This window comes from Mesorhizobium waitakense (assembly GCF_056431085.1).
This window is the reverse complement of the sequence record NZ_JBWKME010000013.1, coordinates 55,725-168,592: the sequence shown is the minus strand read 5'-3', so window position 1 is coordinate 168,592 and position 112,868 is coordinate 55,725. Positions and strand designations below refer to the sequence as shown.

Below are 112,868 nucleotides of genomic sequence, written 5' to 3'. Positions count from 1 at the left end.
AAGGAGTGGCCGCCGCGATAGCGCTCGCGCAGCAGCGTCTCGCGGATGACCAGCGGATCGAAGGGCGAGATGAAGGTGCGCACCGCCATGCGATCGACCGGCGGCGTGGCGATCAGAGACAGCTCGCGCACCCCGGTCAGCGCCAATTGCAGCGTGCGCGGAATCGGTGTCGCCGACAGCGTCAGCACATGCACATCGGTCTTCAGGTCCTTCAGCCGCTCCTTGTGCTTGACGCCAAAGTGCTGCTCCTCGTCGATGATCAACAGGCCAAGGTTCTTGAACGAGATCGCGGACCCAAGCAGCGCGTGGGTGCCGATGACGATGTCGACCTGACCCTCGGCGATGCCTTTCTTGGTCTCGGCCAGCTCCTTGGCGCCGACCAGCCGCGACGCCTGGGCGACGCGGATCGGCAGGCCGGAAAAGCGCTGCGAAAACGTCTTGAAATGCTGGCGCGACAACAGCGTCGTCGGCACCACGACGGCGACCTGGAATCCTTCCATCGCCGCAATGAAGGCGGCGCGCAGCGCCACTTCCGTCTTGCCGAAGCCGACATCGCCGCAGATCAGCCGGTCCATCGGCTTGCCGGCGCCCAGATCGTCCCGAACCGAGTCGATCGCCGTCTGCTGGTCGTCGGTCTCCTCATAGGGGAAGCGGGCAGCGAACTCGCCATAGAGGCCCTCGGCCGGAACCAATGCCGGTGCGGCGCGCATCTGCCGTTCGGCGGCGATGCGGATCAATTGCCCGGCCATGTCGAGCAGGCGTTTCTTCAGCCGCGCCTTGCGCGATTGCCACGCGCCGCCGCCGAGCTTGTCCAAGGTCGCCTCGGCCGAATCCGAACCATAGCGTGACAGAAGCTCGATGTTCTCGACCGGCAGGAACAGCCGGTCGTCGCCGGCATAGTGGATTTCCAGGCAGTCATGCGGCGCGCCGACCGCTTCGATGGTGCGCAGGCCGATGAAGCGGCCGATGCCATGGTCGGCATGGACGACGATGTCGCCGGCCGACAACGCCGAGGCTTCGGCGATGAAGTCCGAGGCGCGCTTCTTGCGTTTGGAGCGCCGGATCAGCCGGTCGCCGAGAATGTCCTGTTCGGCGACGACGACCAGACTTTCGGTCTCGAAACCGGATTCCAGCGGCAGCACGGCCAATGCGGCCTGCCCCGGCTCGAGCTGTTCCGCTTCCGCCAGCGTGGCGACCTGCTTGAGATTGCCGAGATGGTGCTCGCTGAGGATCTGGCCAAGCCGGTCGAGCGAACCTTCGGTCCAGCCGGCAATGACGATGCGGCGGCGCGCCGCACGCTCGTCGGCGATGTGCCTGACGACGATATCGAAGACATTGATGCTGGGGTCGGCGCGCTCTCCGGCAAAACTGCGGCCGTGGCGCGAACCGGCATGGAACACTTTCTTGGCGCCGGCATCGGGCGCGTCGAAAGGCGTAAAGTCGATCGCTTCGCGCGGCCCAAGCGAAGCAATCAGGTTTTCCGGCGAGAGGTAGAGCAGGTCCGGCGGCACTGGCTTGTAGGGCACCGCATCCTTCAGCGCGCTGTCGGCCTGCTTCTTGCGCGCTTCGTAGTGGTCGAGGATCAGCGTGTGGCGCTCGGCCAGCGCCTCATGTGCCAGATGATCGAACACAACAGGGGTGTCCGGCAGATAGTCGAACACCGTCTCCAGCCGCTCGTAGAAGAACGGCAGCCAGTGCTCCATACCGGCGAAGCGTCGTCCTTCGCTGACCGCCGCATAGAGCCCGTCGTCGCGCTGGGGCGCGCCGAAGGCTTCGATATAGGAGCGGCGGAAGCGACTGATGGTTTCCGGCGTCAGCGCCACTTCGCTCATCGCCTGCAGCGCCATCGACTTGCGCTGGCCGGTGGTGCGCTGCGTGGCGGCATCGAACACACGGATCGATTCCAGAGTGTCGCCGAAGAAATCGAGCCTGAGCGCTTCTGTCCAGCCGGGCGCGAACAAGTCGAGAATGCCGCCGCGCACGGCGAATTCACCAATGCCGCGCACGGTCGGCACGCGTTCGAACCCGGACGTCTCCAGCCGCGACACCAGCGCATTCATGTCGATCTGGTTGCCGGGCCTGGCATGAAACGTCTGCGCCTCGACCAGGTCGGCCGGCGGAATGCGCTGCAGCAACGCATTGGCGGTGGTCAGGATGACGGCGCGGTGCGGCTTCTTCGCCAGCACGATCATGGCGGTCAACGCATCTAGACGCTTGGCGGCGGCGTCCGAACCGGGCGAGACCCGGTCATAGGGCAAGCAATCCCAGGCCGGCAGTTCCAGCACGGGGAGGCCGGGCGCCGCGAAGGACAGCGCCTCGATGATCGCCGGCAGGCGCTGGCCGTCGCGCGCCACGAACAGAACCGGCTTGTCGGGCGCGATCTCCAGCGCCGCCTGCACCAGCGCGAAGGCTTCGTAGCCATCGGCGACGCCATCGACGATGAACTGGCCCGCGCGGCCTTTCGGCAGGCCTATGGTGGGAATGAGGCTCATGAAACCACGGTCTTGTTTGTCGCAATTCCGGACGGAAAACCGCTTCGCACTTTTCCTGGAATTGCTTGTGTTCAGAATGTCATGGAATGGCGGAAAGCCAGGATCTTTTGCAGGACGGCACAGTCGATATCCAGGGGAACCGGGCGTTCGCCGGTGACCATGGGCAGGAATTCGGTGTCGGGAATGTCGAGGAGCCTCTCATATTGGTCGATTTCCTCGCCGGTCAAGGCGCCGATCTCGGCGTCGGCAAAGGTGCCGAGGATCATGTCCATCTCGCGCATGCCGCGATGCCAGGAGCGAAACAGAAGCTTGCGGCGGCGGGCGTCCAGCCCCTCGCTTGATCTCGTCGTCCCGGTCATTGTGCCGCATCCTCACTTGCTGCGGCGCATATAGCGTGGATAGAAGGGGCTGTCAGCCTTGCGCTGCGGCCGTCGCGACATAAGCTGACATCATGCGTCCTTCCATCCTCGATCCGCTGTTCGTTCCGATCACCTCGCTTGCCGGCGTCGGACCGAAGGTTGGCGCGCTGATCGAGAAAGTCGTCACGGCCGATCTCGGTGATCGCGCCGCGCGCGCCGGCGACCTTCTGTTTGTGCTGCCGCACACCGTCATCGACCGTCGCAACCGCCCGGGTATAGCGCTCGCGGCCGAAGGCGCGATCGTCACGCTTGAGGTGCGCATCGACCGCCACCAGCCGCCGCCACGCGGCAACAGGTCGGTGCCCTACCGCGTGTACGCCCATGACGACACCGGCGAGATCGCGCTGACCTTCTTCCATGCCCATGCCTCCTATCTCGAAAAGGCGATGCCCGAGGGCGAGCATGTCGTGGTCTCCGGTCGCATGGAATGGTTCAACGGCCGCCCGACCATGGTCCACCCCGACCATATCGCGCTGGCCAGCGAAGCGGAAAACCTGCCGCTGGTCGAGCCGGTCTATCCGCTCACCGCCGGGCTCTCGGGCAAGGTGCTGCGCCGGGCGATCGGCCAGGCCCTGGCGCGGTTGCCCACATTCGCCGAATGGCAGGACGGCGCCTTCATGCGCCGGCACACCTTTCCCACGTTTGGCGATGCGCTCGCGCGCATTCACAATCCGGCCGACCCGATCGATGTCTCCATCGATGGTGCTGCGTGGCGGCGCCTCGCCTATGATGAGTTGCTGGCGGGCCAGGTCTCGCTGGCGCTGGTGCGGACAAAAATCCGCCGCCTGTCCGGCCGTCCTTTGGTCGGTGACGGCAGCATCGTCGAGAAACTGCGCGCCGCACTCCCATATTCGCTGACCGCATCCCAAGAATTCGCGCTCGCCGAAATTAATGCCGACCTCGCCGATCCCGAGCGCATGCTGCGCCTCCTGCAGGGCGATGTCGGCTCCGGCAAGACGGTCGTCGCGCTGCTGGCCATGGCGCGTGCTGTCGAGGCCGGCGGCCAGGCAGCACTGATGGCGCCTACCGAAATCCTGGCGCGCCAGCATCTGGCGACGATCGCGCCGCTTGCCGCCAAGGTCGGGCTGCGTATCGCCATCCTCACTGGCCGCGAGAAAGGCCGCGAGCGCACCGATACGCTGGCCGGCCTGGCGAGCGGCGAGATCGACATCGTCGTCGGCACCCACGCGCTGTTCCAGGAGACGGTCACCTTCCACGACCTGGTCTTCGCCGTCATCGACGAGCAGCATCGCTTCGGCGTCCACCAGCGGCTTGCCATCACAGCCAAGGGCGACGCACCCGACATGCTGGTGATGACGGCCACGCCCATCCCGCGCACCCTGGTGCTGACTGCCTTTGGCGACATGGACGTGTCGAAGCTGACGGAAAAACCGGCCGGCCGCCAGCCGATCCGCACTGTCACGCTGCCGCTCGAGCGGCTCGACGAGCTGGTTGGCCGCATGGTCGAGGCCGTCGCCGGCGGCCAGAAGATCTACTGGATCTGTCCGCTGGTCGAGGAATCCGAAGAGATCAAGCTGATGTCGGCCGAGGACCGTTTTGCGTCCCTGAAACCGCTCTTCGGCGATCGCATCGGCCTCGTCCACGGCCGCATGAAGGGTGCCGACAAGGACGAAGCAATGCGCGCCTTCAAGCAGGGCGAGACACGCATCCTGATCGCAACCACGGTCATCGAGGTCGGCGTCGACGTGCCGGACGCCACCGTCATGGTCATTGAACATGCCGAGCGCTTTGGCCTTGCCCAGTTGCACCAGTTGCGCGGTCGCGTCGGGCGGGGCGACAAGTCGTCGTCCTGCGTGCTGCTCTACAAGGACCCGCTCGGCGAGACCGCAAAACGCCGGCTGTCGGTGATGCGCGAAACCGAGGACGGGTTCCTGATCGCCGAAGAAGATCTGAAGCTGCGCGGCGAAGGCGAACTTCTGGGCACCCGCCAGTCCGGCACGCCGGGTTTTCAGGTAGCTCGCATCGAGGCGCATGCCGATCTATTGGAGGCCGCTCGTGACGACGCCAGGCTGGTCCTGTCACGTGACCCGGAGCTGCAGTCCGAGCGTGGCGAGGCGTTGCGCCTGTTGCTCTACTTGTTCGGGCGCGACGAAGCGGTCCGGCTCCTGCGCGCCGGCTGAGCCAAGGCGGCAACCGATGGGTTGGCAAGCACATCGATCGGCTCGCCGTTCACGACTACCATTGGCTTGACTTCGGGCGCCACCAGCCCGGCGGAGACGATCAGCTTGGCGCCGTCCTCGATCGTCATGTCGAGCAGCACAATGTCGGACTTCGGCACATACATCAGGAACCCGGTGGTCGGGTTCGGCGTGCAAGGCATGAACACGGCGATCAGCGGATCGCCTTCCTGGTCGAGTTTCTGGTTGATCTCGGTTTCCTTCTCGCTGGCGACGAACACCAGCGACCAGACGCCCTTGCGCGGATATTCGACCAGCCCGACCTGGCGGAACATGTCACCCTTGTTCGACAGCACGGTCTCGAAAATCTGCTTCAGCGAGCCATAGATGCCACGCACCAGCGGCATGCGGCCAAGCAGGCGCTCGCCGAAATTGACGATGGCGCGGCCGACAATGTTGGCCGTCAGGAACCCGATCAGTGTGATCAGGATCAGCGCGACGATCAGCCCGAACCCCGGGACCGGAAACGGCAGGTAGCTGTCGGGGCTATAGCGTGCCGGAATATAGGGCTTTACCCAGGAATCGACCCAACCGATGAACGACCAGGCGATATAGGCGGTGATCGCCAGCGGCGCGCAGACGACGAAGCCCGTGAGGAAATAGTTCCTCAGCCGGGTCATGCCGGAGGTCTTGGGAGCATCGGACATGGTTCACCGGGGACACGGGTTGCAGCGCAACATTAGAGCATGATCCCGAAAAGTGGGAACCGGTTTTCGGAAAAAGATCATGCAAAAAAGAATAAAGAGCCGTTGTGATGCAAATGCCATCACAGCGGCTCTGTGAACCGGCAGGCGGTTTGGAACTGGGAAGTTTTTAAGAGCCGATTATGCCGCCGTTTTCAGCGGTTCGATCTTCTCGAGTTCCGGCGCGAGTTTCCTTGCCTCGGTTTCAAGCTCATAGGCCTGCTGAAAATTCATCCAGAATTCGGGCGTGGTGTTGAAGAATCTGGCGAGGCGAAGGGCGGTGTCAGGAGTCAGGCCGATCTCCTCTTTGGCAATCCGTTCGATGCGGGTGCGCGGAAGGTTGAGCTTTTTCGCCAGCGCACCGGCACTCATGCCGAGGGGAACAAGATATTCCTCACGCAGGAATTCTCCCGGGTGAATTGGACGTGTGAACTTGAGCATCGGGATCCTCAAAAGGTTAGGGCAAGCGCCCGCTCAATGTTAGTCAACGATCTCTACGTCCTCGGCACCAGCTGCGGTCCATTTGAAACAGATGCGCCATTGGTCGTTGATCCGAATCGAGTGCTGTCCAGATCGACTCCCTTTCAGGGCTTCGAGATGGTTTCCAGGCGGTGATCGAAGGTCGTTCAATTGGGCGGCATTGGTGATTGCACGAAGACGACGTTCGCCACGAGCCACCAGATCCGGCGGAAAACCTTTCGGCGCCTTCCCTTCGGCTACCGCTTCGACCGCCTTGCCTTTGAACGAAACAATCAACGTCTGGCCCCTCGCTCTGTATCATACATTGATACAAGATAGCGGGCAAGAGGATGTATCAGCAATTGATACAACCCGGAGCTGACGGGCAGCAATCTCGATTTGCAGCCTATTCCACCGTCACCGATTTCGCCAGATTGCGCGGCTGGTCGACATCCGTGCCCATGAACACTGCGGTGAAATAGGCGAGCATCTGGATCGGCAGTGCGTAGATGATCGGCGAGATGATTTCCGGCACGTCCGGCAGCACGATCGTCTCCATCGTCTTGACGCTCACTTGTGCCGCACCCTTGCTGTCGGTGATCAGGATGATCTTGCCGCCGCGCGCCGCCACTTCCTGCATGTTCGACACGGTCTTTTCGAAGATGCGGTCGTGCGGCGCGATGACGATGACAGGCATGTTCTCGTCGATCAGCGCGATCGGCCCATGCTTCAGCTCGCCCGCGGCATAGCCCTCGGCGTGGATATAGGAGATTTCCTTGAGTTTTAGCGCGCCTTCCATGGCCAGCGGAAAATTGGTGTCGCGGCCGAGATAGAGCACATTCTTGTAGTGAGCGAGGTCGCGCGCGATCTTTTCGATCTGATGGTCGAGCTTCAGCACCTGGTTGGCGTAACGCGGCGCCTCCGACAACTCGCGCACAAAGGTCTTTTCCTGCTCACGCGAGATCGTACCGCGCGCCACGCCGGCGCGCACGGCAAGCGATGCCAGCACCGAAAGCTGGCACGTGAAGGCCTTGGTCGAGGCAACGCCGATCTCCGGGCCGGCGAGCGTCGGCAGCACGACGTCGGATTCGCGTGCCATGGTCGATTCACGGACATTGACGAGCGCGCCGATCTTCATCCCCGCCTTGCGACAATAGCGCAGCGAGGCCAGCGTGTCGGCGGTCTCGCCCGATTGCGAGATGAAGAAGGCGGCATCGTTCGCGGACAGCGGCATTTCGCGGTAGCGGAATTCCGAGGCGACATCGATGTCGACCGGCAGCCGTGCGTAGCGCTCGAACCAGTACTTGCCGATCAGGCCGGCGAGATACGCGGTGCCGCAGGCCGAAATCGCCAGCCGGTCGATCTTGGCAAAATCAAACGGCAGGTCGAGCGGCTTGGACACGCCACCAACGAAGTCGAGATAATTCGCCAGCGTGTGCGAGATCACTTCGGGCTGTTCATGGATTTCCTTCTCCATGAAATGCCGCCGGTTGCCCTTGTCGACCATGAAGCTGGTCGAGAGCGACTGCTGCCGCTTGCGGTCGACCTTGTTGCCGTCGATGTCGAAGATCGTGACGCCGTCGCGGCGCACCACCGCCCAATCGCCATCTTCGAGATAGGTGATCGAATTGGTGAACGGGGCGAGCGCGATGGCGTCGGAGCCCAGGAACATCTCGCCATCGCCATGGCCGACAGCCAGCGGCGGGCCGTTGCGGGCGCCGACGATCAGATCTTCGTCGCCCTTGAACATGATGGCCAGCGCAAAGGCGCCTTCCAGGCGCTTCAGCGCCTGATGCGCGGCCTCGACCGGCTTCAGCCCCCTGGCCAGTTCGCGCGCCACCAGATGGGCGACGACCTCGGTGTCGGTCTGCGAAGAAAAGCTGTAGCCGTCACGCTTCAGTTCGTCGCGCAATTCGGCGAAGTTCTCGATTATGCCGTTGTGGACGATGGCGACGCCGTCGGAAAAATGCGGATGCGCATTAGTCTCGTTGGGCACGCCATGCGTTGCCCAGCGCGTGTGGCCGATGCCGATCGTGCCATCGAGCGGATCGTCCTTGAGTCGGCGCTCGAGGTTGATCAGCTTGCCTTCGGCACGGCGCCGGGCAAGTTCACCATGCTCGATGGTGGCGACACCAGCCGAGTCATAGCCGCGATATTCGAGCCGCTTCAGCGCATCGACGATGAGCGGCGCAACCTGCGAGTGGCCGACGATTCCAACGATACCGCACATGCAGACAGCCCCCAATTCCCCATGGAAAACCAGCACTATTTAGGGATGGCCGGCCTGCCGCGAAAGTCACATTGCATTTCGCCCCGTGTAACGGAACGCTTCTGCACGCATGCACCATGACAGACCGCTCTTGCAATCCGGTTACTGCAATCATTCGGTTTTTTGCCGGCCGGTTTTACTTTTTCTTCGCGGCCGCGGCCGAAGCAAAGCGCTCGCGCAATTCCTTGGCCTTGCCGGGGATGGTCTTCTGGCGGGCGCGACCGAAGGCCAGCGCATCGTCCGGCACGCTTTCGGTGATGACGCTGCCCGAGGCGATGTAGCCGCGCTTGCCGATGGTGACAGGCGCCACCAGCGAGGAGTTCGATCCGATAAAGGCGCCCTCGCCGATGTCGGTGAAGAATTTCGAGTAGCCGTCATAATTGCAGGTGATGGCGCCGGCCCCGATGTTGGCGCCCGCGCCGACGCGGGCATCGCCGATATAGGTCAGGTGATTGACCTTGGCGCCGTCCTCGATGGTCGCCTGCTTGACCTCGCAGAAATTGCCGACCTTGGCCTTGTTCCTGAGATCCGCCCCCGGTCGCAGCCGAGCGAATGGCCCAACTTCGCAATTCGAGGCGATGGTGGCACCCTCGAAATGGCTGAAGGCATGGATCTTGGCGCCGGTGGCGATCTTCACACCCGGACCGAACCAGACATTGGGCTCGACGATCGTGTCGGCGCCGATTTCGGTATCATGCGAGAAATACACGGTCTCGGGCGCGATCAGCGTCACGCCCGACAGCATAGCCTCATGGCGGCGGCGCGCCTGCCAGATACCTTCGGCCTGCGCCAGTTCGGCGCGGTTGTTGATGCCGAGCGCGCTTTCGAAGCTGGCCTCGGTGGCCACGACATCGAGGCCTTTCGCGGTGGCAATCTCGACAATGTCGGTGAGATAGTACTCGCCCTTGGCGTTCTTGTTGCCGACCGCATCGAGCAGCGTCAGCGCCTGGCTGCCGGCCACCGCCATCATGCCGGCATTGCAAAAGCCGATCTTCCTTTCCTCCGCGCTGCAGTCCTTCTCCTCGCGGACGGCAATCAGCTTGCCGCCTTTTTCGATCAGCCTGCCATAGCCGGTCGGATTGGGCGGGCGGAAACCGATGACCACGACGGCGGCACCTTCCGCCAGTTTCAGCCGAGCCACGGTGAGCGCATCGGCGTCGATCAACGGTGTGTCGCCGAACATCACCAGGATATCGCTGTAACCCTTTGATATCGCTTCACGCGCGGCAAGCACCGCATGCGCGGTGCCAAGGCGCTTTTCCTGCACGAAGGTCTCGGCCTTCGGCGCGAATTTCGCGGCTGCCTTGCGCATCTCGTCGGCGCCATGACCGATCACCAGCGCCTGGCTGCCGGCACCGGCAGCCTCGGCCGCCTTCACCACATGGGCGACCATCGGCAGCCCGGCGATCTGGTGCAGCACCTTCGGCAGCGCGCTCTTCATGCGCGTGCCTTCGCCGGCGGCGAGGATGACGGACAGGCAGGATCTCTGGCTCATGGGTGAACAACCATATGAAAAGGGTAGGGAATCAAGACAGGATAGCAGTGGCGCCTTGCTGCACCAATGCGGTTAAATTCCGGTGAGATGGTAGAGCAGCTGACTCTTAATCAGCGGGCCCACGCCGCGCCTTTCGCATCTTAGGCAAGGGGATTCACCCCAGCCGTCCGAGCACCGGGAAATTCTCGAGCAGCCAGTAGGATACGGTCTGTACGCCGCCAGTGAGGAAAAACACCCCGGCGACGACCAGCAGCGCGCCAATGGCTTTCTCGACGCGGCCGAGATGGACGCGGAATTTGCCGAGGAAGCGCATGAAGGCGCCCGAAAACAGCGCCGCGATGAGGAACGGGATGCCGAGGCCAAGCGAATAGGCGGCGAGCAGCAGCGCGCCCTCGCCCACTGTCTCGCGGCCGCCGGCCAGCGTCAGGATCGGCCCCAGCACCGGGCCGATGCAGGGCGTCCAGCCGAACGCGAAGGCCAGTCCCATGACATAGGCGGCGATCGCACTTGCCGGCTTGCCCTGCGACTGGAAGCGCGCCTCGCGCGACAACAGCGGAATGCGCAAGATGCCGAGGAAATTCAGGCCCATCAGGATGATCAGCACGCCAGCGGCCATCGCCAGCGGCTCCTGCCAGACCCGCAGCCAGTGGCCGATGGTCGAGGCGCCGGCGCCGAGCGCGACGAACACCGTCGAGAAGCCGAGCACGAAGGCGATCGAGGCATAGAGCAGCGCGCCGCGCGCGCCCTCACGAGCCGTCACGCCCGCATTGCCACGAAAATCGTCGACCGAGACGCCGGCCATATAGCAGAGATAGGGCGGCACCAGCGGCAGCACGCAAGGTGACAGGAACGAGATCGCTCCTGCCCCGACCGCGCTGACATAGCCGATGTCCAATGCCATTCCAAAGCTCCGACCGTTCCGGCGCCGATATAGGCTCGACCTTGCTTCTCCACAAATCACCATTTTGTGGCAAGTCGTCGCGGCATGTGCAGGTCGGGGAAGAAACGCCGGCTCGCAAGCGTTGATACAGCGAGGCCGCGATTTCCCGCGCGCCTCCAGATATCAGCCAGGGAGATTTCCATGAAAACCATAACCGTAGGGCTGGCCGCGCTTTTGCTCAGCACCGCCGCATCCTTCGCCGCCGAGGCGTGGAAGGAAGCTGAGGTCAATGGCACCAAGATCTACACCGACGCCAACGGCATGACGCTTTATACCTATGACAAGGATGAGAAGGGCAAGACCAATTGCTACGACAAGTGCGCCACCAACTGGCCGCCGCTGAAGGCCGAGGCCGGCGCCAAGGCGGATGACGAATGGAGCGTCGTCGACCGCACCGACGGCACCAAGATGTGGGCCTATGATGGCAAGCCGGTCTATACCTTCATCAAGGACAAGAAGGCCGGCGATGTGACCGGCGACGGTGTCGGCGAGGTCTGGCACATCGTCAAGGCCGACTGAGTTCTCAATCCGGGTCCTGCCGCTGGCGGGACTTCGGCTGGCTGCCGGGTATCCCTCCAAACCCGGCGGCTGGCACCAAACAAGCTCTCATAGCGTCTACCCCTGCGATACCCGGCCGGCTTTCCTCGACTCGGCGGTAAAATGAATCGGCTCGTTTCCGCTGCCTCGGACTGACATCTCCCTTTCCCGGAATACTGTGATTTTCTCCATACACTCTAAGAGTGTATTGCTGCGGACAGCCCTGCAATTTGGGCACTTCCCCTTGACCAGATGCAAAAGCGCGGCCATGTGAGCGGCAAATAGAACGAGATTTCGTCGCGCGCAGCGGAATTCTTCTGCCGCATCACAGCTGATATGAGACCTCATGGACGTCGTCGTCGTCGAATCGCCGGCCAAGGCAAAGACAATCAACAAATACCTCGGCAAGAACTACAAGGTTCTGGCCTCGTTCGGCCATGTCCGCGATTTGCCGGCCAAGGATGGCTCGGTGCGTCCGGACGAGGATTTCGCCATGTCCTGGGCGGTCGACACCGCCTCGGGCAAGCGCCTCGCCGACATCGCCAAGGCAGTCAAGGATGCCGACGGCCTGATCCTCGCCACCGACCCGGATCGCGAGGGCGAGGCCATTTCCTGGCACGTGCTGGAAGTGCTGAAGCAGAAGCGCGCGCTGAAGGACAAGCCGGTCAGCCGCGTCGTCTTCAACGCCATCACCAAATCGTCGGTGCTGGAGGCGATGGCCAATCCGCGCCAGATCGATGCGCCGCTGGTCGATGCCTATCTGGCGCGCCGGGCGCTCGACTATCTCGTCGGCTTCACGCTGTCGCCGGTTCTGTGGCGCAAGCTGCCGGGCGCCCGCTCGGCCGGCCGCGTCCAGTCGGTCGCATTGCGTCTGGTCTGCGACCGCGAATCCGAGATCGAGCGCTTCATCCGCGAGGAATACTGGCAGATCGCTGCCCTCCTCGGCACGCCGCGCAACGAGAATTTCGAAGCGCGGCTGACCGCCTTCGATCGCAAGAAGCTGCAAAAGCTCGACATTTCGAACAAGGCGCAGGCAGACGACATCAAGTCGATGCTCGAAGGCGCGACCTTCAAGGCGGTGTCGGTCGAAGCCAAGCCGACCAAGCGCAATCCCGGCCCGCCCTTCACCACCTCGACGCTGCAGCAGGCCGCCTCATCGGGCCTTGGCTTCTCGGCCAGCCGCACCATGCAGGTGGCGCAGCGCCTCTATGAAGGCATGGAAATCGGCGGCGAGACGACCGGCCTGATCACCTATATGCGAACCGACGGCGTGCAGATGGCGCCGGAGGCGATCTCGGCCGCCCGTGACGCCATCGCCAAGGAATTCGGGCCCAACTACCTTCCGGAAAAGCCGCGCCTTTATACCACCAAGGCCAAGAACGCCCAGGAAGCGCACGAAGCGATCCGCCCGACGGATTTCATGCGCACCCCGGCTTCGGTCAGGCAATATCTCGATTCCGACCAGATGCGGCTTTATGAGTTGATCTGGAAGCGCGCCATCGCCAGCCAGATGCAGCCGGCCGAGATCGAACGCACCACGGCCGAGATCGAGGCGGTCAACGGCGCCCGCACCGCCGAGCTTCGTGCCATCGGTTCGGTCGTTCGCTTCGACGGCTTCATCGCCGCCTATACCGACCAGAAGGACGACGATACGGAAGACGAGGAAAATCGCCGCCTGCCGGAAATCCGCGCCGGCGAGCAGCTTGCCCGCCAAGCGATCAACGCCACCCAGCACACCACCGAGCCGCCGCCGCGTTACTCTGAAGCGTCGCTGATCAAGAAGCTGGAAGAGCTCGGCATTGGCCGGCCGTCGACCTACACGGCGATCCTGAAGACGCTCGAGGATCGCGACTACGTCACCATCGACAAACGCCGGCTGGTGCCGCAGGCCAAGGGCCGGTTGCTGTCGGCCTTCCTCGAAAGCTTCTTCGAACGCTATGTCGAATACGACTTCACCGCCTCGCTCGAGGAGAAGCTCGACGAGATCTCCGACGGCAAGCTCGCCTGGAAGGACGTGCTGCGCGATTTCTGGAAGGATTTTTCGGGCGCCGTCGCCGACATCAAGGAATTGCGCGTCACCGACGTGCTCGACGCACTCAACGAAGAACTGGCACCGCTGGTGTTCCCCGCGCGTGAAGACGGTTCGAACCCCCGCATCTGCCCGAAATGTGGCACCGGCAATCTGTCGCTGAAGCTTGGCAAGTTCGGCGCCTTTGTCGGCTGCTCGAACTACCCCGAATGCTCTTTCACCCGCCAGCTCGGCGATGCCGCCAACCCCAATGGCGAGAACGGCAATGGCGAGGACGGCACCAAGGTCATCGGCAAGGATCCCTACACGTCAGAGGAAATCACGCTGCGCAGCGGCCGCTTCGGCCCCTATCTGCAGCGCGGCGACGGCAAGGAGGCCAAGCGATCCAGCCTGCCCAAGGGCTGGACGGCTGAAACCATCGACCACGAGAAGGCGCTCGCCCTGCTGTCGCTGCCACGCGATGTCGGCCAGCACCCGGAATCCGGCAAGATGATCTCGGCCGGGCTCGGCCGCTATGGTCCGTTCGTGCTGCATGACGGCACCTACGCCAATCTCGACAGCATCGAGGACGTGTTCTCGATCGGCCTCAACCGCGCCGTGTCGGTGATCGCCGAGAAGCAGTTGAAGGGCAAGGGCGGTCGCAATGGCGGCACAGCCGCCGCTTTGAAGGAGCTTGGCGACCATCCCGATGGCGGCGGCAAGATCGTCGTGCGTGACGGCAAATACGGACCGTACGTGAATTTCGGCAAGGTGAATGCCACCCTGCCCAAGGGCAAGGATCCGCAATCGGTGACGGTTGAGGACGCGCTGGCGCTGATTGCCGAGAAGGAAGCCAAGGGCGGCGGCGGCAAGAAGCCGTTCCGCAAAGCGGCAGCGGCCAAGGCGCCGGCAACCGGAAAAACGACGGCCAAGAAAACGGCGGCCAAGAAGCCGGCCGCTAAGAAAAAAGGGTAGGACGGCGTGGCGCGCAGGATCACCGGTAGAAGCCACGGCGATCCGCGCACCGCCGACACGAGGGCCAAGGTCAAGGACGACTATCGGCCGTCGCGTGACGAAATCCTGCGCTACATCGCCGAAAATCCTGATCGCGCCGGCAAACGCGACATCGCCAAGGCGTTCGCGTTGCGCGGCGACGACCGCATTTGGCTGAAGGATATTTTGCGCGACCTGCAGGACGAAGGCGTCCTGAGCAAGGAGCGCAAGAAACTCGCCCGCGTCGGCGCCCTGCCCCATGTCGCCGTGCTCGATATCTTTGGCCGTGACGGCGACGGCATTTTGCTGGCGCATCCAGCGGAAGCCGTCGGCACTGGTGAGCCACCCGTTGTCTCCATCCGGATCTCGCGCAGCGGCAACGGCCCGGCGCCCGGCATCGGCGACCGCGTGCTGGCCAAGACCTTTCCGACCAACGAAGCGACAGGCCCAGCCTATACCGGGCGGGTGATGAAGATCTTCGAGAAGCGCAGCGATGCGGTTCTCGGTGTCTTTCGCATCTTGCAGGACGGCGCATTCCGCATCGAGCCGGTCGAGCGGCGCCAGCCCGAACTGATCGTCGACAAGGAATTCCAGAACGGCGCCAGGAACGGCGACCTCGTCGAGGTCGAGCCCGCGCGCGCCTCCCGCTATGGGCTGCCGAGGGCCAAGGTGCTCAACGTGCTGGGTTCGCTGACCAGCGAAAAGGCGGTCTCGATGATCGCCATCCACGCGCATGACATTCCGCATATTTTTCCAGCCGACGTCATCGCCGAGTCCGAAGCGGTCAAGCCTGCAACGATGGATCACCGCGAGGACTGGCGCGACCTACCGCTGGTCACCATCGATCCGGCCGACGCCAAGGACCACGACGACGCCGTTTTCGCCACCCCCGATCTCGACGAGAAGAACCCTGGCGGTGTGGTCGCCACAGTAGCAATCGCTGATGTCGCCGCCTACATCCGCTATGGCACGGCACTCGACCGCGAAGCGCTGAGACGCGGCAATTCGGTCTATTTCCCGGATCGCGTCGTGCCGATGCTGCCCGAGCGCATCTCCAACGATCTCTGCTCGCTGCGCGAAGGTCAGGACCGCCCGGCGCTGGCGGTGCGCATGGTTTTTTCGGCCGACGGCCGCAAGCTGAGGCACTCCTTCCATCGCGTGATGATGAAGTCGGCAGCGAAACTTGCCTACCAACAGGCCCAGGCCGCGATCGACGGCGTGCCGGACGACAAGACCGGTCCGATCCTCGACACTGTGCTGAAGCCGCTGTGGGACGCCTATGCGATCCTGAAGCGTGGCCGCGACGGCCGCCAGCCGCTCGAACTCGACTTGCCGGAGCGCAAGATCCTGCTCAAGCCGGATGGCACCGTCGATCGCGTCATCGTGCCGGAACGGCTTGATGCACACAAGCTGATCGAAGAATTCATGATCCAGGCCAATGTCGCCGCGGCAGAGACGCTGGAGGCGAAGAAGCAGGTGCTGGTCTACCGCGTCCATGACGCGCCTTCGCTGGCCAAGCAGGAATCGCTGCGCGAATTCTTACAGACGCTTGGCCTGTCCCTGGCGCGCGGCGCGCAGATGCGGCCAAGCCAGTTCAACGGCATTCTGGAGGGCGTGCGCGGCGCCGACAATGAAGGCCTGGTCAACGAGGTGGTGCTGCGCTCGCAGAGCCAGGCCGAATATTCGCCCAAGAACATCGGCCATTTCGGCCTCAACCTCAGGCGCTACGCGCATTTCACTTCGCCGATCCGCCGCTACGCCGACCTCATCGTGCACCGCGGACTTATTGCCGCACTCGGCCTCGGTCCGGGCGGGCTGACGCAGGACGAGGAGGCACGGCTCGAAGACATTGGCGTGCTGATCTCAGCCACGGAACGGCGCGCGATGGCGGCCGAGCGCGACACAGTCGACCGGCTGATCGCCGCCTATCTCGCCGAGCGCGTCGACGACCGGTTCGACGCCCGCATCTCCGGCGTCACCAAATCGGGACTATTTGTCCAATTGCCGCAGTATGGCGCGGATGGTTTCATCCCGGTGTCAACATTGAATGGCGATTACTATATATACGACGAAGCGGCCCGCTCCCTGTTCGGAGAACGCTCGGGCAAAGGCTACCAGCTCGCGGATCGCGTTGAGGTCCGGCTCGTCGAGGTGGCACCAATGGCCGGCGCGATGCGCTTCGAGATGCTGACCGACCCGAAGCCTTTGCCAGGTTCCAAGCGGTCGTTTCACAAGGCCAAGGGCCGCGCCCGCGCGTCGCAATCGCGACCGGGTCCGCGCGGCAGGAGAAGATGATGGCAACAGCCATGGAAGACCAGGTTTTCGGCGGCGAACATCACTCGGGTCGGGCCGCCCGCCCGCTGTGGACGGCGATGAAACGCGGCATGCTCGGCCGCTGCCCGCATTGCGGCGAAGGCAAGTTGTTTCGCGCCTTCACCAAGACCGTCGATAAATGCAGCGTCTGCGGCGAGGAATTGTACCACCACCGCGCCGACGACCTTCCAGCCTATCTCGTCATCGTCATCGTCGGCCACATCGTGCTTGGCGCCTTCATGGCTGTCGAGGCGACATCGACACTGTCCACCTGGCAACACATCGCCATCTGGGTACCGCTGACCATCATTCTGGCGGTGGGGCTGCTACAGCCGGTCAAGGGTGCCGTCATCGGACTGCAATGGGCCTTCTATATGCACGGATTCGGCGGCGAGCATGACGTGATCGACCCCCATAACGGGGTCTAGGTCAAAGTTGGCTGCGCTCGCTGGTGCAACATACCGACCGTGAAAGGCCACTTTCGCTTGCCAGAAGTTTCCGCTAGGTCCTGCGCATGGACGGTATGATCAAGGCGGAAGTCGACAGGATCGAGCGGAGCATGATCGCTCACAGCGACCAGCCAATTCGTCCGCGCGACGCGGCGACCCTGATCCTGCTCGACCGCGAGGGCGACGAGGTGTTGGTCCTGATGGGCCGTCGTCATGCCGGGCACGCCTTCATGCCAGGCAAATTCGTCTTTCCCGGCGGCCGCACCGATCCGGCCGACAGCCGCATCGCGGTCGCCGCCGCATTGCATCCGGAGCAGGAAGCAAAGTTGATCGCTGGGCCGGGCCGCACAAGTGTTGCGCGAGCCCGCGCCATTGCCCTGTCGGCGATTCGCGAGACCTATGAGGAAGCCGGGCTGCTGATCGGCCGCAAAGGTGCTTTCGCTACCGCCAGACCCGACTGGCAGGGCTTTGCGGAACACGGCGTGCAACCCTCTCTCGACATGCTGCGCTTCGTCGCGCGCGCCATCACGCCACCCAACCGGGTGCGCCGCTTCGACACACGTTTCTTCAGCGCCTGGCGCGATGACGTCGCCGTCGAACTGCCGGGTGGCGGGCCGACCAATGAACTCGAAGAACTGGTCTGGCTGCCGCTGGCCAAGGCCAGGGAAGCCGACATACCCGACATCACCCGAATGATCCTGGACGAGCTGGAAAAGCGCCTCGCCCATGATCCGCAGTTGCGTCCGGGCGGTCCCGTGCCCTTCTACCGGCTTGTCCGCAACCGCTTCACCCGCGAAATTCTGTAGAACATCGAGTATTCAGACATCCCATGACGGTCGATACCCAACCACAGGGCGACGAACGCGTACACTGGCTGCCGATGGTGGCGGCGATCTCGTCGATCAGCGTCGTCGGCATCGCCATCGGCCTCGGCATGCCGCTGCTCAGCGTCATTCTCGAAACGCGCGGCCATTCGGCTTCGATGATCGGCCTCAACACGGCCGTCGCCGGCCTAGCCTCGATCGCCGGTGCCCCGCTGGCGACGCCACTCGCCATGCGCTTCGGCGTGGCCTGGACGATGATCGCCATGATTGCCACCGGCGCCCTGGCCTTCGTCGGCTTCCACTTCGCACCGGATTTCTGGATGTGGTTTCCGCTGCGCATTGTGCTGCACATCGCGCTGACGGTGCTGTTCATCCTGTCGGAATTCTGGATCAGCACCTCGGCGCCGCCACATCGGCGTGGCCTTGTGCTCGGCATCTACGCCACTGTCCTGTCGCTCGGCTTTGCTGCGGGGCCGTGGCTGTTTGCCCATCTCGGCAGTTCGGGCTTCAGGCCATTCGGCGTCATCATTGCATTGGTGACGCTGGCCGCCATTCCGGTGCTGGCGGCGCGCAATGAGAGCCCGACCATCGCTTCCGATGGCGAAACCAGCAATTTCCTGCGCTACATCTGGCTGGTGCCGTCGGCAACCGCCGCCGTGCTGGTGTTCGGCGCGGTCGAAACCGGCGGCTTTGCGTTGTTCCCGGTCTATGGCAACCGCATCGGCTACTCCGAGGCCGACGCAGCCCTTCTCCTGACCATGATCGGCCTCGGCAATGTGCTGCTGCAGATCCCTATCGGCATGATCAGCGACCGCGTCAGCGATCGCCGCTATCTGCTGATTGCCTGCGCCACCGTCGGCCTTGCCGGCACGGTCTTCATGCCCTTCTTTGCGCAGAACTGGCACCTGATGGCGGCCCTTCTGTTCGTCTGGGGCGGCGTCGTTGCAGCCATGTACACGATCGGCCTTGCCCATCTCGGCTCGCAGCTCTCCGGCCACGAACTGGCGTCGGCCAACGCCGCCTTCGTACTCTGCTACGGCGTCGGCATGGTGCTCGGTCCGCAAGCGATCGGCATCGGCATGGATGCGTTCGGTCCGTCCGGCTTCGGCTGGTCGCTCGGCCTGTTCTTCGCCGCCTACATCGGCCTGGTCAGCGTCAGGCTGGTCCGCAAGATCCTCCTGTAGCGCGACGCTGCTTCCAGCCTGCATTTCACGCGGCGACACGACAGGCTGCTGACAGAACCGTGTCAGCAGCCTCCGGTTATAAGGTTGCCTCAAAATATCTGAAGTTGAGGATCCTCCCATGATCGACAGCGGCTTTGAAACCACTTCGTTGCGAATGACATTGCTCCTGCTGGTGACCTTTCAGGCGCCGGCCGCCGATGTCGACCGCATCATGGATGCGGTGGTGGCGATAGCGCCGCTGGCGATGGGCAAATATGACCGCAACGCCTACCAGTCGGCACATGGCATCGAACGCTACAGGCCGCTCGACGGTGCGGCCGCCGGCGCCGAGACCGAGTTGCGGCGTCGCCCCGGCACAGTCGAGGTTTCGTTCGAACTGCCCGACGACCAGGTGCTGGCCGCGCGCGTCGCCGAGGCGATTTTCCAGGCGCACTCCTACCAGGAGCCGGTGATCCGCATCCAGCCGATCCTGGCCAGCCGATCCAAGGGGCTGGACGACCGCGCCAATCCGAATCGCTGGTGGAACACTACCGGAGACTGGAAGAAGGTTGCAGCGCCCGCGAGAGAAAGCGCATGATTTGAGGCTACTGGCCTGCTCCGGCGGGTGGTACGAGCTTCGCCGGGCTTGACTTTCCAGGCACGTTCTTTATGTGTCGCGCCAAGTTTCCCGCGTCCGGGTGTTCCCCCGTGCTCCAGCGGCCAAAACCCCACGAACATAACGGACTGAAATCATGGCCAAAGCCGCAAACATCAAGATCAAGCTTCTGTCGACCGCCGACACCGGTTTCTTCTACGTGACCAGCAAGAACAGCCGCACCAAGACTGACAAGCTGTCGTTCCGCAAGTACGACCCGGTCGCCAAGAAGCACGTCGAGTTCAAGGAAACCAAGATCAAGTAATCTGGTTTCTCCTAAAATGCCGAAACGCCGCCCAATGGGCGGCGTTTTCGTTTGCAGGACCGTCGGACGGCAGTCCGTTGGGGCGTTACGCTTTTCCCGGAATTTCTGCGGAGTAGCCGTGATGGTGCGGTCGCCTGGGTCTCCATTTCACCGGGCAGGCTGGCGTGGCTGGAATTTTGCCAGCCAGCGGCGGACGCGGAAAATACTGCGTGGTGACCTGAACCGCCTCGGCTGTTGCCTCATCGAACAGCAGCTCGATCAGTTTCAAGGCCTCGTCGAGGCCTGATGAAATGCCTCCACCGGTCAGCCGGTTGCCGGATCTGACGAAGCGGGCATGCGTCGTATCGACCTCGATCTTGGGGAAACTCTGCAGGCATTTGACGAACGCCAATGGGGTCGTGGCTTTGTGACCGTCGAGCAGCCCGGCGCGTGCGAGCAACAGCGCCCCCTCGCATACGGAGCAAACCCAGAGCGCATCCGCCGCCACCTGTCGGAGGTAGGCGAGAAAAGGCGAATTGGCATTCGACATGATTGCGCTCAACGCTTCCGGCGCACCACCAGGGACCCAGAGGACATCGAGCGTTGGCGTTTCGGCAAAGCTGGCATGGGCTTCGAACCGCAACCCGTTCACGGTCGTGACCGGGCCGCCATCGGCGGAGAGGATCTGGCAATCGAGACCCTTCGCCGGGTCGACCCATTTGAACATCTCGTAGGGCCCCGCCACGTCGAGCAAGTCCACGCCGTCATAGACTGGAATTCCGAGTTTCATGGCCTCCCCCTCCTCCTGCTTCCGCAAATCACTATGCAGCAGCAGGCGCCGGTTTAGCCAACGCGATCACCGCTTTTCGGATCGAACAGATGCAGTAGTGCCGGGTCGGCCGACAGCCGTACCACATCGCCGGGCTTCACGCCGGCGCGGCCCATGGCGAAGACACAAAGCTGCTGGCCAGCCAGCTTGACGTAGAACTGCGTCGAAAGCCCGAGCGGCTCCACCACCCCCACCTCGCCCTGCAATTCGCCGTCAGCGGCCAGCCTGATGTGCTCGGGCCGCAGGCCGACGGTGATGACGTCACCGTCCTTCAGCGCCAGGCCATCCGGCAGGCGCAACGCCTGGCCGTCGGCCAGCATGGCTTCCGACGTGCCCCCCTTTCGCGCCGTCGCCGGTAGGAAATTCATACCCGGTGAGCCGATGAAGCCGGCGACGAACATGTTGGCCGGCCGGTCATAGAGATCCAGCGGCGCGCCGACCTGCTGGATCAGCCCGTCATGCATGACGACGATCCTGTCGGCCATGGTCATGGCCTCGATCTGGTCGTGGGTGACGTAGACCGAAGTGGTCTTCAACTGCTGGTGCAGCGCCTTGATCTCGGCACGCATATGGACGCGCAGCTTGGCGTCGAGGTTCGACAGCGGCTCATCGAACAGAAACACCTTGGGATCGCGCACGATGGCGCGGCCCATGGCGACGCGCTGGCGCTGGCCTCCGGACAACTGCCGCGGCAGGCGCTGCAGGAAAGTGTCGAGCCCGAGCCGCTTGGCCGCACCGTCCACCCGCGCGTCGATCGCCGGCTTCTCGGCCTTGCGCAGCATCAGGCTGAAACCCATGTTCTTCGATACGTCCATATGCGGATAGAGCGCGTAGGACTGGAACACCATGGCGATGTCGCGGTCCTTCGGTGCGACGTCGTTGACCAGCCGCTCGCCGATGCGGATCTCGCCGCCGGAAGCCTCCTCCAACCCGGCGATCATGCGCAAAAGCGTGGACTTGCCACAGCCTGACGGACCGACCAGGACGACGAACTCGCCATCGGCGATTTCAAGGTCGACCGCGTGCAGGACACGGACAGTGCCATAATCCTTGCGGACCTTATCGAGCGTAACAGAGGCCATCGATCTATCCTTTGACGGCGCCGGCGGTCAGGCCGGTGACGAGATAGCGTTGCAGGAAAGCGAAGAAGATGCAGACCGGGATCAGCGCCAGGATCGACGCCGCCATCATCTGCCCCCAGTCGACGGCGAATTTGCCGATGAAGGTGAGCAGGCCGACCGCGAAGGTCTTCTGGTCGTCGCTGGAAATCAGCATCAGCGCGAACAGAAGCTCACTCCAGGCCGCGGTGAAGACGAAGCCGAGCGTCGCGCCCATGCCCGGCAGCGTCAGCGGCACGATCACCTTGCGCATCGCCTGCGCGCGCGTACAGCCGTCGATCATCGCCGCTTCTTCCAGGTCCTTCGGGATGCCGTCGAAGAAGGATTGCATCAGGAAGGTGGCAAAGGCGGTGTTGAAGGCGGTGTAAATGATGATCAGCCCGGTCAGGCTGTTGATCAGGCCGATCTGCCCCATGACGCGGTAGATCGGCGGAATGACCATCACCAGCGGGAAAGTCTGGGTCAAAAGCAGCATCAGCGCCAATGCCGCCTTGCCGCGAAAGGTGAAGCGCGACATGGCGTAACCGGCGAGCGTGGCGACGACCGTCACCAGTGCCGCCGTCGACACCGAGACGATGACGCTGTTGAGGAAATAGCGTGGGAAATCGGTGGCCTCGAGCACGGTGACGAAGTTCTGCAATGTCATCTGCGAGGGCCAGAAGGTGATGCCTTCGGAATAGAGAAGCCGCTCCGGCGTGACCGAGATCTTCAGCGTCCAGTAGATCGGGAACAGCGCAAAGGTCACGTAAGCCGCGACGGCGGCGTAGAGGCCGATGCCGCCGAAGAAGCGCTGCGAGGCTGAGCGTCCTGCGATCATCAGACGTGCCTCACCAGGGAGCGGCGGATGCCTATCAGTGCGATCGCATAGGCAATGAGCAGGACGAGCAGCAGCACGGCCACCGCCGAGGCATAGCCCTTGTCCAGCGACTTGAAGGCGCTGACATAGATGTAGACCGGCACCGTGTTGGTCGAGCCTGCCGGTCCGCCCTCGGTCATGACGAAGATGAGGTCGGCGAAGGTGGCGATCCAGATGGTGCGCAGCATCACCGTGATGGCAATGGTCGGCGCCAGGAACGGTAGCGTCACTTTGGTGAAGCGCTGCCAGGGCGAAGCGCCGTCGATCGCCGCCGCCTCATGCAATTCCGATGGAATGGATTTCAGCGCCGCCAGCAGCGTGATGGCGAAGAATGGAATGCCGAACCAGATATTGGCGACGATCGGTCCCCACATGGCGGTCGAGGGATCGGACAGAACATTGGTCGGTTCGGCCTTCAGCCCCGATGCATACAGCCAGTGCGGCAATGGGCCGATGATCGGATTGAACAGCCATGCCCAGGTCAGGCCTGACAGGAAGGACGGCACCGCCCAGGGCAGGAACACCAGGGCCTGCACCACCTTGCGGCCCGGGAATGGCTTGTCGAGCAGCAGCGCCAGGCCGAGACCGAGGAAGAACTGGAAGAACAGGCTGGCGACGGTCCACCACAGCGTGTTGACCAGCGCCTGCCCGAGCACCGGGTCCGACAGCATCGCCCGATACTGTGCGAGCCCGACATATTCCGACTTGAAAGCCGAGAACTTGCGGAAGGAGTAGCTGATGCCGATGACCAGCGGCACCAGAAGCACCACGACCAGAAGGATGATCGCCGGGCTGAGATAGAGCCAGGGCTCGATGGCGGCGTGCGATCGCCACTTGCGACGCGGCTTGCCGGCGGATCGTATTTCGGACACGGCATAGGTCATTGGGGGCTCTACGGTGAAAGGTGGATCCCGGCGTCGGCGACAGCGTCCTTCTCCCCGTTTCACGGGGAGAAGATGCCGGCAGGCAGATGAGGGGCTGCGCAAACCTTCAAACGATGGCGCCGCCCCTAATCCGTCACTTCGTGACACCTTCTCCCCGTGGTCGGGGAGAAGGGAACAACACTACTTCTTGTTCTTCGCCAGCCAGTCCTGCTGTTCCTTGGTCAGGAAGGCAGCCCATTGGTCGGCGACGTCCTTGGCCGTCTTCTGGCCAAGCAGCACTTCCTGGAAATTCTTGATCGCCACCTGGTCGACGAAATTGCCGAGGTTCTCCAGATGCGTCGGTGGCGTCACCATTTCATACTTGGAGGTGTCGCTCAGCTCCGTGAACCAGCCCTTGAACTGCTCGGTCTTGAAATGGGGATCCTGGTCGGCACCATTGTGGATCGGGACGACGCCAACCTCCTTGGCCCATTCCAGATTGTCCTTGGGCGACAGCAGCGTCGCCATCAGCTTCCAGGCGTCGTCCTTGTGTTGCGAGTTGGCGAACATCGCCCAGCCGGCATAGCCAAGCGTCGGATAAGACTTGCCGCTCGGCCCGACCGGCAATGGCGCCACCGCGAAGTCGTCGGCACTCATCTTGTCGGCGATGCCGAGCAGTGCGTCCGGATCCTGGTTGAGCATGGCGCAGGTACCGGAATAGAAGCCGGTGACCGTCTCGTTGAAGCCCCAGCTCACCGCATCCTTTGGCGCCAGCCCGTTCTTGTACATGTCGGCCAGCATCTGCAGACCCTTGACCGAGCCTTCGTCGTTGATGGTCGAGGTGCCATCCTCGTTGAAGTAGCCGCCCTTGCCGGCGGCGATATTCATGAACATGTGCATGCCGTTGAAGGCACCCGGACCGCCGCGCAGGCAGTAGCCGTATTTGCCGGGAAGTGCCGAGATCTTCTTGGAGTCGGCGACGAAATCGTCGAGCGTCGCCGGCGGGCCGTCGAGGCCGGCTTCCTTGAACAGCTTCTTGTTCCAGAACAGCGCGTTCACGTAGTAGCCGTACGGGATCATGAACTGCGTGTTGTTGACGGTCGAGCCGAACTGCTTGGCGCGCTCGCCGAGCGTCTTGGCGTCGTCCCACTTGGCCATGTAGGGGCCGAGATCCTCGAGTTGGGCATTGTTGGCATAGAGGCCCATCCAGCGTTCCGGCATCTCGACCACGTCGGGCGTGTCGCCGGCCTGAACCATGGTCAGGAATTTTTCGAAGGCCTGGCCCCAGGGCAGCGAGATCAGCTCGACCTTGACGCCGGGATTGGCGGTTTCGAATTCGGCGATCTGTTTCTTCAGGAATTCGGTGCGCGGCGGGCTGGTGATGACTTCGACCATCTTGAGGGTCGAATCGGCCACAGCATTTCCGGCGGAAATCGCCAGCCCCGCAACGGTGGCAAGCATGACGGTCAGTTTTTTCATGTTCAAGACTCCCATTTTGAACCCGCTTGTTATTTTCTGGCTTTTTCGAAGGCTTGGGCGACGTCCGCCCACAGGTCTTCGACATTCTCCAATCCGACATTGAAGCGGATGGTTCGGGGGCTGACGCCGAAGCGCGCCATCGAATTCAGGCCCGGCGTCTGCTCGAGCGATGCCTTGGCAGGTACGACCAGGCTCTCATGCCCGCCCCAGCTGACGCCGATGCGGAAATAGTTGAGCGCGTCGACGAAGACGGGAATGTCGATATCGTCCGTCACCTCGAAGGAGAACAGCCCGGCATAGCCGGCCAGCGTCGCCTTGCCCGGATGGTTCGAATAGGCCGGATGGTTGACGCGTTCGACATTGGCATGCGCCTTCAGCCGCTCGGCGAGGGTCAGGCCGCTCTTCATATGGTGCGGCAGGCGCAGCGGCAGCGTGCGCAGGCCGCGCAGCAGCAGCCAGGCCTCGAACGGCGACAGCTTGCCACCGAGATAGGAATAGGTCTGCTCGTTGATATGCTTGATATGGGCGGCAGATCCGGCCACGACGCCGGCCACGGTGTCGCTGTGGCCACCGAGATATTTCGAGGCCGAGTGCAGTACCAGGTCGACGCCGTGCGTGATCGGCTTCTGGAACACCGGCGTCGCCCAGGAATTATCGATGCTGGTGATGATGCCCTGCTCCTTGGCCAACCGCGTCAGATGCGCGATGTCCTGCAGCTCGAACATCATCGAGGTCGGGCTTTCCAGGTAGAGCAGCTTGGCGCCGGGAAGTGCCGCGGCGACCGCGTCAGGGTCGGAGCCATCGACGTAGTCGACCTTGATGTTGAGACGCGGCAAGAGCCGCTCGAACAGCCGGTAGGCATCGCCGTAGCAATTGCGCACCGCCACGATGCGCTCGCCGGCACCGACGAAAGCAAGCACCGTGGCGCTGATCGCGGCCATGCCGCTGGAAAAGCCGCGAGCGGCCTCAGCGCCCTCGAGCGCCGCTACCCGCGCCTCGAACTCCATCACCGTCGGATTGTCGCCGCGCGAATAGATCGGCTGCTTTCGTTTGCCGGCGAAGGTGTCGGCCATCTCGGCATAGTTGGCAAAGGTGAACAGCGAGGTCTGGTAGATCGGCGGCACCACCGCGCCGCCCGGAAATGGCTCGTCATGCGCCAGCAGCGTTGCCGCCTCGGCGAGATAATCGTGGTCGAAACCGGATGGCTGCTCGTTCATGTCTGGCTCGAAAGTTTGAGTTTGGCCGCACCGCGCTTCAGATCGTCCTCGACGGTGGCGATCAGCTTGAGCGCCTCGGCGCGGGCGCCTTCCGGGTCGCGCGCGGCGATGCATTCGTAGATGGTGCGGTGATAGGGAAAGCTGGCATGGCCGAAGTCGCGCACGCCGAGCGGATGCTCCCAAAAGCGATGGAACAACTCGTGCATGGCGGCGATGATCTGCTCGAACAGCGGATTGCCGGAGACCCGGTAGATCGCCTGGTGGAACTCCCAGTCCTCTTCCGACGACATGCCGTCGCGCGTGCGAAACGCCTGCTCCATGATGTCGAGCTTGCGCGCGATCTCGGCAATGTCGGTCTGGCTTGCACGCTCGGCACAGAGTGCGGCGGCCTCCGCTTCCAGCGCGCGGCGGATTTCCAGCGTCTGCATCAGGCTGGTGAAATCGTTGCCCCCCGCCAGCGTCAGCGGCATATGCAGCATGTCGGGTGAAACGGCCGCCTTGAGATAGGTTCCGCTGCCTTGCCGGCGCTCGACCAGACCGAGCCCTTCCCAGCGCGTCAGCGCCTCACGGACCGTGTTGCGGCTGACCTTCAGCCGTTCGGCCAGAATACGCTCTGTTGGAAGTCGCTCGCCGGGCTGCAAGGCTTCGGCGCGAACAAACCCAACCAACGCCTTCAGCACGGCGTCATCGCGCGCCGTCGTCTGAATGGGTGGCAGGCTGTTCTGGTCCACGCTCTCTCCAAGTGGTCCAATGGTCCAACCAATTTCTGCATGGATAAAAGCTCCTGTCAATCGGTTGTCAGCAGTCCGCGCCGCCACAAGCGGCGACGCGATGCATTCAGGAGGTATTTCGGGAGGTTGCGCCTACTTCATTGTGACTGGGGCGCCACGGCAGGCGGTCCGAACCAGGCGGTCAGCGCCTCGGCAAGCCCAAGACGGGTTCCGTCCCCTACCCAGGCCACGTAGCCGTCGGGCCGGATCAACACGGCGCTCGGTGCGGCGATGGGACCGAGCACCGGAAGCTCCCATGGTCCGGAATATGTGGCGTCGATCTGCTGGACCCGATCTGCCCACGGTGTCATGTCGAAGCCGGCTGGCTGACCGAAGTTGAGCATGACCGGCCTGGCATGGTGCAGCAGGGCAAAGACCCGCAGTGGGCCGTTGGCAGTGAGCAGGTCGAGGTCGGGCATCCGCCGGCCGAGCAGAGGATGCCCCTCGCCGAGATTGTAGTGAACGCCCAGACCGGACATCTCGCCGGCCATTCGTCTGCGCGGTTCGTCCATCCCGAGCAGTTCGGCAACGATGTCGCCCATGGCCTTGCCACGGTCGTCCGTTCGCCGTAGCGCAACCTGTGCCATCGTGTTCTGCAAGACACGGGCGGCGACCGGGTGGCGCTCAGCCTGGTAGGTATCGAGGAGGCTCTCCGGTGAGATCCGCTTGACCACCTGCGCCAGCTTCCAGCCGAGGTTCACCGCATCCTGTACGCCGATGTTGAGGCCCTGCCCGCCCATCGGGGGATGGATGTGCGCGGCATCGCCCGCCAGCAAGACGCGTCCGTCGCGGTAGGTCGCGGCTTGCCTTGTCATATCGGTGAAGCGCGAGAGCCACGTCGGACTGTGGACACCAAAGTCGGTCCCATAGATGGCAACCAGCGCCTCGCTGAGATCGCGAAGCGTGGGCTCTCCGCCGGTCTCCAGTCGCGGTTCTGTCAGCACGACGCCGACTGTCCCACCCTGCGCGGTCTTGCCCAAAGCGTGGATACCGGAGTCCGTGTTCCGAAAGCCCAATGGCGGCTCCTCAGACATCTCGACCTCGGCGATCATCCAACTCATCGTCGGATCCCATCCGGCGAATTCGATGCCGGCCGCTTTTCGGATGATGCTTCGCCCTCCGTCACAGCCCACCAGATAACGTGTCTTCATACGTTGGCCATCGTCCAACTCGATGACGACCCCGCTGTTGTCTTGCGCGAACGCCGCAACCTCCTGCCCGCGATAGATCGGCACTTTCAACTCGTCGACCCAACCGGCCAAAATGCGTTCAATTTGGTTTTGACGCAGCCCGAGCAGGCAGTTGTGCCGCGTTGGAAAGTCGCTGATGTCCAGCCGGATCATGTGGAAGCCCACGACCTGAAAGCGTTGTCCTTGCGACAAAAACCGGTCGGCGATCCCACGCTGATCCAGAACTTCGATCGTGCGAGCATGCAGGCCGCCCGCACGCAAGCCAACAAGCTCCTGGTTGGGACGCCGCTCGACAATGGCAACGTCGACACCCGCCAGCGCGAGTTCAGCTGCCAGCATCAACCCTGTCGGGCCACCTCCGGCAATCACCACCGCATGATCGGTCATTACAGCCATTATCGCACTCTCCGTTCCGTACCCTTGGGTTAGGCCGACGGTTTTACGGGAGGAGCCGGGTCTTGCCGCAAGCCCCTTGTGCGCCATATGTATGAACTGGAGAGGTACTCCTCCCTTCTGATGCCAGCCACGAACACAGCCTCTCGCGCAATGACAGTGCGCGCCATATGGCTATTGCCGCTGATCCAAGAGAACGGGATCCGGATTTTCCACACGCAAAAAGCAGAGTCATCCGTGCCTTGGCACGGAGCTCCGATGTTCTGTTTGGAGAAGGGGGCCGGTCGGCGTTTGGCAGCGGTACGAGGAGGCCACTATGCGCCAGCGCCGGCCGGCCGACCCCACGGACCCAGGAGATGCGGCGGACCTGAGCATCATGGGGTATTTCTAGGGATCGAGCCGGCTGACTACCCTCGTGCCGGCTTCGTCTTGGCCTGCACATTTGCGCAAGAGCTTATCAAAATCAACCATTTCTTAACCAAGGCTCGCGAATCGCTTGGATTAAGGTAAACGGGTAACCCTATCGGGTTGACTGGATAATCGGGCCTTAGGGGGCTACGCCGCCTTGGCGACGACGCGGTTGCGGCCACCGCTCTTGGCTTCATAGAGTGCCAGGTCGGCGCGTTTCATCAGCGCCGCCACCGTATCCACCCCCTTCAGCACCGACGACACGCCGACGCTGACGGTGACCTCGATCGTCTTGCCGTCCGGGCCGATGGCAAAAGGCGCCTGGGCAATTTCGGCGCGAATGCGTTCGGCCACCTTTTCGGCAACCGTTCCATCTGTGTCCGGCATAACCACGACGAACTCCTCGCCGCCAAAGCGGCAGGCAAGGTCGATGCCGCGAACATTCTTGCGCAACCGTCGCGCGAATTCCCGCAACACCTCGTCGCCGCCGTCATGGCCGTGCGCGTCGTTGATCGACTTGAAACGGTCGAGGTCGGTGATCATCACCGACAGTGGCCGCCGCCGCGCCACGGCGCGATCGAACAGCGTCTGCAGATGGCTGTCGAGGTAGCGGCGGTTGTGCAGCCCGGTCAGCCCGTCGGTCACCGCCATTTCGATGGTTTGGGTGACGCTGGCGCGCAGCTGGTCGTTGTAGCGCTTGCGGCGCACCTGAGTGCGCAGCCGCGCTGTCAGTTCTTGCTGGTCGATCGGCCGCATCAGATAGTCGTTGATGCCGAGCTCCAGGCCACGAATTATGCGCTCGTCCTCGCCCGCCTCCGCCAGCAGGATGATCGGAACGAAACGGGTGCGGTCGAGCGAGCGCAACTGCGAACAGAGCCGGAGCGGATCGAAATCCGCAAAGGCCGTAGAGATCATCACGCATTCGTAGGGCGTCTCGGCGGCCTGGAAGAAGCCGGCATGCGGATCGCTGGTGACGTCGAGGTCGGCACGGTCGCGCAGCATCTTCTGGATGCGCTCGACCGAGGATTTGCGCTCGTCGATCAAAAGCACTTTCGGCGTCGTGTCCTCGGAGGCGAAATTGCGGCTCAGCAATTCTTCGATACCAATGTTGCGCGTCGTCGAGGCGCGCAGCCGCAACTCGTCGGTCAGCGACTTCAGCCGGACCAGGCTCTTGACGCGCGTCATCAGTTGCAGGTCGTTGACCGGTTTGGTCAGGAAATCATCGGCGCCGGCTTCGAGCCCGCGCACGCGGTCGGAAACCTGGTCGAGCGCGGTGATCATCACCACGGGAATGTGCGACGTCGCCGGGTCGCTCTTCAGCCGCCGGCAGACTTCGAACCCGTCCATGTCGGGCATCATCACATCGAGCAGCACAACATCGACCTTGCCATTCTCGCAGGTCTCGATGGCGTCCGGCCCGTTGGTGGCGGTCAACACCTCGAAATATTCGGCCAGCAGCCGGACCTCCAGCAGCCGCACATTGGCAGGGATGTCGTCGACGACGAGGATCCGTGCAGTCATGTCACAAGGCTCCGGCTTGGCTGGAAGGGCGCATCACGCATCGCCCAAATAGGATTTGATGGTTTCGATGAAACGCGGCACCGAGATCGGCTTGGAGATATAGGCTTCGCAGCCACCCTGGCGGATGCGTTCCTCGTCGCCTTTCATCGCGAAGGCGGTCACCGCGATGACCGGGATGACGTGCAGCTCGTCATCCTCCTTCAGCCATTTGGTCACCTCCAGCCCCGACACTTCAGGCAACTGGATATCCATCAGGATGAGATCCGGCCGGTGCTTGCGCGCCAGATCGAGCGCTTCCAGGCCGTTGCGGGTGCGCACGGTCTCGTAACCACTTGCTTCGATGAGGTCCCGAAAGAGCTTCATGTTGAGCTCATTGTCCTCGACGATCATGACCTTCTTCGGCATCGATATCCCGTCCCGGCCGTCCTTCCGCTCGAAGGCGCCCGTCATGCGCCCATCTGAAAGACGCACCAAACCCTGCTTCACTCTACGGCAATATCATTGACGAAACGGAAATCCGTGGGGCAAAAAGCTGTCTGGATTCCACCTCGGGCGCCGCTCTAATGGCTTGCCGCAAGCATCTCTTGCCATTACTGCGGGAGAGACTCATTCCACACGCCGAAGGTAGTGATGGCAAACGCAGCGTCAATGCGCGAAGAAGCGGAATCGATTGCGGTGAAGGCCCTGGGCTTCGTCGCCTCCGATCCGGAGCTGTTGCCGCGCTTTCTGGCAATCACCGGCATCGAGGCACATTCGATCCGCAAAGCTGCCGGCGAACCTGGATTCCTGGCTGGCGTCCTGCAGTTCATTCTCGCACACGAGCCGACGCTGATGCGCTTTGCCGAGGAAACCGGCACGCCGCCGGCAGCTGTCGGCAAGGCCTTGCGGGCGCTGCCGCTGGGCGACGACAACCATGAGCATTCCATATGAGCGATGATCCCGAGACCGCCCGCCAGATCGAGGAACTGGCGGCGGACGACCGCCCGCTGCTGGTGCTCGATGTCGACGACGTGGTGCTCGAATTCATCCGCCCGTTCCCGAATTTCCTCACGGCGCGTGGTTTCGGCCTGACGCTGGCCTCTTTCCGGCTGACCGGAAACATTGCCGAGACGGCGAGCGGTCGGCTGATCGAACAGCCCGAAGTCACAGCACTTCTGGGCGATTTCTTCGATGCCCAGGCAGACTGGCAGAGCATCACCGACGGTGCCGCGGATGCCCTGGCGGGACTGGGCGATCGCGCCGAGATCATCCTGCTGACGGCCATGCCGCACAAGCACCGTGCCGTGCGTCGCGCCCATCTCGATGCACTCGGGCTGAGCTACCCGCTCCTGACCACTGAAATGGCCAAGGGACCGGCAGTGGCCAGGCTTCGCGGCAAGACCGGCCGGCCGGTGGTTTTCGTCGACGATCAGCCGCACAATCTGGCGTCGGTGCGGGCATCCGTTGCCGATGCCGGCCTGTTCCATCTGATGGCTGACAACTCGCTGCGCGCATTCCTGCCGCCGGTGCCGGACGACATCATCGTCGTCCAGGACTGGCACGAAGCCGCGCCGAAGATTGCGAACGCGCTGGGGCTCTAACGCAATTCCAGGAAAAAGTGTGAAGCGGTTTTCCGTCCGGAATTGCGTCAAAACAAAGAGATAAAGGCCAGCCCTCAGGGGTTCAGCTTCGCTCCCGCCCCGCCGCTGTCGTCCCCACTGTCGTCGCCGCTGTCATCGACACTGTCATCCACGGCCGGATCGGCCGGCTTGACCATGACGCCGTTGACCATGACCGAACCGTCGGCCTTGGCGTTGACGACCCATTCGATGCGTCCATCGGGCAGCGTCTTGCCAAAACCTTTCACCATGAGAGCCACGGGTACGTACTGCGCCACCTCCGGCTCCGACTTTGCCGCCGTCTGCAGGCCCTCGACGAGCTTGTCGAAGCCAGTGACGTCGACCGTCAAGCTTGCCTCCGGCTTCTCGTGGGGGAAGGTCATTTCGCCTTCCAGGGCGATCTCCGTATCCTTGTTCTTCACGGTGCTGTGGCCGATCACGACCTTCGGCGTCTTGGCCATGAAGTCGGCTTTGAGCTGGTCGCCGAAATCAGCCGACAGCGGCGGATTCTTATTGAGATCAAAGGCTTCGATCGCCTTCTTCGCCATGCTGTCGAGATCGATATTGGCGCCGCCGAAGTTCAGGTCGAGATCGGTGGGCAACAGCCCCACGCTCCAGCTCGGCAGAAGCTGTTGCGGCACGGTGAGCCCCGAAGCCTTGATGGCGTAGTTGATCTTGCCGTTCTGGGCGACGCCATCGGACCCGAATGCAGTGCTGAGCTGCGTCGCGCCGAAATTGCCGACCGGGCTTTCCACCGTGAAACCCTTGAAGCCGTAGGTTCCCTCGACATGCTCCCAAACGGGCAAGGCGGCGAGCAGAAGCCATTTGAGTTGCGCCTGGTTTGCCTTCAGCGTCGCCTCGTCTTCATTGGCCACGGCAAATGCCAGGAGATCGAGCAGCGGCTTTGTCCGCACCCCCTTGCCGCTGGCCTCGACCGACAGCTCCGGCGATTTGACGTTGACCGGGAATTTCAGCCCGCTTTCAGGATCGTCGAAATTGATCGTTTCGACGAAATCAGACACCTTTTGCGAGGTTGTGAAATCGACGCCGCCGGTCGCGGACCTGGTCGCGGCGATCGTTGCAGTGCCGGCGCCGGTGCTCGCTTCCATATGCTGTTTGGCATCCTTCGATGCCATCGTCATACCGGCCATCGAGCTGCTGCCGCTGGTGAAGGCCGCCAGATTGGAGTCGTAGACCCCGGAACCCATGCCCTCCTTGATCGAAAACTGCGTGCTTTGCAGACCCTCGGGCCCGTTGAACTCGAAAGAGGCGCTCTGCGAAAAATCCATCGAGACATCCCAGGATCCGTCGCTGCGCGGCTTGACCATCAGGGCATAGGGCGCAACGTCGACTTTCAGCAGCTTTTGATCGGGCAGTGATCCGGCAAGCGCCTTGAAATCAAACAAGATCTTGTAGGCATCGCCTTCCAGCGACACCTTCAGAATGCCTTTGTCGAGCGCCTGTTTGCCGACATAGCGGGCCAGGTCTTCGGACAATTGCTTCGCACCCTGACTGTCGACGGTCTGGCCGAAAGCAGGCGCGCTCAACGCAAGAAGAAAAACGAATGGCAGGGCACGGTTCACGCGAATTCTCCGTTTGACCTAATAGTGCCCAAAAGCGCGCAGCGGTTTGGGACAACGACATGCATAAAACAAAAGCCCAAAGCGCGTCGACTGAATCCGTTTCCGTGCAACGCGTCTTGGAAGGAACGCCTCGTTCGTCTGGTATGAAATTACCGCCACAACCGCAAGGTGAGATACAACGCCGCCAAGGCGCAAAAGCTGATTATAGCACAAGCCGCATCAACGGCCGGCCGGCCTTGCGCTCGACCAGCCGCTCGAAACCAGCCTTCTCGAACACCCGCGACGAGCCGACGAACAGGCCGATCGAACGAGAATCCCGGGACAGGTCTATCGGGCAGGCCTCGACCAGCCGGGCGCCGTTGCTGCGGGCAAAATCGATACCGCCTTCGACCAGGCGATGCGTGATGCCCCTGCCGCGCGCCTTGGTGCGGATGAAGAAGCAGGAGATCGCCCATACGGCCGGATCCATGGCGTCGGCGGCATCGACTGGTGCCGACCCCCTGCCCTGATTGTTCCATTCGGGCACGTCGGCGCGTGGACCGATCTGCATCCAGCCGACCGCCTTGCCGTCTTCGAATGCCAGCAGGCCTGGAGGCGGACCGGCTTCGATGCGCGCCTTGATGTGGTCCTTGTTGCGTTCCCGGCTGCTCTCACGCCGTATCGCCGGCGCCAGCCGGAAATGTGTGCACCAGCAGCCGTAGCAGGCGCCCTGCTTGCCGAAGAGGTCCTCGAAATCCGCCCAGAGTTCGGGCGCCAGCGGCGCTATGGTCGTGCTCATGCGTTCTCCCCAGGCCAGCCTTGTCGCAGGCCTTGCACTGTCGTACCATTGCTTCTGTTCTCTTTATGTTCGCAGCGATGGCGGCCCCTGTCAACAATCCCGATCACGGTTTTTGCCGCGACTGCCTGACGTTTCAGCGCAGCCAGACGCGTCGCTGCGAGCGCTGCGGCAGCCCCCGGCTGGCCCGCCATCCCGAGCTTTACCGGCTGCATCTGGCCCATATCGATTGCGACGCCTTCTATGCTGCGATCGAAAAACGCGACAATCCGGCGCTCAAGGACAAGCCGCTGATCATCGGCGGCGGCAAACGTGGCGTCGTCTCCACCGCTTGCTACATCGCCCGCATCCAGGGCGTGCGCTCGGCAATGCCGATGTTCAAGGCGCTCGAAGCCTGTCCCGAGGCGGTCGTCATCAGCCCCAACATGGAAAAATACGTGCGCGTCGGCCGCGAGGTGCGCGCCATGATGCAGGCGCTGACGCCGCTGGTCGAGCCTCTCTCGATCGACGAGGCATTTCTCGACCTCGCCGGCACCGAACGTCTCCACGGCCTACCGCCGGCAGTGGTGCTGGCGCGCTTCGCGCTTGCGGTCGAGAAGGAGATCGGCATCACCGTTTCAGCCGGCCTGTCCTACTGCAAGTTCCTCGCCAAGATAGCGTCCGATTTCCGCAAGCCGCGCGGCTTCTCGGTCATCGGCGAGGCCGAGGCGGTCGGCTTCCTGGCAGCCCAGCCGGTAACGATGATCTGGGGTGTCGGCAAGGCGTTCAACGCCACGCTGGAACGCGATGGCATCCGCACCATCGGTCAGCTGCAGCAGATGGATCGTGGCGACCTGATGCGCCGCTACGGCACGATGGGCGACCGGCTCTACCGCCTTTCGCGCGGCGAGGACGTCCGCCGCGTCGATCCGGACCAGGACGCCAAGAGCGTATCGGCCGAAACCACATTCGACACCGACATCGCTTCGCTAGACGAGCTTGTCGCGGTGCTGAGGGGGCTTTCGGAAAAGGTCTCGGCACGGCTGAAGAAATCCGGCATCGCCGGGCGCACCGTGGTGCTGAAGCTCAAGACCCAGGATTTCAAGCTGCGCACGCGCAACCGCCAGCTCGGCGACCCGACCCGGCTCGCCGATCGCATCTTTCAGACCGGGGTGGAACTTCTGCGCAAGGAAACCGACGGCACGAAATATCGGCTGCTCGGTATCGGCGTCAGCGACCTCTCGGACGACGACAAGGCCGACCCGCCCGACCTGGTAGACGTCCAGTCGCGCAAACGCGCCATGGCCGAAAGCGCCATCGATGCCCTGCGCGACAAGTTCGGTCGCAGGGCGGTGGAGACCGGCTATACATTCGGCAAGGGCCGCGACGCCCACCCGCCCGAGCCGATCGAGGACTGACCCTGCTTGTTGGGTTTGTTGAGATTCACGTCAGGCCGAGCCGAGAATGTTGGCTTCCGAGAACCGGAGCGGTGCGTACTTAAAGCACCTGAGCGCCGTAAGCGCAGGAGATCACCGTTCGCAGGCCGGCCTCACCTGAATATCGGCACGCTCGTCAGGTGCGCTGCAGATCGATCCTGCTCGTCACCACGCTCTTGCCGGTTTTCGGGTCGGTGTCGGTGACGGTCAGCCGCATGCCGTTCTCGCCTCGTTTCTCGACCTTCATCTGCGCCTTTCGATCACCGTTGACCGCCTTGGCCCAGCGGATGCCGAGATTGATCGCGTTGCCCGAGCGGCTGCCGTTGAGCTGTGCCGGCCCTGAACGAGAGCCGACATAGGTGCCGCTGTACTTCGCACCGCTGGATTTCAGGTCCGCGCTGATGGCGCGCGTCACCACAACCAGCCCGCGGCAATTGCCGTCCAGCGACAGCGACGTCGACGTGGCGTTGGACTTGAACGTGCAGGACACGTTCACCGTCGGTGCCTCGGTGGTGACCTTGACGATACCCTTGCCGGCGAAATTGCCCTGGAACGACTGAAGAAATTTCCCTTCGTCGGCATGTGCCGCGCCAGCCGCAGCCAACAGACAGCCAGCAAGCGCGAATTGCGCGAATGATCTCATCGAAGCTCTCCTTGTCGATCTTGAAAAGGCAGCACAGTCCCAACGCAAAGTGCGCGGAATATCGGGACTCAACGCCCCTTGCCGTATCAGGTTCCGCCCGCAACATGACTGACTTGCAACATCCAGCCATCGCGACTGGCCCAGAAGAATGCGGCTTCTAGCGATTGCGGCAAAGGCCCCGGCCTGCGACATAGCCGGCATGGTACCCACCCCCTCCATCCCCAAGGCCGCGTTCTGGATGGCGCTGTCGATCGTCTCGTTCCTGGCGATGTCGGTCGCCGGCCGCGCCACGACAGCCGAGCTCAATGTCTTCCAGGTGCTGGAACTGCGCTCGGTGATCGGCTTTTTCATTCTCCTGCCGCTGGTGGTGATGAGCGGCGGCTTTGCAGCCATGCGCACGCGGCGCCCCATCGCTCATATTGCCCGCAACGTCGTCCACTATACCGGCCAGGCGGCTTGGCTCTACGCGCTGACGCTGATCCCGCTGGCGGTGTTGATCTCGATCGAATTCACCACACCGATCTGGACGGCAATCCTGGCGGTGACTTTTCTTGGCGAAAGGCTCTCCCGGCCCAGGCTTGCAGCGATCGTGCTGGGGCTGATCGGCGTCGTGATCATCGTGCGCCCCGGCGTCGGCGCCGTCGATCCCGGTCATCTTGTCGTGCTCGGTGCCGCCGTCTGTTTCGGCATATCGCTGGTGCTGGTCAAGTCGCTGACGCGCACGGACAGCGTCGTGCGCATCATCTTCTGGATGCTGATCATTCAGTCGGCACTCGGCCTCGTGCCGGCGCTCTACGAGTGGCGCAACCCGCCGCTCGAGCTGTGGCCCTGGATCCTGCTGATCGCCTTCACCGGCATGTCGTCGCATTTCTGCATGGCCCGTGCGCTTGCCTATGCCGACGCCACCGTCATTTCGCCGATGGATTTCCTGCGCGTGCCGCTGTCGGCACTGATCGGCTGGCTGCTCTATCAGGAACAGATCGACGCCTTCACCGCCGGTGGCGCACTGCTGATCCTGATGGGCAATCTGCTCAATCTGCAGCGAAAAGCGCCACAACCGGTGAAGATCGCCGCGTCCTAGACCCTGATCCAGTCCGGGGGAGATTGAGTCTACGAGAATTTCGTGCCCTGATCCGACGTTGCCGCCTTGTAGCTGGGGCGGCGGGATGAGACGCTCCTGGAAACAGAGAGCAAGCGTGAGATGGTGCAACGATGCCTCTTGTGATCGTCGCTGTTTTACTGATGTCGACGCTGGTAGCCACCGGCAAGGCGGAAGCCGAAGCGGGAACGCACCTTCTCGAGTCGGGTGGCCCTATGGCTTCCTCCTATGGCCCGACGATCGTGGCCGACTATTCCGCGTCCATGGCGCATTATCGAACAAGCCTGCGCGCGCATTCCGGGACCGGTGGCCTTGTCGGCGATTTCGTTTCCTCGCTGCGCATTCCCTGGACTTGGCGTTCCGACGATGGAAGCACGGTTCGGCGCCTGGGCAACAGCCTGTTCTTGCTCACCGAGGGCGATTGCCTGAGCCGAATGTGCCGCGAGATACCTTGCAAACAGACGGAGTGGCCCGTGTTCGACTGCCGCGATGGTCACAAGCGCAAGATGGCGGCTCCCGGCCTGACCGGCATCAGCTTCGGCGGCGTCAACTACAGCCAGATAGGTGGCCCGCAGTTCTGAGCGGATAGCATCCTTACTCCAGCGGGATGGGTCCTCCAGCCCGTCAATTGCCGTCGTCGGGTATGTTGAGGAGATGGCCGCAGGCCTTGCAGTGGACGGCGTCGGGCTCGTGCCGCTGCAGCCCGCACTGCGGACAGGGAAAGAATACCTTGTGGGGACGGAACAGCGCCTGCGCCAACCTCACGAACAGCGAAATGCCGATGATCATGGTGGCGATCGCGGTCAGCTTGCCGGCCATGCCCGGCAGGACAATGTCGCCGAAGCCTGTCGTCGTCACTGTAGCGACGGTGAAATAAAGAGCATCGATATAGTTTTCGAGCCCCGTCCCGGTGCGGAAGAAGAACGTGTAGACGAAACCGGTGATGACGAACAGGAAGGTCAAGAGGTTGATGACCGCCTGGCTCGCCTCGCGCCAAGGCCGCAGTCCGCGCATCTCGAAATGCCGCCACAGCGACCCGCTGCGCGACAGTGACCAAAGCCGCAGGATGCGCAGGAAACCGAGATTGGCGAGCGCCGTCGGCATCAGTAGCGTCAAGAGGATGAAGGCATCGACCCATGATGTCGGCTGCTTCATCAGCCGAAACATGTCGTTGGACGCCAGCAGGCGGGCGGCCATGTCGGCAGCAACCAGCGCGGCCACCGCATAGTCGAGCCAGAGGAATGACGGCTTGTCCTGAAGAACCGGCGTCGCGATGAAGAAGGCAATGATGGCGAGGTCGATGACGACAGCCACCAGCTGGAAGCGGAAAGCCGCCGGGGTGCGTCCGTGATAGAGCCTGCGCAGCCTGTCGCGCAGCCGCGCGATTGTTGAGCTGTCTTCTGCCGCTTTCATGACGATCGCGGCGGCGTTCGCGACACCTGCCGCCAGCCCGCACGAGCGGAGGTCACACCAGTTCCACTTCGACCACGCCCGGCACGGCGCGCATCGCCGAGGCGATCTGCGGCGAGATCCGGTAGCGATTGGGCAGCTCGATCTCGATTTCCCCCTCGCCATCTTCCTTGATCAGCACGAAGCTGACCTGGCCTTCGCCCCTCACTGAAAGCTGGCCGGCCAGCGTGCCGATCGGCGCCGCATTGCGTACGAAAATGCGCAACGCCTTCTGGATGCGGCTTGCCTCGTCCTCCAGCGACTGCACCGAGTTGATGCGCAAATTGACGCCCTCCGGCCTATCCTCGGCAGCAACGGTGATGACGACGGAGCGGCCGGGCTCGAGCAGGTCGCGATACTGCGCCAATCCTTCGGAAAACAGCACGGCTTCATACTGGCCGGACGTGTCGGAAAACGCGACGACGCCCATCTTGTTGCCGGTGCGCGTCTTGCGCTCCTGCTTGGAGGTGACCGTGCCGGCCAGCCGTCCGGCGGCCGCCCCGCGCTTGACGGCCGCCGAAAACTCGGCCCAGTTCTGCACCCGCATCTTCTGCAAGGCGGCCTTATACTCGTCGAGCGGATGGGCGGAGAGGTAGAAGCCGACCACCTGGAATTCACGGTGCAGCCGGTCGGCGGCAAGCCATGGGTCGGTCGCCGGCAGATTGAGCGCCTGCGACTGGGCGCCGAGCGAGGCGCCGAAGATATCGTGCTGGCCGGAGACCGCGTTCTGCTGCGCCAGCGATGCCAGCCCCATCATGCGCTCGACGCCCGCCATCATCGCAGCGCGGTCGTGGCCGAAGCAATCGAGCGCGCCGGCCATGATGAGGCTTTCGAACACGCGCTTGCCGACAATCTTGGGATCGACCCTTTCGCAGAAATCGGCGAGGTTCTTGAATGGCTTTTCGCCGCGCTGGGCAACGATATGCTCGACCCCCGCGTCGCCGACACCTTTCAGCGCGGCCAGCGAATAGTAGATACGGTTCTCGCCGACCTCGAAAGCGCGGAAGCTTGATATCACCGACGGAGCCAATACCTCGATGCCAAGGCGCAGCGCGTCCTGGCGGAAATCGGCGAGCTTGTCGGTGTTGCCCATATCGAGCGTCATCGATGCCGCGAGGAACTCGACCGGATAGTGCGCCTTGAGATAGGCAGTCTGGTACGAAACCACCGCGTAGGCGGCGGCGTGCGACTTGTTGAAACCATAGTCGGCGAACTTGGCCAGCAGGTCGAAAATGAAGTCGGCTTGCGGCTTGCCGACGCCGCGTTCGACCGCGCCCGAGACGAAGCGCTCGCGCTGCTTGTCCATCTCGGCGCGGATCTTCTTGCCCATCGCGCGGCGCAGCAGATCGGCTTCGCCGAGCGAATAGCCGGCAAGCTCCTGCGCGATCTGCATCACCTGTTCCTGGTAGACGATGACGCCTTGGGTCTCCTTCACCAGGTGGTCGATCTTGGGATGGATCGACGCCATCTCCTCTTCGCCATGCTTTCTGGCGTTGTAGGTCGGGATGTTCTCCATCGGTCCCGGCCGGTACAGCGCGACCAGGGCGATGATGTCCTCAATGCAGTCGGGCCGCATGCCGATCAGCGCCTTGCGCATGCCGGCACTTTCCACCTGGAACACGCCGACCACCTCGCCGCGCGACAGCATGGCGTAGGTCTCGGGATCGTCGAGCGGGATCGTCGCCAGGTCGATCTCGATGCCGCGCCGGCGGATCAGCTTGACCGCCGTTTCGAGCACCGTCAGCGTCTTGAGGCCGAGGAAGTCGAACTTCACCAGCCCGGCCTGCTCGACATATTTCATGTTGAACTGGGTGACCGGCATGTCCGAGCGCGGATCGCGGTACATCGGCACCAGTTCCGACAGCGGGCGGTCGCCGATGACGATGCCGGCGGCGTGCGTCGAGGCGTGGCGGTAGAGGCCCTCCAGCTTCTGCGCCATGTCGAGCAGCGTCTGGACGATCGGCTCCCGCTCGGCCTCTTCGGCAAAGCGCGGCTCGTTGGCAATGGCGTCGGCGAGCTTGACCGGGTTGGCCGGGTTCTGCGGCACCATCTTGGAAAGCTTGTCGACCTGGCCGTAGGGCATCTGCAGCACGCGGCCGACGTCGCGCAGCACGGCGCGCGCCTGCAGCGTACCGAAGGTGATGATCTGGCCGACCTGGTCGCGACCGTATTTCTGCTGGACGTAGCGGATCACCTCCTCGCGGCGATCTTGGCAGAAGTCGATGTCGAAGTCGGGCATCGATACGCGATCGGGGTTGAGGAAGCGTTCGAACAGCAGGGAGAAACGCAGGGGATCGATGTCGGTGATGGTCGTCGAATAGGCAACCAGCGAGCCGGCGCCCGACCCGCGGCCCGGCCCGACCGGAATGCCTTGCGCTTTTGCCCATTTGATGAAGTCGGCAACGATCAGGAAGTAACCGGGGAACTTCATCTTGGTGATGATGCCAAGCTCGAAATTCAACCGCTCGCGATATTGCTCGACCGTGTAGCCAGGGGTCGGCCCGTGCGCAGCCAGCCGCGCGTCGAGCCCCTCATGCGCCTGGCGGGCCAGTTCGTCGGCTTCAGCCTGCACGGCGGCGTCATTGTCGGCGACATCGCCGCCAGTGAAGCGTGGCAGGATCGGGTTGCGGTTCTTCGGATAGTAGGAACAGCGCAGCGCGATCTCGACCGTGTTGTCGATCGCCTCCGGCAGGTCGGCGAACAGCCTTGCCATGTCGGCCTGGCTGCGCAGGAAATTGTCTGGCGACAGCCGCCGGCGATTGTCTGCGGCGACGACCGAGCCCTCGGCGATGGCGATCAGCGCGTCATGCGCGTCATAGTCGTCGCGCGCGGAGAAGAAGGCCTCGTTGGTGGCGACCAGCGGCAATTCATGGGCATAGGCGAGATCGATCGAAGATTTCTCGATCACGCGATCATAACCGGAAACCCGGTCCAGTTCGACATAGAGCCGGTCGCCGAACATCGTCTTCAGGGTCAGGAGCCGTGCCTCGGCAAGATCGCGGCGGTCTTCCTTGAGCGCAAAGCCGACCGGGCCGCGCGGCCCGCCGCTGAGGCAGATCAACCCGTCGCAATAGCCCTCCATCATTTCGGTGGTCAGGTGCACCGCCTCGCCTGGCGGCGTCTCGAGATAGACGCGGCTGACCAACCTCACCAGATTGGCGTAGCCGCCCTCGGTCGCCGCGATCAGGACCACCGGCCGCATATCCGGACCTTGCCGCCTGCGGTCGCGCTGGCCATCGCTGTTCTCGCCGGAAAAGGCGACCGCGATCTGGCAGCCGATGATCGGCTGGATCCCGTCCTTCACCGCCTTCTGCGCGAATTCGAGCGCGCCGAACAGATTGTTGGTGTCGGTGACGGCAATCGCCGGGGCCTCGTCCTTGACCGCGTGGGCCACCACCTTGCCGATCTGCAAGGCGCCTTCAAGCAGCGAATAGGCCGAATGCACGCGCAGATGTACGAACGGCCGCGCAGGCGCCTCCGGCCGCGCAGCCGCTATCGCGGCTTCGCGCATCAGGGGATCGCGGGGAAGTCTGTCATCTGCCATGGTTTTTCGCGCTGCCCAAAGGACTTGAGTCGAAGGAGATGTATTGTCCGGGACCGGGCGATACCAGTCCAGCACAAACCGCCGCTGACCACAGGCTTGCAGCGGCCTGCCCGGCTCGCCTTAAAGTTTCCAAACAATCTCAGGCGAATTCCATGATCACTGCGTCGACCGCCAGGCTGTCGCCTGGCTTGGCGTTGAGTCTCGCCACGACAAGATCGCGTTCGGCGCGCAGTACGTTTTCCATCTTCATCGCTTCGACGACGGCCAGCGTCTCGCCGGCCTTGACCTCCTGGCCTTCGGCAACGGCGATCGACACGACAAGGCCGGGCATCGGGCAAAGCAGCAGTTTCGACGTATCCGGCGCCACCTTCTCCGGCATCAGCCTTTCCAGTTCGGCGATGCGTGGCAACATGGTCCGCGCGGTCACCGACATGCCTTTCCAGGCGATGCGCAAGCCATTGGCAACCGGCCTGATCTGAGCGACGATCTTGTGCGTGCCGACCGTGCCGCGCCAGATCAGGTCGCCCGGACGCCAGTCTGAGGCAACGGTCAGCGCCTTGCCGCCCTCGATCGACAGATCGATTTCCATCGGAATAGAGATCATGCCTTCGAGGATGGACGCCGACAGATAGTTTTCACCAATCTTCACCACCCAGTCGCGCTTCAGCGCCCCCGAATGCGGCGCCAGGCGCCCGCCGAGCCGGTCGAGCCGGTCGCGGCGCAGCAGTTCCACCGCGGTCGCAATCGACGCCAGCACGGCTTTCTCATCGTTGTTCGGCACGATTGGCGCAAAGCCGTCGGGATATTCCTCGGCGATGAAACCGGTCGATATCAGCCCTTCCCGCCAGCGCGGATGCTGCATCAGGGCGGCGAGGAACGGAATGTTGTGCTCGATGCCGTCGACGACAAAGCTGTCGAGCGCTTCCGACATGGCATCGATGGCCTCGATGCGCGTCGGTGCCCACGTGCACAGCTTGGCGAGCATCGGATCATAGAACATCGAAATTTCCGAGCCTTCGGTGACGCCGGTGTCGTTACGGATGACGATATCGCCGAATTGCCCTTCCTCCGGCGGCCGGTAGCGCGTCAGCCGGCCGATCGAGGGCAGGAAATTGCGGTACGGGTCCTCGGCATAGAGCCGGCTTTCCACCGCCCAGCCATTCAGCTTCACATCGCTCTGCGTCAAGGCGAGCTTCTCACCGGCGGCGACGCGGATCATCTGTTCGACCAGATCGATGCCGGTGACGAGCTCCGTCACCGGATGCTCGACCTGCAATCGTGTATTCATTTCAAGGAAATAGAAGTTCTTGTCCTTGTCGACGATGAACTCCACCGTGCCGGCGCTCTGATAGTCGACGGCCCTCGCCAGCGCCACCGACTGCTCGCCCATGGCCTTGCGTGTCTTGGCGTCGAGGAACGGCGATGGCGCCTCTTCGGCGACCTTCTGGTTGCGGCGCTGGATCGAGCATTCGCGCTCGCCGAGATAGAGCGCGTTGCCATGGGCGTCGGCCAGCACCTGGATTTCGATATGCCGCGGATCGACGACGAATTTCTCGATGAAGACGCGGTCGTCGCCGAAGGAGCTCTTGGCTTCCGAGCGCGCCCGATCGAAGCCGTCGCGCACCTCCGACTGGCTCCAGGCGATTCGCATGCCCTTGCCGCCACCGCCGGCCGAGGCCTTGATCATCACGGGATAGCCAATCTCGCCGGCGATCTTTTCGGCATGGTCGGCATTCTCGATGACACCGAGCCAGCCGGGCACGGTGGAAACCTTGGCGGCGTTGGCGAATTTCTTCGATTCGATCTTGTCGCCCATCGCCTTGATCGCCTTAGGCTTCGGGCCGATGAAGATGATGCCTTCCGCTTCCAGCGCCTCGCAGAACGCCGCCCGCTCGGACAGGAAGCCGTAGCCGGGGTGCACGGCCTGCGCTCCCGTCTCCTTGCAGGCGGCGATGATCTTCTCCGGCACGAGATAGCTCTGCGCTGCGGGCGAAGGCCCGATATGCACCGCCTCGTCGGCCATCTCGACATGCACGGCATCACGATCGGCATCGGAATAGACCGCGACGGTGGCGACGCCCATCTTGCGCGCCGTCCTGATGACACGGCAGGCAATCTCGCCGCGATTGGCGATCAGGATCTTGGAGAACATGCGAAATATCCCTCGGGTCGGCCGTTCCTTTTATGGCCTGTGTCGGCGTGGTCAAGCCGGCCGGGTCAATCGCGGTCTTTCAATCGATTTGGGATAAAATTCTCCGCGCTGGCCCAAGCCTGGAACCAGCTTCCAGTTGATCGCATCATCAAAACCTGAAAGCTTGGGTTAAAATCGCCTATGGAGGGAACTGTCTGATGAAAACCCGCGCCGCTGTCGCTGTCGCCGCCGGAAAGCCGCTGGAGATCATGGAGGTCGACCTCGATGGCCCGCGCGACGGCGAGGTGCTGGTTGAGATCAAGGCGACCGGCATCTGCCACACCGACGAGTTCACGCTGTCGGGCGCCGATCCCGAAGGGCTTTTTCCGGCCATCCTCGGCCATGAGGGCGCCGGCGTCGTCGTCGATGTCGGCAAGGGCGTCACCTCGGTCAAGAAGGGCGACCACGTCATCCCACTCTATACGCCCGAATGCCGCCAGTGCCCGTCCTGCCTGTCGCGCAAGACCAACCTCTGCACCGCCATCCGTGCCACCCAGGGGCAAGGCCTGATGCCCGACGGCTCGTCGCGCTTCTCGATCGGGAAGGACAAGATTTTTCACTATATGGGCTGCTCGACCTTCTCCAACTTCACCGTGCTGCCCGAGATCGCGGTTGCCAAGGTCAATCCCGACGCCCCCTTCGACAAGATCTGCTACATCGGCTGCGGTGTCACCACCGGCATCGGTGCGGTCATCAACACCGCCAAGGTTGAGCAAGGCGCCACTGCCGTTGTCTTCGGCCTCGGCGGCATCGGCCTCAACGTCATCCAAGGGCTGAAACTTGCCGGCGCCGACATGATCATCGGCGTCGACTTGAACAACGACAAGAAGGCCTGGGGCGAAAAATTCGGCATGACGCATTTCGTCAATCCGAAGGAGATCGACGGCGATGTCGTGCCTCACCTCGTCAACATGACCAAGCGCGGCGCCGACCAGATCGGTGGCGCCGACTACACGTTCGACTGCACCGGCAACACCAAGGTGATGCGCCAGGCGCTGGAAGCCTCGCATCGCGGCTGGGGCAAGTCGGTCGTCATCGGCGTGGCCGGTGCCGGCCAGGAGATTTCCACGCGACCGTTCCAGCTCGTCACCGGGCGCACCTGGATGGGCACCGCCTTCGGCGGCGCGCGCGGCCGCACCGACGTGCCGAAGATCGTCGACTGGTACATGGACGGCAAGATCCAGATCGATCCGATGATCACTCACACGCTGAAGCTCGAGGACATCAACAAGGGGTTCGACCTCATGCATGAGGGCAAGTCGATCCGAAGCGTCGTCGTTTACTGAAGAAGACCACGAGCCGCCGACCAACCGGCCTGCGACCTTTGTGGTTCACAACTGGGAGGAGAAAAGAATGCCGGAAAAACTGCATCCGAAAATCGACAATGGCTTGCCCAAGGAGAGTGCAAGCTTTGCCGGCGGCACGCTGGTTTGCGCCTGCACCAGCAAGCCGGTCAAGGTGAAGGTCAAGGGCCAGATCGCCCACAACCATGCTTGTGGTTGCACCAAATGCTGGAAGCCGGAGGGCGCGTTGTTCTCGGTCGTTGCCGTGGCCGGCACCGGCGACGTGACCGTCACCGAGAACGGCGAGAAGCTCAAAGTGGTCGATCCCAGTGCGCTGATCCAACGCCATGCCTGCACCGGCTGCGGCGTCCACATGCACGGGCCGGTCGAGCGCGACCACCCGTTCAAGGGCCTGTCCTTCATCCACCCCGAGCGCTTCGAGGAAGACGGCTGGTCGCCGCCGGGCTTCACTGCCTTCGTCTCGTCGATCATCGAATCCGGTGTCGACCCGAAGCGAATGGACGGCATCCGCGCGCAACTGAGGTCAATCGGGCTGGAACCGTATGACTGCCTCAATCCCGGCCTGATGGATTATATGGCGACCTGGACTGCGAAGAAGTCCGGGGCCTTGCAGGCGTAACAACCGATCAGATTATCTCCATGGGGCCGGCCGAAATCGCCCGGCCCCATGCCTTTTGGAACAATAAATGCCTGCACCCGCCATCCTCGTCGACGCCGATGCCTGCCCAGTCAAGGCCGAGGTGGAAAAGGTCGCCGAGCGCCATGGCGTCGTCGTTACCTACGTCTCCAATGGGGGCCTGCGGCCAACGCGCGATCCGATGATCCGCAACGTCGTGGTGTCCAAGGGCGCCGACGCCGCCGATGACTGGATCGTCGATAATGCGCGGACCAACGACATCGTGATCACATCAGACATTCCGCTGGCCGCCCGCGCGGTGGCGCTCGGCGCCCATGTGCTTGGACCCACCGGGCGCCCGTTCACGCCCGAAACGATCGGCATGGCGGTGGCGATGCGCGATCTCAAGCAGCATCTGCGCGAGACCGGCGAAAGCAAGGGCTACAATGCCAGCTTTGTGCCGCAGGACCGTTCGCGGTTTCTCGGCGAACTTGACCGCATCTTGCGGCGGGCGCTCAAATCCGTCACACCGGACTGATCCGGGCGCTTTTCTGAAAGCTGGGCCATGGTCACCGAAACTTCGATCAATTCACCAATGCGTCGGCACAGGCAATTCATCGTGGCGGCCGGCATAGGGGCCGTCGCACTGGCGGTTGCGCTGCTGTTGCGTGCGCCACTCCCTTATTCGATCGGCACCAATGCGTTCTTCGCCATCTATGTCATTTTGGTCGTCGCCCAGATGCCAAGGCTTACCGGTCGTTACCTCAGCAAGAACGCGCGTGCCACCGACCAGCCGGTGCTGGTTATCTTCGCTGTAACGCTGATCGTGGTCGTCGTCGCCATTGTTTCACTGTTCCTGCTGATCAATCAGAAGGACAGAGGCCATCCTGTCGAGCTTGGCTTCGCGCTATTGTCGATCCCGCTCGGCTGGTTCACCATGCATGCCATGGCAGCGCTCCACTATGCCCATGTCTATTGGATGGACGGCGATGCCGTCGACACTGAAACCAAGAAGAAAATGCCGGTCGGCGGGCTGCTGTTCCCGGGCGACAAGCGGCCGGAAGGCTGGGATTTCCTCTATTTCTCGGCAGTCATTGGCATGACCGCGCAGACTGCCGACACCAACATCTCGACAACGCATATGCGTTGTGTCGTGCTTGTCCATTCGATCCTGTCGTTCTTCTTCAACACGGTCATCGTCGCCGCGGCCGTCAATCTCGCCGTCAGCTTGGGCAGCCCATAATAATTCCGTGATCGGATGAAACATCGGTTTGGTTGGCGACGTATCAGGAGGACAATGAGCGCGCAGGCCACGCCGCGAGGCCAGGAGACGAGACAAGATGGAATCGGTTGCCAGAAGCCAACCCACCGCCGGAGCGGACCCTGCCGCCTCGAAGGATGAGACGCTGATCTACCGCCAGTCGCGCTGGACGCGGCTGACGCACTGGATCTGGGCTATCTCGCTGTTCTTCATGCTGCTTTCCGGCCTGCAGATCTTCAACGCCCGCCCGCAGCTTTATATCGGCAAGCAGTCGGGCTTCGACTACAACAACACCATCTTCGCCATTGGCGCCGAGAACACCAACGCCGGTGCACGTGGCTATACCGAAATCTTCGGGCATCGTTTCGACACCACGGGCGTGCTCGGCTGGTCGGGGCCGGCAGGCCAGGAAACGGCGCGCGGCTTCCCATCCTGGGCGACCATCCCGTCCTACTATGATCTGGGCACCGCTCGCGTCATCCATTTCTTCTTTGCCTGGATACTGACCACGACCTTGATCGTCTGGCTGGTCGCCAGCACCGTGAACGGCCATCTGCGCCGCGATCTCGCGCCGCGCCTCGACGATCTCAGGCGACTGCCGAAAGACATCGTCGACCACGCCAAGCTCAAATTTCACCACACGCGGGAATACAACACGCTGCAGAAGATGGCCTATGGCGGCGTGCTGTTCGTGCTGCTGCCGCTGATGATTATCACCGGCCTGGCGATGTCGCCCAGCATGGACTCGGTGCTGCCGTTCCTCAACGATCTGCTCGGTGGCCGGCAGACGGCACGTACCATCCATTTCACCGTCATGGTGCTGCTGGTCGCTTTCTTCGTCGTCCACATCCTGATGATCCTGGCTGCCGGCCCGATCAACGAACTGCGCTCGATCATCACCGGCTGGTACCGCACCGATCCTCCCGCACGCGACGACAATTCCACCGAGAGGAGTGCGTGACATGGCAAAGTTCGAGATCAGCCGCCGAAAATTCCTGACGGGCGCCAGCCTTGGCGCCTCCGGCATCATGCTGTCCGGCTGCGACGCCTTCGACAGCCAGCTGAGCATTGGCAGCGGCCTGCGCAGTTTCCTCGAAAACGCCAATGGCCTGACGTACCGGGCGCAACGCCTGCTTGCCGGCCGCGACGCGCTGGCGCCGGAGTTCACCGAGGCCGACATCCGCCAGCCGCAGCGGCCGAACGGCGTCACGGCCCCCGATGACGACGTCTACAAAGGCTTGCTTGCCAACAATTTCGCCGACTGGCGGCTGGAGGTTTCGGGCCTTGTCGAAAAGCCGCTGTCGCTTAGCCGCGAGCAGTTGATGAACATGCCGAGCCGCACCCAGATCACCCGCCATGACTGCGTCGAAGGCTGGAGCTGCATCGCCAAATGGACTGGCACGCCGCTGTCGCTGGTGCTCGACCAGGCAGTGGTCAAGCCGCAGGCGCGCTACGTCATGTTCCATTGCCTCGACACGATCGACCGCAGCCTCTCCGGCGACATCAAGTATTACGGCACCATCGACCTGATCGATGCCCGCCATCCGCAGACGATCCTTGCCTATGGCCTGAACGGCAAGCCGCTGCCGGTCGAGAACGGCGCGCCGCTGCGGGCCCGCGTCGAGCGTCAGCTCGGCTACAAGATGCCGAAATATCTCTACAAGATCGAGCTGGTCGACGGCTTCGCCAATGTCGGCGGCGGCAGGGGCGGCTATTGGGAAGACAATGGCTACGACTGGTACGGTGGAATCTGAATCGCACACCGCAAAATAATGATCGGCCCGGGGGCGTAGCGAGCGCTGCCCGCCGGTTCAGGCAACCTTGTCGAGCAGCGGCTTAAGCGCCGGGTGAATCTCCGGTGACGCGTGCTTGATCAGCGTCAGCAGCGCACGTTCGTTCTCGTACAAAGGCCTGCCTACCCCGATGTGCTCGATCAGCCAGCCGGCTTCGCCGGCATCGATCGTCTCGGCGCGGCGGGCCAGGGCCTCGGCCGCCCTGTTCTTGGCTTCCCACTCGGCTTCGATGTCGCTGGGGGAGCGATAGGCCTCCATGATGCCGGCGAGGCCACCGGAGACCATGCGGCTGAAGAAGCCGCCGATTTCCGGATCGGCGTGCTCGAGGAAGGCATCACGGCGCAGCGCCACATCGCGTGTCGGCGCCTCATAGCCGGCCGAGCACATGACGAAATTGGCGATCGCCTTGACGAACAGATCGTTCCAGGACGGATCGTTTTGTCCTTGAGCAGTGCGCTCGTTGATCTTGAACAGCACCTCGGCCTCTGGGCGGGTAATGGCGATGTTGCCGTCGCCGCCATGGGCGTGGAGGATCCGGCGCAGCAGCTCGACCTCCGCCTTGGCGATCAGTCCGGGAACCAACGCACCACCGAGCATCAACGGCCCCTTGCCGTCGATGACGGCGTGGGCGACCTGCTCCAGCGCATAGGCGCAAAGCTGGCTCGGCGACGATCTTGCTTCTTCCAGCACATGGACCAGCAGCTCGAGTTCGGTTCGGCTGTCGACCATGCCGTCACGCGAGATCGTGCGGATCAGCCAGTCGGCATTGTCCTGCGAGATGTAGCCGGACGGCTTCTCCTGGTGGACGATGTAGTCGGTGACGGCCTCGACAAAGAACGGAGGCCATTCCTGGCACTTGTCCTTGGCCGTGGCGTCCAGCGCGAACAGCGCCTCGGCCTCGCCGCGCGTCACCACGCCGTCGCCGAACACTTCATGGCGCACGATGGCCACGTCTTCCCCGGTGATGCGGCTTTTCGAGGCCAGCCCCGCCACCAGCGCGCTCATGATCAATTCGCTCATTTGTCTTCCCCGTCCGCTGCCGGCAAGCGCCTGCCCAAGCTTACAGAAGCCACCATATCAGCAGTGTCTTGAAAAACTGGCAAACGGCGTGGTTAGCGAAGACTTGTCAGCCAACGCATGTTGCTCAAAAGTGTGCCGCGGTTTTGGGAAAACGACATGCATCAACACAAGTAGCCAAAGCGCATCGCCTGAATCCGTTTCGGCGCGACGCGCTTTAGACGTCGCTGGCAGGTGACAATGTGTCGTCGACGGGCTATGGATGACGAGTCGAGGGCTCTTGCGAGTCCTACCTGTTTGCGGGAGAGAACAGCGAAAGCTGTCGCCGAAGGGGAAATCGCCCGAAATCTCTCAGGCAAAAGAACCGTAGACGGGAAAGACACTCTGGAAAGTCGGGGCTTGCCCCCGCGCCGAAGGTGTAAGCGCCGCTGACAGAGTTCCGGTTGCGCGAGTCTCTCAGGCTTCAGACAGAGGGGCACGGACTGGTCGCCATTCGCGACCGATTGCGTGCGACTCTGGAGATGACATGACGGGCGACGACACCAGACACCTTCCCCTCGAAGATATCCATATGGCCTCAGGTGCGCGCTTTGGCGCCTTTGCCGGCTGGTCGATGCCGCTGACCTATCCGGCCGGCGTCATGAAGGAGCATCTTCACGCCCGCGAACATGCCGGCCTCTTCGACATCTCGCATATGAAGCTGTTCGAGGTCAGTGGACCGGAGGTGGTTGCGCTGCTCAACCGCGCTTGTCCCCTGGATGCCGGCGCGCTCGAAATCTCGCAGTCCAAACTGTCCTTCTTCCTCAATGAGGCTGGCGGCATCCTGGACGACCTGATCGTCACCAGGGTGGGCGATATCAGGTTCATGGTCGTCGCCAACGCCGGCAACGCCGTGGCCGACGAAAAGCATTTGCGGGCGCTTGCCGTGGATTTTGACGCCAGGGTCGAACCGCTCGACCGTGTCTTCCTGGCTATCCAGGGCCCTGAAGCCTGGGCTGCCCTTTCCCGCGCCGGCATCGAGACCGGCTCGCTGCTGTTCATGCATGGTGTCGAGCCACGACAGAACTGGTTCATGAGCCGCTCCGGCTATACCGGCGAGGACGGTTTCGAGATCGGCCTGCCGGAGACCGATGCGCGCGACCTCGTCGCGAAACTGCTCGGCGATGAGCGCGTGCTGTGGATCGGCCTTGCCGCACGCGACAGCCTGCGGCTGGAGGCCGGGCTCTGCCTGCACGGCCAGGACATCACGCCGGAGACCGACCCGGCCAGCGCCGGATTGATGTGGGCAATCCCGAAAGAAATCCGCGCTACCGGCGCCTTCATCGGCGCCGACGCCCTGCGCGCCGCCGTTGAGCGGGGACCGGCGCAAAAGCGGGTCGGGCTGAAGCCCGAGGGCCGCCAGCCGGTGCGCGCCGGCGCCGCGCTCTTTGATGCCGACGGCAATCCCGCCGGCCATGTCACATCAGGTGGCTTCGGCCCCTCGGCCGGCCATCCGGTCGCCATGGGTTATGTCGCAACGCCGCTGGCAAAGCCCGGCACTCGGGTTTTCGCCGATGTGCGCGGCACGAAGATCCCAGTCGATATCAGTTCCCTGCCCTTCACACCGCATCGCTACCGCAAAGGATGAATCCGATGGCAACGACCTATTTCACCGAAGATCACGAATGGCTCCGCGTCGAGGGCGGTATCGCCACCGTCGGCATCACCGACTACGCCCAGGAGCAGCTTGGCGATCTCGTCTTCGTCGAACTGCCCGAGACGGGAAAGAAGTTGGCCAAGGGCGACACCGCCGTGGTGGTCGAATCCGTCAAGGCGGCCTCCGACGTCTATGCGCCCGTCGACGGCGAAATCACCGAGGCCAACGGCACGCTGTCGTCGGACCCGTCGCTGGTCAATTCGGCGGCAACCGGCGCCGGCTGGCTGTGGAAGATGAAACTCGCCGACGAAAGCCAACTCGCCGGCCTCATGGATGAGGCCGCCTATAAAGCCCATATCGGTTGACATCAGGATCTCGACACATGACCGCAGCCCCCTACCCCTTCATGGCCCGCCACATCGGCCCGGGCGTCAACGACACCAGAGCAATGCTCGCCGTCATCGGCGTTCCCTCGATCGAGACGCTGATCAGCCAGGCCGTGCCGAGATCGATCCGCCTCGACCAGCCGCTCGCCTTGCCAGCTCCGGCCAGCGAAGCGGAAGCGCTGGCCGAACTGTCGGCGATCATGGCGAAAAATACGGTGCTGAAGAGCTTCATCGGCGCCGGCTACCACGGCGTCCACGTGCCACCGGTCATCCAGCGCAACCTGTTCGAGAACCCAGCCTGGTACACGGCCTACACGCCCTACCAGGCCGAGATCAGCCAAGGCCGGCTCGAAATGCTGTTCAATTTTCAAACGCTGGTCGCCGAATTGACCGGCCTGCCGGTGGCGTCGGCCTCGCTGCTCGATGAAGCAACGGCGGTCGCCGAAGCGGTTGGCATCGCCTTGCGGCATCACCGCGACAAGCGCACCAAGGTGGCGCTTGCCGGCACGCCGCATCCGCAAACGCTGGACGTGGTGCGCACCCGCGCCGAACCGCTCGGCATCGAGATCGACGGCGAGGCGATCGACGACAACACCGCCGCCCTGCTTGTTTCCTGGCCGGACACGTTCGGCGTCTATGGCGACCACAAGGCAGCGATCGACAAGGCACGCGCCACCGGCGCGCTGGTCGTGTTCATCGCCGACCCGCTCGGCCTGACGCTGACCGACGCACCGGCAAAGCTCGGCGCCGACATCGCCGTCGGACCGATGCAGCGTTTTGGCGTACCGATGGGCTTTGGCGGCCCGCACGCCGCCTATTGCGCCGTCGCCGACAGGCTGACGCGCTTGATGCCCGGCCGCTTGGTCGGCCAGTCGACCGACAGCAAGGGCCGGCCCGGCTACCGACTTGCCTTGCAGACACGCGAACAGCATATCCGCCGCGACAAGGCGACCTCCAACATCTGCACGGCGCAGGCGCTGCTTGCCAACATGGCGACCGCCTATGCCATCTGGCACGGCCCCGCCGGGCTTCAGGCGATTGCCGGGCGCATCCACGCGTTGGCCAACCGTCTGGCAGGCGGCCTCGAGGCGGCAGGCGTGGCGGTGATCGGCGCCAGCCGCTTCGACACGGTGACGGTGGAGGCGAAGGGCAAGGCGGCGCAGATCGCCGCTGCGGCCGAAAAGACCGGCCGGCTGCTACGCGTCATCGATGCCGACCATGTCGGCATCAGCTTCGACGAGACCTCGACCGATGCCGATCTCGACGCAATCGCGGCATTGTTCGGCGCCAAGGCTGGTCCCGCGGCCGACAGCACGGTGCCGGGAAAGCCGCGCGGCAAGGAGTTTCTGACGCAACCTGTGTTCCGCGAGAATAAGTCGGAAACCGAGATGATGCGCTTCCTGCGCCGGCTGGCCGACAAGGATCTGGCGCTCGACCGCACCATGATCCCGCTGGGCTCCTGCACCATGAAGCTCAACGCCGCCGCCGAGATGATGCCGGTGAGTTGGCCAAGCGTCGCCAACCTGCATCCGTTCGCGCCGGCCAGCCATTCGGCCGGCTACCGCGCCATGGCCGGCGAACTGGAAGGCTGGCTGTCGGAGATCACCGGTTTCGACGCGGTCAGCCTGCAGCCCAATGCCGGCAGCCAGGGCGAGTATGCCGGATTGCTTGCCATCCGCGCCTATCACCGCTCGCGCGGCGAAGGCCATCGCACCATCTGCCTTATCCCATCTTCCGCACATGGCACCAATCCTGCGAGCGCGGCGATGGCCGGCATGAGCGTCGTCGTCGTGCGCTGCCTGGAGGATGGCAATATCGACATGGACGATATGCGGGCCAAGGCCAATGAGCATTCCAAGAATCTCGCGGCGCTGATGTTCACCTATCCCTCGACGCATGGCGTGTATGAGGAAGGCGCGCGCCATCTCTGCGCCCTCATCCATGAGCATGGTGGACAGGTCTATTTCGACGGCGCCAATCTCAACGCGCTGGTCGGCCTCGCTCGCCCCGGCGACATCGGCGCCGATGTCTGCCACATGAACCTGCACAAGACCTTCTGCATTCCGCATGGCGGCGGCGGCCCAGGTGTCGGCCCGATCGGCGTAAGGGCGCACCTAAAACCCTATCTGCCGGGTCATGTCACCGAAGGCTCGGCGCATGCCGTGTCGGCCGCCCCCTTCGGCAGTGCTTCCATCCTGCCGATTACCTGGATGTACATCCGCATGATGGGCGGTTCCGGCCTGAAGCAGGCGACCGAGACGGCGATCGTTTCGGCAAACTACGTGGCGACGCGGCTCGCACCGCACTTCCCGCTCCTCTACAAGGGCAGGCACGATCGCATTGCCCACGAGTGCATCCTGGACACGCGCGTGCTCAAGGAGAGCGCCGGCATCAGTGTCGACGATGTCGCCAAACGCCTGATCGACTATGGTTTCCATGCGCCGACCATGTCGTTCCCGGTCGCCGGCACACTGATGGTCGAGCCGACCGAGTCCGAGCCCAAGCGGGAACTCGACCGCTTCTGCGAGGCGATGATCGCCATCGCCGGAGAGGCAGCGAAAGTCGCCAGGGGCGACTGGCCTTTGGCCGACAATCCGCTGGTCAACGCACCGCACACCGCCGCCGAGGCGCTGGCCGGCCAGTGGACCCATCCCTATTCGCGTCTGGAGGCGGCGTATCCCGCCGGTGACGCCGACACGGCAGCAAAATACTGGCCGCCGGTGTCGCGCATCGACAATGTTGCAGGCGACCGCAACCTGGTCTGCTCCTGCCCGCCTCTGTCGGATTATCTGGGTGCGGCCGAGTAACTACGCTGAGCGCAAGGCCGGCTTGCCCGGTTCGGCCTTGCTCATGCCTTTGCGGCTGATGACGCAATTTCGCCCGGCGCGCTTGGCGGCATAGAGCGCTATGTCCGCCTCGGCCAGCACCTCGTCGAGGCTGCGGCCATCGGCCTCGCCAAAGCCGATGCCGCCGCTGACCGTGCTGCGCAACGGGCCGAGCGGGGTGGCAACGATTTCGGTGCCGAAGGCAACGCCGATCTTGCTGGCGAGGTCGTAGGCCCTTTCCTCCGTCATCCGCGACATGACGACGGCAAATTCCTCGCCGCCCAGGCGAAAGGCGTCGACGCCGGTCCGGGCATATTTCTTGATGACGGCGGCGAAGCGGCACAGCACCTGGTCGCCGACCGGGTGACCGTAGACGTCGTTCGTCCGCTTGAAGTGGTCGAGGTCGAACATGACGACGAACATGAATGGACCGAAACTCCGCTCGCCATAGAGCGACATTAATCCCCGGCGGTTCATCAACCCGGTCAGCGGGTCGGTCATGGTCTCGGCCTTCAGTTCGATCTGCGCCTGAAGATGATGGAGGGAGAGCGTCAAGGCGCCGAGCCCGGTCATGCAGGCCACCGCCACGACGGAGTTCAGCCGTTCGGCCCAATTGTCGGGCGCGACCGCGAGCGCCCACTGCCCCTTGCCCAGCAAAACCATGCCACAGAGCGCAAACGACACCGCACAGGTGCCGCTCAGAAACGAAACCACCAGCAGGATCCGGCGATCATGGCTGCCGTTGATCCAGAACATGGCGCCGATCGCCGAGAGCAGCGCCGTCACCGTCGCGTAGGTGATGATGAAGCCGACACCGTCGAGGCCGATGGAGGTCACGGCCGCGCAAATAGTCATGGCGGCGAGCGTCGGTGCAACGGCACGTCTGTGGCTGGGCACGCCGAGATACTGCATGGCCGACAGGCAGAGGATCAGGAACCCCAGGCTGAGCAGCGCAAGCACGATCTGGCAGAGCACCGGATCGGGCTCCTTGGTGTATCGCCAAAACAGGATCACATGCGCGACGAGCACCAGAATGCCGCATGCCACAGTCAGCACAAAGCGTGCCTTGGGCGCGGTGAACCAGATCGCAAACATGGTAGCGCTGAGGCATGTGCCCGACAGCGCGGCCGCGAGCAGGAGCGAACTGAAGTCCAACATGTTGGGCGAGGGCCTTTCGAGAGTCGGCGGTTGCACTGCATTCTAGGTCAGCGGCAGCCCTCGGATACGGGTTTTCGGCCGGTCTTCCGACGCAACCTGCGCATAGGGTTTACAAAGCGTCCATGCCCTGTGTCCCGAAACAGCACCCTAGAGCATAATCCGGCTCCAGAACGCCACGACCAGATCAACCCTTGTTCAAGAGCGCGAGATTGGCGTTGACGACCGTCGGATCGGCCATGCCGGCCCTCGCTTCGAGCAGCAGCGCCTTGGCCTTCTTGCGATTGCCACGCAACAGTTGCGAATACCCCATGTTGTTGACGATCTGCGGCTTGCGGCCGGCGACTTTCAGAAGCTGGTCGTAGGCTCGGTCGGCGAAGTCGAAGCGGCCAAGTTCGTCATAGGAAGCGGCGAGCCCCATCCAGGCTTCGGCATTGTCGGCCTTCAACTCGACGGCCTTGCGGAAGTGCTGTTCGGCGAGGCCGTAATTGGCGTCGCGAAACTGCGCCTTGCCTTGCGCCAGATCGGAAGTATCGATGTCCTTTGCCACCGGTTGGATGGCCGTGGTCTTGGTGGTGTCGACGCCACTCGTCGTACAACCAGACATCATTAAGACGGCCGCCACCGCAGCCATTGCCGTGAAATTACTGTGACGCATGCCCCTGCCTCATCGCCCGATTTGCCGGGTCGTTCTTCAGGAAACACATTACAGGAAAGGCGATTAAACTTCGGTGCCGAAACACGCTCAAAATTAAGCTTTGGGCACACCAGCCATTAACCACCCGGTGCAGGCCAGAGGATCTTGACCGGGCCGCGTGCAAGACACGGCTTGGACTGGGCGTTCGAGGGACGCGCTTCCTAGCGCTCCGTCATCATTTTGACGATGATCGGGATGACGGCGATCATCAGCACCACCGGCAGGATGCACACCGTTACCGGCACCGACATCTTGGCCGGCAGGGCGTGCGCCTTTTCCTCGGCCAGCGACATGCGCTTGTGGCGCATTTCATCGGAAAAGACGCGCAGCGCCCCCGACAGGCTGGTGCCGAGTTCCTTCGACTGCTGTAGAAGCGTGGCGAAGGAACGCACCTCGTCCAGGCTGAGGCGGTCGGCAAGCGCCTTCAGCGCATCGTCGAGGCTGCGCCCTGCCCTCAGCTCCAGCGACACAAGCTGCAGGTTCTGGCTGAGCGCGGGATAGGTCTTGGCGAGTTCCTTCGAAACGCGCTCGATGCCGGCCTCCATGCTCATGCCGGCATCCGAGCAGACGATCATCAGGTCCATGAAATCGGGAAAGCCGTTGCGGTATTCGCGCCGCTTTTCCCGCACCTTCTGGCTCAGCACCAGCCCAGGCAGGAAGTAGCCGGCCGCTCCCGACAGGATGACGAACGTCCACCGGCTGGCCATCGTCGCGTCTGGACTGGCCATCCATTGGTTGAGCACAAAGACACCGATGGCCGTGCCGATCATCGCAATGAACCGGACGAGGAAAAACATGCCGACGGCGCGCGGCTCCATGTAGCCCGCCTGGATGAGCGTCATGCGCAGCCGGGCGACATTTTCCGGATCGCTCTTGGCATAGAATTCCTGCGCCCTCTTCACCGCCTTCTCGCGCACGATGCTGGTATTCTTCTTCGGCACCGGCTCGGGCTTCGCGGCCACCGGACCGTGATCCACCTTGAGCCGGCGCATGACGTCGTTGCGGTCGCCCTTCGCCGCCACCATCGGCCAGGCCACCGCGACGGCGCCCACGGCCAGCAACAGGATGGCTACGGGCATCAACGAGGTCGGCGCAAGCGAGGCGAGGAATTCGATGAAGGCTTGCATGTCAGAACCTGAAATTCGACATCTTGAACATCATCAGATTGCCCAGCATTAGCCAGGCGACAGAGCCGCCAATCAGGTACCAGGTCAGCGGCTCACCCCAGACGTTGCGGTAGAAGGCTGGCATCAGCGCCATGATGGCGGCAAACAACAGCGCCGGTATCGCCGTCAGGATGTAGGCCGACATGCGGCCTTCGGTCGAAATGGCGCGCACCTTGCGGCGCAGCTTGCCACGCTCGCGGATCGTCAAAGCCAGGCCGTCGAGGATCTCGCGCAGATTGCCGCCCGAACTGCTCTGGATCGAGACGGCGGTGACGAACAGCGGCAGGTCCTCATGGCCGACCCGGTCGAACAGCGAGTTCAAGGCCGAAACCAGGTCCGATCCATAGGTCACCTCGTCGGCGATGACGCCGAATTCGCTGCCGATCGGGTCGGGCATCTCGCGCGCCACCATGGCGATCGCCACCGGTACCGGATGGCCGGCCTTCAGGCCGCGCGTGATCAGTTCCAGTGCCTCCGGCAGTTGCGCGCCGAACCGCTTCAGCCGACGGCCGCATTTGAAGCGCAGCGCCATCACCGGCAGGATCGGCACAAGCATGACAAACAGGACGAGCCCGAGCAGCGGCGGCAAGCCGTACCACATGGCGGCCAGTGCCGCGGCGAATGCCGCGCCGCATGTGGTCATCAGGAATTTCGGCAGCGGCATGACCATGCCAGACTGGGTTCGCAAGGCGCGGAACCGTTCCGGCGAGAACAGCGACGTACCCGCGTCAAGGCCGCGCTCCTTGCGCAGTTGCACAAGCACCTGCTCCTGGCTGATCGTGTTTTCCTGCAGTTTCATGCGCCGGTTGATGGCGGTGCGCTTGTCGCTGCGGCCGGCATAGAGCAGGTAGCAGGCCTCGGCGATCAGGATGCCGGTAAGTGCCGCCGCGGCATAGACGACACAGATCGCGCTGAGCCCATCGAACACCTGACTACTCCTGCGGCCGGCCGGGTTCGAAGTATCGCCCGGGGAACTCGATGCCCATGGCGCGCAAATCCTCGAGGAAACGCGGCCGGATGCCGGTCGCCTCGTAGTGGCCGAGGATCTTGCCGTCGGCGTCCATGCCGGTGCGCACGAAGCGGAAGATCTCCTGCATCTGGATGACATCGCCTTCCATGCCGGTCACTTCGGCGACGCTGGTCACCTTGCGCTTGCCGTCAGACAGGCGCGTCAGCTGCACGATAAGGTCGAGCGCGCTGGCGATCTGGCTGCGGATCGACTGCACCGTCATCGGCATGCCGGTCATGCCAAGCATCTGCTCGAGCCGCGAAATGGCGTCGCGCGGCGTGTTGGCATGGATGGTCGCCATCGACCCTTCGTGGCCGGTGTTCATCGCCTGCAGCATGTCGAAGGCCTCCTCGCCGCGGCACTCGCCGAGGATGACGCGGTCTGGGCGCATGCGCAGCGCGTTCTTGACCAGATCGCGCTGCTTCAGTTCGCCATGGCCCTCGATGTTGGCGGGACGCGTCTCCATGCGCGCCACATGCGGCTGCTGCAGCTGGAGTTCGGCCGCGTCCTCGATGGTAATCAGCCGCTCATCTTCGGGGATGAAAGCCGACAGCGCGTTGAGCATGGTCGTCTTGCCGGTGCCGGTGCCGCCCGAAATGATCGTCGTCTTGCGGGCATGCACGGCCGCCGCCAGCACTTCGGCCATGTTCTGGGTGATGGCGCCGAACTCGACCAGCTTGTGCAGGCCGAGCTTGTTCTTGGAGAATTTGCGGATCGACACCAGCGGCCCGTCGACCGCAACCGGGCGGATGGCCGCGTTGAAACGCGAGCCGTCCAGCATGCGTGCGTCGACCATCGGCTGCGATTCGTCGACACGACGGCCGACCGCGGCAACGATCTTGTTGACGATGCGCAGTAGATGCGCCTCGTCCTTGAACGGAATATGGACCGGCTGCAGCTTGCCCTTCTTTTCGACAAAGCAGTTCTGGTGGCCGTTGATCAGGATGTCGTTGATGTCGGGATCCTTGAGCAACGGCTCCAGCGGACCGAGGCCGACCATCTCGTCGACGATGTCGTCGACCAGCGCGTCAAGCTCGACGGTGTTGATCGCCATCCGCTCTTGCTTGGTCTTTTCCGACACGAAATCAAATACTTGCCGGCGCATCTCATCCTTGGGCAAACGCTCGAGCGCGACAAGGTTGATCTCCTCGAGCAGCAGCCGGTGGATACGCACGCGCGCATCGAGCACCTTGTTGGCATTCTTTGCCGGTGCGGCTTCCGGCTTTGCCGTCAAAGCCTTTCGGTTCGTCGGAATGACGACGGCATGATGCGCGACCGGCACCGGCTCGGCGGCGCGTTGAGGACGCGCATCGCGGTTCTGCAGGGTGGAAAAGCGGCTGGTCATCCGGCCTTCCTCTTCAGCAATCCCCGGCCCATGCCAAACAGCGAGCGCGATTTCGCCCGGGGTTGGACTGCTTCCTCCGGCAGGATGATCTTCTTCAGGTCGTTGACGACATTGGCGTTGGGGTCGATCTCGTGCAGCGGCACGCCCCGATCGACTGCCTCGCGCACCAGCCGGTAGTTGTTGGCAATGCCGCCGACGAAATGCTCGCCGAGGATTTCCTGGACGTCCGCCTGCTTGATGCCGTTGTCGAACATCTTCTGCTCGAAACGGTTGACGATGACGTTCGGCTTCACTTCCTTGCCGACAGTCTCGTAGACCGCCTGGATCAGACGCTGCGTGTGGCGCAGGCACGGCACAGTCATTTCGGCGACGATGTAGAGTTTGTTGGAACCGAGCAGCACCGTTTCCGTCCACGGAAACCAGGTGCGCGGCATGTCGATGACGACATTGTCGAAATAGGCCGAAACGAGGTCCAGCATGCGCACCACGACATCGGTCTTGAACGAGCGCATTTCCGCCGGATGCGTCGGCGCCGCCAGCACGCAAAGCCCGCTGGCATGTTTCGACAGCATCACGTCGAGCAGTTGCCGGTCGAGGCGTTCGGGCTGGTTCTCGATCTCGGTGATGTCGAAACGCGGTTCGAGGTCGAGATATTCGGCACAGGCGCCCTGTTGGAAATTGAGGTCGACCACGCAAGTCGACGCGCCGCGCGTCACCGAGTGATGCAACTGGAAGGCGGTCTGCAGTGCCAGCGTTGTGGTGCCGACGCCGCCCGCGGCCGGCATGAAGGTGTAGATTTGCGACTCAGTGTTTTCCTCGCGGCCGGGCCCTTGCAGAGCCCGCACCACGGAGCGTACCAGGTCGGCGGTGGTGATCGGCTTGACCAGGAAATCCGCGACCTTAAGCTGTACCAGGATGCGCACCGCGGCGGCATTGAACTCCTGGGTAACGACGACGACCGGCACCTTGTCCTCCAGCCGGCGCATGATCCGCTGCAGCGACTCGACCTCCTCCAGCCTTGCCGCATCCATGTCGACGATGATGGCGCCGAAATCGGCCTCCTGGATCTCGCCGCGCAGCTCCGTGACATTCTTTTCCACTGTCGACAGCTGGATGACCTCGGAGGCGGCGAATGCGGTCCGCGTGTCCTGCACAAAGGTCCTGTCGGTCGAAACGAGCAGGATCTTCCTGGTCTTGATGCCGTTTGCCATTCTGTCAGCCTGTCCGGTCGCCGCCTGTTGGATCAGTTGCCTGTCGTGGATTGCGACGCTTTCGCGCCGGCCGCCTGATCGGGAGTGATGGCCACCACGTCGCCGCGCTGGGCTGGAACGAGAAGTTTTGTGTTCTGGACACCGTATTTCCAGGGATCGACCATCTGCATGACGGTGTCGGCGGCTTGCGCATTGCCAGCGGCCGGCGTCACCCCTTCCGTGCGCACATAGTCGTCGCTGGTGCAGCCGGCGGCGAAGCCGGCCAGCAGCATGGCGGTGCTCGATCTCAAGACCAGACGCATGGTTTCAGTCCTTCGGCAGGTCGAGGAAATGCCCGACCGTGGTTACGGCAGCCGGTTGCGCGACTGTGCCGCCGGCCATTGCCAACGCGCGATTGGTGTCGGATGTCTTCACTTCGTCGGTGTTGTTGAGAAAATAGTCGGCGTTGCTGGCCGCCTGCGTACCGTCGGTCGGCACGATGAGTTTCTTCGACGGATCGACCGGCTTGACCAGATAGGGGGTCACGATCATGACCAGGTCGGTCTCGCGCCGCTGATAGGATTTCGACGAAAACAGCGCCCCGAGAACCGGCATTTTGCCAAGGCCGGGAATGCGCGACGTGGTGATGTCGTTTTGCGACTGCAGCAATCCGGCGATCATGAAGCTCTGGCCATTCTTCAGGTCGACCGACGTCCTAGCGCGGCGCACGATGAAGCCGGGCACCGATATGCTGCCGATATTGTAGGAGGCCGACGCGTCGATCGAAGAGACTTCCGGCGCGATGTCCAGGCTGACCAACCCGTCCTTCAGCACCGTCGGCGTGAAATCCAGGCTGACGCCGTATTTCTTGTAGCTGACCGAAATCTTGCCGTTGTCTTCGGAGACCGGGATCGGAAATTCGCCGCCGGCGAGAAAGCTTGCCGTTTGGCCGGAACGGGCGATCAGGTTCGGTTCGGCCAACCGACGGGCCAGGCCGCGCTCTTCCAGCGCCTTGATGGCGATATCGATCGACACACCGTTCGACAGCAACCGGCCGATGATCTCGCCGGTCCCGGCCCCCGGCAGGGTACCCGGATCGATGGTGACGTCGCGCCCGCCGAGGCCGTAGGCGAAATTGGCGCTGTATTTGGCACCGAGATCCTGACCCGCCTGGCGATTGATCTCGACAAAGCGGACGTTGAGCTGGACCTGCTGCGACGACGAGATGTTGACCGAGTTGATCACCTCCTCGGCGCCGGAAAAACGCGTCGCGATCTTGTTTGCCTTTTCGGCGGCGACCGCGTCATCGGCCTCGCCCGACAGCACGACACGGCCATTGGCCGAGCCGACCTTGATCCTGGCGTCCGGCACGCTGGCGCGGATGGTGCTGGCCAATTGGTCGGTGTCGAGTGTCACCTCGATGTCGACGGTGCCGACGAGCTGCTTCTTCTCATCGAACAGCGCGATGCCGGTGGTGCCGAGGTTGTTGCCGAGCACGTAGAAGGATTTGTCGGTCAGCGGATTGACGTTGGCGATCTCCGGATCGCCGATGACGATCTGGTAGAAGGCGGCGCTGGTCATGATCGTCTTCGGCTTGCCCTTGGCCACCTTGATCGACGCATTCTTGGTCGTCGACACATAGACGATGTCGTTGTCGGCCCTTGCCGAGGCGCCGAAGGCCAGCATCCCTGCGGCAGCTAGTGAAGCCGCCACAGCCACGGTGCGCAACACGCGCAACCGTCCCATGACCCGATATGTAATCAGCCCGAACATTGTCCCGTCCCTCACCCAGTCCCCACTGGTTTCTATTTCTGGTCCGGCGAAGGAACCTGGTATTCCTCTGCCTTCGTGCCGCGCGTCACGATGACCGTCTTGAATTTCGGTTTCTCCGGCTCTTTCGCCACGGCATTGAACAACGAACTGGCCGCGGCCTGCACGTTGGAGGCGACCGATCCGCCGAACGAAGAGATGGTGGTGACGCCGTTCTTGCCGTCATCGCCTTCGCTGGCGGAGCGGAGCGACAGCGACAGCGAGCCGACGGTGCGGGCAAGTGCCACTTTCTTCGCGCCTTCGGTGGTCACCTCGATGGTCACGGAATTGGCAATCTGCGGCGTGGTCTGGCGCTCGTCGGCGCCCTGCCCGACGCTCAGCACCTTGGCATCGGAGACGACGATTTCGGAGGTGATGGTCGAACCGGCGGCGCCTTGCGCGTTCTTGGCCACCTCCTGGATTTCGCCGGCATCGCGGGTCAGCACGACGTCAACCCGGTCGCCCGGTGTGACGAAGCCGCCGACACCGGCAATCTCGTCGGTGCGGATGGTCACCGCCCGCATTCCGGGCGTCAGCATGTTCGAGAGCGTCGCGCGGCCATTTGGCCCCGACAGCTTGGTGAGCAGCACCGGCTCGTTGACCTCGATCGGCGTCAGCACCACGCGATTGCCGTCGCCAAGCAATCCATCGATGGTCGGGAAGGCACCCTGCGGCAGGGAATCCTGCGGCCAGGGAATTTCGCTGAGCTTCGTGCGGTCGAGCTCCATGCCATAGCGCAACGGAGCATTGGCCACCACGATGGTCTTGAACTCGATCTTGGGTGCAACTGGCGCGGGGATCGACGCCGTCTTCGCTTCGCTATCTGCCCTAGCCTGGCTCTTGACCCAGAAATCCGCGGCAAAGATCGATATCGCGCCAAAAACGGCGGCGATGCCGATCATCGATATGGCCTTGCCCCTCACGCCCGAAACCCCTGATGCCCGCAATTTCTTGTTTTGTTGGGTTCATGCTAGGCGGCATTGTTAAAGAATCAGGAATCCAACGCGGTGGCATTTGACCTATTTCCGCCGGATTGGTTATCGAATGGTTCTGCGCTAGGACGGGCAATTCCCCGAACGGAACAGGAACCTCGGTCGCTTGGCGCTGAAAAGCGTGCCAGTATCGCGAGGTGATTCGCAGCATTGGACTCTATGGCAGGCATGGACGACAACAACGATCTTTTCGGCAATCTGGACAAGCAGCCGCAACCGGTCCGCACACCGGCGCGCCCGGCGGATCCGCTGGTGCAGGCGACCAGGCGTCCCGCCGCGACCAAGGATGGCAGCGAGGGCTATAGCGCCGCCGACATCGAGGTTCTGGAAGGGCTGGAGCCGGTGCGGCGCCGGCCAGGCATGTATATCGGCGGCACCGACGACAAGGCGATGCACCACCTGTTCGCCGAGGTCATCGACAATTCGATGGACGAGGCGGTTGCCGGCCATGCCACCTTCATCGATGTCGAGCTCTCTGCCGACGGCTATCTCGCCGTTACCGACAACGGCCGCGGCATTCCGGTCGATCCGCATCCGAAATTCAAGAAGCCGGCGCTCGAAGTGATCATGACGACGCTGCATTCGGGCGGCAAGTTCGACTCGAAGGTCTACGAGACCTCAGGCGGCCTGCATGGCGTCGGCGTCTCGGTGGTCAACGCGCTGTCGGACCATCTTGAGGTCGAGGTCGCGCGGGGCCGCCAGCTTTATCGCCAGCGCTTTTCGCGCGGCGTGCCGGTAACCGGCCTGGAACAGCTGGGCGAGGTTCACAACCGGCGCGGCACAAAGATCCGCTTCCACCCCGACGAGCAGATTTTCGGCAAGGGTGCTGCGTTCGAGCCGGCGCGGCTCTACCGCATGACGCGCTCGAAAGCCTATCTGTTCGGCGGCGTCGAAATCCGCTGGACCTGCGACCCGTCGCTGATCAAGGAAAAGGACCAGACGCCGGCCAAGGCCGAGTTCCATTTCCCCGGCGGCCTAAAGGACTATCTCAAGGCATCGCTCGGCGACGAGTTCCAGGTGACGCGCGAAATCTTCGCCGGCAAGAGCGACAGGCAAGGCGGCCATGGCTCGCTCGAATGGGCGGTGACCTGGTTCGGCGGCGACGGCTTCATCAATTCCTACTGCAACACCATCCCGACCGGCGAAGGCGGCACCCACGAGGCCGGCTTCCGCAACGTGTTGACGCGCGGCCTGCGCGCCTATGCCGATCTCGTCGGCAACAAGCGCGCCTCGATTGTCACCTCGGAAGACGTCATGATCTCGGCGGCGGGCATGCTGTCGGTGTTCATCCGCGAGCCCGAATTCGTTGGCCAGACCAAGGACAGGCTGGCGACGATCGAGGCAATTCGCATTGTCGAGACCGCGATCCGCGATCCGTTCGACCATTGGCTGGCCGACAATCCGCAGGAAGCCTCGAAGCTGCTCGAATGGGTGATCGCGCGCGCCGACGAGCGGGTGCGCCGGCGCCAGGAAAAAGAGGTGTCACGCAAGAGTGCGGTGCGCAAATTGCGGCTGCCGGGCAAGCTCGCCGACTGCACGCAGAATGCCGCGGCCGGCGCCGAACTGTTCATCGTCGAAGGCGACTCGGCCGGCGGCTCGGCCAAGCAGGCACGCGACCGTGCCAGCCAAGCCGTGTTGCCGCTGCGCGGAAAAATCCTCAACGTCGCCAGCGCCGGCAATGACAAGCTTGCCGGCAACCAGCAGATTTCAGACCTGATCCAGGCGCTCGGCTGCGGCACACGGTCGAAATACCGCGACGAGGATTTGCGCTACGACCGCGTCATCATCATGACCGACGCCGACGTCGACGGCGCCCACATCGCTTCGCTGCTGATCACCTTCTTTTACCAGGAGATGCCGGCCCTGGTACGTGGCGGCCATCTCTATCTGGCGGTGCCGCCGCTCTACTCAATCCGGCAAGGCGGCAAGGTCGCCTATGCCCGTGACGATGCGCACAAGGACGAGCTTCTGCGCACCGAGTTCACCGGGCGCGGCAAGGTCGAACTTGGCCGCTTCAAAGGTCTGGGCGAGATGATGGCCGCGCAGCTCAAGGAAACCACCATGGATCCGAAAAAGCGCACACTGCTTCGCATCGATGTCATCGACGCCGAGGCCGCTACCAAGGACGCGGTCGACGCGCTGATGGGCACCAAGCCTGAAGCCCGCTTCCGCTTCATCCAGGAACGCGCCGAATTCGCCGAGACGGAAGTGCTGGATATCTAGCCGCCAGCCGGTCCATAACAGGCTCGACTTGCGGAGACCGGCATGTGACCTGGGCGCGGCTGAAAGGCTATTTCGAAACCAGTTTGGCCGGGCTGACGCAACCGACGCGTTCGGACTGGATTTTCTCGCTGCGCACCGTTTCGGCCGGCCTGATCGCGCTTCTGGTCGCCTACGCCCTTGAGCTCGACCACCCGCAGTGGGCCATGATGACGGTGTTCATCGTCGCCCAGCCCGTCGCTGGCATGGTGCTGGCGAAAGGCTTCTACCGGCTGCTCGGCACGCTTGCCGGCGGCATAGCGGCGATCGGCATCACCACGATTTTCGGCACTAGCCCCTGGGTGCTGGTGACGGTGCTTGCCGTCTGGATCGGCATCTGCACCTTCGTCTCGTCGCTGCTGCGCAATCCCGAAGCCTATGGTGCCGCCCTTGCCGGTTACACCGCGATGATCATCGGCCTGCCTGCCTTCGGACAGCCGCACGTCGTCGTCGACCTCGCGGTCGCGCGCTGTGCCGAAATCGTGCTCGGCATTGTCTGCGCCGGCCTGACCAGCCGGCTGATCCTGCCTAAACTGGCCAGCGACGCCATCATCTCACGGTTGAAACGCTGCATCCTCGATCTTGCCACCTATGCCGGCGGTGCATTCTCCGGCGGCGATCCGGCAATCCTGTCGGGCATGCACCGAAAGCTGGTCACCGACACCCAGACCCTTGGCGAGATGCGCGCCTATGCCAGGCTCGAAACGGCCAGCTTCGCGCCGCGCGCCCATCCGGTCCGGCGCACCATCGGGCAACTGCTTTCGGCCCTGTCGGCGGCACGCGCGCTGCATTCGCACGCTGCCCCGAAGAACGCAGCACTCATTCCGGTGCGCTCGGATTTGCAGGCCCTTGTCAGCGAACTGGCCGCCAAACCCGCCGCGCTGGACGACACCGCGCCCTGGGTGGCCCGGCTCGACGCGATCTCGGTCAAGGCCCGGCAAATACCCGATGCCTCGGCCGATCAGGGCGACGACAGGGTTGGCACCATCACCCGCCTCACCATCGCCGCCGATTTCGCCGAGGCGCTCAAGCAGGTTCTGCGCGGCCTCGACGCCTTGCGCGCGCCTGTCACCCGTCCTGCCCGGGGCAGCAGACAACCCTCGCTGGTGGTGCACCGTGACTACGCCGGCGCATCGCGCAATGCCGTGCGCGCTGCTCTTGCCACCTTGCTGGTCACGGCCTTCTGGCTGACGACGAAATGGTCGGAAACCGCAGGCACGGTCATTCTCGTTGCCGTCGTGTCGAGCCTGTTTGCCGCTCGCCCCGACCCCGTGCAAGTGTCCTGGGGCTTCTTCAAGGGAACGCTGCTGGCGCTTCCCTTTGCCTTTCTCGTCGGTCAGGTCGCGTTGCCCGCTTTGCCCGGCTTCGGCTGGTTCATGCTGCTTGTCGTGCCGATCCTGGTGCCGACGGCGCTCGCCATGGCCAATCCGCGCCATGTCGGCGTGGCGACGGCCTTCGCCATCAACTTCCTCGCCTTCCTCAGTCCGCATCAGGCGATGACCTACAATCCCGGCCCTTTCTTCGCCGGCTCGGCGTCGATCCTGGTCGGCATCCTGCTGGCGATTGGTGTCTTCATCCTTGTGCTGCCCGCCGATCCGTGGCTTGCGGCCAACCGCATCGTGCGCGCCATGCGCGAAGATCTGGCGCGGCTTTGCCTGCATGAGCGCGTGCCGAGGCGTTCAGCCTTCGAGAGCCTCGCCTACGACCGCATCAACCAGCTGATGCCGCTGGTGCAGAATGCCGGCAGGAAAGGCGATGCGGTTCTGGGTGGCGGCGTTGCGGCCGTCACCGTCGGCTTGGAAGTCCTGCGGTTGCGCGACGCAAGCCAAGGCCATGCCATCCCATCCGAGACCGCGCTTTCGATCGCCAACTTTCTGAGAGGGCTGGCGGGGGAACTGCTCTTCCGCGCACCCGGCGATCCGCAAACGTCGACCGTCGCCGTCGCCCGGCAGTATGCGACGAGCATCGCGCAGCGCAACGCCACCGGCGAGGTGCTGCAGATCGCGGCATCGCTGCGCATCATCGCCGCGGCGATAGAAGATTTTCCCGATTTCTTCGCGAGGGATAAAGGCTAGGCCGCAGCGATCGCCAGCGCGTGCCCCCGCGCATTCTCACGCAGCGCATCGAGATGGATCGACTTGACCAGTGTGGCGAGATCGCTTTGCGCTGACTGTCCGCCCAATTCCTTCAGCATCAGCCAGCTGACCTCCTGAACGCCGACGACACGCTTGCCGTTGGCCACCTCGCGCCAGATCTTCAGCGCGCGCAGTATGATGGCATGCGTCACGGCGGCAAGACCCGCGCTGCGGAACAGTGCCTGCAGAGCCACATCGTGCCCGCCGGCCAGCAGCGCCCTCACCCTTTGTTCGGATTGCTGGCTGAGCGCGACCAGCGCCGAGCCGAAGAAATCGACCTTGCCATGCGTGATAGTACGAATGAGGAAGCTCGCGGTGAGATCGCCGCGCAGCCTGAGATGCTCGATCAGCGCCGCATGTTCTTCCTGGCGCGTGCCTTCGATCAGCGTCACCGAAGCCTTGACGCAGGCGTCGCGCGTCACGCGGTCGGCTCGCGCCGCGCCCATCAAAGCCATGACCAGCGGCGACGTTTTCAGCATCTCGCCGAGCTTGACGAGCAGCATGTGCCGGCAGTCGGCAGGCAGGCGGGCGTCCGATATCAGCGCCTCGCGCACCAAGGGCAGATGGCCGTGGCGTTCGGCCATGCGGCGGAAGCTGAGCGAGGCGATGTCGGCGCCGCTGTTGGCGAGCAACACGGCGCAGGCTTCCGCCTCGCCGATCTCGGCGATGGCCGCCGACAGCGCCATCGAGACGAACGGCCGGTCGGCGATCAACTTTTGCGTCACCTTCGGGCTGCTGGCCACGCGGTTGATCAGATCGGCGTCGGTAAGCAGCGGCGAACGTGCCAGCACCACGCCGGCGACTTCCGGCTGGTCGGAGGCCAGCGCACTGATGATCTGCAACGGCGCGTGCTGGCTCATCGACAGAGCTTCGGCCATCGCCAGCCGCACTTTTGACGAAGCGTCGTCGAGCAACAGCGTCAGCGCCGCCTCGGCGGCGCAGCGGTCCTCGAAAGGCAGGTCGGAATTGACGTAGGCTCGAGCCAGCGCATTGGCCGCGGCGGCGCGCTCCGAGACCCTGGCGGTGCAAATCCATCTCAAAAAATGCGAAACAACCATTGCCGCCTGCTTACGCCCCTTGCCAGAACGTTTCCTGGCCCCGTGCAGACGGTAGGCAGAAAAGGTTTACGAACGGTTCACCATGTTCATTAACTGGCTTGCGAGCCCTGAATGCAGCGCCTATCAACCCCACAGGCGGTAGAGGAGCAGGATATGGCCGGGCTTTATTTGGAAGAGTTCGTCGTCGGCCATGTCTTCCAGCACACGCTGCGCAAGACCGTCACCGAAAGCGACAACATGCTGTTTTCGGTGATGACGCTGAACCCGCAGCCGCTGCATATCGACTTCGATTTTGCCGCCAAAAGCGAATGGGGCAAGCCGCTTGTCAACTCGCTGTTCACGCTCGGCCTCATGATCGGCATCTCGGTCAACGACATCACAGTCGGCACCACGGTCGCCAATCTCGGCATGAAGGAAACGGTGTTTCCGCACCCGGTCTTCCATGGCGACACCATCCGTGTCGAAACGACGGTGATTTCGGTGCGCGAGTCCAAGTCGAAACCCGACCGCGGCATCGTTGAATTCGAACATCGCGCCTACAATCAGAACGGTGATCTCGTCGCCAAATGCACGAGGCAAGCGATGATGCTGAAGAAGGCCGCCTGATGCGTTCGCTGCTGTTCGTCCCCGGTGATTCCGAGAGGAAGCTAGAAAAGGGTTTTGGCGCCGGCGCCGACGTGGTCATCGTCGATCTTGAGGATTCCGTGGCGCCGCACAACAAGGCGCTGGCGCGCGAAATCGCGGCGCGCTTCATCGCCGAACGCAGGGCGCAAACCGGCTCAGTGATCTATGTGCGCGTCAACGATCTGTCGACCGGCATGACGGATGACGATCTGGCTGCTGTTGTTTCGGCCGGGCCCGACGGCATCATGCTGCCAAAATCGAACAGCGGCCTGGATGTGCAGCATCTCTCGGCTAAGCTCAGGGTTCACGAGGCCGAAAGTGGCCTTGCCGACGGCGCGATCAAAATCCTTCCGATCATTACCGAAACCCCGGCAGGCGTGCTGGCGGCGGCCACCTATGCCGGGACAAGCGCACGGCTTGCCGGTCTCACCTGGGGCGCCGAGGATCTGTCGGCGGCGATCGGCGCGCGCACGGCCCGCGACGAGCGCGGCGGCTACACCGACGTGTTCCGCCTGGCCCGCACCATGACCATCCTTGCCGCGGGTGCGGCGGAGGTTGCGGCGATCGACACCGTCTTCCCGAATTTTCGCGACATGGCGGCCTTCGAAGCGGAATGCGCCGAGGCCGAACGCGACGGCTTCACCGGCAAGATGGCGATCCACCCCGATCAGGTGCCCGTCATCAACGCAGCTTTCACGCCTTCGGCCGAAGCCTTGAGACAATCGGCGGCAATCGTCGCGGCTTTCGCGGCTGCGGGAAATCCCGGCGTCGTCGGCATCGACGGCAAGATGGTCGACCGCCCGCATCTGCGACTGGCCGAAAGGCTTCTGGCGCGGGCCAAGGCGGCCGGGATTTCAGCCTAGTCCTTGTTCCAGCGCGGCCGACGCATCGGAAACACCTCGTTGACGCTCGCATAGTCCATGTAGCCGAGACGAGCGACATTGCCGGCCTTGGTGATATCGAACAGGCCATCCGTCAGGAAGGCATCGTCGATGTACACGCCGACCACTTCGCCGGCGACGACGACAGCGCTCGTCGCCGATCCGTCCAGCGCCTTTGGGCGAAAGACTTCCGTCACCCGGCATTCGAGCGCGGCCGGTGCTGCCGCCACGCGCGGCGGCGCGACGAGGCGTGACGGCGCCATGGCAAGCTCTGCATAGGCGAACTCATTGACGCCGCGCGGCGCGTCGACGGACGTGCGGTTCATCTTTTCCGCGAGATCGCGGCTGACCAGATTGGCGACAAACTCGCCGGTTTCCTGCGCGAAGGTGGCGCTGTCCTTTTCACCTTCGGAGGAAAACCAGACGATGAAGGGCCGCGTCGAAACGGCATTGAAGAACGAGTATGGCGCGAGATTGATCTCGCCGGCCCCGTTCAGCGTCGATATCCAGCCGATCGGACGCGGCGCCACGATCGCCTTGGAAGGATCGTGCGGCAGCCCGTGGCCCTTTGAAGGTTCGTAGAACATTTCAGCCCGCCCACGGCCCCGAATAATCGGCATAGAGCTTCGCCGGATCGGGCCGGGGCCGCTCCGGCGCCGGGGCGGAATAGGAGCCGATATGGACGAAGCCAATGACGCGCTCCTGCGGCGCCAGCCCCAGCAGCGCCCTACCCTCGGGCACATCCGAATACCAGTTGCTGATCATATTGGTACCATAGCCCAAAGCATTGGCTGACATCATCAGGTTCATCGCCGCCATGCCGCCCGACAGGAACATCTCCCATTGCGGGATCTTTGGATTCTCCCTGGGGATCGACACCACGCCGATCACCAGCGGCGCACGCGAGAACCGCGCCAGTTCCTGGTTGCGGCGGCCTTCCGGCAACGGCCCCTCCCGCTGCTCGGCAAGTGCTGCCAGTTGCCTGCCGATCTCGACGCGGGCGTCGCCGCGATAGAGGATGAAGCGCCAGGGTTCCAGCCTGCCATGGTCGGGCACCCGCGAGGCAGCAGTGATCATCGTCGCGATCTCCGCATCGCTCGGCGCCGGCTCCTTCAAATCGGGGATCGGTGCGGAGTTTCGGGTCAGCAGGAAGTCGATGATCGGCGACGCCATGGGCGCAAGTCTCCTAAAACACTCTGTTTTGAGCTGGAGCGCACCATCGGGAATTCGGGCGGCTCGGGCAATAGCGCGGGGCGCGCCGGACGGAAGAGTCGTATCGGTTGGACTCTTAAGCCTTGAAATTGCCACCGCCATAGGCTTCAACGCAAGGCATGTTTGAGGGGACACTGCGTCTTTTCCTGGTCTGGTTGGTCGCCTTGCTGTTCATGGCGCCGGTTTCGCTCGCCATGGCACAGAACGCGGATGGCGTTAGCAATCTCAAGCTTCCCGGAATTTCGAGCTACGCGACGCCGAAAAGCGAGAGGTCGCTGGCCCTCGGCAGCGGCGACGCCATCACCTTGTCCGCCCAGTTGACAGACAAGGGCGCCGACATCACCCGCGGTATCGTCTGGCGCGTCTTCAAGCCCGAGGCCGTCAACGGCAAATTGCCGATGGTCGCCTCCGCGCATGGCGGCACCGCCGTCTTCCAGCTCGAACCCGGCAGTTACCTGGTTCACGCCTCCTATGGCCGGGCCGGCGCCACCAAACGCATCACCGTTGTCGGCAAAGACGCCAAGCGCGAAAGCCTCGTCCTCGACGCCGGCGGCCTCAAGCTCGACGCGGTTCTGTCCGGCGGGGTGCGCATTCCGCCGAAGAACCTGCGCTTCTCGATCTACGAAGGCACCGCCGCGCCGAATGGCGAGCGCGCGCTGATCATACCCGATGTCGAACCCAACAGTGTCGTGCGGCTCAACGCCGGCACCTACCATGTCGTCTCGACCTATGGCGCGGTCAACGCGGTCATCCGCTCCGACATCCGCGTCGAGGCCGGCAAGCTGACCGAAGCCACCGTCGAGCATCATGCCGCCGAGATCACGATGAAGCTGGTACGCGAAACCGGTGGCGAGGCGATCGCCGACACGTCCTGGTCGCTGCTCAACGAATCCGGCGATCCGATCAAGGAATCCGTCGGCGCCTTCGCCTCGATGGTGCTCGCCGAGGGCGACTACACCATCATCGCCAAGAACCGCGACCGCATCTACCAGAAGGATTTTACGGTCGTTGCCGGACAGAACCAGGAAATCGAGGTTCTGGCCACCGAGGCTGCGGCGATTGATCCTGAAGAAGGTGCTGATTAACCTTCCGCCGCGGGCTTGCCGACTTCAGGCCGCCAGCTTGGTCCGTGCCGGCAGGAACGGAAGCCGGCGACGCGCCACGATTGGCGCCAGGTCGAACACGCCGCGATAAAGGCGGTCGAGCAATGCCTTGCGATCGCGCAGTGGCTCCAGCTCGCTCCAGCTCAGCACATTGCCGACGCGGACCTCGATCGCCTTGCCGGACAGCCGCGCGAATTCGCGGATGAGCAGCGACGTGCGCAGCGTCAGCGACGCCTTGCCGACGAATTTCGCCAGGCGGCCATCGCTCTCGGCCATGTTCATCGGGCCACTGACCAGATGGAACAGTCGACCGTTCTGCCCGGAAAAATGCATCGGAATGACAGACGCCTTGGCGTCCTGGACGAGACGGGCCGGAAACATCTTCCACGGCAGGTCGCGTGCCCGGCCAAAGCCCTTGGGCGCGGTGGCGACGCCACCGGCCGGAAACACCACGATGGTGACGCCCTCTTTCAAAAGCCGAACCGCCTCGTGGCGCACGGCCATGTTGTTCTTCAGCGCGTCCTTGGTCTCGGAAAAGTCGATCGGCAGCGAATAAGGCTCCATCTCGCGGATCTTGAGCAGATCCTTGTGGATCATCACCCGGAACGGCCGCCCCAGCTGCTCTGCCAGCGACAGCACGGCGATGCCGTCGCCGATGCCGAACGGATGGTTGGCGACGATCACCAGCGGTGTATCCGGCAATTGCGCGGGCGGCCATTGATCCGCTGTCCGCACCCGGACGTCGATCAGGTCGAGCATGCGGCTGAAAACGCGCTCGCCTGACGGCACGACCTGGCGGCGCCAGAAATCATAAAGCGCGGTGTAACGGTCGCGACCCGACAGGCCCTCGACCGAATGAATGAACCAGCGCGTCAGCGCCGGCTGGCGCGGATTGGCATAGGAAAGCTCGGGAAAGGACCGTTCGCGCAATTTCAGCTTGAGCATAAGGGCTCGTTACAAGGTTGGCGTGACAGGGATATGAAAATGGCGGTGGATCGCTCCACCGCCATGTCGTCTGGACCATGCAGATCAGGCAGCGCGTTTGCGCCTGCGGTCCGGTGTGACCGCTTCTTCGGTCAATTGCGCGATCGCCTGGGCAAGGCCGAGCGATTCCTGGTCGCGCGAGCCCAGCCGGCGCATGTTGACCGTCTGCTCCTCCGCCTCGCGCTTGCCGCAGACGAGGATCACCGGAACCTTGGCCAGCGAGTGTTCGCGGACCTTGTAGTTGATCTTCTCGTTGCGCAAATCCGCTTCCGCCAACAATCCGGCGGCCTTGAGCTTTGCCACCACCTCGGTCGCATAATCGTCGGCGTCCGACGTGATCGTCGCCACCACCACCTGCAGCGGGGCGAACCACAGCGGGAAATGACCGGAATAGTTCTCGATCAGGATTCCGAGAAAGCGCTCCATCGAACCGCAGATGGCGCGATGCACCATGACAGGTTGCTTCTTCTCCGAATCCGAGCCGATGTAGAAGGCGCCAAAACGCTCCGGCAGGTTGAAGTCGACCTGCGTCGTGCCGCACTGCCATTCGCGGCCGATGGCATCCTTAAGTACATACTCGAATTTCGGTCCGTAGAAGGCGCCCTCGCCGGGGTTGATCGAGGTCTTGATGCGATTGCCGGACCGCGTCCTGATCGTCTCCAGCACGCTGGCCATGATCGCCTCGGCGTGGTCCCACGCCTCGTCGGTGCCGACACGTTTGTCCGGCCGCGTCGACAGCTTGACGCTGATCTCGTCGAAACCGAAATCGGCATAGGTCGACAGGATCAGATCGTTGATGCGCAGGCACTCCGACGCCAGCTGTTCCTCGGTGCAGAAGATATGCGCATCGTCCTGGGTGAAGCCGCGCACTCGCATCAGCCCATGCAGCGCGCCGGATGGCTCGTAGCGATGCACATTTCCGAATTCCGCAAGTTTTACGGGTAGATCGCGATAAGACTTCAACCCATGCTTGAAAATTTGCACATGGCCCGGACAGTTCATCGGCTTCAGTGCAAAGACGCGGTCGTCGTCGGTATCGTCACCGGCGACCGTCACCTTGAACATGGCGTCGCGATACCAGCCCCAATGGCCCGAGGTCTCCCACAGGCTCTTGTCGAGCACCTGCGGCGCGTTGACCTCCTGATAGCCCTGCTCGTCAAGCCGGCGGCGCATGTAGTTGACCAGGTTCTGGAACATCTTCCAGCCCTTGGCGTGCCAGAAGACGACGCCCGGCCCCTCTTCCTGGAAATGGAACAGATCCATCTCGCGGCCGAGTTTGCGGTGGTCGCGCTTCTCCGCCTCCTCCAGCATCGTCTGGTAGGCCTCGAGCTGCGCCTGGTCGGCCCAGGCGGTGCCGTAGATGCGCGTCAGCATCGGATTGTTGCTGTCGCCGCGCCAATAGGCGCCGGCAACCTTCATCAGCTTGAAGGCATTGCCGATCTGCCCGGTCGAGGCCATATGCGGCCCACGACAGAGGTCGAACCAGTCGCCTTGCGCATAGATCTTGAGGTCCTGATCCTCGGGAATGGCGTCGATCAGTTCCAGCTTGTAGCGCTCGCCCTTGTCGGCAAACACTTTTTTCGCCTTGTCGCGCGACCAGACTTCCTTGGTGAACGGCTTGTTGCGCGCGATGATCTCGCGCATCTTCTTCTCGATCACCGGGAAATCGTCGGGCGTGAAAGGCTCGTTGCGGGCGAAATCATAATAGAAGCCGTTCTCGATCACCGGCCCGATGGTCACCTGCGTCCCCGGCCACAATTCCTGCACGGCTTCCGCCAGCACATGTGCGGTGTCGTGGCGGATGAGCTCCAGCGCGCGCGGGTCGTCGCGGGTGACGATCTCGACCTTGCCGGACCTGCCCAGCGGATCACTGAGGTCGCGCACGACGCCGTCGATACTGTAGGCGACCGCCTTCTTGGCCAGCGATTTCGAGATCGATTCGGCAAGCCCGGCACCGGTCATCGCCGCGTCATATTCGCGGACGGAGCCATCGGGAAATGTCAGGGAAACGGAATTCAGCATGGGGTTCTCCTATCCAGTCCCGCAAACGAGCGCGGGTGGTCAACTGCATGTCGTTCAGAGTGTGCAACGCTTTGGGCGACATGCATGGGGGTAAAGCCGGATGCGTCCGGCGGCGGGCGGGTTTTAGAGGCAGTGCCGCGCTAGGTAAAGAGCACTGATTGGCCTGGCCGTCAGGAAATGTCGCCTGAGATGTCGCAGGCCGGTCGTCAAGGCTTGCGAACATCGCCGGCATGGTCTGGAATCGGGGGCATGGAAGACACATCCCCCAGCCGAACCGCCCTGCGCGTTGCGCGCTTGAGGGCTCTCCATCAGATTTCACCGGAGGCGGCGCTGTTTCGCGACCCATACGCGATTGCGATTCTCGGTGAAGGTGCTCCCGTCGAACAGCAACTTGCGCAAGAAGACGCCCACAGCCAGCGTATGCGCCTGTACGTGGCGGCGCGCGCCCGCTTTGCCGAGGATTGGCTGGCGGCGGCGGTGCGTCGCGGCACCCGCCAACTCGTCGTGCTTGGGGCCGGCCTCGACACGTTTTCGCTGCGCAATCCGTACCCGGATCTCTTGGTGTTCGAGGTCGATCATCCGGCAACCCAAGCCTGGAAACGCAGGTGTATCGCCGATGCCGGTCTTGGCGAACCGCCCACCACCACTTTCGTGCCGGTCAATTTCGAGCGGCAGCGTCTGCCCGAGGAACTGGCATCGGTCGGCTTGAAGTCGAGCGAGTCAAGCTTCTTCATCTGGCTGGGGGTCGTGCCATACCTGACGAAAGACGCGATCTTCAGCACGCTGTCCTACATTGCCACCACCCCGGGTTCGGAGGTGGTGTTCGACTACAGCGAACCGTATGAGATTCGCGATGCGGCCGGACAGGCCGCCCTGGCTTTCTACGCGGCACGCGTCGCTTCTGTCGGCGAGCCGTGGATCAGCTTCTTCGTCCCTGGCGAACTGGCGAAATCACTCTCCGATCTCGGATTCGATGAAATCGAAGATCTCGAAAGCAGCGATATCGCCGCCCGTTTTTCCAGGACACCAAGGCGAGCGCCAACCAACTCCGGCGGCCACATCATCCGCGCGCGTCGATCAGCGACAGCGGCGCCTTGAACGTCGAAGACGGGCTGAACCTCTGATCGCACACACTATCCTGGTGCAGCGTCTTGCCGCCCGCGGCGTCGAGGATCAGCGTACACTGCACGTCCCCAAGCGCCGCCGATTGCGCGCGCAGCGGAAATCCCAGCAGCCAGGCGAGCAGGAACAAGATCGCGGCAAAGATGAAGGGAAGACGGTCGAAATTACGCATTTGATGCTCGCTCCAGAGGGGTTCGCGAGCGGCTTAGCGAGGTCTCTTGTCTCGATTTTGTCTCAAATGCGCAGTCCTTGTGCAGCTTCGCGTTAACCCTACCAGATCGTAAACCGCAAGCTTGGCAGGCTCGATCAGCCCTGCGCTCGGCCGCGCTTGCTGCCGATCCGCCAAAACCGCCACGGCGCGAACCAGACATAGCGCTCGGCCAGCACCTCCGGTACAAGGTCGATGCCATGCGTTCCGAATGGCCCGCAGCGCAGCACCCGGAAAAATCCCATCCAACCGCCGGCCCACAGGCCATGGCGGGCGATCGCCTCGTGCGCATATTCGGAACAGGTCGGCAGGTGCCGGCAGGAATTGCCGATAAAGCCCGACAGCGTCAGCTGGTACAGGCGCACGAGCGACGTTCCCAGGAGCCGGCCGGGCGTCTTGCGCCACGGGCCGGGCCAGTTGCGGCCGCGCTTTGGCGCTCCGGCAATATGCCCATGCTGGTGCCCCACCGCAGCCTCCGCTCCAGAGCATGATCCCGAAAGTGGTCACCGGTTTCCTCGGACAAACGGAAACCGTTTGTCCAGAGATCATGCTCGATACAATCGCGTTTCCCACGCGATAGATGTGGGCTTCGGCTGGAGAACGCAATCCCTTCTGCCCACTCGCAAGCCATCAGGGTCTGGAACGGCGAAGCGGCTGCCGGCCGGCCAAAGGCGCCCACCGATCAGGACTGACCGGCTCTTCGCAGCGCTTTGCATGCGGTCTGTCGTCATGCCACTGAAACGTGACGATCCGCATGACATCGTCGAAGATGCTCAGGATCTGGATCATGACCGTGTCTCCTTTGACACGGATTAGACCGCCGCTGGCCTTCGCCTTCAAACGAGTATAATTTCCACTTCGGATAATCTGAGGTTATGCGAATGAAGCGCGGACGCCTGCCGCTGACGGCATTGAGGAGCTTCGAGGCGGCGGGCCGGCATCTGAGCTTCAGCAAGGCCGCCGAGGAGCTTTTCGTCTCGCAGGCGGCGATCAGCCGGCAAATAAGAGAACTAGAGGTTCTGATCGGCAGGCCGTTGTTCGAGCGGCTTCATCGCAGAGTTGAACTGACGGAAACAGGGCAAACTCTCCTAAGTCAGTTAACCACCAGCTTTGACGACATCGATCGCCAGCTATCACAGGTCCTCAGCAAGCCGGCCCAGAGCCCGTTGCGGGTCAGCGTCGAACCGTCCTTTGCTGGCGAATTTCTGATACAGCGACTGAATTCGTTTCAGCAGCGCCACCCGGAGATCGACATTTCAGTCGACGCGGACTCACGGCTCATAGAGTTTCGCGGACACGAAGCAGAAATCGCGATTCGATACGGAGCAAATGCCCGGTCTTGGCCGCGCACACAAGCGCGGCATCTGGTCGACGTTCTGGTTACCCCGGTCCTTGCACAGGAGTTGCTCTCGTCGGGCGTCCCTCTGACATCGCCGGCCGACCTGCGGCACTATACCTTGCTCCATGACTACAATCGCGATGGCTGGGCGACATGGTTTCAGGCACTGGGCCTTCCAGATCTCGCCCAGCAGAGAGGACCACTTTATACCGACGCAGCGCTTGCCATGCAGGCCGCGAAACTCGGGCACGGCGTCGCTTTGGGCGACCGCATCCTGAACGGCGCAGACCTTCGGGCCGGTCTCTTGGTTCGTCCATTTGAGATGGAAATCCCTTATGGTGCGTATTGGCTTGTCGCGCCTGATTTCCAGCGCCTCAGCCGACAGGCGGAGATTTTTGCGGACTGGCTTGTCGAAGAGCTTCGCGGGACTGAGGGATAGCGAAGTCTAGGCCGCTTCTTCGGCGCGCTTCTTCTCGATCTGGCCGATCGCGTCGACCACGGCGTCGAAGGTCAGCATGGTCGAGGCATGCCGCGCCTTGTAGTCGCGCACCGGTTCCAGATATTTCAGGTCCGCGAAGCGGCCGTCAGGCGGGGCGCCATTTTCCTTCAGCATCTTCAGCATGGCGTCGCGCACCGCGCGCAATTCCTCGGCACTCGCGCCGACGACATGCTGCGCCATGATCGAGGATGACGCCTGGCCGAGCGCGCAGGCCTTCACGTCGTGGGCGAAGTCGGTGACCACGCCGTCCTCCATCGTGAGGTCGACGGTGACGGTCGAGCCGCACAGCTTGGAATGCGCCTTTGCGGTCGCGTCAGGATGGTCGAGGCGGCCGATGCGGGCGATGTTTCCGGCAAAACCGAGAATTTTGGCATTGTAGACGTCGTTGATCATTATTTTCCAATCCGTCGCCGCCAAGCGAACAGCGATTGCCGCTGTCGTGTCTTCCTTTCGCTCGTCATGACCTTATATAATGTTGGCAGTCCGGTATCGACAAGACAATGAAAGCCAGTGTCCTTGCCGGGAAGTTCACGCCACTTACGGGCTGGAAACCGGGCAAGTTTCCGACACCGAAAGGTCGTGGTCCGTTCAACTCGTTCCTCCGCCGAGAGGGACTACGGGAGACGCCTTTATGGATGCCGTCATCAAGAAGCTCATGCCCCAGTCAGCCTATATGGAGAAGCCGGTCACCGACCGGCCGAGCGAAGCCGAAGTCGAGGCCGCCGTGCACACGCTTTTGCGCTGGACCGGCGACAATCCGGACCGCGAAGGGCTGGTAGACACCCCGAAGCGGGTGGCCAAGGCCTTCCGCGAAATGTTCGGCGGCTACGACATGTGCCCGTCGGAAGAGCTCGGTCGCACCTTCGAGGAGGTCGCCGGCTATGACGACCTGGTCATCGTCAAGGATATCCAGTTCCACTCGCATTGCGAACACCACATGGTGCCGATCATCGGCAAGGCGCATGTCGGCTACTTGCCGGACGGCAAGGTCGTCGGCCTGTCCAAGATCGCGCGCGTGGTCGATATCTTTGCCCATCGCCTGCAGACCCAGGAGGCGCTGACGGCGCAGATCGCCGGCGTCATCCAGGATGTGCTCAATCCGCGCGGCGTCGCCGTGATGATCGAGGCCGAGCACATGTGCATGGCCATGCGCGGCATCCGCAAGCAGGGCTCAACCACCCTCACCTCGACCTTCACCGGCGTCTTCAAGGACACGCCCGAAGAGCAGGTTCGTTTCGTCACCATGGTGCGCGGTGGCGGGGTGTAAACCCCTAGCCAATATCGCTAGATAAGGACCGGCGATGTCGGCACTGGAATTTCCGAAAGCTCCCTCGGACAAGAAAGCGTTGGAGGAAGGCGCGGTGTTTTCACCGCGCTTCGACGCAACCGGTCTCGTCACGGTGGTCGTCACCGACGCCGAAGATGGCATGCTGCTGATGGTTGCGCACATGAATGCGCAAGCACTGGCGCTGACGCTGGAGACAGGCATCGCCCACTACTGGTCACGCTCGCGCAGCGCGTTGTGGAAAAAGGGCGAAACGTCAGGCAATTTTCAGCATGTCGTCGAGATGCGCACCGATTGCGATCAGGATGCATTGTGGCTGCGCGTCAAAGTGTTGGGCCACGACGCAACCTGTCACACGGGCCGACGTTCATGCTTTTATCGGACGGTGGGGCTGGTCGACGGCAAGGGGACGCTTGTTGACGACGGCAGCAAGCCGCTGTTCGATGCGGAAACCACGTATCGGAAACCATCAGCTTGAACCTTCTGCCTGATCCAAGTCACATAGATTCACCATTTCGATACGGCCCGCCTTTATATTAGCCGTGGGACAAGGGAGATCATGATGCTCGAGTGGGCGTCATTGCGTAACAAACCTGATGTCAGGGAGGCCAATGGCCTGTCCTCGTCGGGCGGCGCATCCGAAACAAAACCACCAAGGAAAACCGGCATTTCGCTCGCCCTGGGCGGCGGCTGCGCCCGAGGCTGGGCGCATATCGGCGTGCTGCGCGCGCTCGATGAAGCCGGCATCGAAGTCTCGATGATAGCCGGCACCTCGATCGGTGCCCTGGTCGGCGGCTGCTACCTCTCAGGCAAACTGGACGAACTGGAAGAATTCGCCCGCAGCCTGACCAAGCGACGCATTTTTGGCTTGCTGGATCTCAACCTGCGCGGCAGCGGCCTGTTCGGCGGCATGAAGCTCGACGCCCGACTGCGCGAGCACATGGCCGGCATTCGTTTCGAGGACCTGGCTAAGCCGTTCGTCGCAGTCACCTCCGAAATCCGCACCGGCCACGAAATCTGGCTGTCGAGCGGCTCATTGATCACCGCAATGCGCGCCTCCTATGCGCTGCCCGGCGTGTTCGAGCCGGTGAATTGCAACGGCCGCGTGCTGGTCGACGGTGCGCTCGTCAACCCGGTGCCGGTTTCGGTCTGCCGCGCCTATGAGCAGCCGCTCGTGGTGGCGGTCAACCTCCACTACGATCTGTTCGGCCGCGCCGCCGTCATCAAGCACAGCGCCGGCGAATTGGTTGTCGAAAAGGATGCGCCGCGGCCCGGCCGGGTCGATGCCGAGCACCAGTCGCATCAGACGCGGCTCGGCATAACCGGTGTAATGGTCGAGGCCTTCAACATCATCCAGGACCGCATCTCGCGCGCTAGGCTCGCCGGCGACCCGCCCGACATGTCGCTGCAGCCGAAGCTCAGCCATATCGGCCTGACCGAATTCCACCGCGCCGACGAGGCGATCAGCCTCGGCTATCAGGCAACGATGGCGCAGATCGGCGAACTGACCCGGCTGCAGTCCGTTCTCGCCTGATCAATGTCTTCCAAAGCACGGAAACAAACGCTTGACGCGCGCCGACCAACGCGAATGGCGCCAGGCGAATTTCGGAAGCAAATACGATCCTAGGCCGCCCCACGGTGACCTTACGCACGCGCCGCGTCGATGATGCGAAACTGCACCGTGCGGTTGCCGTTCCAGTAATTGCCCGACAGCGAGCCGGCGACATGCACGGTCTTGCCCCGGTTCTTGAACAGGAATTCGCCAAGTGCGGTATCGACGGCGCGAAAGGCGATCGCCTGGATGCGGCCGCCACTTTCCGACTGCAGCTCGACGCGGATGTGGTTGGTGCCAACCGGCCGTGCATCTGCGAGCCGGTGACGCGGCAGCACGAAGACCGGCGCCGCATGCCCGGCGCCGAACGGTCCGGCTTTCTCCAGCGCGTCGAGAAGGACGAGCGTCGCGCCTTCGGCGGCAAGCGCCCCATCGATCGCCAGGCTTTCCTCGCCTTGCAGGCGGAACACGTCGGCCGCCGCCCGCTCTTCGAAAAACGCCCTGAGCTCGCCAAGCTTCGCCCGCTCCACCGTTATGCCGGCCGCCATGCCGTGGCCGCCGCCCTTGATGATCAGCCCGGCATCGGCCGCCTCGCGCACCAGCCGGCCGAGGTCGAACCCCGATACGGAGCGACCCGAGCCGGTGCCTGTGCCGCTGGCATTGAAGGCGATGGCGAAGGCCGGCCGGCGCGCATGGTCCTTCAGCCGTGAAGCGAGCAGGCCGACAATGCCCGGGTGCCAGTTGTTGCTGGCGGTGACGACGATGGCAGGGCCGTTGCCGCCTGCAAGCTCGGCATCGGCCTCGGTGCGGGCTGCCGCCAGCATCTCCTGCTCCATCAATTGCCGTTCCTGGTTCAGCCGGTCGAGCGTCTCGGCGATGGTGCGGGCCTCGACCGGATCGTCGGTGGCAAGCAGGCGACTGCCAAGTGCGGCATCACCGATGCGTCCGCCGGCATTGATGCGCGGGCCGATCAGATAGGCGAGATGGAAGGTGCTGATCGGCTCGCCGATGCGCGACACCCGTGCGAGTGCAGCCAGCCCTTCGTTCTTCTGCTGGCGCGCCATTTGCAGTCCCTTGACCACGAAAGCGCGGTTGACGCCGGTCAGCGGCACCACATCACAGACGGTGGCAAGTGCGGCAAGATCGAGCAGGGAAAGCAGGTCCGGCGGCGTGGCATCGACTATCCGCCCGCGCAGGATCTTGGCCGTCTGCACAAGGGCGAGGAAGACCACGCCGGCGGCGCAGAGATGGCCCTGTCCCGAAAGGTCGTCGTCGCGATTGGGATTGACGACGGCAATTGCCGCCGGCAAGGCACCGCCGACCTGATGGTGGTCGAGCACGACGACATCGGCGCCGGCCGCATTGGCGGCGTCGATGGAAACGGCGCTGTTGGTGCCGCAATCGACGGTGACGATCAGCGTCGCGCCGCGGGAAACGAGTTCGCGCATGGCATCGGGGTTGGGGCCATAGCCTTCGAAAATGCGGTCCGGAATGTAGATTTCCGACGGCACCGAGAAATGCGCCAGGAACCGTTTCAGCAAAGCCGACGAGGCAGCGCCGTCGACATCATAGTCGCCGAAGATTGCCACCTTTTCCTTGGCCATGACGGCAGCGGCGATGCGGGCCGCCGCCTTGTCCATATCGGTCAGTGACGCCGGATCCGGCAGCAGGTCGCGGATCGTCGGGTCGAGAAACCGCTCGGTCTGCTCGGCGGTGACGCCGCGACCGGCAAGCACGCGCGCGACGATGTCGGGCACGCCGTGGCCTTGCGCGATGGCGAGCGCGACCATGTCCTGCCGCTCGGTCAGCCGGTGCTCCCAGGAAACCCCGGTAGCCGACTGCCTGACATCCAGGAAGAGGCGTTTGTCGCCGGTCATGCGTTTTGCCAACTCATAATTGGCCGCAGGATAATGCATGTCGCCCAAAAGTGTGCAGCGGTTTTGGGACAAAAACATGCACAAACAACAGCCTAAAGCACGTCGCGTGGGCGCGACGCGCTTGAGGCCAAAGGCTGGCAAAGCCAAGCGGTTCGCGGCGAGGCGCCGTCACGGGAGATGTCAAGAAAACTACGCTTTCCGCTTTTCAGCCTGGCGCCGCAGCCATTCGTCGGCCGCATCGCCCATGGTCTTGTCCGCACCGTCCTTGAGCCAGGCCATGAAAGGCCGGTCGAACCTGAACGCATCGCCGCATTCGCGGGTGAAATAGCGGCGCACGTTCTGTGTGTTGCGATAGGACTTCGTGACGGCTGTAGCACTCGAAATCGCATCCGCGTGCCAGTCGAACGGTTTCATCGTCAAATCCTTGCGGCCAGCATCATCCGATGCAGCCACAGGGCTAACAACTGCCATGCTGGTCCGCAAGGACCCAAGCCAACAACGGAAAGAAACCTAGAACTTATCCAGATCCTGGTGCCTGGCCTTGATCTCGCGCACCGTCCGCGACGACGAGCGCAGCACGATCGTGTGGGTGGTGATGGTGTTGCGGCCGAACTTGACGCCGGCCAGCATGTTGCCGTCGGTGACACCGGTGGCCGCGAACAGCACGTCGCCGCGCGCCATGTCTTCCGTCCGATAGACCTGCTTCGGATCGGAAATACCCATCTTTGCGGCGCGTGCTACCTTTTCCGGCGTGTCGAGGATCAGCCGGCCCTGCATCTGGCCGCCGGTGCACCGCAACGCCGCCGCTGCCAGCACGCCCTCCGGTGCGCCGCCGGTGCCGAGATAGATGTCGATGCCGGTCTCCTCGGGATCGGTGGTGTGGATGACGCCGGCGACATCACCGTCGCCGATCAGCCGGATCGCGGCACCCGTGGCGCGCACGGCGTCGATCAGCTTGGTGTGGCGTGGCCGGTCGAGGATACAGGCGGTGATGTCCGAAACCGCGACGCCCTTGGCGCGGGCAAGGCTGGCGATGTTGTCAGCCGGCGAGGCGTCGATGTCGATGACGCCGTCGGCATAGCCAAGACCGATGGCGATCTTGTCCATGTAGACGTCGGGTGCGAACAGCAGGCTGCCCTTTTCGGCGATCGCGATGACGGCGAGCGCATTGGGCAGGTTCTTGGCGCAGATCGTCGTGCCCTCGAGCGGATCGAGCGCAATATCGACCGCCGGGCCTTTGCCCGAGCCGACTTCCTCGCCGATATAGAGCATCGGCGCCTCGTCCCGCTCGCCCTCGCCGATCACCACCGTGCCCCTGATGGCAAGCCGGTTGAGCTCCTGGCGCATGGCATCGACGGCAACCTGGTCGGCCGCCTTTTCGTCACCGCGCCCGCGCAGCCTGGCAGCCGCGACAGCGGCCCGTTCGGTGACGCGCACCAGTTCCATGGTGAGTATCCGGTCAAGGCCGGCGACAATGTTCTGGGCCACATTCATCTGGCAATTTTCCTCGTTGATATGCGGCCTCCCGCCGGAGGCGCGTCTCTTTTGTCAAACGACCATGACAACGGCAAGACCTCGCGGGGGTTTTATCGAATAGCCAGCAATATCAATCGATTAAACCACATTCTTGAAACAAAGCCGGCCCAGTCGCAAAGAACCGGGCCGGCTTGAATAGGGGAAATCGCGCCTCGGCGGCGTAGTCTAGAAAACCGCAAGGTATTTGAGCAGTGAAATGATGCCGATGATGAGGACGATGATCTGGGCGATCTGTCTCATCCGGGCGTCGAGCGGCAGGCGCTGAACCAGATAGAGGACGAGGATGATGACGAGGAACGTGATCAGGATGCTGATCAACATCGATGAAGCCATGGTGCCCTCCTGGAAATGATATGCTGAAAACAGAGAAATGAGCCGGCAAGGCCGGCTCCATCATTCCGCGGTCAATACCAGCGGCGCGAGTTGTCGTTCATCGACTGGCCAATGGCCAGGCCGGCCAGAAAGCCGAGCAGGCCGATCACGCCGATCACAGCTGTCGTCGTACCGGGATTTTCGCGCGCGACTTCCGACACAGCCTGCGCCTGGCTGCGCAACTGCTGTGCGGTTCGCGACGCGCGGGCCGCGGCTGTATCGTACAAATCCGAAGCCTGCTCGCTGGCGTCGTCGAGCATTTCCGCGCTCCGCGCTGAAATGCTCTTGTTGATCTTGGCGATTTCCTTGCGCAGTTCGGCGATCTGCTTTTCCAGCGTCTTCTGGATGTCGTCGATGTGAGGGCTGTCGGACTTGTTGGTATCGGCCATGAAGAGGTTCCTTTGGTTGCTGACCAAGGAAACGGCGCCCACGCGAATTCGTTCCGGTCGATCGGTGCGGCTTGCCGCCAGACCGATGCGCAATACCGGCGGGATTCCTGTCCCGCGCGGCGCCCTGAAGAGGGAAGCTACCCTGCCCGCTCGATGCGGATGACCTGCGGCTTGTCGGTCAGATGGCCATCCTTGGTGATCCCGTCGACGGCCTTGCGTACGGCGGCCTCGGTCGTCTCATGCGTCACCAGGATCACTGTCTTCTGCGCCGCCGCCTCGCCGTTGACCGCGTGCTGGACGATCGATTCCAGCGAAATGTCGTTGTCGGCCATGCGCTTGGCGATCGCGGCAAAGACGCCGATACGGTCATGCACGGTCAGCCGGATGAAATAGCCGCCGGCATGGCTGCGCATCTGCGCCTTCTTATAGGGTTTCAGCTCCTTCGCCGGCCGGCCGAAGACCGGACCGTGCTGGAAGCCGGGCCGGCTCTTGGCGATGTCGGCGATGTCGCCGACGACGGCCGAGGCCGTGGCGTTGCCGCCGGCGCCGGGGCCGGAGAGCAGCAGTTCGCCCAATATGTCGGTCTCGATCGCCACTGCATTGGTGACGCCGTGCACCTGCGCGATGACCGAGGCGGTCGGTACCATGGTCGGGTGCACGCGCTGCTCGATGCCACTGTCGGTGCGCTGGGCAACGCCCAGCAGCTTGATCCGGTAGCCGAGATCGCCGGCCGCGCGGATGTCGGCCTGGGTGATGTTGGAAATGCCTTCCATGTAGATGTCGGTGGCTGCGATTTTTGTGCCGAAGGCAAGGCTGGTCAGGATCGATAGCTTGTGCGCGGTGTCGTGGCCCTCGATGTCGAAAGTCGGATCGGCCTCGGCATAGCCGAGCCGCTGGGCGTCCTTCAGGCAGGCGTCGAACGAGATGCCCTCGGCCTCCATGCGGGTCAGGATGTAGTTGCAGGTGCCATTGAGGATACCGAACACGCGGTTGACCGAATTGCCGGCCATCGCCTCGCGCATGGTCTTGATGACGGGAATGCCGCCCGCTACCGCCGCCTCATAGTTGAGCAGCACGCCGCGCTTCTCGGCGATCTCGGCCAACGCCACGCCATGCTTGGCCAGCAGCGCCTTGTTGGCGGTGACGACATGACGGCTGGCTTCGAGTGCCGCCTTCACCGACGACCGCGCCGGCCCCTCATCGCCGCCGATCAGTTCGACGAACACGTCGATATCGGCTGTCTGCGCCATCTTGACCGGATCGTCGAACCACTTTGCCGAACTGACATCGACGCCGCGATCGCGTTTCTGGTCACGCGCCGAAACCGCGGTGACGACGATGTCGCGCCCGCATTGCCGGGTCAGTTCCGCCGCCTTGTCGCGCAGCACGCGCGCCACGGACGCGCCAACCGTGCCAAGACCGGCAATTCCAACACGCAATGCTTCAGCCATGGCCGGCGACGTCCCTCAAGTCAGATCGAAATTGTCTGCGGCAAACTTACCGGTGAGCGGAAAGCGGCACCACATTGTTGGGTTGCTTGGCGCTGGCCGATAGGAAGCGCTTGATGTTGCGCGCCGCCTGCCGGATCCGGTGCTCATTCTCGACCAGCGCCACGCGCACGAAATCGTCGCCATGTTCGCCGAAGCCGACACCGGGCGCCACCGCCACGTCGGCGTGTTCGATGAGCAGCTTGGAGAATTCGAGCGAGCCGAGATGACGGAACGGCTCCGGGATCGGCGCCCAGGCAAACATCGATGCCGCGGGGGCCGGAATGGTCCAGCCGGCGCGACCGAAGGCATCGACCATCACGTCGCGGCGCTTATGGTAGATGTCGCGCACCTCTGCAATGTCGGCGCCGTCGCCGTTGAGCGCGTGTGCCGCCGCCACCTGGATCGGCGTGAAGGCGCCGTAGTCGAGATAGGATTTCACTCGGGTCAGCGCCGAGATCAGCCGTTCGTTGCCGACCGCAAAGCCCATGCGCCAGCCGGGCATGGAGAAGGTTTTCGACATCGAGGTGAACTCGACGCAGACGTCGATCGCGCCCGGCACCTGCAGCACCGACGGCGGCGGATTGCCGTCAAAATAGATCTCCGAATAGGCAAGGTCGGACAGGATGATGATGTCGTTCTTCTTGGCGAAGGCGACCACGTCCTTGTAGAAATCGAGCGAAGCGACCAGTGCCGTCGGGTTCGACGGATAGTTGAGGATCAGCGCCAGCGGCTTCGGGATCGAGTGACGCACGCCGCGCTCGAGCGCCGGGATGAAGCCGTCGTCCGGCTCGACCTGCAGCGAGCGGATGACGCCGCCTGACATGATGAAGCCGAAGGCGTGGATCGGATAGGTCGGGTTGGGGCACAGGATCACGTCGCCAGGCGCGGTGATCGCCTGTGCCATGTTGGCGAAGCCCTCTTTCGAGCCGAGCGTCGCCACCACCTGCGTGTCGGGGTTGAGCTTCACGCCGAAGCGCCTGGCATAGTACGCGGCCTGGGCGCGGCGCAGGCCCGGAATGCCGCGCGACGAGGAATAACGATGCGTACGTGGATCGCGCACGACCTCGCACAGTTTGTCGACGATGGCCTTGGGTGTCGGCAGATCGGGATTGCCCATGCCGAGGTCGATGATGTCGGCGCCGCGCGAACGGGCGCTCGCCTTGAGCCGGTTGACCTGCTCGAAGACGTAAGGCGGAAGCCGGCGAACCTTGTGAAATTCTTCCATGGCAGTTCCAGACAGCAAAGGGGCCAGATATCTAAGGGCTTTGGGCGCGCGCTATATACTTATTTGCAGGTAGGGTCGAGGGCGGGATCGCATTTGCCTTCGATCTGCTTCAGCGTTTCGTCGCCATGCTTCTTGGCAAGATCCGTGAGCGCCGCCTGGTCGGCCACGTCGGGCTTGCCGTTCTTTGCCGCCTGCGCGCTCTCATCGGCCTTCAATTGCGCGAGCTTGGCGTTCTTCTCGGCATCGGTGAACTGCGGCGCCGCCACCTGCGGCTTGATGTTCAGGTTCGGAAAGGTGCCGGTATCCTTCGCCCCCGTCACAGGCGCCGGGCCGCTGGTGCTGGAGCAGCCGGCAATCCCCATGAGGACGATTGCTGCCCCAATGCGGCAAAAACGTCCGGCACCGAAAAAAACAGTCTCGCCAATGTTAATCGTCATATTGTTTCCTTGGCAGCCGCGGTAGAGCGAGATTGGACCCCGTCGGATGTCCCATGTTAATATGTCAAGAAAACGCTTCGGGAGGAACCCCGCGAACCATGTCCAAGACACCCGATTCGGGCAAAGCGGAAGATGACGAGCCTTCGACCGTCGAGCAATATCTGGTGAAGGACCCGGAACGCTTCGCCCTGAACATGGCGCGCATGATCGAGCAAGCCGGCAAAGCGGCCTCCGCATGGGCCGAGCCGCGCGAAAAAGGCGACGTGCGCGATCACGTCGCCGAGCCTGTCGTCGACATGGTGAAGACCTTTTCCAAGCTCAGCGAATACTGGCTGTCCGATCCGCAGCGCGCGCTGGAAGCGCAGACGCGACTGTTCTCCGGCTATATGACTGTCTGGGCCAACGCCATTCAGCGCACCAGCAACGCCGCGGAAGCCACCGAAGATGCCGTGAAGCCCGAACGTGGCGACAAGCGCTTCCTCGATCCCGAATGGGGCCGCAACGCCTTCTTCGATTTTCTCAAGCAGGCTTATCTCGTCACCTCGCGTTGGGCGGCCGATCTGGTCGAGCACGCCGACGGTCTGGACGAGCACACCCGTCACAAGGCCGGCTTCTACGTCAAGCAGGTGGCCAACGCCATCTCGCCGTCGAATTTCATCCTGACCAACCCGGAACTGTTTCGCGAAACCGTCGCCTCGAACGGCGAGAACCTGGTACGCGGCATGAAGATGCTGGCAGAGGACATCGCCGCCGGCAAGGGCGACCTGAAGCTGCGCCAGGCCGACTACTCGCCCTTCGAGATCGGCAGGAACATCGCCACCACCCCCGGCAAGGTGGTTGGCCGCAGCGATGTCGCCGAGATCATCCAGTACGATCCGGCGACCGAGACGGTGCTCAAGCGACCGCTGCTGATCTGCCCGCCATGGATCAACAAATTCTACATCCTTGACCTCAACCCGCAGAAATCCTTCATCCGCTGGGCGATCGAACAAGGCCACACCGTCTTCGTCATCTCCTGGATCAACCCGGACGAGCGCCACGGCACCAAGGGCTGGGAAGCCTATATCCGCGAGGGCCTGCAATACGGCCTCGACACGGTCGAGAAGGCTACCGGCGAACGGGACGTCAACGCGATCGGCTATTGCGTCGGCGGTACGCTTTTGGCGGCGGCACTGGCGCTGATGGCGCGGGAAGGCGACGACCGCATCAAGTCGGCCACCTTCTTCACCACACAGGTCGACTTCACCTATGCCGGCGACCTGAAAGTGTTCGTTGACGAAGAGCAGGTCGCGGCGGTGGAGAAGTCGATGAGCGAAAAGGGCTACCTCGACGGCACCAAGATGGCGACCGCCTTCAACATGCTGCGTTCGGGCGACCTGATCTGGCCCTATGTCGTCAACAACTACATGCGCGGCAAGGATCCCCTGCCCTTCGACCTGCTTTACTGGAATGCCGATTCCACCCGCATGGGCGCGGCCAATCATTCGTTCTACCTGCGCAACTGCTACCTGGAGAACAACCTCTCGCAAGGCATGATGGAACTGGCGGGCCACACGGTCTCGCTCGGCGATATCACCATCCCGATCTACAACCTCGCCTCCAAGGAAGATCACATCGCGCCGGCGCTTTCGGTGTTCCTCGGCTCGAAATACTTCGGCGGCAAGGTCGAATACGTCATGGCGGGGTCGGGCCATATCGCCGGGGTCGTCAATCCGCCGGCATCCAACAAATACCAGTACTGGACCGGAGGGACGCCGACGGGCGATTTCGGTGAGTGGATAGCCAAGGCCACCGACCATCCCGGATCGTGGTGGCCGCACTGGCAAAGCTGGATAGAGGCCAAGGACAACACCCGCGTTCCGGCCCGCAAACCCGGCAAGCATATGAAAACCTTGGGCGATGCCCCCGGCACCTATGTGAAAGTGCGTGTGTAACGGACTGTAATGTCTGGTGAGTTGACGGACCGGCAAAAGCGGGCGAAATGGTGTCGTCAACCACCGCGCGGCCGTAATTCGGCAATAACTGCAAAAATACTTCCAGGCTTGCGGATTTGACACAGGTCTCGTTTCCGGATCGGAGACAACGGTCACTTGGCACCGATATCAGGGCCGCGCCAAGGATATACCGACCGGACATCGAGGGGGAATTTGACTTTGAAATCAGCAGGATGGAGCCTCGCAAAGGGAGAACGCCGCGCCGTCGTGGCAGCGCTCTGCTCCCTGCTTCTGGCCTCCTGCACCTCGGCCGGCGACCCGACGATGTCGGTTGGAATGCCCGGCTACAATGCCACCGCATCGGACATAAGCGCTGCCTCGAATGGCAAGTCGACCACCGTCGTCGATTCGACGCAGACCACGACCGAGCAGACGACCGTGATGACGGCAAGCGATACGGCACTCCCTGAAAAGGTCGCCTATGTGCCCGTGGCCAAGCCGCAGGCCGCCTTTCCGCTGACCACGCCCGCTGGCACCGAGACGATCGCGGGACAAACCCCGCAGTCCCTGCAGCAGCCGGCGCAGACGGCGCAGCAGAACGACGCGGTTGCCCAGCAGATCGCCGCCGCCGATGCCGGCGTGAACGCGCCGAAGCCAGCTGCCGCGCCAGTGTTGGACAATGCGGTCTACGTGACGGCAGGCGAGATGCCGCAGGCCGACGCGCCGAAGAAAAAAGGCTTCCTGGCCTCGATGTTTGGCGCCACGCCCGCCTCGGCCGCGCCTTCCCCGCTCATCAACACGAGGTCGGGCGACCTGCCCGCGGCGCAAGCCAAGCCGGCGCCAGCAGCCGTAAAACCGATCATCACGCTGGCCTCGGCCGATTCCACGGCAAAGCCGCTGCAACTGGCCTCGACCGGTGGCGAGAGCGGCCACATCACTGGTAGCGATGCGCTGCCCGGCGTGCGCCAGACAGCCCTGTTCGAGATCAAACGCAAATCCGGCCTCGACGACGAGAGCGACGTCGACCTCAACGAGGACGAGGGTCCAATCGGCGGCTCCTATCAGGTCGCGTCCGCCGCCGGCATGGCGCGGTTGGCGCCCAACGGCTTGCTCAAGCAGAACGAGAGCGTCGATGTGGCTTGCCTGAAGCCGTCGCTGGTCCGCGTACTGAAGACGATCGAAGGCCACTACGGCCGCAAGATGATGGTGACATCAGGCTATCGCGATCCGGCCCGCAACCGCCGCGCCAACGGCGCCAAGAACTCGCTGCACATGTACTGCGCCGCCGCCGACATCCAGGTTCCCGGCGTTTCGAAATGGGAGCTGGCGAACTACATCAGAAGCATGCCCGGCCGCGGCGGCGTCGGCACCTACTGCCACACCGAATCCGTCCACGTCGACGTCGGCCCCGAGCGCGACTGGAACTGGCGCTGCCGTAGGCGCAGCGGTGGCGGCGACGGCTAGTCGCGCAGCGGCGCCGCGTCGCTTCGCTCCTTGCTCCGCCCGTGGATAACGAAGCGATAGCCGCGTCTCCGCAGCTCGCCAAGGCATGCGCCCTGCCCAGACCAAAGTCTTCCCTCCCTTGCCCGCTTTGGCAGGGCCGCCACTCGGCATAATTGGCAGCACACCGGCGTCTTGCCGGACGCGACAACATCCCTGTTTTGACAGGCTGGAAAAAAGTTGTCCAAGGCGGCACCTGACGGGTTGCCGGTTGCGCACAACGCCAGTATAAGCCGCTTCGTCTGAGCGCGCCCATCGTCTAGCGGTTAGGACACCGCCCTTTCACGGCGGTAACAGGGGTTCGATTCCCCTTGGGCGTACCAGACATTTCAAGCACTTAGTGGCTCTCCCCCCTCTTCCGTCGAATATCCGCCGAATAAACGTCCGCGAATTTGCATGGACGGCACCTGATTGATTCCGCCGACGTTCCTGCGACTACCGGTAGGTCCGGGCGACATGGATGTGACATGAAGAGCAGGCCAGGAGGATCGGATGCTGACAGGTGAATGGTTTGTCGCTGCATCGAAGGCCGATCCGACCGGGAAGCTTGACCACGGGATAGACCTCATCGAGAAATACCGGGAGGCACTTTCTCGCCAGCACCGCCTCATCTTCGCTGCATGGCGTGCGAAGGATTTCATTCAAGCCCTAGCTCAACTGCACTTCTTCCTCATCTCGCTTGACCGGATGAACGACGGCCTGACGATCGTGGCTGAGAGGCTCGGCGGAGATGTCGCTAAATTTGTCGCCACCATAAATTTCGAAGACTACAAAGACGCTCGCAATCACTTCGAGCATCTGGATGACCGTTTGTTTGGCACCAAGCGGAATGCGCCCGAGTCGATCACTGAGGGCGGCGCGACAAGACTGGTACACTACGGACTGTCGGGAAAGGATCAGCAGTTTGCTTGGGGCAAAAAGAGCGTGGACATCTCGGAGAAGTTTTTGGCCATGTATCTCGGCTATGTCGCGAAGGCACGTGAACTGACCAGGGTCGCTCTCAAACTGTAAAGGCAAAGCCCGCCACCGTGAGGCAGCGGGCGCACAGGTATTATGGCTTGGATGCCGATGATAGGGTCGCGGCCATTCGCGCGGAGGACGTGTCAAAATGCACAGGAACGATCGATGGCAACTTGTTCGCGATTTTCTGGCTAGGCATAAACTCGGGGCTATCAGCACTGTAAATCCGGATGGATCTCCAGAGGCAGCCGTCATACAGGTGACGTTGGGCGAGGATCTCAACATCGTGTTCGACAGTTTTCCTGGAAGTCGGAAGCTGGCAAATATCGAACGAGACAGCCGGATCGCCATGGTGATCGGTTGGGACGAAAACGTCACCGTTCAAATTGAGGGCCGGGCCCGGCCTGCCAAGGCTGACGAAGAACAGCGGTTAAGGGATGTTCACATAGCGAACTGTCCGCTTGAAGCAGAGTTTCTGAAGCAAGGGGCACAACTATTCACAATTCAGCCTCGCTGGATCCGCTACTCTGATTTCCGGGGTGAACCAATCGCGTTTGAGCTTACCGGCGGCGACTTGTAGGTTTGGGGAATGATCCGGCCCCAGTCAGAAAGCCCGCCACAGTGAGGCAGACAACCGGCATGATGGTGGGCCGCCCCCAGCCTAGTTTTACTCTGCAAGCGCTTCTTCGGGCGGCGGTGTCAACACGGTGATGTCCATTCTGGCGATCCTCGATGCAGCGCCACCCAGCGAGTTAGGATCTCTGTCGCCTGTTTCGGCAACCATTGCCTTAGCGCGATGTCCTACGCTGTCGGCGCTCTTGCCTGGCGCGAATCCTTCGCCTGTTTCTGGCTTTGTCGCTTTCAGTTGACTGTCAGGTACCTGCCGATGCTGACTTGCAATAGCCGAAACCATAGCTCCCTCCTTTGGTGAGGACATGATGGTATCTGCCATGGCTGTTGCGAGACTTAGCATGCGGAAGGCCCGCCACCAGAGGCAGCGGGCTTCACTATTCTCATCGGGAATTTTAATCAGATCACCAGCAGCGTTTGAACGATCTGCTGCGCAAGGCGTATGTTTGTCGTCTGCTGCTCGTTGAAGTCGGTATCGTGCTGCTCGCCGCTGTGACACCAATCAATCGCGTGCGCCTTGACGCAATAGCCCTGAGAATCGTACCCGTCTTGCGTCACGCCAAAAGCCCATAGCCAGGCAGACTACCCTAACTGCCGACCAGCGGCACTGTAACCGTGGTCGCATAGTTGATCGGGAAATCGCTGAAGTAGGGGAAGTTGATGACGAAGGCATAGGTGGCGGTCAGATGCGCCATGCGGAAGCCACCGCTCACCGGATCGATGGCGATCGTGACGATCACATCCTTCAAGCCCAGGGCCTGCAATTTCTGTGTGGCGATGGACTGGATGTCGGCCTGGGTCAGCGTGTTCTGAAGCTGCAGCGAGCGTGATGATGTCTCCAACGTATAGCGAACGCTGGACACGGCGTTCATCGCCCAGCCGAAGGCGAAGATTCCGAACAGCAGCATGATGAGAAAGGGCGCGATCAGCGCGAATTCCAACCCGGTGCCACCCGATCGATCCCGTCTGAATGCGCCTGCCCTAGCGGACACGGATCACCTCCGAGTGGCCGATGACGCTGGAGCCGGAAAAAACGCCGAAGGTGAAGGGCGGCACCCAGGTGGCCGATGCCTGGATCTGAACATAGACGGATGGCACCTTCGGCCCACTGCACAAGGCGGAAGCATCGACCACGGTCGTCCCGCACATGTAAATCCGGCTTAGCGTGACCTGACCATCCGCCGGTCGGTTCTCCCAACTCGAAATGGCAACGGCCTGGGTCACCGTATCATTGGTCGATCCTTCCATGATCAGGTTCGCCGCGGTCTTCACGCCGGCGCGCATCGACAGCGAGTTCGTCATATAGGACCAGCCATCGGCGATGCCGAGCAGCGCCACGCACAGGAAGGGCAGGATCATCGCGAACTCGACCGCGGCAACCCCCGCATCATCGCGCAGCATCGGCTTCGATCGGCGTTCCATGGAGGGCTACTCGACCAGTGCCACGGACTGCGTGGCCGGAATGTCGCGCATTCCGAGGCTCGTGCAATCCTGACTGATGGTTGAGTTGCCGGACCATTGGATCGTGTCCGCAACGACCTGGGTGCATCCGTTCTGGCCAGAGAAGTTGCCGAGATAGTTGACCTGCTGCTTGGGGAAATAAAGCGCGCCCGTCAGCAGCGAAGCGGCCGTGCCGTTGAAAGTGCTCTGTCCGCCAGTGCTCGTTCTGTCACCATACATCAGCACGCCGGAATAAGTGCCTGATGTCGGGGCACTCAAAGAAACGGTGGCGTTACCGTTCATCGACACGCGCGAGGAGCCAGCGAGGTAAATGGTGACGCCGTCACCAGAGACATTGGCGTTCGCATTCACCTTGAAATCGCCACTCTGGATGACATAGACGCCGGGCTGCAGCGTAACGGTGCCGCTGAGGCTGAGCCCGCTGCAATAGGTGCCGGGTTTCAGCGTCGACTTGTTGGCGTTCTGGCAAGGGTTCGAGGCAGCCGGAGCCGGTAGGTCGGAAAATGGATCGGCGGCGGGCAGCGCCTGGGTGATCGGGGCCGCGCAGACGGTCGTGACGGGATTGCTGAGAGAGACGCCGCCCGCCGTTATCAGGCAATCGGCCTGGAGCCCCGCCGAGCCCTGAAGCTTGATGGCGTCAGACGCGATCGAGTTGGACATCACCGAGCAGCCGATGAGCTTGACGCTGGTGTTGCCGGAAAACAATGCCGCCTGCGAAGCGGACGGATCGAGCGCGAGCACGCAGGCCTTCGAAGCATTGGTGATGAGGGCCACCGCCCTCGCATGTTCGGGAACCTGGCCCTGCGTGAAGAGCGAGGTGAACATCCGGTCGAGGTTCTGGCCGACGACGACCTCGACCGCCTTCTTCGCCGTATTCGGCCCGGATGCAGGTGGCGTATTGACGACGATCGTGCCGGAGCCCAGCCCGTTTGATGCGGCCGACTGGGTTGCGGCCGCGACGATCGTCGGCTTGTCGGACCCTGAGATTTGTTCGAGCGCGCCGGCATAGGCGGCGGCGTCGGCGGTCGCCTGCAGCCTCAGGCTGTTGTAGTACCAGTAGGAGGTCTCCACCCCGAAGCCTGCGGCGCCGACGACGATCGGCAAGGTCAGGGCGAAGATGGTGGCAACGTTTGCGTTCGTACCCCGGCATATGCCGTTCGCTCTAAGTCGAATTCGGGTAAAGCAACTGAGGGTCATGAGATAGATTAGAAAACATGCATATGTGAACGAAGGGCTAAAAAGTTCGGTTCATTTTTGAGCAGTGATCTATTGGCTTCCAAAAACAAGCTGTTTGTTGGCTGATCAACGCGCACAGGACAGCTAGGTGGGCGGAAAGCTCGCGTCCGGAGATAGTTTATCATTTGCTAACAGGGCAACTGCTTAGCGAGTAACCCGTGCCCCTGATTGCCGGATGGACCGGACTTCAAGCGGAAAGAATTGGTGTCGACCCGGCGGCCGCTCTAGCCGACATCTCCCGCTGTACGGCAAGGAAGAATCTGCGCACTTCATCGCTAGCCGCTATTTTGTCCCTGCCGGATCCGACAACGAGCTCGAGCAACTCCGACGCCTTGGCCCTCCAGAACGAAGTGGCGGTATCGCCATGCAGGTTGTCGAGTTTGGCGGCGACTTCCCTCACCAAGAATATTTGACGATCAATCGGGAATGCGCGGACTTTTTCTGGAGACATCTTCCGAACCATGAACTGACGCAACGAATCAACCATTGCTGAACAAGCAATGGCGTAGCCGCGAATGTGGAAACGGAAGCTTAACGGCGCTGGCATTGACGCGTCCAGATCCGCCCACGGCATCGCCGGGTCCGTTCAAACGCGATCGCCGGCATCTCAATCGGGACAGGTGAAAACGGTGGACGGCCTCAAGCCTGCAGCGTTCTCGCCTCGCCGCCACGCTTGCGCGGCCTCATCATGTCCTTGGCCATCAGTCCGCTTGCACGACAAAACGCCATGAACGCCCGGCAGGCGTCTTCGGTCTTGACCACGTCCACCGTGGCGCCAAAGCAGGCGTTGAACGCCTTCTGATAGATCGGGCCCTGACGGCGCACAGGCCAGCCCTGAAGAATATCGAGCGCCTGTTCGACGCTGTAGATCTCCTCGACTGGCAGGCCGGGCGCGGGTGCTATGCGCACCGGAACCTCGAATTGCAGTCTGTCCATGTCCCTATCTCCCGAACCGGCGTCCCAACGCTGTTCGTCGTCAAAAATTGCTTCGACCGCCTTTGGCGCAGAAATGTGTCGTCACTGCGGTCGCGACCCCTTTGTGATCGCGACCGCGCCAAGGGCCGCCAGGCTTAATGGTTCGCCGGATCCGTCTCAGCGTCGAAAGCCATGCGGGTGGCGGCGATCAGCACAAATAGGGTCGGCACGGCGAAGAGGCCCCCGAGGACAAGTGCCGCCATTTCCGACAGGCCGAGCGTCTCGGCAACCGCCCAATAGACGGTTCCGATGCAGATGAGCGCCTGGACGGAGAGAAACGCGGCAGCCGAGGCGGCGCGCGACAGGGTTTTGAATGTCTTGATGCGTTGTTGCATTGAAATGGTTCCGGAAACAACGCGCCGCGCGACTGGTGCACGGCCGACAGCCGCCGCACGGTCACGACGCGAACAGGGATAGATCTGGGGTGAAGCTGCGGTCCTGGACCGCTCAGGCCGCGATGGTCGGCGGCGCGCGCGGCTGATGGGCATTTGCCCTGGGTCCCGAGGGCGCTTCGTATCCTGAAACAGCCGTTTTCGGCGAAGTCCGTTCAAGCCAAGGAAAGACAACGTCGAGAATCGGCAAAGCGGGATAGCCGCTGGCGAACTTGACCAGGGCCGGCCGCCCGGCCCGAACCTCCAGCGCATGCGCCTTGCCGGTGACACGCAGCAGTGCCGCCGCTTCTACAGACCGTTCCAGGCCGATGCTGGCGCGGCCCGATGCAGCATCCGCGAAAGCTGGCACGTCAGGGCGCCCGAGGCACAGCATCGCCAGCAGCACCATGCCCATCAGGCATGAGCAGGCTGTCGTCAGCGGCGCTTCGGGCACTCTGGTGCGCTTGGCCGCCGTGAAGGGACCCGGTCTCGAAAACATCACCCGCCCTAACGCACGATGGCCGGAAAGGAAAGCAAGCCGGGCAAAACCGGCAAGACCTCACCTCATACAAGGCGAATATCCCGAACTGTGCGGCTGCCTCGAGCAGTTCGTCCTTGAACCTTTTGCCCCCAAGTGCCAAATCTGGGGAGATTTTCACGTCGGCCTCTGCAGGGCCTACCCGGCTATACGGACAAAATGGTCACCTATCTCGACGCCGCCACCGCACCACTCAGAAACACCGGCCAGATCCGCCTCTATGGCGAGGAAGGCTTTGCCGGCATGCGCAAGGCATGCGATCTCACCGCGCGCTGCCTCGACGAGCTGGTGCCGATGGTCGAGCCTGGCGTCACCACAGAAGCCATCGACCGCTTCGTCTTCGAATTCGGCATGGACCACGGCGCGCTGCCGGCAACGCTCAACTATCGCGGCTACACGAAGTCGTCCTGCACCTCGATCAACCATGTCGTCTGCCATGGCATTCCCGACAACAAGCCGCTCAAGGATGGCGACATCGTCAACATCGACGTCACCTACATCCTCGACGGCTGGCACGGCGATTCCTCGCGCATGTACCCGGTCGGCACAATCAAGCGCGCCGCCGAGCGCCTGCTGGAGGTCACCCATGAATGCCTGATGCGCGGCATTGCGGCGATCAGGCCGGGCGCCCGCACCGGCGCCATCGGCGCCGCCATCCAGACCTATGCCGAGGCGGAGCGCTGCTCGGTGGTGCGCGACTTCTGCGGCCACGGCGTCGGCCAGCTCTTCCATGACGCGCCGAACATCCTACACTATGGCAGCGCCAATGAGGGCGTCGAGATGCGTCCCGGCATGATCTTCACCGTCGAGCCGATGATCAATCTTGGTCGCCCGCACGTGAAGGTCCTGTCGGACGGTTGGACGGCGGTGACACGCGACCGCTCGCTGTCGGCGCAGTACGAGCACACGATCGGCGTCACCGACACCGGCTGCGAGATTTTCACCCTGTCGCCCAACAAGCTCGACCGCCCCGGCCTGCCGGCCTAGTCTTGTTTTGCCGGTTCTTTCCGGCCCAGGAAAATGCGGAGCAGCTCGTGGGGACCGGAAGCGACGACGACGAGCGAGGCTTCTTCTCCGAAGTGCCGGTCCGGCCGGCGGCGAAAGCAAAGGCGCTCAACGACAAGCCGCACTATCTCGGCCATCGCGACCGCTTGCGCGAGCGCTTTGCCACGGCCGGTCCGGACGCCCTGCCCGACTACGAATTGTTGGAACTTCTGCTCTTTCGCCTGATCCCCCGCGCCGACACCAAACCGGTGGCCAAGGCGCTTCTGGCGCGCTTCGGCACGCTGGCCGAAGTGCTTGGCGCACCGCTTGCATTGCTGCAGGAGGTGAAGGGCATCGGCCCCGCGGTGGCGCTCGACCTGAAGGTCGTCGCGGCGACCGCGCAGCGCATGGCGCGCGGCGAGGTCCATGGCCGCGAGGTCCTCTCCTCATGGACGCAGCTTCTCGACTATTGCCGCTCGGCAATGGCCTTCGAGGAGCGCGAGCAGTTCCGCATCCTGTTCCTCGACAAGAAGAACGCGCTGATCGCCGACGAGGTGCAACAGGTCGGCACCGTCGACCACACGCCTGTCTACCCACGCGAGGTGATCAAGCGCGCGCTCGACCTCTCGGCGACCGCGATCATTCTGGTGCACAACCATCCGTCAGGCGATCCGACGCCATCGCGCGCCGACATCGAGATGACGAAGGAGATCGTCGACGCGGCCAAGCGGCTGGGCATCGCCGTGCATGACCACATCATCATCGGGCGCAAAGGCTATTCCAGCATGAAGGGCCTGCTGCTGATCTAGTGCGATGAGCTATACGCTGGCGAAGTCGTGTTTGCGGGGAGAAGCCAGGCGTTCGCGCGTGACATATCGGTGGCGCCGCACTGGATCGCACCCACCGACTTCCCTCGTTTCAACGCCTTTCCGACAACCACTCGACCACCGCTACCGTGCCGCTGGTGGGCAGACTAGGACCATGGTCTGGCCGGTATGGGACTTCAGTGCCGCGACGGTCTCATGGCGTTGATTTATATTGGAATATCAAATGGTTATGGAGTTCGTTGGTTGTCAGGCTCGCGCATTGAAACCGTATTTGTCTAAAGTTTATTGCGCACGATTAGTGAATCCTCATATGACGCTGCTCTAGCGGTTGGGCGGAGGTTCCTCAAGGAGGAGATATCATGACAAACCGAAAAACTCTGTTAGCGGCGCTCGCCGCATTGGCGCTTCTGGCGTCTCCGGCGCTCGCCGGAAACGGGCACGGCAACGGCGGTGGCAATGCTGGCGGCAATGGTGGAGGCAACGGCCACGGGCACGGCCACGCCGGCGGCAACGGCAAGAGCGGGGCTTCGCATGGCAAGTCTGCGTCGGCTCCGGGGCGGGCGGCCAAGGCGGTAACCGACACAACGACCGACACCACGGTCAATACGAAGTCCGTGCACAAGGACAAGAACATCCATGCCAAGCTTGGCCGGCTGAACTCGCTGCAGCGCAACATCAACGCCTACATGAACTCCAAGAGCAAGAAGTTCGCCGGCATTCAGGCCTTCGTGACGCAGTCCGCGATAGCCAAGAACGCCCAGATCGCGGCTGACGAGGCGGCCGCGGCGGCGGCCGACGCCCAGGATAAGCTGAATGCCCTGAATGCGCAGTTGACCACGCTGCAGGCGGACCCGTCCGCCACGCCTGAACAAATCCAGGACCTGAACGATCAGATCGCTGCTCAGCAGGCCGTTGTCGCCGCCGACAACGCGACGGCCGCCCAGGCCCAGGCGGCGGCTGACGCGGCAACGGTCGGCACCGATCAGGCATCGCTCGACGCGGCGCTGACGGACATGGCCAACAAGCCGGTCGACGCCGATGTCACGGATTGGGCCGAGGGCGTGCTTGCCGACAAGATCGACCAAATGGCCGACGCGCTCCAGAAGGCGGGGACACCGTAGGTATCGCGACCCAAAACAGCAGTCTAGGAAGATGCCGCCGGGCCTGGCCTGGCGGCGTTGCTGTTTCCTGGTCTCGACTTTCACGTTGAACAAAGCGTCGCGATAATTTCTTCGGGGCCAATGCGTCCCTTGACAGCACTTGCGCCTTGATTGGCGAAGTCGATCCAGCCCTCGTTGAAGCCGTCCAGCATGCGCATGCGCGGCCCCGGATTTTTCATGCCTTGGGATAGGAACAGGCCCTCCCAAGTGTCCCGGGGTACCGTTTCGACCCGCACCGGCCGTCCCAACGCCTTGGTGAAGGCGATCGCCAGGTCGTTGGGCGAGACACGGCGCGGGCCTTCGAGTTCGACCACGCGCCTGCCCGTCCAATGCTCCTGGATCAGGTCCGCCGCAATCCGCCCCACATCGCTCGTCGCGACCATCGCGAACGGCTTGTCGGCAGGCATCAGGAAGCTCGAGATCACACCTGTGTCGCGTGCGGAGGCGACATCCCACATTGCGTTTTCGAGGAACCAACCCGGTCTCAGGAAGGTCACCGGCAACGGCAGCGCCGAGAGCGCCTCTTCCAGCATCGTGCGCTGCGACAAGAGATTGTCCTGCGCTGCATCGGCTCCAATCGTCGACAGGCAAAGCACTCTGTCCGGCAGCGCGGCCTTCAGCGCTTCGACGATGGCGTCGATGACCTTGCGAGCCTCGGGGTAGCCGGGCTCGGGGTCGAACTCCGATGGGGGCAGGATGAAGACCCCCTCGGCGCCGGTGAACGTAGCTGTCAGCGCCTCGGCGTCCTCAAGTCCGGCAAGTACGACCTCGCAGCCGCGTGCCGCCCATTCTTCAGCTTTGTTGGCGTCCCTGACCACGGCGCGGACAGGCCGGCCCTGTTCCAGCAAGGCGCGGCCGAGCGCTCCGCCGACTTTTCCAGTGATTCCGGTGATGGCATACATCGTCGTTTTCCAATCTCTCGTTTGTCTGGGGTAGTGGATCAGGCGAGATCGAGCCCGCGGTAGAGACCGCGCTCGAACTCGTCGTAGAGCGCGACGATCCGCTCGTCGAAAAAGGGCAGGACCTGGGTGAACAGCGCGCCGGTGATGTGCTTCACCGGGTCGAGCCAGAAGTAGCAGTTGAGCAGGCCTGCCCAGGCGATGCTGCCGGCGGAGCGCCCGTTCGGTCCCGGCTGCGTGTTGATGTCGAAAGACAGGCCCCATTTATGCGGCTGTTCCGGGAACTGGTCGAAGCTGCGGGAATAGGACGGCTGCGCCGAGCGCATCTGCTGGACGTTCAGCTCGCCGATCTGGTTCTGCATCATCATGGCGACCGTCTCCTGACGCAGGATTCGGACGCCATGCAGCGCGCCTCCGTTCAGCAGCGCCTGCAGGAACGCCGTCGCGCGGCGTCGAGAAAGCACCGCCACCGCCCATGAAGAACTCCGGCCGCTGCGGCATCTCGAAGGGCGCCGGCTCCAGCCCGCCGTCGGCGCGGCGATTGTGGAAGGTAGCGACGCGCCGCTTCTGCCCGGCCCCGATCAGAAAGCCTGAATCCTTCATGCCGAGCGGCGCGAAGATATTCTCGCGAAAATAGATCTCAAGCGACTGATCCGACACCGCCTCGACCAGCTTGCCGACCCAGTCCATACTGATGCCGTATTCCCACCGCTCGCCAGGCTCGAATTCGAGCGGAGCCGCGAAGGCAGCATTTTTGCAGGTCGCGATGTCGGGCATGCCCGTCACCTTCTCGTAGCGGGTCAGAGCCTCGCTCCAGATCGAGTAGGTGTAGCCGGAGGTATGCGTCAGCAGATGGCGCACCTTGATCGCACGCCTGGCCGGCCACAGTCGCGGCGTTCCGTCCTCGGCAAAGCCGTCGAGAACCTGCGGCGCGGCCAGTTCAGGCAGGTATTTCGCCGCGTCGTCATCCAGATGCAGGCGGCCCTGCTCGATCAGCTGCATGCAGGCGGTCGCGCTGAAGGCCTTGGTCATCGACAACAGCCAGAACACCGTGTCGAGCGTCATCGGTGCGCCCGTTGCGACGTTCGCCTTGCCGAAGGCACCCTCGTAGACAATGCCTTTCGGTGTCGCCGCGACGGCGATGACACCGGCCACGTCGTTCTTTGAGACGCCGTCCCGCAAGGCGGCGTCGATCGCCTTGAACCGCACGGACGAACCGGCCGCCGTTGTTCTGGCCAAAGCGGGGCTGACCGTATCGAGAGCCAGAATGGCTCCTAGCATTCCGCCGCGCTGAAGCATCGTCCTGCGTGTGAGGTGGTCCATGGCTAACTCCTTTCCGGATCGAAGGAAATCCGATTTGCTCGGCCGTTCGCCCCGGCATTGCCAGGACGTCACCCTTGTAAGTCGTGCCATGACGTGATTCACGCGCATAAGGATCAGTACTAAGGTGACTCAGATTCACTGCTGATCGCGTTAGGCTCCGGCGGAGACCTGCCGGGCGAAGGGAGATCGAATGGTTTTCGATACACGGCTTCTGACCGGTGTCGGTGTCCTGGCAGCGGTAACGGAGGCAGGGAATTTCGCCCGCGCCGCGGAGATGCTCGGCCTGACGCCGTCAGCGGTGAGCCGTGCCGTCGCGCGTCTGGAAGCGCGGGTCGGTGTTCGGCTTTTCGATCGCAATCCACGCGAGGTCAGCCTCACCGAGGAAGGCCGCCGCTTCCACACGCAGGTGCTGCCGCTTCTGGCTGGCCTGGATGAGGCGGCCGCCGAGGCCGCGGGCGCGGCGGCGGTGGTGCGCGGCCGGCTGCGCGTCTCGGTGGACCCGTGGTTCGCGCGTATGGTGCTTGCATCGAAGCTGCAGGCGTTTCTGGTTCGCTATCCCCTGCTGTCGGTCGATTTCCTGACCAGCAACTATCGCCAGGAGATGATGACCGGCGTCGACGTGGCGGTGCGCTTCGGGCCTCCTGATGAGTCGTCCCTCATCGTGCGCAAGCTGCTGGAGACCCGCATCCTGACGGTCGCCGCTCCGGCCTATCTCGAAAAGCACGGCGAGGCGCGATCACCCCATGATCTCGTCCATCACGAAGCGCTTCTCTTCCGCGATCCCCAGACCGGCCTGCCCTTTGCCTGGGAGTTCCGGCGCGGCGGGGAGGTCAAGGAGGTCAAGGTCTCCAGTCGCCTGGTGATGGATGACCCAGTCGCGATCTCCGCTTGCCTGGCCGGTCAAGGCATTTTCCAGAGCCTCGCGATCGGCTTGGCGCCTCTACTGTCGCGGGGTGAGCTTGTTCAGATCCTGCCGGAATGGTCGGAGGAACTCTATCCGCTCTATGCCTATCATCCCTCGCGCCACCTCCCGCCGGCGAAGGTCCGGGCGCTTCTGGATTTCATCCAGGAGATTGCTGTCGGCGCGTAATCGATCCGCACGGTTGTGGCTGCCGGCGCTGCAACTGATTTGAGCGCCATTCACGCGAGCGCTGCGGATCTGGGGCGAATCGGTGTTGCAACTGCCCACAACCATCAGGCGGAAAGGCTAATCCAGCATGAGGGCCTGGAAACGGCCTTTTCGAAAGGTCGCGGCGGCAAAAAGGGTGCATTTTTCCCGTCAAGATAGTCGGCTCTGGAATTTCGATCGCAAATCAAGCATGATGACCTTGGCATTCGGCGGGACAGCTTCGCGGGCCCTCGAATGCCGGGAGGACGGGACATGGCCGTAGCGCTTGTACTCGTTTTGGTCGTCGTGGGCTCGGTGTTGTTTCACCTCCTGAGCCCATGGTGGTGGACGCCGATTGCCTCGAACTGGAGCTATATCGACAACACCATCATCATCACCTTCTGGATCACCGGCGTCGTCTTCTCCGCGGTGGTTCTGTTCATGGCCTATTGCGTCTTCCGCTTCCGTCATCGGGACGGAAACCGGGCTGCCTACGAACCGGAGAACAAACGGCTCGAATCGTGGCTGACGATCGTCACGGCGGTTGGGGTTACGGCGTTGCTGGTTCCCGGCCTGTTCGTCTGGAGCCGGTTTGTCAACGTCCCGAGCGACGCAACCGACGTCGAAGTCGTCGGCCAGCAGTGGCAGTGGAGTTTCCGCCTGCCGGGCAAGGACGGCAAGCTTGGCACGTCCGACACCCGTGACGTCACCGCTGACAATCCGCTGGGCGTGATCGCCAGCGATCCCAATGGTCAGGACGATGTCGTGGTCGAGGCGGCTGATCTGCATCTGCCGGTCGGCAAGCCGGTCAAGATGCTGCTCCGCTCGATCGATGTGCTGCACGATTTCTATGTGCCGGAATTCCGCGCCAAGATGGACATGATCCCGGGCTCGGTCACCTATTTCTGGTTCACCCCGACCAAGACCGGAACCTTTCAGGTCTTGTGCGCTGAACTTTGCGGCCAAGGCCATCCTTTGATGCATGGTGTGGTCATGGTCGACACCCAGCAAGACTATCTGGCCTGGCTTGGCCAGCAGCAGACTTTCGCCCAGTTGTCGGCACCCCAGCAAACGGGCTCGGCAGACCAGGCGCCGGGCAACACGACGGCGTCAGGTTTGAAAATTGCAGCAAAGCTCGAAACGGTCGGGTCTCGCTGAAAAGGACACGGAGGTGTTCCTATGGTCGACATCACGCCTGCAGATGGCATCCCGCCGGCCGAAGTCGCGGAGGTGGAACTCTACCATCCGCACAGTTGGTGGACGAAATACGTCTTCTCGCAGGACGCCAAGGTCATCGCCATCCAATATTCGGCGACAGCGACGGGAATCGGCCTGGTCGCCCTGGTGCTGTCCTGGCTGATGCGGCTGCAACTCGGCTTCCCCGGTACGTTCGACTTCATCACTCCGGAAGCCTACTACCAGTTCATCACCATGCACGGCATGATCATGGTGATCTACCTGCTCACCGCCCTCTTCCTCGGCGGCTTTGGCAACTATCTGATCCCATTGATGGTCGGCGCGCGTGACATGGTCTTTCCCTATGTCAACATGCTGAGCTACTGGATCTACCTTCTCGCCGTGCTGGTTCTGGTGTCGAGCTTCTTTGCGCCAGGCGGACCGACCGGGGCCGGCTGGACGCTCTATCCGCCGCAGGCCATCATGAGCGGCACACCAGGCGGCCAGGACTGGGGCATCATCCTGATGCTGTCCTCGCTGATCCTGTTCATCATCGGCTTCACGATGGGCGGCCTGAACTATGTGGTGACTGTGCTGCAGGGCCGTACGCGCGGCATGACAATGATGCGCCTGCCGCTGACCGTCTGGGGCATCTTCACCGCGACCGTCATGGCCCTGCTCGCCTTTCCGGCGCTGTTCGTCGCCTGCGTGATGATGCTGCTCGACCGCGCCCTCGGCACCAGCTTCTTCATGCCGGCGATCTCCGAGATGGGCGAGCAACTGCAGCACAATGGCGGCAGCCCGATCCTGTTCCAGCACCTGTTCTGGTTCTTCGGCCATCCCGAGGTCTACATCGTGGCGCTGCCGGCGTTCGGCATCGTATCCGACCTGATCAGCACCCATGCACGCAAGAACATCTTCGGCTACCGGATGATGGTCTGGGCCATCGTCGGCATTGGCGCGCTGAGCTTCGTGGTCTGGGCGCACCACATGTATGTCAGCGGCATGAACCCCTATTTTGGCTTCTTCTTCGCCACCACGACGCTGATCATCGCCGTTCCGACCGCCATCAAGGTCTACAATTGGGTGCTGACCCTATGGAGGGGCGACATCCATCTCACCATACCCATGCTCTTTGCCCTGGCGTTCATCGTCACCTTTGTAAATGGCGGGCTGACCGGGTTGTTTCTCGGCAATGTCGTCGTCGATGTTCCGCTGTCCGACACGATGTTCGTCGTCGCCCATTTCCATATGGTCATGGGTGTCGCCCCGATCCTCGTGGTTTTTGGCGCGATCTACCATTGGTACCCGAAGGTCACCGGCCGGATGCTCGACGAGACGTTGGGCCGGTTCCATTTCTGGGTCACCTTCCTCGGCGCCTACCTGATTTTCTTCCCCATGCACTACCTCGGCCTGATGGGCGTGCCGCGGCGCTACGCTGAACTGACCGACATGACCATCATGACGGAGTCGGCCCACCATCTGAACTCGTTCATCAGCATCATGGCCTTCATCGTCGGCTTTGCCCAAATGGTGTTCCTGTTCAATCTGATCTGGAGCATCCGCCATGGCCGCGAGGCCGGCGGCAATCCGTGGCGGGCCACGACCCTCGAATGGCAGACGCCGCATACACCGCCGACGCACGGCAATTTCGGCAAGGATCTGCCGATCGTCTATCGCTGGCCCTATGACTACAGCGTACCGGGCGCCAAGGAGGATTTCATCCCGCAGAACGTGCCGGGCTCCTTCGGCCCCTCGAGGGAGCCGGCATGAGCGTCATCCTGGTCTTCCTGCTCGTCATTGCCGGGTTTGCCGGATGGTGGCTTTCGCACCAGCGGCTGACGACCAAGCCATGGCTCGAACAAGGTCTGGCCGGCGATTTTGTCGGCCTCGACCGGTCGGCGCTGCCCACCGCCAAGATCGGCCTCGGCGTCTTCCTCGCCGTCGTCGGCTGCCTGTTTTCGCTGTTCACCAGCGCCTACTTTATGCGCATGGGCCTGTCGGACTGGCGGCCTCTGCCGCTGCCGCGCCTGCTCTGGCTGAATACGGGCGTGCTGGTCCTGAGCAGCATCGCGCTGCAATGCGCCGTGGTGGCGGCACGCAACGGTCAGATCGATATGGTCAGGCTCGGCCTTGCGACGGCCGGGCTCACGGCGCTTGCCTTCCTGATCGGACAGCTCATGGCATGGCGGCAGATGACCGACGACGGCTATCTGCTGAGCTCCAATCCGGCCAACAGCTTTTTCTACCTGATCACCGGCATGCATGGCCTGCACATACTGGGCGGGCTGGTGGGCCTGGGCAGAACAACTGTCGGCGCATGGAACGGAGCACGACCCGAGCGGCTTCGCCTCGGCGTCGAACTGTGCGCCATGTACTGGCATTTCCTGCTCTTCGTCTGGCTCGCCATCTTTGCCCTGCTGGCCGGTTGGGCCGCTACGTTCATCGACATTTGCCGACAGTTGCTGACCTGAAGGGATCAAGCGGATGGCAGAGACACTGACGCATATCGGCCAGACGGAGCCACGGCCCACAGGCTTGCAAGGCATTGCCGCCGACTGGTCCTCGGATCAGCGGGCGTTCAAGAACGTGTCCTGGGGCAAGGCCATGATGTGGATCTTCCTGCTCAGCGACACCTTCATCTTCGGCTGCTTCCTGCTCTCCTACATGACCGCGCGCATTTCGACACGCGTGCCCTGGCCCAATCCGAGCGAAGTCTTTGCGCTTCGCATCGGCGGCTCGGATATCCCGCTGATCCTTATCGCCATCATGACCTTCGTGCTCATCTCAAGCAGCGGAACGATGGCCATGGCGGTCAATTTCGGCTATCGCCGCGACCGCCGCAAGACAGCAATCCTCATGCTTTTGACCGCGGCGCTCGGCGCGACCTTTGTCGGCATGCAGGCCTTCGAATGGACCAAGCTGATCACTGAAGGGGTGCGGCCCTGGGGCAATCCCTGGGGTGCGGCACAATTCGGTTCGTCTTTCTTCATGATCACCGGTTTCCACGGCACCCATGTGACGATCGGGGTGATCTTCCTGATCATCGTGGCGCGAAAGGTCTGGCGCGGCGATTTCGACACCGGACGGCGCGGCTTCTTCACCAGCCGCACGGGCCGCTACGAGAACGTCGAGATCATGGGGCTGTACTGGCACTTCGTCGATCTGGTCTGGGTGTTCATCTTCGCATTCTTCTATCTTTGGTGAGAGGCAGACATGGCAGAAGCAACCGCAAACGGCCTCGGACAACACGCACTGCATGCTGGTCATGCACATGAGGCGCCGGCGCCCGTCACCCATGCCGACGCGCATCAGGAACATCCCATCAAGCTCTATCTGGTGGTCTGGGCATGGCTGTTCATCCTCAGCACCTGCTCCTACCTAGTCGATTATTTCGGCCTTCACGGATATCTCAGATGGTCGCTGATCCTGATCTTCATGATCCTCAAGGCAGGGCTGATCGTCGCCGTCTTCATGCACATGGCCTGGGAACGGCTGGCGTTGGCCTATGCGATCATCCTGCCGCCGATACTGGTGCTGGTGTTCGTGACAATGATGGTCTTCGAAGCCGACTACACCCTTTTCACCCGGCTGGCGTTTTTCGGATCCGGGCCCTGACGCGCGAACCCGTGCGTCGCGAACTCCGGCAAGGGAGGCCAAGATGACGATCGCAAACAGACTGAAGGACTTCATCGACGGCAAGGGTATTTCCTATGACACCGTCGCTCATCATCGCACTTCAACAAGCCGGCAGTCGGCAATAGCCGCGCATGTCCCCGGCAGCATCATGGCGAAATCCGTGGTCGTTCACCACGAGCTTGGCTACACGCTGGCCGTGGTTCCGAGCACCCACAGGATCGAACTTGGCAGGTTGCAAGACGTCATGGACAAGCGTCTCGGGCTCGCCTCCGAAGACGAGGTGATTTCGCTCTTCGGTGATTGCGACACCGGCGCCATCCCGCCGATCGGCGCAGCCTACGATGTGCCGGTGATTGTCGATGAAAGCCTTGGCGATGCCGCCGACATCTACTTCGAAGGCGGCGACCATAGAACGCTGGTGCATGTCAGCGGCAAGGATTTCCGCTACCTGACCATGGGCGCATACCAGGCCCGCTTCAGTCACCCGGCGTACTGACGGCTTCGATCAGACTGCACCGGCACCTTTGCCGGTGCAGTCGGGCAGAACCGTCCTCAACTCGCCGGTCTGGCTGGCGACTCCACGACCTTGCGGTAGACATGCCAGGTGGCGTGACCGAGGATCGGCAACACGATGGCCAGCCCGGCGAACACCGGCAGCGAGCCGATGATCAGGGCAACGGCGACGATCAGTCCCCAGACAGCCATGGTGATCGGGTTCGCCAGCACCGCACGCACCGAGGTGTGGATGGCTTCGTAGGCGCCCACGTCGCGGTCGAGCAACAATGGGAAGGCTATGACCGTTGTGCACAACACCACCACGGCGAAGACGAAGCCGATGAAATGCCCAAGGATAATCAGCGTCCAGCCGCGGCCGGTGGCGAATATTTCATTGATAAAGCCGGATATCGATTCCGGCGGAGCCGGGCCGAAAAGATATTGGTAGAACATCTGCGCCGTTAAGAGCCAGGCGATGAAGATTGCAAACAGCATGATCCCGACCGCTGCGATGGCCGGCAGCGCCGGAGAATTCCTGACCTCGAAAGCGTGCCTCCAGGACGTGTCGAGTCCGGCTTCCCGTCTGCGGCTGATTTCATAGAGGCCGATCGCCGCGAAGGGGCCAATCAGCGCAAATCCGGAGACCAGCGGAAACAACAACGGCAACGCATTGGCGCCCGAAGTCCAGGCGGCGAGCACGACGCCCACGAGCGGATAGATCAGGCAGAGAAAAACGATGTGCGAAGGTTTGACCATGAAA

Annotated in this window: 110 protein-coding genes, 1 tRNA gene, 1 pseudogene and 1 riboswitch (2 of these 113 cut by a window edge); of the genes and pseudogenes, 48 read left to right on the top strand and 64 right to left on the bottom strand. The window is 62.9% G+C overall.

Annotation, left to right across the window (positions count from 1 at the left end):
• Both mfd and AC07FD_RS02090 read right to left on the bottom strand, forming a co-directional pair.
• Positions 1–2,492: the 5' portion of a transcription-repair coupling factor gene (mfd, locus tag AC07FD_RS02095; protein WP_478348439.1), read on the bottom strand. 1,000 nt of this gene lie to the left of the window's left edge; the window shows 2,492 of its 3,492 coding nt (coding positions 1–2,492); the start codon lies at positions 2,490–2,492; the stop codon falls past the left edge of the window.
• Between the two features lie 71 nt (positions 2,493–2,563).
• Positions 2,564–2,851, bottom strand: a complete 288-nt coding sequence (locus tag AC07FD_RS02090; protein ID WP_478348438.1) for a succinate dehydrogenase assembly factor 2 — start codon at positions 2,849–2,851, stop codon at positions 2,564–2,566.
• Positions 2,852–2,943: 92 nt separating this feature from the next.
• On the opposite strand from AC07FD_RS02090, the gene recG reads away from it, so the two are divergent.
• The gene (gene recG / locus AC07FD_RS02085; RefSeq protein WP_478348437.1) at positions 2,944–5,052 is read left to right on the top strand and encodes an ATP-dependent DNA helicase RecG; all 2,109 of its coding nucleotides are present in this window, start codon (positions 2,944–2,946) and stop codon (positions 5,050–5,052) included.
• Here the strand turns inward: recG and AC07FD_RS02080 are convergent.
• From AC07FD_RS02080 to AC07FD_RS02055, 6 genes are all read right to left on the bottom strand, one after another.
• A complete protein-coding gene (locus AC07FD_RS02080) occupies positions 5,004–5,756 on the bottom strand; it encodes a DUF502 domain-containing protein (protein WP_095085130.1) in 753 nt (250 codons plus the stop codon). The genes recG and AC07FD_RS02080 overlap by 49 nt on opposite strands.
• 177 nt (positions 5,757–5,933) lie before the next feature.
• Positions 5,934–6,233 carry a HigA family addiction module antitoxin gene (locus AC07FD_RS02075; protein ID WP_478348436.1) on the bottom strand — a complete coding sequence of 100 codons (300 nt, stop codon included), beginning with the start codon at positions 6,231–6,233 and terminating at the stop codon, positions 5,934–5,936.
• A 39-nt stretch (positions 6,234–6,272) separates the two neighbouring features.
• Positions 6,273–6,548, bottom strand: a complete 276-nt coding sequence (locus tag AC07FD_RS02070; RefSeq protein ID WP_478348435.1) for a type II toxin-antitoxin system RelE/ParE family toxin — start codon at positions 6,546–6,548, stop codon at positions 6,273–6,275.
• 109 nt (positions 6,549–6,657) lie between these two features.
• Entirely contained in the window at positions 6,658–8,481 is a 1,824-nt protein-coding gene (glmS, locus tag AC07FD_RS02065; RefSeq protein WP_478348434.1) for a glutamine--fructose-6-phosphate transaminase (isomerizing), read from the bottom strand.
• 175 nt (positions 8,482–8,656) lie between these two features.
• The gene (glmU, locus tag AC07FD_RS02060) at positions 8,657–10,015 is read right to left on the bottom strand and encodes a bifunctional UDP-N-acetylglucosamine diphosphorylase/glucosamine-1-phosphate N-acetyltransferase GlmU (RefSeq protein ID WP_478348433.1); all 1,359 of its coding nucleotides are present in this window, start codon (positions 10,013–10,015) and stop codon (positions 8,657–8,659) included.
• A gap of 154 nt (positions 10,016–10,169) precedes the next feature.
• The gene (locus tag AC07FD_RS02055; RefSeq protein WP_184873922.1) at positions 10,170–10,916 is read right to left on the bottom strand and encodes a cytochrome c biogenesis CcdA family protein; all 747 of its coding nucleotides are present in this window, start codon (positions 10,914–10,916) and stop codon (positions 10,170–10,172) included.
• 180 nt (positions 10,917–11,096) lie between these two features.
• Between AC07FD_RS02055 and AC07FD_RS02050 the strand changes: the two genes are divergently transcribed.
• The 8 genes from AC07FD_RS02050 to rpmG all read left to right on the top strand — a co-directional run bounded on the left by AC07FD_RS02050 (position 11,097) and on the right by rpmG (position 20,162).
• Positions 11,097–11,474: a COG4315 family predicted lipoprotein gene (locus AC07FD_RS02050; RefSeq protein ID WP_477303771.1), complete on the top strand. Its 378-nt coding sequence runs from the start codon at positions 11,097–11,099 to the stop codon at positions 11,472–11,474.
• A gap of 364 nt (positions 11,475–11,838) precedes the next feature.
• Entirely contained in the window at positions 11,839–14,475 is a 2,637-nt protein-coding gene (topA, locus tag AC07FD_RS02045; protein WP_478348432.1) for a type I DNA topoisomerase, read from the top strand.
• 6 nt (positions 14,476–14,481) lie between these two features.
• The gene (gene rnr / locus AC07FD_RS02040) at positions 14,482–16,788 is read left to right on the top strand and encodes a ribonuclease R (protein WP_478348431.1); all 2,307 of its coding nucleotides are present in this window, start codon (positions 14,482–14,484) and stop codon (positions 16,786–16,788) included.
• A gap of 11 nt (positions 16,789–16,799) precedes the next feature.
• On the top strand, positions 16,800–17,234 hold the full coding sequence (locus tag AC07FD_RS02035) for a DUF983 domain-containing protein (RefSeq protein ID WP_477304183.1): 435 nt from the start codon (positions 16,800–16,802) through the stop codon (positions 17,232–17,234).
• Positions 17,235–17,320: 86 nt separating this feature from the next.
• Positions 17,321–18,061 carry an NUDIX hydrolase gene (locus tag AC07FD_RS02030; protein WP_478348430.1) on the top strand — a complete coding sequence of 247 codons (741 nt, stop codon included), beginning with the start codon at positions 17,321–17,323 and terminating at the stop codon, positions 18,059–18,061.
• A 23-nt stretch (positions 18,062–18,084) separates the two neighbouring features.
• On the top strand, positions 18,085–19,263 hold the full coding sequence (locus AC07FD_RS02025) for an MFS transporter (protein ID WP_457152722.1): 1,179 nt from the start codon (positions 18,085–18,087) through the stop codon (positions 19,261–19,263).
• A gap of 118 nt (positions 19,264–19,381) precedes the next feature.
• On the top strand, positions 19,382–19,840 hold the full coding sequence (locus AC07FD_RS02020; protein ID WP_478348429.1) for a YqfO family protein: 459 nt from the start codon (positions 19,382–19,384) through the stop codon (positions 19,838–19,840).
• Positions 19,841–19,994: 154 nt separating this feature from the next.
• The gene (rpmG, locus tag AC07FD_RS02015; RefSeq protein WP_006201775.1) at positions 19,995–20,162 is read left to right on the top strand and encodes a 50S ribosomal protein L33; all 168 of its coding nucleotides are present in this window, start codon (positions 19,995–19,997) and stop codon (positions 20,160–20,162) included.
• 85 nt (positions 20,163–20,247) lie between these two features.
• On the opposite strand, the gene AC07FD_RS02010 is transcribed toward rpmG, so the two are convergent.
• From AC07FD_RS02010 to AC07FD_RS01965, 10 genes are all read right to left on the bottom strand, one after another.
• On the bottom strand, positions 20,248–20,931 hold the full coding sequence (locus AC07FD_RS02010) for a DJ-1/PfpI family protein (RefSeq protein ID WP_478348428.1): 684 nt from the start codon (positions 20,929–20,931) through the stop codon (positions 20,248–20,250).
• 53 nt (positions 20,932–20,984) lie between these two features.
• On the bottom strand, positions 20,985–22,052 hold the full coding sequence (locus tag AC07FD_RS02005) for an ABC transporter ATP-binding protein (protein ID WP_478348427.1): 1,068 nt from the start codon (positions 22,050–22,052) through the stop codon (positions 20,985–20,987).
• A 4-nt stretch (positions 22,053–22,056) separates the two neighbouring features.
• Positions 22,057–22,905 (bottom strand): carbohydrate ABC transporter permease, encoded by an 849-nt coding sequence (locus AC07FD_RS02000; protein WP_478348426.1) that lies wholly within the window; start codon positions 22,903–22,905, stop codon positions 22,057–22,059.
• Entirely contained in the window at positions 22,905–23,828 is a 924-nt protein-coding gene (locus AC07FD_RS01995) for a carbohydrate ABC transporter permease (protein WP_478348425.1), read from the bottom strand. The genes AC07FD_RS02000 and AC07FD_RS01995 overlap by 1 nt, the downstream gene beginning before the upstream one ends.
• Before the next feature lie 180 nt (positions 23,829–24,008).
• Positions 24,009–25,286 (bottom strand): ABC transporter substrate-binding protein, encoded by a 1,278-nt coding sequence (locus AC07FD_RS01990; protein WP_478348424.1) that lies wholly within the window; start codon positions 25,284–25,286, stop codon positions 24,009–24,011.
• A gap of 29 nt (positions 25,287–25,315) precedes the next feature.
• On the bottom strand, positions 25,316–26,503 hold the full coding sequence (locus AC07FD_RS01985) for a PLP-dependent transferase (protein ID WP_478348423.1): 1,188 nt from the start codon (positions 26,501–26,503) through the stop codon (positions 25,316–25,318).
• Complete coding sequence (locus tag AC07FD_RS01980) at positions 26,500–27,234, bottom strand: FadR/GntR family transcriptional regulator (protein WP_478348422.1); 735 nt, start codon at positions 27,232–27,234, stop codon at positions 26,500–26,502. The genes AC07FD_RS01985 and AC07FD_RS01980 overlap by 4 nt, the downstream gene beginning before the upstream one ends.
• A gap of 137 nt (positions 27,235–27,371) precedes the next feature.
• On the bottom strand, positions 27,372–28,850 hold the full coding sequence (locus tag AC07FD_RS01975; RefSeq protein ID WP_478348494.1) for an FAD-dependent monooxygenase: 1,479 nt from the start codon (positions 28,848–28,850) through the stop codon (positions 27,372–27,374).
• Positions 28,851–29,411: 561 nt separating this feature from the next.
• Positions 29,412–30,785, bottom strand: a complete 1,374-nt coding sequence (locus AC07FD_RS01970) for a PleD family two-component system response regulator (RefSeq protein WP_095087929.1) — start codon at positions 30,783–30,785, stop codon at positions 29,412–29,414.
• A 33-nt stretch (positions 30,786–30,818) separates the two neighbouring features.
• Complete coding sequence (locus tag AC07FD_RS01965; RefSeq protein ID WP_095088146.1) at positions 30,819–31,190, bottom strand: response regulator; 372 nt, start codon at positions 31,188–31,190, stop codon at positions 30,819–30,821.
• A gap of 225 nt (positions 31,191–31,415) precedes the next feature.
• Between AC07FD_RS01965 and AC07FD_RS01960 the strand changes: the two genes are divergently transcribed.
• Both AC07FD_RS01960 and AC07FD_RS01955 read left to right on the top strand, forming a co-directional pair.
• Positions 31,416–31,715 (top strand): DUF3572 domain-containing protein, encoded by a 300-nt coding sequence (locus AC07FD_RS01960; protein ID WP_095087927.1) that lies wholly within the window; start codon positions 31,416–31,418, stop codon positions 31,713–31,715.
• The gene (locus AC07FD_RS01955; RefSeq protein WP_478348421.1) at positions 31,712–32,365 is read left to right on the top strand and encodes a hypothetical protein; all 654 of its coding nucleotides are present in this window, start codon (positions 31,712–31,714) and stop codon (positions 32,363–32,365) included. Before AC07FD_RS01960 ends, AC07FD_RS01955 begins: the two co-directional genes overlap by 4 nt.
• 74 nt (positions 32,366–32,439) lie before the next feature.
• Here AC07FD_RS01955 and AC07FD_RS01950 read toward each other — a convergent pair whose 3' ends face one another.
• A complete protein-coding gene (locus AC07FD_RS01950; protein ID WP_478348420.1) occupies positions 32,440–33,966 on the bottom strand; it encodes a hypothetical protein in 1,527 nt (508 codons plus the stop codon).
• Positions 33,967–34,168: 202 nt separating this feature from the next.
• Positions 34,169–34,744, bottom strand: a complete 576-nt coding sequence (locus AC07FD_RS01945; protein ID WP_477303800.1) for a GNAT family N-acetyltransferase — start codon at positions 34,742–34,744, stop codon at positions 34,169–34,171.
• A gap of 65 nt (positions 34,745–34,809) precedes the next feature.
• Between AC07FD_RS01945 and AC07FD_RS01940 the strand changes: the two genes are divergently transcribed.
• Complete coding sequence (locus AC07FD_RS01940) at positions 34,810–36,138, top strand: DNA polymerase IV (protein WP_478348419.1); 1,329 nt, start codon at positions 34,810–34,812, stop codon at positions 36,136–36,138.
• A 154-nt stretch (positions 36,139–36,292) separates the two neighbouring features.
• On the opposite strand, the gene AC07FD_RS01935 is transcribed toward AC07FD_RS01940, so the two are convergent.
• Entirely contained in the window at positions 36,293–36,799 is a 507-nt protein-coding gene (locus AC07FD_RS01935; protein ID WP_478348418.1) for a hypothetical protein, read from the bottom strand.
• A 199-nt stretch (positions 36,800–36,998) separates the two neighbouring features.
• Here AC07FD_RS01935 and AC07FD_RS01930 point away from each other — a divergent pair, with 199 nt between their 5' ends.
• Both AC07FD_RS01930 and AC07FD_RS01925 read left to right on the top strand, forming a co-directional pair.
• Complete coding sequence (locus AC07FD_RS01930) at positions 36,999–37,880, top strand: DMT family transporter (RefSeq protein WP_478348417.1); 882 nt, start codon at positions 36,999–37,001, stop codon at positions 37,878–37,880.
• Positions 37,881–38,011: 131 nt separating this feature from the next.
• Positions 38,012–38,479: a hypothetical protein gene (locus tag AC07FD_RS01925; RefSeq protein ID WP_478348416.1), complete on the top strand. Its 468-nt coding sequence runs from the start codon at positions 38,012–38,014 to the stop codon at positions 38,477–38,479.
• A 43-nt stretch (positions 38,480–38,522) separates the two neighbouring features.
• On the opposite strand, the gene AC07FD_RS01920 is transcribed toward AC07FD_RS01925, so the two are convergent.
• The 3 genes from AC07FD_RS01920 to AC07FD_RS01910 form a co-directional block, all read right to left on the bottom strand.
• Positions 38,523–39,311, bottom strand: coding sequence for a potassium channel family protein (locus AC07FD_RS01920; RefSeq protein WP_478348415.1), 789 nt, complete (start codon positions 39,309–39,311; stop codon positions 38,523–38,525).
• Between the two features lie 52 nt (positions 39,312–39,363).
• Positions 39,364–42,858, bottom strand: coding sequence for a DNA polymerase III subunit alpha (dnaE, locus tag AC07FD_RS01915; protein WP_478348493.1), 3,495 nt, complete (start codon positions 42,856–42,858; stop codon positions 39,364–39,366).
• A 172-nt stretch (positions 42,859–43,030) separates the two neighbouring features.
• Positions 43,031–45,043, bottom strand: coding sequence for an acetyl-CoA carboxylase biotin carboxylase subunit (locus tag AC07FD_RS01910; RefSeq protein WP_478348414.1), 2,013 nt, complete (start codon positions 45,041–45,043; stop codon positions 43,031–43,033).
• A gap of 197 nt (positions 45,044–45,240) precedes the next feature.
• Here AC07FD_RS01910 and AC07FD_RS01905 point away from each other — a divergent pair, with 197 nt between their 5' ends.
• The 6 genes from AC07FD_RS01905 to AC07FD_RS01880 all read left to right on the top strand — a co-directional run bounded on the left by AC07FD_RS01905 (position 45,241) and on the right by AC07FD_RS01880 (position 50,017).
• Positions 45,241–46,368 carry an S-(hydroxymethyl)glutathione dehydrogenase/class III alcohol dehydrogenase gene (locus AC07FD_RS01905; protein ID WP_478348413.1) on the top strand — a complete coding sequence of 376 codons (1,128 nt, stop codon included), beginning with the start codon at positions 45,241–45,243 and terminating at the stop codon, positions 46,366–46,368.
• A gap of 67 nt (positions 46,369–46,435) precedes the next feature.
• Positions 46,436–47,005, top strand: coding sequence for an S-(hydroxymethyl)glutathione synthase (gfa, locus tag AC07FD_RS01900; RefSeq protein ID WP_478348412.1), 570 nt, complete (start codon positions 46,436–46,438; stop codon positions 47,003–47,005).
• Between the two features lie 67 nt (positions 47,006–47,072).
• Positions 47,073–47,540, top strand: coding sequence for a YaiI/YqxD family protein (locus AC07FD_RS01895; protein ID WP_478348411.1), 468 nt, complete (start codon positions 47,073–47,075; stop codon positions 47,538–47,540).
• A 27-nt stretch (positions 47,541–47,567) separates the two neighbouring features.
• The gene (locus AC07FD_RS01890; RefSeq protein WP_478348410.1) at positions 47,568–48,245 is read left to right on the top strand and encodes a DUF1345 domain-containing protein; all 678 of its coding nucleotides are present in this window, start codon (positions 47,568–47,570) and stop codon (positions 48,243–48,245) included.
• Positions 48,246–48,342: 97 nt separating this feature from the next.
• Positions 48,343–49,224: a cytochrome b/b6 domain-containing protein gene (locus AC07FD_RS01885; RefSeq protein WP_478348409.1), complete on the top strand. Its 882-nt coding sequence runs from the start codon at positions 48,343–48,345 to the stop codon at positions 49,222–49,224.
• Between the two features lies 1 nt (position 49,225).
• Positions 49,226–50,017, top strand: a complete 792-nt coding sequence (locus tag AC07FD_RS01880) for a molybdopterin-binding protein (protein ID WP_095087897.1) — start codon at positions 49,226–49,228, stop codon at positions 50,015–50,017.
• Positions 50,018–50,074: 57 nt separating this feature from the next.
• On the opposite strand, the gene AC07FD_RS01875 is transcribed toward AC07FD_RS01880, so the two are convergent.
• Positions 50,075–51,076, bottom strand: a complete 1,002-nt coding sequence (locus AC07FD_RS01875) for a hypothetical protein (protein WP_478348408.1) — start codon at positions 51,074–51,076, stop codon at positions 50,075–50,077.
• Between the two features lie 287 nt (positions 51,077–51,363).
• Positions 51,364–51,450: riboswitch (glycine riboswitch) on the top strand.
• 149 nt (positions 51,451–51,599) lie between these two features.
• Here AC07FD_RS01875 and gcvT point away from each other — a divergent pair.
• The 3 genes from gcvT to gcvP are packed head-to-tail and all read left to right on the top strand — an operon-like array spanning position 51,600 to position 55,902.
• On the top strand, positions 51,600–52,700 hold the full coding sequence (gene gcvT / locus AC07FD_RS01870; RefSeq protein WP_478348407.1) for a glycine cleavage system aminomethyltransferase GcvT: 1,101 nt from the start codon (positions 51,600–51,602) through the stop codon (positions 52,698–52,700).
• Between the two features lie 5 nt (positions 52,701–52,705).
• Positions 52,706–53,074 carry a glycine cleavage system protein GcvH gene (gene gcvH / locus AC07FD_RS01865; RefSeq protein WP_095088133.1) on the top strand — a complete coding sequence of 123 codons (369 nt, stop codon included), beginning with the start codon at positions 52,706–52,708 and terminating at the stop codon, positions 53,072–53,074.
• Between the two features lie 17 nt (positions 53,075–53,091).
• The gene (gene gcvP / locus AC07FD_RS01860; RefSeq protein ID WP_478348406.1) at positions 53,092–55,902 is read left to right on the top strand and encodes an aminomethyl-transferring glycine dehydrogenase; all 2,811 of its coding nucleotides are present in this window, start codon (positions 53,092–53,094) and stop codon (positions 55,900–55,902) included.
• Here gcvP and AC07FD_RS01855 read toward each other — a convergent pair whose 3' ends face one another.
• The 9 genes from AC07FD_RS01855 to cpaB all read right to left on the bottom strand — a co-directional run bounded on the left by AC07FD_RS01855 (position 55,903) and on the right by cpaB (position 65,214).
• A complete protein-coding gene (locus AC07FD_RS01855; protein ID WP_478348405.1) occupies positions 55,903–57,078 on the bottom strand; it encodes a GGDEF domain-containing protein in 1,176 nt (391 codons plus the stop codon). It lies immediately after the preceding gene.
• A gap of 184 nt (positions 57,079–57,262) precedes the next feature.
• The gene (locus tag AC07FD_RS01850) at positions 57,263–57,733 is read right to left on the bottom strand and encodes a tetratricopeptide repeat protein (RefSeq protein WP_095087887.1); all 471 of its coding nucleotides are present in this window, start codon (positions 57,731–57,733) and stop codon (positions 57,263–57,265) included.
• A 200-nt stretch (positions 57,734–57,933) separates the two neighbouring features.
• Positions 57,934–58,899: a type II secretion system F family protein gene (locus AC07FD_RS01845; protein ID WP_478348404.1), complete on the bottom strand. Its 966-nt coding sequence runs from the start codon at positions 58,897–58,899 to the stop codon at positions 57,934–57,936.
• Position 58,900: 1 nt separating this feature from the next.
• Positions 58,901–59,866 (bottom strand): type II secretion system F family protein, encoded by a 966-nt coding sequence (locus tag AC07FD_RS01840; RefSeq protein WP_478348403.1) that lies wholly within the window; start codon positions 59,864–59,866, stop codon positions 58,901–58,903.
• Between the two features lie 4 nt (positions 59,867–59,870).
• Positions 59,871–61,292: a CpaF family protein gene (locus AC07FD_RS01835; protein WP_477227357.1), complete on the bottom strand. Its 1,422-nt coding sequence runs from the start codon at positions 61,290–61,292 to the stop codon at positions 59,871–59,873.
• Entirely contained in the window at positions 61,289–62,503 is a 1,215-nt protein-coding gene (locus AC07FD_RS01830) for a CpaE/TadZ family protein (protein ID WP_478348402.1), read from the bottom strand. Before AC07FD_RS01830 ends, AC07FD_RS01835 begins: the two co-directional genes overlap by 4 nt.
• Positions 62,504–62,535: 32 nt before the next feature.
• Positions 62,536–62,805, bottom strand: a complete 270-nt coding sequence (locus AC07FD_RS01825; RefSeq protein ID WP_478348401.1) for a hypothetical protein — start codon at positions 62,803–62,805, stop codon at positions 62,536–62,538.
• Between the two features lie 4 nt (positions 62,806–62,809).
• The gene (locus AC07FD_RS01820; RefSeq protein ID WP_477289053.1) at positions 62,810–64,255 is read right to left on the bottom strand and encodes a type II and III secretion system protein family protein; all 1,446 of its coding nucleotides are present in this window, start codon (positions 64,253–64,255) and stop codon (positions 62,810–62,812) included.
• 32 nt (positions 64,256–64,287) lie between these two features.
• Positions 64,288–65,214, bottom strand: coding sequence for a Flp pilus assembly protein CpaB (gene cpaB, locus AC07FD_RS01815; RefSeq protein WP_477303837.1), 927 nt, complete (start codon positions 65,212–65,214; stop codon positions 64,288–64,290).
• Positions 65,215–65,451: 237 nt separating this feature from the next.
• Here cpaB and parE point away from each other — a divergent pair, with 237 nt between their 5' ends.
• Entirely contained in the window at positions 65,452–67,506 is a 2,055-nt protein-coding gene (parE, locus tag AC07FD_RS01810; RefSeq protein ID WP_457151893.1) for a DNA topoisomerase IV subunit B, read from the top strand.
• Positions 67,507–67,550: 44 nt separating this feature from the next.
• Positions 67,551–69,617 (top strand): FUSC family protein, encoded by a 2,067-nt coding sequence (locus tag AC07FD_RS01805; RefSeq protein ID WP_478348400.1) that lies wholly within the window; start codon positions 67,551–67,553, stop codon positions 69,615–69,617.
• On the opposite strand, the gene AC07FD_RS01800 is transcribed toward AC07FD_RS01805, so the two are convergent.
• The gene (locus AC07FD_RS01800; RefSeq protein WP_478348399.1) at positions 69,614–70,735 is read right to left on the bottom strand and encodes a DUF2336 domain-containing protein; all 1,122 of its coding nucleotides are present in this window, start codon (positions 70,733–70,735) and stop codon (positions 69,614–69,616) included. The genes AC07FD_RS01805 and AC07FD_RS01800 overlap by 4 nt on opposite strands.
• Positions 70,736–70,888: 153 nt before the next feature.
• On the opposite strand from AC07FD_RS01800, the gene AC07FD_RS01795 reads away from it, so the two are divergent.
• Positions 70,889–71,341, top strand: a complete 453-nt coding sequence (locus tag AC07FD_RS01795) for a MaoC family dehydratase (protein ID WP_027045910.1) — start codon at positions 70,889–70,891, stop codon at positions 71,339–71,341.
• The gene (locus AC07FD_RS01790) at positions 71,341–72,222 is read left to right on the top strand and encodes an HpcH/HpaI aldolase/citrate lyase family protein (RefSeq protein WP_477415912.1); all 882 of its coding nucleotides are present in this window, start codon (positions 71,341–71,343) and stop codon (positions 72,220–72,222) included. Before AC07FD_RS01795 ends, AC07FD_RS01790 begins: the two co-directional genes overlap by 1 nt.
• On the opposite strand, the gene AC07FD_RS01785 is transcribed toward AC07FD_RS01790, so the two are convergent.
• Both AC07FD_RS01785 and AC07FD_RS01780 read right to left on the bottom strand, forming a co-directional pair.
• Positions 72,219–72,827 (bottom strand): flavin reductase family protein, encoded by a 609-nt coding sequence (locus AC07FD_RS01785; RefSeq protein WP_095087866.1) that lies wholly within the window; start codon positions 72,825–72,827, stop codon positions 72,219–72,221. The genes AC07FD_RS01790 and AC07FD_RS01785 overlap by 4 nt on opposite strands.
• Position 72,828: 1 nt before the next feature.
• Positions 72,829–73,413 (bottom strand): nitroreductase family protein, encoded by a 585-nt coding sequence (locus AC07FD_RS01780; RefSeq protein WP_478348398.1) that lies wholly within the window; start codon positions 73,411–73,413, stop codon positions 72,829–72,831.
• Positions 73,414–73,571: 158 nt separating this feature from the next.
• Between AC07FD_RS01780 and AC07FD_RS01775 the strand changes: the two genes are divergently transcribed.
• Positions 73,572–74,537, top strand: a complete 966-nt coding sequence (locus tag AC07FD_RS01775; protein ID WP_478348397.1) for a hypothetical protein — start codon at positions 73,572–73,574, stop codon at positions 74,535–74,537.
• Between the two features lie 24 nt (positions 74,538–74,561).
• Here AC07FD_RS01775 and AC07FD_RS01770 read toward each other — a convergent pair whose 3' ends face one another.
• Positions 74,562–75,500, bottom strand: coding sequence for a lysophospholipid acyltransferase family protein (locus tag AC07FD_RS01770; protein WP_478348396.1), 939 nt, complete (start codon positions 75,498–75,500; stop codon positions 74,562–74,564).
• Between the two features lie 84 nt (positions 75,501–75,584).
• Positions 75,585–77,561 carry a threonine--tRNA ligase gene (thrS, locus tag AC07FD_RS01765; protein ID WP_478348395.1) on the bottom strand — a complete coding sequence of 659 codons (1,977 nt, stop codon included), beginning with the start codon at positions 77,559–77,561 and terminating at the stop codon, positions 75,585–75,587.
• A gap of 249 nt (positions 77,562–77,810) precedes the next feature.
• Here thrS and AC07FD_RS01760 point away from each other — a divergent pair, with 249 nt between their 5' ends.
• Positions 77,811–78,659: an SAM-dependent methyltransferase gene (locus tag AC07FD_RS01760; RefSeq protein WP_478348394.1), complete on the top strand. Its 849-nt coding sequence runs from the start codon at positions 77,811–77,813 to the stop codon at positions 78,657–78,659.
• Here AC07FD_RS01760 and AC07FD_RS01755 read toward each other — a convergent pair.
• From AC07FD_RS01755 to AC07FD_RS01745, 3 genes and pseudogenes are all read right to left on the bottom strand, one after another.
• Positions 78,637–78,855, bottom strand: a pseudogene (locus AC07FD_RS01755) (class D beta-lactamase); the annotation flags it as partial. The gene AC07FD_RS01760 and the pseudogene AC07FD_RS01755 overlap by 23 nt on opposite strands.
• Before the next feature lie 134 nt (positions 78,856–78,989).
• Positions 78,990–79,358, bottom strand: a complete 369-nt coding sequence (gene yidD, locus AC07FD_RS01750; protein WP_478348393.1) for a membrane protein insertion efficiency factor YidD — start codon at positions 79,356–79,358, stop codon at positions 78,990–78,992.
• Positions 79,359–79,521: 163 nt separating this feature from the next.
• The gene (locus AC07FD_RS01745) at positions 79,522–79,680 is read right to left on the bottom strand and encodes a hypothetical protein (RefSeq protein ID WP_478348392.1); all 159 of its coding nucleotides are present in this window, start codon (positions 79,678–79,680) and stop codon (positions 79,522–79,524) included.
• Positions 79,681–79,772: 92 nt separating this feature from the next.
• Here AC07FD_RS01745 and AC07FD_RS01740 point away from each other — a divergent pair, with 92 nt between their 5' ends.
• Positions 79,773–80,669 carry a LysR substrate-binding domain-containing protein gene (locus AC07FD_RS01740; RefSeq protein WP_478348391.1) on the top strand — a complete coding sequence of 299 codons (897 nt, stop codon included), beginning with the start codon at positions 79,773–79,775 and terminating at the stop codon, positions 80,667–80,669.
• A gap of 6 nt (positions 80,670–80,675) precedes the next feature.
• On the opposite strand, the gene AC07FD_RS01735 is transcribed toward AC07FD_RS01740, so the two are convergent.
• Positions 80,676–81,122: an iron-sulfur cluster assembly scaffold protein gene (locus tag AC07FD_RS01735; protein ID WP_478348390.1), complete on the bottom strand. Its 447-nt coding sequence runs from the start codon at positions 81,120–81,122 to the stop codon at positions 80,676–80,678.
• Between the two features lie 238 nt (positions 81,123–81,360).
• On the opposite strand from AC07FD_RS01735, the gene folE reads away from it, so the two are divergent.
• The 3 genes from folE to AC07FD_RS01720 all read left to right on the top strand — a co-directional run bounded on the left by folE (position 81,361) and on the right by AC07FD_RS01720 (position 83,548).
• On the top strand, positions 81,361–81,996 hold the full coding sequence (folE, locus tag AC07FD_RS01730; RefSeq protein ID WP_477227371.1) for a GTP cyclohydrolase I FolE: 636 nt from the start codon (positions 81,361–81,363) through the stop codon (positions 81,994–81,996).
• A gap of 34 nt (positions 81,997–82,030) precedes the next feature.
• Positions 82,031–82,492, top strand: coding sequence for a phosphoribosyl-AMP cyclohydrolase (hisI, locus tag AC07FD_RS01725; RefSeq protein ID WP_478348389.1), 462 nt, complete (start codon positions 82,031–82,033; stop codon positions 82,490–82,492).
• A gap of 81 nt (positions 82,493–82,573) precedes the next feature.
• On the top strand, positions 82,574–83,548 hold the full coding sequence (locus AC07FD_RS01720) for a patatin family protein (RefSeq protein WP_478348388.1): 975 nt from the start codon (positions 82,574–82,576) through the stop codon (positions 83,546–83,548).
• 110 nt (positions 83,549–83,658) lie between these two features.
• Here the strand turns inward: AC07FD_RS01720 and recJ are convergent, their stop codons facing one another.
• The 8 genes from recJ to AC07FD_RS01680 form a co-directional block, all read right to left on the bottom strand.
• Positions 83,659–85,443: a single-stranded-DNA-specific exonuclease RecJ gene (recJ, locus tag AC07FD_RS01715; protein WP_478348387.1), complete on the bottom strand. Its 1,785-nt coding sequence runs from the start codon at positions 85,441–85,443 to the stop codon at positions 83,659–83,661.
• 189 nt (positions 85,444–85,632) lie between these two features.
• Entirely contained in the window at positions 85,633–85,857 is a 225-nt protein-coding gene (locus tag AC07FD_RS01710; protein ID WP_478348386.1) for a DUF6434 domain-containing protein, read from the bottom strand.
• 96 nt (positions 85,858–85,953) lie between these two features.
• Complete coding sequence (glpX, locus tag AC07FD_RS01705) at positions 85,954–86,937, bottom strand: class II fructose-bisphosphatase (RefSeq protein ID WP_478348385.1); 984 nt, start codon at positions 86,935–86,937, stop codon at positions 85,954–85,956.
• Positions 86,938–87,144: 207 nt separating this feature from the next.
• On the bottom strand, positions 87,145–87,312 hold the full coding sequence (locus AC07FD_RS01700) for a Thivi_2564 family membrane protein (RefSeq protein WP_184873818.1): 168 nt from the start codon (positions 87,310–87,312) through the stop codon (positions 87,145–87,147).
• Positions 87,313–87,383: 71 nt separating this feature from the next.
• Complete coding sequence (locus tag AC07FD_RS01695) at positions 87,384–87,740, bottom strand: hypothetical protein (protein ID WP_478348384.1); 357 nt, start codon at positions 87,738–87,740, stop codon at positions 87,384–87,386.
• A gap of 137 nt (positions 87,741–87,877) precedes the next feature.
• Positions 87,878–89,191, bottom strand: coding sequence for a homoserine dehydrogenase (locus tag AC07FD_RS01690; protein ID WP_478348383.1), 1,314 nt, complete (start codon positions 89,189–89,191; stop codon positions 87,878–87,880).
• Positions 89,192–89,237: 46 nt separating this feature from the next.
• A complete protein-coding gene (locus AC07FD_RS01685; RefSeq protein ID WP_095087834.1) occupies positions 89,238–90,455 on the bottom strand; it encodes an LL-diaminopimelate aminotransferase in 1,218 nt (405 codons plus the stop codon).
• A gap of 59 nt (positions 90,456–90,514) precedes the next feature.
• Positions 90,515–90,817 carry a hypothetical protein gene (locus tag AC07FD_RS01680; RefSeq protein WP_478348382.1) on the bottom strand — a complete coding sequence of 101 codons (303 nt, stop codon included), beginning with the start codon at positions 90,815–90,817 and terminating at the stop codon, positions 90,515–90,517.
• 173 nt (positions 90,818–90,990) lie between these two features.
• Here AC07FD_RS01680 and AC07FD_RS01675 point away from each other — a divergent pair, with 173 nt between their 5' ends.
• From AC07FD_RS01675 to AC07FD_RS01655, 5 genes are all read left to right on the top strand, one after another.
• A complete protein-coding gene (locus AC07FD_RS01675; protein WP_477415938.1) occupies positions 90,991–92,826 on the top strand; it encodes a PHA/PHB synthase family protein in 1,836 nt (611 codons plus the stop codon).
• A gap of 213 nt (positions 92,827–93,039) precedes the next feature.
• Entirely contained in the window at positions 93,040–94,290 is a 1,251-nt protein-coding gene (locus AC07FD_RS01670; protein WP_478348381.1) for a YcbK family protein, read from the top strand.
• A gap of 284 nt (positions 94,291–94,574) precedes the next feature.
• Positions 94,575–94,649 (top strand) — tRNA-Glu (locus tag AC07FD_RS01665).
• Between the two features lie 169 nt (positions 94,650–94,818).
• Positions 94,819–95,337, top strand: a complete 519-nt coding sequence (locus tag AC07FD_RS01660) for a hypothetical protein (protein WP_478348380.1) — start codon at positions 94,819–94,821, stop codon at positions 95,335–95,337.
• A 97-nt stretch (positions 95,338–95,434) separates the two neighbouring features.
• Positions 95,435–95,866, top strand: a complete 432-nt coding sequence (locus tag AC07FD_RS01655) for a pyridoxamine 5'-phosphate oxidase family protein (RefSeq protein ID WP_478348379.1) — start codon at positions 95,435–95,437, stop codon at positions 95,864–95,866.
• An 87-nt stretch (positions 95,867–95,953) separates the two neighbouring features.
• Here AC07FD_RS01655 and AC07FD_RS01650 read toward each other — a convergent pair whose 3' ends face one another.
• From AC07FD_RS01650 to AC07FD_RS01610, 9 genes are all read right to left on the bottom strand, one after another.
• A complete protein-coding gene (locus tag AC07FD_RS01650; protein ID WP_478348378.1) occupies positions 95,954–96,238 on the bottom strand; it encodes a hypothetical protein in 285 nt (94 codons plus the stop codon).
• 77 nt (positions 96,239–96,315) lie between these two features.
• Positions 96,316–96,474 (bottom strand): hypothetical protein, encoded by a 159-nt coding sequence (locus AC07FD_RS01645; RefSeq protein WP_478348377.1) that lies wholly within the window; start codon positions 96,472–96,474, stop codon positions 96,316–96,318.
• A 29-nt stretch (positions 96,475–96,503) separates the two neighbouring features.
• Positions 96,504–96,908 carry a TadE/TadG family type IV pilus assembly protein gene (locus tag AC07FD_RS01640; RefSeq protein WP_478348376.1) on the bottom strand — a complete coding sequence of 135 codons (405 nt, stop codon included), beginning with the start codon at positions 96,906–96,908 and terminating at the stop codon, positions 96,504–96,506.
• The gene (locus tag AC07FD_RS01635; RefSeq protein ID WP_478348375.1) at positions 96,898–97,338 is read right to left on the bottom strand and encodes a TadE/TadG family type IV pilus assembly protein; all 441 of its coding nucleotides are present in this window, start codon (positions 97,336–97,338) and stop codon (positions 96,898–96,900) included. The genes AC07FD_RS01640 and AC07FD_RS01635 overlap by 11 nt, the downstream gene beginning before the upstream one ends.
• A 6-nt stretch (positions 97,339–97,344) precedes the next feature.
• Entirely contained in the window at positions 97,345–98,574 is a 1,230-nt protein-coding gene (locus AC07FD_RS01630) for a pilus assembly protein TadG-related protein (RefSeq protein WP_478348374.1), read from the bottom strand.
• A 226-nt stretch (positions 98,575–98,800) separates the two neighbouring features.
• On the bottom strand, positions 98,801–99,187 hold the full coding sequence (locus tag AC07FD_RS01625; protein WP_478348373.1) for a DUF6074 family protein: 387 nt from the start codon (positions 99,185–99,187) through the stop codon (positions 98,801–98,803).
• Between the two features lie 65 nt (positions 99,188–99,252).
• Positions 99,253–99,549, bottom strand: a complete 297-nt coding sequence (locus AC07FD_RS01620; protein WP_478348372.1) for a DUF982 domain-containing protein — start codon at positions 99,547–99,549, stop codon at positions 99,253–99,255.
• A 134-nt stretch (positions 99,550–99,683) separates the two neighbouring features.
• A complete protein-coding gene (locus AC07FD_RS01615) occupies positions 99,684–99,923 on the bottom strand; it encodes a hypothetical protein (RefSeq protein ID WP_478348371.1) in 240 nt (79 codons plus the stop codon).
• A gap of 112 nt (positions 99,924–100,035) precedes the next feature.
• The gene (locus tag AC07FD_RS01610; RefSeq protein ID WP_478348370.1) at positions 100,036–100,458 is read right to left on the bottom strand and encodes a hypothetical protein; all 423 of its coding nucleotides are present in this window, start codon (positions 100,456–100,458) and stop codon (positions 100,036–100,038) included.
• 198 nt (positions 100,459–100,656) lie between these two features.
• Between AC07FD_RS01610 and map the strand changes: the two genes are divergently transcribed.
• From map to AC07FD_RS01595, 3 genes are all read left to right on the top strand, one after another.
• Entirely contained in the window at positions 100,657–101,484 is an 828-nt protein-coding gene (gene map, locus AC07FD_RS01605; protein WP_095087741.1) for a type I methionyl aminopeptidase, read from the top strand.
• Between the two features lie 47 nt (positions 101,485–101,531).
• Complete coding sequence (gene radC / locus AC07FD_RS01600) at positions 101,532–102,290, top strand: RadC family protein (protein WP_478348369.1); 759 nt, start codon at positions 101,532–101,534, stop codon at positions 102,288–102,290.
• Between the two features lie 377 nt (positions 102,291–102,667).
• Positions 102,668–103,429 carry a hypothetical protein gene (locus AC07FD_RS01595; RefSeq protein WP_478348368.1) on the top strand — a complete coding sequence of 254 codons (762 nt, stop codon included), beginning with the start codon at positions 102,668–102,670 and terminating at the stop codon, positions 103,427–103,429.
• Positions 103,430–103,509: 80 nt separating this feature from the next.
• Here AC07FD_RS01595 and AC07FD_RS01590 read toward each other — a convergent pair whose 3' ends face one another.
• Genes AC07FD_RS01590 through AC07FD_RS01580 form a run of 3 tightly spaced genes read right to left on the bottom strand, consistent with a single transcriptional unit; the run spans position 103,510 to position 105,690 of the window.
• Positions 103,510–104,370, bottom strand: coding sequence for an NmrA family NAD(P)-binding protein (locus tag AC07FD_RS01590; protein ID WP_478348367.1), 861 nt, complete (start codon positions 104,368–104,370; stop codon positions 103,510–103,512).
• Between the two features lie 38 nt (positions 104,371–104,408).
• Positions 104,409–104,735, bottom strand: coding sequence for a hypothetical protein (locus tag AC07FD_RS01585; RefSeq protein ID WP_478348366.1), 327 nt, complete (start codon positions 104,733–104,735; stop codon positions 104,409–104,411).
• Positions 104,632–105,690 carry a serine hydrolase domain-containing protein gene (locus tag AC07FD_RS01580; RefSeq protein ID WP_478348365.1) on the bottom strand — a complete coding sequence of 353 codons (1,059 nt, stop codon included), beginning with the start codon at positions 105,688–105,690 and terminating at the stop codon, positions 104,632–104,634. Before AC07FD_RS01580 ends, AC07FD_RS01585 begins: the two co-directional genes overlap by 104 nt.
• Before the next feature lie 190 nt (positions 105,691–105,880).
• Between AC07FD_RS01580 and AC07FD_RS01575 the strand changes: the two genes are divergently transcribed.
• The 7 genes from AC07FD_RS01575 to AC07FD_RS01545 all read left to right on the top strand — a co-directional run bounded on the left by AC07FD_RS01575 (position 105,881) and on the right by AC07FD_RS01545 (position 112,109).
• On the top strand, positions 105,881–106,780 hold the full coding sequence (locus AC07FD_RS01575; protein WP_478348364.1) for a LysR family transcriptional regulator: 900 nt from the start codon (positions 105,881–105,883) through the stop codon (positions 106,778–106,780).
• Positions 106,781–107,071: 291 nt separating this feature from the next.
• The gene (locus tag AC07FD_RS01570) at positions 107,072–107,956 is read left to right on the top strand and encodes a cytochrome c oxidase subunit II (RefSeq protein WP_477398070.1); all 885 of its coding nucleotides are present in this window, start codon (positions 107,072–107,074) and stop codon (positions 107,954–107,956) included.
• Positions 107,957–107,977: 21 nt separating this feature from the next.
• Positions 107,978–109,747 carry a cytochrome c oxidase subunit I gene (gene ctaD, locus AC07FD_RS01565; protein WP_478348363.1) on the top strand — a complete coding sequence of 590 codons (1,770 nt, stop codon included), beginning with the start codon at positions 107,978–107,980 and terminating at the stop codon, positions 109,745–109,747.
• Positions 109,744–110,448: a cytochrome c oxidase subunit 3 gene (locus tag AC07FD_RS01560; RefSeq protein WP_477227393.1), complete on the top strand. Its 705-nt coding sequence runs from the start codon at positions 109,744–109,746 to the stop codon at positions 110,446–110,448. Before ctaD ends, AC07FD_RS01560 begins: the two co-directional genes overlap by 4 nt.
• Positions 110,449–110,461: 13 nt before the next feature.
• Positions 110,462–111,181, top strand: coding sequence for a heme-copper oxidase subunit III family protein (locus AC07FD_RS01555; protein ID WP_478348362.1), 720 nt, complete (start codon positions 110,462–110,464; stop codon positions 111,179–111,181).
• A gap of 9 nt (positions 111,182–111,190) precedes the next feature.
• Positions 111,191–111,592: a cytochrome C oxidase subunit IV family protein gene (locus AC07FD_RS01550; protein WP_478348361.1), complete on the top strand. Its 402-nt coding sequence runs from the start codon at positions 111,191–111,193 to the stop codon at positions 111,590–111,592.
• A 43-nt stretch (positions 111,593–111,635) separates the two neighbouring features.
• Positions 111,636–112,109, top strand: coding sequence for an aminoacyl-tRNA deacylase (locus AC07FD_RS01545; RefSeq protein ID WP_478348360.1), 474 nt, complete (start codon positions 111,636–111,638; stop codon positions 112,107–112,109).
• A gap of 56 nt (positions 112,110–112,165) precedes the next feature.
• Here the strand turns inward: AC07FD_RS01545 and AC07FD_RS01540 are convergent, their stop codons facing one another.
• A protein-coding gene (locus AC07FD_RS01540; protein WP_478348359.1) for a DUF2189 domain-containing protein crosses the window boundary here: on the bottom strand, positions 112,166–112,868 show its 3' portion. Its footprint extends 110 nt past the window's final position; 703 of the gene's 813 nt are visible here — the last part of the coding sequence; its start codon lies off the right edge, out of view; it ends in the stop codon at positions 112,166–112,168.

Bases quoted from the DNA above. Each gene is read 5' to 3' on its own strand.
- gcvP (WP_478348406.1), top strand. From the start codon at position 53,092: ATGACCGCAGCCCCCTACCCCTTCATGGCCCGCCACATCGGCCCGGGC.
- AC07FD_RS01690 (WP_478348383.1), bottom strand. From the start codon at position 89,191: ATGGCTGAAGCATTGCGTGTTGGAATTGCCGGTCTTGGCACGGTTGGC.
- AC07FD_RS01875 (WP_478348408.1), bottom strand. From the start codon at position 51,076: ATGAGCGAATTGATCATGAGCGCGCTGGTGGCGGGGCTGGCCTCGAAA.
- AC07FD_RS01835 (WP_477227357.1), bottom strand. From the start codon at position 61,292: ATGACCAGCCGCTTTTCCACCCTGCAGAACCGCGATGCGCGTCCTCAA.
- AC07FD_RS01960 (WP_095087927.1), top strand. From the start codon at position 31,416: ATGGCAAACGCAGCGTCAATGCGCGAAGAAGCGGAATCGATTGCGGTG.
- folE (WP_477227371.1), top strand. From the start codon at position 81,361: ATGGATGCCGTCATCAAGAAGCTCATGCCCCAGTCAGCCTATATGGAG.
- AC07FD_RS02050 (WP_477303771.1), top strand. From the start codon at position 11,097: ATGAAAACCATAACCGTAGGGCTGGCCGCGCTTTTGCTCAGCACCGCC.
- AC07FD_RS01570 (WP_477398070.1), top strand. From the start codon at position 107,072: ATGGCCGTAGCGCTTGTACTCGTTTTGGTCGTCGTGGGCTCGGTGTTG.
- AC07FD_RS01945 (WP_477303800.1), bottom strand. From the start codon at position 34,744: ATGAGCACGACCATAGCGCCGCTGGCGCCCGAACTCTGGGCGGATTTC.
- AC07FD_RS01655 (WP_478348379.1), top strand. From the start codon at position 95,435: ATGCACAGGAACGATCGATGGCAACTTGTTCGCGATTTTCTGGCTAGG.
- AC07FD_RS01880 (WP_095087897.1), top strand. From the start codon at position 49,226: ATGGCAAAGTTCGAGATCAGCCGCCGAAAATTCCTGACGGGCGCCAGC.
- map (WP_095087741.1), top strand. From the start codon at position 100,657: ATGGTCACCTATCTCGACGCCGCCACCGCACCACTCAGAAACACCGGC.
- hisI (WP_478348389.1), top strand. From the start codon at position 82,031: ATGTCGGCACTGGAATTTCCGAAAGCTCCCTCGGACAAGAAAGCGTTG.
- AC07FD_RS01985 (WP_478348423.1), bottom strand. From the start codon at position 26,503: ATGAACGAGCAGCCATCCGGTTTCGACCACGATTATCTCGCCGAGGCG.
- recJ (WP_478348387.1), bottom strand. From the start codon at position 85,443: ATGACCGGCGACAAACGCCTCTTCCTGGATGTCAGGCAGTCGGCTACC.
- glmU (WP_478348433.1), bottom strand. From the start codon at position 10,015: ATGAGCCAGAGATCCTGCCTGTCCGTCATCCTCGCCGCCGGCGAAGGC.
- AC07FD_RS01770 (WP_478348396.1), bottom strand. From the start codon at position 75,500: ATGCTCAAGCTGAAATTGCGCGAACGGTCCTTTCCCGAGCTTTCCTAT.
- gcvT (WP_478348407.1), top strand. From the start codon at position 51,600: ATGACGGGCGACGACACCAGACACCTTCCCCTCGAAGATATCCATATG.
- AC07FD_RS01650 (WP_478348378.1), bottom strand. From the start codon at position 96,238: ATGGCAGATACCATCATGTCCTCACCAAAGGAGGGAGCTATGGTTTCG.
- AC07FD_RS01885 (WP_478348409.1), top strand. From the start codon at position 48,343: ATGGAATCGGTTGCCAGAAGCCAACCCACCGCCGGAGCGGACCCTGCC.
- AC07FD_RS01855 (WP_478348405.1), bottom strand. From the start codon at position 57,078: ATGTTGGACTTCAGTTCGCTCCTGCTCGCGGCCGCGCTGTCGGGCACA.
- AC07FD_RS01775 (WP_478348397.1), top strand. From the start codon at position 73,572: ATGTTTGAGGGGACACTGCGTCTTTTCCTGGTCTGGTTGGTCGCCTTG.
- parE (WP_457151893.1), top strand. From the start codon at position 65,452: ATGGACGACAACAACGATCTTTTCGGCAATCTGGACAAGCAGCCGCAA.
- AC07FD_RS01820 (WP_477289053.1), bottom strand. From the start codon at position 64,255: ATGTTCGGGCTGATTACATATCGGGTCATGGGACGGTTGCGCGTGTTG.
- AC07FD_RS01995 (WP_478348425.1), bottom strand. From the start codon at position 23,828: ATGACCTATGCCGTGTCCGAAATACGATCCGCCGGCAAGCCGCGTCGC.
- AC07FD_RS01910 (WP_478348414.1), bottom strand. From the start codon at position 45,043: ATGTTCTCCAAGATCCTGATCGCCAATCGCGGCGAGATTGCCTGCCGT.
- topA (WP_478348432.1), top strand. From the start codon at position 11,839: ATGGACGTCGTCGTCGTCGAATCGCCGGCCAAGGCAAAGACAATCAAC.
- glpX (WP_478348385.1), bottom strand. From the start codon at position 86,937: ATGAATGTGGCCCAGAACATTGTCGCCGGCCTTGACCGGATACTCACC.
- AC07FD_RS01745 (WP_478348392.1), bottom strand. From the start codon at position 79,680: ATGATCCAGATCCTGAGCATCTTCGACGATGTCATGCGGATCGTCACG.
- AC07FD_RS02005 (WP_478348427.1), bottom strand. From the start codon at position 22,052: ATGGCCTCTGTTACGCTCGATAAGGTCCGCAAGGATTATGGCACTGTC.
- AC07FD_RS02025 (WP_457152722.1), top strand. From the start codon at position 18,085: ATGACGGTCGATACCCAACCACAGGGCGACGAACGCGTACACTGGCTG.
- AC07FD_RS01575 (WP_478348364.1), top strand. From the start codon at position 105,881: ATGGTTTTCGATACACGGCTTCTGACCGGTGTCGGTGTCCTGGCAGCG.
- AC07FD_RS01760 (WP_478348394.1), top strand. From the start codon at position 77,811: ATGGAAGACACATCCCCCAGCCGAACCGCCCTGCGCGTTGCGCGCTTG.
- AC07FD_RS01630 (WP_478348374.1), bottom strand. From the start codon at position 98,574: ATGACCCTCAGTTGCTTTACCCGAATTCGACTTAGAGCGAACGGCATA.
- AC07FD_RS01895 (WP_478348411.1), top strand. From the start codon at position 47,073: ATGCCTGCACCCGCCATCCTCGTCGACGCCGATGCCTGCCCAGTCAAG.
- AC07FD_RS02030 (WP_478348430.1), top strand. From the start codon at position 17,321: ATGGACGGTATGATCAAGGCGGAAGTCGACAGGATCGAGCGGAGCATG.
- AC07FD_RS01635 (WP_478348375.1), bottom strand. From the start codon at position 97,338: ATGGAACGCCGATCGAAGCCGATGCTGCGCGATGATGCGGGGGTTGCC.
- glmS (WP_478348434.1), bottom strand. From the start codon at position 8,481: ATGTGCGGTATCGTTGGAATCGTCGGCCACTCGCAGGTTGCGCCGCTC.
- AC07FD_RS01560 (WP_477227393.1), top strand. From the start codon at position 109,744: ATGAGCGTCATCCTGGTCTTCCTGCTCGTCATTGCCGGGTTTGCCGGA.
- AC07FD_RS01845 (WP_478348404.1), bottom strand. From the start codon at position 58,899: ATGCAAGCCTTCATCGAATTCCTCGCCTCGCTTGCGCCGACCTCGTTG.
- AC07FD_RS01970 (WP_095087929.1), bottom strand. From the start codon at position 30,785: ATGACTGCACGGATCCTCGTCGTCGACGACATCCCTGCCAATGTGCGG.
- AC07FD_RS02000 (WP_478348426.1), bottom strand. From the start codon at position 22,905: ATGATCGCAGGACGCTCAGCCTCGCAGCGCTTCTTCGGCGGCATCGGC.
- rpmG (WP_006201775.1), top strand. From the start codon at position 19,995: ATGGCCAAAGCCGCAAACATCAAGATCAAGCTTCTGTCGACCGCCGAC.
- AC07FD_RS01625 (WP_478348373.1), bottom strand. From the start codon at position 99,187: ATGCCGTGGGCGGATCTGGACGCGTCAATGCCAGCGCCGTTAAGCTTC.
- recG (WP_478348437.1), top strand. From the start codon at position 2,944: ATGCGTCCTTCCATCCTCGATCCGCTGTTCGTTCCGATCACCTCGCTT.
- AC07FD_RS01905 (WP_478348413.1), top strand. From the start codon at position 45,241: ATGAAAACCCGCGCCGCTGTCGCTGTCGCCGCCGGAAAGCCGCTGGAG.
- AC07FD_RS01545 (WP_478348360.1), top strand. From the start codon at position 111,636: ATGACGATCGCAAACAGACTGAAGGACTTCATCGACGGCAAGGGTATT.
- AC07FD_RS01675 (WP_477415938.1), top strand. From the start codon at position 90,991: ATGTCCAAGACACCCGATTCGGGCAAAGCGGAAGATGACGAGCCTTCG.
- AC07FD_RS01965 (WP_095088146.1), bottom strand. From the start codon at position 31,190: ATGCCGAAGAAGGTCATGATCGTCGAGGACAATGAGCTCAACATGAAG.
- AC07FD_RS02090 (WP_478348438.1), bottom strand. From the start codon at position 2,851: ATGACCGGGACGACGAGATCAAGCGAGGGGCTGGACGCCCGCCGCCGC.
- AC07FD_RS01990 (WP_478348424.1), bottom strand. From the start codon at position 25,286: ATGAAAAAACTGACCGTCATGCTTGCCACCGTTGCGGGGCTGGCGATT.
- AC07FD_RS01890 (WP_478348410.1), top strand. From the start codon at position 47,568: ATGGTCACCGAAACTTCGATCAATTCACCAATGCGTCGGCACAGGCAA.
- AC07FD_RS01590 (WP_478348367.1), bottom strand. From the start codon at position 104,370: ATGTATGCCATCACCGGAATCACTGGAAAAGTCGGCGGAGCGCTCGGC.
- gcvH (WP_095088133.1), top strand. From the start codon at position 52,706: ATGGCAACGACCTATTTCACCGAAGATCACGAATGGCTCCGCGTCGAG.
- AC07FD_RS01700 (WP_184873818.1), bottom strand. From the start codon at position 87,312: ATGGCTTCATCGATGTTGATCAGCATCCTGATCACGTTCCTCGTCATC.
- AC07FD_RS01925 (WP_478348416.1), top strand. From the start codon at position 38,012: ATGCCTCTTGTGATCGTCGCTGTTTTACTGATGTCGACGCTGGTAGCC.
- dnaE (WP_478348493.1), bottom strand. From the start codon at position 42,858: ATGCGCGAAGCCGCGATAGCGGCTGCGCGGCCGGAGGCGCCTGCGCGG.
- AC07FD_RS01740 (WP_478348391.1), top strand. From the start codon at position 79,773: ATGAAGCGCGGACGCCTGCCGCTGACGGCATTGAGGAGCTTCGAGGCG.
- ctaD (WP_478348363.1), top strand. From the start codon at position 107,978: ATGGTCGACATCACGCCTGCAGATGGCATCCCGCCGGCCGAAGTCGCG.
- AC07FD_RS01795 (WP_027045910.1), top strand. From the start codon at position 70,889: ATGGCCGGGCTTTATTTGGAAGAGTTCGTCGTCGGCCATGTCTTCCAG.
- AC07FD_RS01825 (WP_478348401.1), bottom strand. From the start codon at position 62,805: ATGCGTCTGGTCTTGAGATCGAGCACCGCCATGCTGCTGGCCGGCTTC.
- AC07FD_RS02010 (WP_478348428.1), bottom strand. From the start codon at position 20,931: ATGAAACTCGGAATTCCAGTCTATGACGGCGTGGACTTGCTCGACGTG.
- AC07FD_RS01940 (WP_478348419.1), top strand. From the start codon at position 34,810: ATGTTCGCAGCGATGGCGGCCCCTGTCAACAATCCCGATCACGGTTTT.
- AC07FD_RS01935 (WP_478348418.1), bottom strand. From the start codon at position 36,799: ATGAGATCATTCGCGCAATTCGCGCTTGCTGGCTGTCTGTTGGCTGCG.
- AC07FD_RS01610 (WP_478348370.1), bottom strand. From the start codon at position 100,458: ATGTTTTCGAGACCGGGTCCCTTCACGGCGGCCAAGCGCACCAGAGTG.
- AC07FD_RS01920 (WP_478348415.1), bottom strand. From the start codon at position 39,311: ATGAAAGCGGCAGAAGACAGCTCAACAATCGCGCGGCTGCGCGACAGG.
- AC07FD_RS01780 (WP_478348398.1), bottom strand. From the start codon at position 73,413: ATGGCGTCGCCGATCATCGACTTCCTGCTGACCCGAAACTCCGCACCG.
- AC07FD_RS01850 (WP_095087887.1), bottom strand. From the start codon at position 57,733: ATGCGTCACAGTAATTTCACGGCAATGGCTGCGGTGGCGGCCGTCTTA.
- AC07FD_RS02055 (WP_184873922.1), bottom strand. From the start codon at position 10,916: ATGGCATTGGACATCGGCTATGTCAGCGCGGTCGGGGCAGGAGCGATC.
- AC07FD_RS01685 (WP_095087834.1), bottom strand. From the start codon at position 90,455: ATGGAAGAATTTCACAAGGTTCGCCGGCTTCCGCCTTACGTCTTCGAG.
- AC07FD_RS01585 (WP_478348366.1), bottom strand. From the start codon at position 104,735: ATGATGATGCAGAACCAGATCGGCGAGCTGAACGTCCAGCAGATGCGC.
- AC07FD_RS01555 (WP_478348362.1), top strand. From the start codon at position 110,462: ATGGCAGAGACACTGACGCATATCGGCCAGACGGAGCCACGGCCCACA.
- AC07FD_RS01975 (WP_478348494.1), bottom strand. From the start codon at position 28,850: ATGACCGATCATGCGGTGGTGATTGCCGGAGGTGGCCCGACAGGGTTG.
- AC07FD_RS01955 (WP_478348421.1), top strand. From the start codon at position 31,712: ATGAGCGATGATCCCGAGACCGCCCGCCAGATCGAGGAACTGGCGGCG.
- AC07FD_RS01710 (WP_478348386.1), bottom strand. From the start codon at position 85,857: ATGAAACCGTTCGACTGGCACGCGGATGCGATTTCGAGTGCTACAGCC.
- AC07FD_RS01595 (WP_478348368.1), top strand. From the start codon at position 102,668: ATGACAAACCGAAAAACTCTGTTAGCGGCGCTCGCCGCATTGGCGCTT.
- AC07FD_RS02035 (WP_477304183.1), top strand. From the start codon at position 16,800: ATGGAAGACCAGGTTTTCGGCGGCGAACATCACTCGGGTCGGGCCGCC.
- gfa (WP_478348412.1), top strand. From the start codon at position 46,436: ATGCCGGAAAAACTGCATCCGAAAATCGACAATGGCTTGCCCAAGGAG.
- AC07FD_RS01830 (WP_478348402.1), bottom strand. From the start codon at position 62,503: ATGGCAAACGGCATCAAGACCAGGAAGATCCTGCTCGTTTCGACCGAC.
- AC07FD_RS01785 (WP_095087866.1), bottom strand. From the start codon at position 72,827: ATGTTCTACGAACCTTCAAAGGGCCACGGGCTGCCGCACGATCCTTCC.
- AC07FD_RS01720 (WP_478348388.1), top strand. From the start codon at position 82,574: ATGATGCTCGAGTGGGCGTCATTGCGTAACAAACCTGATGTCAGGGAG.
- AC07FD_RS01660 (WP_478348380.1), top strand. From the start codon at position 94,819: ATGCTGACAGGTGAATGGTTTGTCGCTGCATCGAAGGCCGATCCGACC.
- AC07FD_RS01930 (WP_478348417.1), top strand. From the start codon at position 36,999: ATGGTACCCACCCCCTCCATCCCCAAGGCCGCGTTCTGGATGGCGCTG.
- AC07FD_RS01550 (WP_478348361.1), top strand. From the start codon at position 111,191: ATGGCAGAAGCAACCGCAAACGGCCTCGGACAACACGCACTGCATGCT.
- AC07FD_RS01680 (WP_478348382.1), bottom strand. From the start codon at position 90,817: ATGGGGATTGCCGGCTGCTCCAGCACCAGCGGCCCGGCGCCTGTGACG.
- AC07FD_RS02080 (WP_095085130.1), bottom strand. From the start codon at position 5,756: ATGTCCGATGCTCCCAAGACCTCCGGCATGACCCGGCTGAGGAACTAT.
- AC07FD_RS01790 (WP_477415912.1), top strand. From the start codon at position 71,341: ATGCGTTCGCTGCTGTTCGTCCCCGGTGATTCCGAGAGGAAGCTAGAA.
- AC07FD_RS01735 (WP_478348390.1), bottom strand. From the start codon at position 81,122: ATGATCAACGACGTCTACAATGCCAAAATTCTCGGTTTTGCCGGAAAC.
- AC07FD_RS02020 (WP_478348429.1), top strand. From the start codon at position 19,382: ATGATCGACAGCGGCTTTGAAACCACTTCGTTGCGAATGACATTGCTC.
- AC07FD_RS01615 (WP_478348371.1), bottom strand. From the start codon at position 99,923: ATGCAACAACGCATCAAGACATTCAAAACCCTGTCGCGCGCCGCCTCG.
- AC07FD_RS02075 (WP_478348436.1), bottom strand. From the start codon at position 6,233: ATGCTCAAGTTCACACGTCCAATTCACCCGGGAGAATTCCTGCGTGAG.
- AC07FD_RS01800 (WP_478348399.1), bottom strand. From the start codon at position 70,735: ATGGTTGTTTCGCATTTTTTGAGATGGATTTGCACCGCCAGGGTCTCG.
- thrS (WP_478348395.1), bottom strand. From the start codon at position 77,561: ATGCTGAATTCCGTTTCCCTGACATTTCCCGATGGCTCCGTCCGCGAA.
- AC07FD_RS01695 (WP_478348384.1), bottom strand. From the start codon at position 87,740: ATGGCCGATACCAACAAGTCCGACAGCCCTCACATCGACGACATCCAG.
- AC07FD_RS01580 (WP_478348365.1), bottom strand. From the start codon at position 105,690: ATGGACCACCTCACACGCAGGACGATGCTTCAGCGCGGCGGAATGCTA.
- AC07FD_RS01620 (WP_478348372.1), bottom strand. From the start codon at position 99,549: ATGGACAGACTGCAATTCGAGGTTCCGGTGCGCATAGCACCCGCGCCC.